Below are 115,343 nucleotides of genomic sequence, written 5' to 3' on the forward strand. Positions count from 1 at the left end.
TGGCATTAGCTATATGAAAAGTTACATCCACCACTTAGACGAATGGCTCCGGCGCAGAATTCGACAGATCATTTGGAAACGTTGGAAGAAGATCAGGACGAAATACAAAAGCCTTGTTCAACTTAACGTGCCCAAACAAAAAGCGTGGGAATGGGCAAATACACGAAAAGGCTACTGGCGTATCGCCTGTAGCTACATCCTACATCGGGCAATAACTAATAAAATACTCGAACAGACAGGTCTTAAAAATCTTACCTGTCTGTTCGAGCGTGCACACTTAAACTATTGAACCGCCGTATACGGAACCGTACGTACGGTGGTGTGAGAGGTCGGAGAAATTATCTCCTCCTACTCGATCAATGAATAATTAATCAGAGCAGGCATTGCAGGACAGTGATGCCTGCGCTTTTTTTTCTTATTCTCTAGCTATATAGTGAGAAGTGTTTCTGCGGTCGCGTTGAACGATATTTTTCCTCGAAGGTCGATATTTCTCGATAACGAGCGATATATTTTCACGAAGGACGATATTTCTCGATAACGAGCGATATATTTTCATGAAGGACGATAAATCAGGAAAGCATCATTCAGCTGAGCACGTCATTTCCGATTCAACTCTTCCCACTCTGAACGCAGAATGCCCATGATCAGCCGATCGTATGACTTCCCGTCCCGAAGTACAGCATCTCGCATTCTTCCTTCGTGCTGAAACCCAACTTTCTCATAGGCATGGATAGCCCAAGCATTGTATTCAATCACATCCAGACTGACACGGTTTAAATTCAATTCATGGAAAGCGTAGTGCAGGATCACTTTTAGGGCATCTGTTCCATAACCTTTATTGCGATTCTTAGCTTCGCCAATTCCAATGGCCAAGAATGAACTGACCCCCTGAAGTTGGACGAATAAAATTCAACTTTAGGGGGTTTTACTATGACCAAATACTCCAATGATTTTAAGATGAAGGTGATTAGTGAGTACCTCATGGGGATGGGGAGCATCTCCTTGTGCCGTAAGTATCAGATTCGGTCTCATCAAACGCTCTTGAATTGGGTGCATCGCTACCAGACAAACGGCAGTGCAGGAATTAAAAATTTGGATGAACGTCCGGAATATACCTGCAATTTTAAGCTGAACGTATTAAAGTGGATGAAGGAGAACCATTCATCACTCGAACGTGCTGCCCTTCATTTCAAAATCTCTTCACCGTCAACGATTTATCAGTGGGATCGGCGGTTTGAATCAATGGGTGTGGATGGATTAAAAACCAAGCGAGGTCGTCCACCTATGGGGAAACATGAGCATACCAAGCGTATAGCCAAGAAGAACGACAAGTCGAAAAATGTTGATCAGCCGGAACAGGAGCGGATTAAGGATCTTGAACTAGAAAACGAACTTCTTCGGATTGAGAACGAATACTTAAAAAAATTAGATGCCTTAGTTCATCAGAGAGAGCAACGCGAACGGAACAAACGCAAGTAGTTACTGAACTAAGGCAGAATCACTCTCTGACTCATATTTTACAAGTGGTGCCGTTGCCTAAGAGTATCTATTACTATCAGCACAATCAGCTTCAGCACTCACAACACGAAAACGATGATCGGATCACTGCTGAAATCATGAATGTGAAGCACGATCATCCTGCCTACGGCTATCGGCGTGTCACCCTGGCTCTGCAGCGTCACCATATCCTTGTCAATCACAAAAAGGTGCAACACATCATGAGCGCTGAAGGCCTTCAGTCAACGGCCTACACCCAACGAATCCGTAAGTACAATTCGTATAAAGGTATGGTTGGCAAAGTCGCTAAGAATCATTTGAAACGTCGGTTCATGACGGATCGGCCCTACCAAAAGCTTGTCTCTGACATTTCCGAATTTCGTTGGGGGCATCAAACAACCAACGAACGTCTTTATCTTGAACCTGTTATGGATCTTTATTCTGATGAGATTTTATCCTTTAATATAAGTGATCATCCGACAGTAGCGTTTGCGTTAAAACCGCTTCATGAGGCTCTCGAACGCCTGCCGGAACATCACTATCGCACGTACGTTCATACGGATCAGGGCTTCCAGTACCAAAATTATCTTTGGCGCAAGGAACTTAAATCGCATCATGTGTGTCAGAGTATGTCTCGAAAGGCGACTTGTCTGGACAATGCCCAAATGGAGAGTTTTTTCCACCTCATGAAAGCTGAAACCGTAGCCTCACACCACTATCAGACAAGTGAAGAGTTAGAAGCGGCTATGCGTGTATGGATGAAGTACTATAATGAATGTAGGATCAAAGAAAAACTCGGTGGTCAAAGTCCGATTGACTATCGGATTTCAACCACCGAGCAAGCAGCTTAAAACTATGTCCAACTTTTGGGGTTCACATCAGAATCCGGCACGGTTATTCCATTCAATACTAAAGAGGGCGACAAAACCAATTAATTCATCCTTTTCCAGTGTGCGTAATCTGAATTCCATAGTTCCAGATTCGTTAGCTTCTTCTGATTCTAACTGACTCTTTGATTTGGGGAGGGCAATGTCGGTATCCACATTCCTAAGATATTCCGAATCCTCAGACCATCTGGTCATGATGTCAACATCCTCGGGCCTAGAGGCGGCAAGCCTCACCAGACTTCCGTTAAAAAGGCTATCGCTCATAAAATTAACTCACTCCATTTTTAAAATTCGTGCCGCACAATCATCACTATTGAAACAATATCATAATTTCTGATGAGGGAAAACGTTCAGCTGGAAAAGGCCTGTTCATTATTTTCTTTATAGTACTGTGCCTGCGCTTGCCACAACGCATAGTACTGGCCTTTTTCATCTTGAATCAGTTCGTCGTGGCTTCCGCTCTGAATCATTTCTCCCTTGTCAAACACCAGAATGTTATCGCAGAAGCGGCAGGAGGAAAGCCGGTGCGAGATGTAGATCGCTGTTTTATTGCCGACGATCTCCTGAAACTTGGAGTAGATCTCAAATTCAGCGACCGGATCCAGTGCAGCGGTTGGTTCATCTAAAACAATGAATGGCGCATTCTTATAAAGTGCCCGGGCGATGGCGATTTTCTGTGCCTCGCCGCCGGAAATATCGACTCCGTCGGCATCAATTTTGTAGAGGGGGGTATCCAGCCCTCTCGGCATTTTCCGAATTCGGCTGCCGACCCCGGCCTCATTCAGACAGTCTATTGCGCGCTTCCGGTCATAAGCGATGTCTGCTGCGACATTCTGTCCTGCGGAGAAGGCGAAAAGCTGGAAGTCCTGAAAAACTACGGAGAACAAATTTAGGTATTCCTGATAGTCATACTTTTTAATATTGATTCCGTTAAGCAGAATTTCTCCCTCCTGGGGATCATAAAGCCGGCACAGCAGTTTGATAAAAGTCGTTTTCCCCGATCCGTTCCGGCCGACAACCGCGAGATGCTGCCCGATCTTCATTTTCAGCGACAGGTTTTTCAGGGCATACAGTTCAGAGCCCGGATATCTAAAGGACACATTTTTAAATTCAATTTCATAGTCGTTGTCACTCCGCTTCTCAACAGGAAGTGTCCCCTTATACTTTGGATTCGGAGTGTCAAGAAAATCAAAGTAAAGCTTCACGTAATCAAGGTTCTGCCAGCTATCAGTTGATGACTTAATCAATTCAGAGAAGCCGCTGGTGAACTGGCTGATGGCACCAACGTATTGAACCACTGAACCGATGCTGATCAGGCCGACCAGCGCTTTCATGCCAACAAACAGGTAGACAAAACCGCTGATCAGCGAAGAGATGGCGGCGTTAGTGCCGAGAAAACGCGCCTGCATTTTTGCCATTTCAATGCCGAACGTTTGAAGCGATTTACGTTGAAAGTCTTTATAGGCCTTGTCAATCAATTTCTGCTGCTGATAAATCCGGATATCTTTTCCACGATGATAATCCTGCATCATTTTGCCATAAAATGAAAAAGCCCGGTTGACGGATGGCACGTCACCCATCTTACGAAATACGGCTTTGCTGAATCGGGTGTTAGCCACCACTGAGTAGGTTGCTGAAAGAAGAATGAATCCGAGAAACAGCACAGCCAGCCATGGTGAATTAAAGAAAGAGCGGTTTCCGCTTGAAAAAGTCGTAAAAAGCGGGAATGCGAGCCCGATTGAGAAGATAACGGTGCCGAGGTTAGAAATCAACAGATCCGCCAGATCCGGTAACCGCCAGATCCCGCTGTATTTTACTTGAAAGGCTTCCTCAATCTTCTGTTTTTTTAGGTGAAAATCAGGTTTTTCAACGTTTTCATAGTCTGTATTAAGAATCAACTGGTCCATCTCAATTAAACCGTAATAAAGCAGACGATAGTTTCCGGTGTCTCTGATCCGTTCCATTCCTTTCTGCAAAAGAAAAACGATCAGATTCAACGAGACGGCCAGACTGACCAATAAAGTGAGACGAGGAACTGATTTTGCACCAAAAAGTTCATCAATGATCCGGGCTGTCAGATAGATGGTGATAAACGGGCTAAATGATTTCAGCAGGGCTCCAGCAACGGTTGCCGGCAGCAGGGATGGAATTTTCTGCTGAATCAGCCGCAGTCCGCGCCAAAGAACGTGTAGTTTATTTTTTATCGTTACGGTATAAGTGTTGCGGTGCATCAGCTTTCATCTCCCGCTGCTTTTTCTGTGACATGATCCTGATAGTAATGGCTCTGAATGTCAAATAGCTTGGCGTATTTTCCACCCTGGTTCATCAGTTCCTCATGTGTTCCGGATTCAGCAATCCTGCTGTCTGAGAGGAAAACAATCCGATCGCAGAAGCGGGTGCTGGACAGCCTGTGGGAAATAAAAAGCGAGGTTCGGCCAGACGCGAGCGTGCCGTAGCGCTGATAGAGCTCATTCTCGGCTATCGGATCAAGCGCGGCGGTTGGTTCGTCAAGAATCAGAACAGGCGATTCTTTGTACAGAGCGCGTGCGAGCAATAGTTTCTGCAGCTCGCCTCCTGAGAACTGTACAGCATCGTCATTCACTTCCTTGACCATCATGGCATTCATGCCGTCAGGCAGGCTATCTATTTTCTCTTTCAGTCCGGCAAGCTCCAGACAGTGGTTTACTTTATCTGTGTTCACTGGATGATCGAGCTGCGGCGCGATGTTACGGGCGATGGAAACGGGCAGGGTGTGAATATCCTGAAAAACGGCAGTGAACAAACGGTAATAGTCATCCCGGTTGAAGGAGGTCATGTCTTTTCCGTTGATCAGAATCCGCCCGGACGTCGGATGATAGAAACCGCAAAGGAGCTTGATCAAGGTTGTTTTTCCTGCCCCATTAAGCCCGACCAGTGCGATTTTCTCACCTGCGCGTATATGCAGGGTGACATCGTCAAGGACTTTTTTGTTTCCTCCGGGATAAGAGAATGAGACATGGTCAAATGTGATGGAGCAGGGCCAGCTTTCCTGATCAGGGAGCGGCGTGCCTTCACTCCTGTTGAACCGGTCCCGGATGTCCAGATAGCTGCGAACGTCACAGATTTCCAGACTCATGTGCTGAACCTTTGAGAACTGATCCGTCAGCCCGTTCAGCCAGATAGAAAATCCGGCGACTGTGCCGAAGTAGAGTGTGAAATCGGCGACAGTCATTCGTCCGTTCAGGACAAGAAACAGGAGATAAGCGTATGCGACACTGTCCCGGCAAAGCGCCATGATGCCCACTGTGCCATCGGACAAATAATGGCGCAGAGCGATGCGCCGCAGCCAGAGTGTGCGTTCTGTCATAAGCGTTTGGAATTGCCGGCCGAACCAGCGCGTCATCCGGTAAAGACGCAGATCTTTGCCGGCCGAAAAATCATCACATTTATCAATCAGATAGTCCAGTTTCTTTTCAATCGGTGTCCAGTCGTCTTTATGCGTATGCTCATAGTTTTGCGCATAATAAGAAAACAGAAAGCCGACCGCGGCGGTCATGAACAGAAAGACAATAATCAGCGGATTGAGCATGGCGAGTACACTGCCGTAAAAGACAATACCGAAGAGATTGGCGGCCAACAGGATCAGTGTTTTAATAATCGCTTCAGTTCCCTTGTTGTTGGAATTTGTCGCCTGATTCGCCTTTTCCAGTTTATTCTGCCCTTCCGGACTCTCCAGATTTTCATAATCGGTATCCATGTTTTTGCGAAACATCAGCATAATATAATGTATCCGATTTTCGATCACATTCCATGTGATCCAACCATCCAGAGATTGGCTGATAACGTTGCAGGCGATGATACCCAGTGTTGCCAGCCCGATCACTGCCGCAAAATGCCAGGGGCTTACTTTCACGGTCAGGCAGTCAATCACGAGTTTCGGCATCAGAATGCCGAGAAAAGGAAGGAAAACGAGCACGGGAATACGTACAACTGAAGCCAGAAACAATTTCTTGTTCCAGTGCCATAAATTTTTAAGAACATAGCCGATATTCTGGATTGTAGTATACGCGGGTTTTGTGAGCTTTTCTGTCCTCATTGGAACCAACTCCTTATGGTCTTACTGTACCATGCGAATCACTGGGTAAAAGAAAAAGTGCACGAACGGTCTTGATTCGTGCACGAACGGTTTTGCAACGGAAAAAATGGCAAGTCTTTGGGTGCGTAACAGCTCAATTTCCACCGTCTCGAGTTACAAGGGGAGCATCACTTCAGTCGCAAAGACGCCGGGTTCATTCTGGCGGTTGAGGTAGCCGCCGTATTTTTTGACCAGTGCGTCAATCCGTCTCAGACCGAATCCGTGCCCGCTGCCCTTTGTAGTAAGGTACTTCCCGGTTCTGATTTTTTTCAGTTCACCGGTGGAGTTGGTGACCGATATGTAGAGCTGTTGTTTGAATACACCGATGTAGATTCGGATGAATTGATCGTCGGATTGCGGCACTTGTTCGCATCCTTCCATGGCGTTGTCCAGGAGGTTGCCGATGATGCTGCACAGATCGTATTCATTGATCGTCAGCACAGAAGGAACCTGAGCTTTGGCATTCACCTTGATCTGATGATTTGCCATCAGGGAGAGTTTACTGTTAAGAATGGCGTCCAGATGGATATTGCCTGTTTTGATGACTGTATCGACTGTCTGCAGATCATTGTCCAGCATGTCCAGATAATCTTTCAGTTCGTCCAGCTGATTCATGGCCAGATGCGCTTTCATCACCTGAATATGGTTGTGGTAATCGTGACGCCAGCCGCGCATTTTCAGATAAATATTCTGAACTTCTTCATAATGTTTGATCAGGAGGGCATTTTGGTAACCGGCAATGCGCTTGTCAATGTGCCGGGAAATGATGGCGCGGATGCTCAGGTACAGTGTGCCAGTCAGCAGGATGGCGGAGAGAGGGAAAAGAAACAAATCGATCATCTTGCTGTGCCCCCTTTAAAAAAGTTGATGAAGGCCTGATTCGCTGCCTGATAACGGCGCCTGCTGACAGGTATATGGAAGCCGTTATCGAGGATCAATTCATTTTTTCCGAACCTGCAGATATAGCGTAACCCGACGATGTAAGAGCGGTGCGGACGAAAAAAGAGCACCGGATCAAGCTGCTTTTCCAGCTGCACCATATTCAAATTCGTTACAAAGTGCTGGTTCCCGGCTTGAATTTCAACTGAATGGGCGAATGCTTCAGCGCAGATTAGTTCATCCTGCCTGATTCGTAACGTCTCACCTTTTGTTTCTATAAGAACTGTTTTCGATTCAGTTTTCATTTTCTTTGAAACCTTATCTAGGCAGGCGAACAACTTCTCTTCTTTGACTGGCTTGATCAGGTAATGCAGTGCGGAAACGTCATACCCTTCGTCCATATAATCGGAGAATCCAGTGATAAAAATAATGGCGAGAGACGCGTCAGTTTTCCGTATCGTTCGTGCCAGTTCCATGCCGTTCAGTCCCGGCATCTGAATATCGAGCAGCAGTGCGTCGTAACCCTTATCTCCGCTCCATGAAAAAAGAAAGGACGGTGCATCAATAAATTTTTCAACGACAACGGGGTCGCTCTTGTGCTCCGCCCAGTTGTTCACGAGCGAAGCAAGGTAATCACGTTGCACTTGATCATCATCACAGATCGCGATTTTCATCATTGTCGGCCTCGGCTCAGGATTGATAAATCTATGATACATTTTAAGGATGAATCAGCCAAGAGGCATCCGATGGAGGTGAAGCTCAGCCCTTCGGCTGAATCTTCGGTTGACGCGTTAAAGAGTGAGCGATATGCTTCATTTAACTAGTATTGAGTATAAGAGAGGTGACAGTATGTTTCGCTATCATCGGGAACTTCCCGAATCTGTTTATTATGACAAACGGCTTGAACCGATTGATGAGAAAATCTGCGCGCTTTTGAAGGAACGCAGATCAATCTGCGGAGGAAATCCTGGACGTCCCGGGGAAGCACTCTTGGAAAACTGGTCCAGGAAGTACGGCATTTATGAAAACCTGCTAAGCGCATTATTCTCAGAACTCAGAAATGAAGAAGAATTCAAACCGCGTGTTGAACCAAAAGGCTTTCGCAAATTTCTGCCGGTGATGCAGGGCGTGAAAAAAGAGGATCGCTTCTTTTATGTAACCTATATTCGACAATACGACAATGCGAGCGTGCTCACATTGAATCGCCGCCAACTGGTGAAAGAATGGGCTCCTTTCAAACCGGGGATGGAAGACCCTGGCTTTTTGGAACTTGATCTGGGAATCCAGGGGTATGATTGTCGTTCTGACGCGGGATCGGGCAGCGACGGAGAATTCAACATGGACTTTATCATTTCTCCGGCACTTCCTGATGATTATAAGGAATTGGACTTAACTTTTACAGAGTATGAGCGGTTGCCTGAGAAAAAAGCGACGGGAAATGTGGTCCTTATTCATCTCAAAAACAGGGAATAATAAAGAACAGTCTTGATGGTTCAGAGGCTGAAAGACTTATTTCCCGTTTTGCAGACATTTCCACATCATCTGACACGAAGTTTATTTTGATTTCGTGTTAAAGTTTAATTGTGTGCCATGACCTGGAGGAATTTCTTTATGAGCGGTTTAGTTCATTTGCTGAATAATTATGGATACATCACGGTTTTCCTATCGCTGATGCTGGAACTGATTCTAATACCCATCCCAAATGAGGCGCTTCTGAGCTACGTGGGCATCCTGTCGTTCCATGGGAAGATGAATCTTGTTTTTTCCCTTCTTTCTGCAGGGGCGGGAGGAATGGTTGGTGTCACGGTTTCCTATTGGATCGGATATAAACTTGGTGCTCCGTTTTTTAGGAAATTTGGCCATTATATCCATATGGGTCCTGAAAAAATGGAAAGGTTGTCAAAGTGGTACGGGCGCTACGGGAAAGTGCTTCTGATCTTTTCATATTTTGTTCCGGGAATACGTCATGTGGCTAGTATTATTTCAGGAGTGATCCGTCTCCCGTTCCGTTCATTTGCCCTCTTTTCTTATATTGGCGTGTTTCTCTGGACAGGCACGTTCATTTCACTGGGCTATTTGCTCGGACCGGAGTGGGACAAGTATCAGGGCATCATCAAAAGGTGGTTGGTGGTCGCCAGCATTATTATTGGCATCTTTGTCCTTGGTTATATCATCTTTAAAGCGAACAGGCAGTATATTAAAGAATCCGCCCTGCTTCTCTTTCAAGCTGTTTTTAAACGATATAAAAGTTTTGTAAGAATAAAAGTATATATTTTTTTGGTTCTGGTTTCATTTGTCTCTCTTTTTACTTTAATGATCGGAATGGTTCAGGATTTCATAAGCGATGAATTTGACTCATTTGACACTGTATCACGGACAATCATTTCCTCGCTCTTTAATTCTAATTGGCGAGAATTGATGAATGCATTCCTTATGTTCTCCTCATGGATCCCATGCGCAGTGGTCTCCCTGGTTACCGTCGCTGTCATCCTCATGAATCATACAAACAAATGGCTTGAGATGCTTTTCTTTGCCATCACACTGAGCGGAAGTTTTCTGTTTTCGGGAGTTGTTCATTGGCTGTTCCGATTTTTACTGAGTGGGAAGTATATCAGCCCGGATTTTCCCTATGAACCATCCTTTATTTTAATCGTTTTTTATGGCTTTTTTCTGTTGATGCTGATCCGCCATCAGAAAAACTATCTTTTTGGCGCGTTGCTGTTTTGTCTGTTCCTTGTCTTCTTGCTGACGTATGCTGTCTGTGGCATATATGTCGGCAATGTCAATCCTAGCGATTTAATGGCGGGATACGTTTTCGGAGCAGTCTGGCTGAGCGGGATGATTCTGTCTCTTGAACTGTTTCGGCTTGTGTCCTTGAGTAAGGAAAACCTTAAAGGCGACTATGTGATTAAATCCGAATAAGGAGCGGGGCAAAGACTATGTCAATTTACGATTATACATTTGAAAGACTGACCGGAAATAAATCAGAATCGTTAATAGATTATAAGGGGAAAGTGCTTCTCATTGCCAACACAGCCAGTAAATGCGGATTTACGCCTCAATATGAAGGCCTTGAGTCTCTTTATGAGAAATACAAGGATCAGGGCTTTTGTGTTCTGGGGTTCCCTAGCGACAGCTTTCTCAAACAGGAATTTTCTGAGAGTGAGAAAACAGCAGAGTTCTGTAAAATAAATTACGGCGTCACCTTTCCGCTCTTTAAAAAAAGCAAAATGAAAGGGAAAGAAATGAATCCTTTATTCAAGGAGCTTCTTGAGATGTCCGGCGCGAAAAAAATTACCTGGAATTTCAACAAATTCCTTGTTAATCGCCAGGGAGATGCCATCAGTTATTACGGCTCAAGAGTTGAACCCAAAGATCTTGAGAAAGAAATATCAGTTCTTATAAAAACCGATTGAGAATCTTAAGAGATGGTGCATTCATGAAAGTTGTTTTCCGTTCGTTTGTTCTGATAAAATGAACTCATGTTTTCACCGGTTGGTTCGGGTTGGCATTTCATCCGATTAAGCGGTTACTTTTAGTGTCTTCAATACGAATCAAAAGCAAAGAGGGTGAAAGAATGTTAAAGTACACGATTCTGGGCGCAGGAGCAATGGGTGTACGATATGGGGTTCTGCTCCAGGAAGCGGGCTTCCAGGTAGATTATGTGGATGCTTGGAGTGAGCAGGTTGACGCCATCAAAAAGCAGGGCGGAATATACGTATCACGGGACGGCCAGAATCGTCATCTGGTTCCGGTAAACATTTTTACTCCAGAAGATTATGATGGAGATCCGGATGTTTATATTGTCTTCACAAAACAGATGCTGCTGGCTGACTTTTTGAAACGCAGTGCCCATTTCTTTAAGGAGCATCAGTATGTGGTTACAGGAATGAACGGAATGGGCCACATTGAAAAGCTGAACCAGTATTTTGACAAGAGTAAGGTGATTGGCGGAACCGCGCTTATTGGAACGGTTTTGAATAAAGCGGGCGATGTTGACTTTATCGGCAAGAAGGGCGCGGGTTCGATGAACATGGCGAATCAAACCGAGCAGCCGGATGTCACCACGCATCAGATCGTCGAAGATTTCACGAAGGCAAACCTTAATCCGACACTGACTACAAATTTCCAGGGAACACTGATGGCTAAGGTTATTTTCAATTCTGTAATTAATACTTTATGCACGCTTTTTGAGATTCAAATGGGGCAGTTTATCTCTTATCCGAATGCAGAAAAGCTGGGGAAACAGCTGATCAATGAGGCCTATGATGTCTGTGAGCGTGCGGGCATCCAGTTGCTCAGCACAAGGCAGGAAGAATGGGAAACGATCCAGCATGTGAGTGAGGTGACCAACCCTCTCCATTACCCGTCCATGTATCAAGATATGTCCAAAGGCCGGCTGACGGAAGTGGACTATATCAATGGTTATATTTATGATCTGGGTAAAAAGTATAATTATGAAGCGTCAACCCATGATTTTTTACGAAATTTAGTCCACCTGGCCGAGCATACAAGGCAGTATAGAAATTAATCGCTCTTTTATTAAAACTTAAGATGAAAAGTTAAACAGATCACTTTCTGAAGGAAGCAAAAAGTGATCTGTTTGTATTGATTGGATATTCAGCCTGGGAGAAACAGCCTGAAATAAAGAGGAAGCGGGGATTCAGTTCGGGACACAATAAAAATGGCTCTTTCTTGATTGATGATTCCTGCGCCTCTTTGCTAGCCTGTCAGGTTTTATGAAGGTGTCTGTGAAAAATTTAATAAAGAGTATAAAATAAAATAAATGCCGGACGATGTCAAGCCTTAATGTTATTTTAATACATGGAATCTATAAACGAGGTGCGTTATGAGTAAATATTGGAATGAACGCGTACATAATCTTGACCCTTATGTCCCAGGGGAACAGCCGAAAGACAGACGCTACATCAAGTTAAATACCAATGAGAATCCGTATCCTCCTGCGCCAGGCGTGCTTCAGGCAATTAAAGACGCTGCAGATGACCAGTTGCGCCTGTATCCCGATCCGAATGAGGACGAACTGAGAGCGGCGCTGGCCGCGCACTATAATATACAAAGTGACAATATCTTTGTCGGTAACGGATCGGATGAAGTGCTTGCTTTCAGCTTTATGACCTTTTTTTCGCCAGACCGTCCGGTCATGTTCGCCGATATTACTTATAGTTTTTATAAAGTGTTTGCCAATCTCTGTGAGCTGCAGCCAGCGATTATTCCATTAAACGACAACTTTGAGATTCCTGTGGAAGCCTTCTGTGAACAAAGCGGAGGGGCTGTGATTCCTAATCCGAATGCGCCGACTGGGCGGGAGATACCTGTTCAGGCGATCAGAAAAATTCTGGAGGCGGATCCTGACCGCGTCGTTATCATTGACGAGGCGTACGTGAATTTCGGCGGTGAAACGGTGATTCCTCTGATTAAGGACTATCCGAACTTATTAGTGGTTCATACGCTTTCCAAGTATAGCGCCCTTGCCGGAATACGAGTCGGTTATGCGTTTGGAGACCCGGGACTCATCCAGGGTCTCAATCGGTTGAAAAATTCGATCAACTCGTATACGATTGACCGCCTTGCCCTGGCCGGGGCCAAAGCAGCGATTGAAGAGGATGATTACTACAGTCAGATGGCGCAGCGCGTGATCCGGACGCGGGAGAATACAGTGAAAAGCCTTGATGAAATGGGCTTTTCCATAATTCCTTCAAGAGCCAACTTTATTTTCATCACACATCCCGATTATCCGGCCGAAGATCTATTTCACAAACTAAGAACAAGAGGGATTCTCGTTCGCTATTTTAGTCAATCGCGTATTTCAGATTATTTGCGTGTATCCATAGGCACTGATGAAGAAATGAAGCAGTTTGTTCAAACGATGCGGGAACTGTTAGGTTGAAATTCGCTGGCTGAAATTCGTGATAAATGAACAGTAAAAAATCAGGATGACGGACCATCCTGATTTTTTCCATAGCGACGGTTAAACGCCTTGTTCCAGCCGTGTCAGCATCTGATCACGAAACGCGGGATCGGATTTGTTCCAGATGACTTCCATCAGGACACCGAGCCCTGGGAGCATTTTCTCTTCCCCGTTATGGATGGCGTCGACGATCGTCTCCTGAAGTTCATTTTTCTTGTTGCCGTGTAAGTTGTGCAGCACTGCGCGGCGAATATCCAGATCCATAATTAATTGCGCCCCTTTCTTTAAGCAATCTATTCAGGCGATATGGTATAGTATGGATTAAAAGCGAATGGTTATGTACGGCAGAGAATGAAGGGGTTCTTTTTTTGAGACGAATGGTATCGATGCAAAATGAGAAAGTGAAATTATGGAAAAAGCTGAAAATCAGAAAGTGGCGGGAAAGAGAACAGATGTATCTTCTGGAAGGGCCGCATCTCGTACAGGAGGCGGCACTCTCGGCGCGCCATCTGCTGACGGCGGTCCTGATTGATGAGGCCTTCCATCTTCCGGCGGGCTGGCCGCTTGGCGATGTGGAAGTGTATCAGGTCACGCATAAAATTTTTACTGAACTGTCACAGACTGAAACACCTCAGGGAATCATCGGCGTTTGCAAAATGGTTCAGCCGGCGATCACTATTCATCGGGGACGCTATTTGTTGATTGACGGCGTCCAGGATCCAGGCAATCTTGGCACGCTGATTCGAACAGCGGATGCCTTCGGGCTCGATGCTGTGTTTCTGGGAGGCGGCTGCGCTGACGGATACAATGGAAAAACACTGCGATCAGCCCAAGGTTCCCATTTTCATCTTCCTGTGCTCCATCGCAATCTTTTTGATGTTGTGGCCGAGATGAAAAAGAATCATATCACGGTTTTCGGCTCGTCACTTCAGGCGAAAAACATGAGGAAAACAGAGGGTGGTAAAAAGGACTTCGCACTGATTGTCGGCAATGAAGGCAATGGCGCGCAGCATGAACTGCTTGCAGAAACCGATGAGGAAATTAAAATACCGATGGCCGGCCATGCTGAATCGATGAACGTTGCTGTGGCGGCGGGGATCCTTTTATACTGGCTGAACGAGGAAGAACTTGCAACTCAGGAATAAAATGCCTATACTAATAGGTACCGATTGGAAAAGTTTGTGCGTAACATATACGTTTATTCATCGAAGATCTTTTCCCGGATATTTTGAACTTTAAGAAAAAGCTGAGATGGAGAGCAGTATCTTTATTCCACCGCCCAGGGAGAACGCGTCACTGACTGAAAGCGCATTTGCGGGACGGGTAAAGTGAATTCACTCTGGAGCTGCCGCTTAAACACTGATGGTTCAGTATATAGAGTGCGCCGGCTGATCGCCGTTATCCGATTTTGAGTGGGCATTGGTTTATTCATTGTCAACAAGGGTGGTACCGCGACGCTTCGTCCCTTTCATGGGATGGGGCGTTTTTGATTACACGGAAATTAAAGAACAGAAGGGATGAAACAAAAAATGCTGAAGGAAAAGCTGCTGGAATTGCGGGAAAAAGCGCTGGAAAATGTGAAGTCCGCGGACGATCTGAAAAAGCTTCAGGACATCCGCGTGAATTTTCTAGGGAAAAAAGGTCCGATTACGGAAGTACTGAAAGGTATGGGCAAGCTGACCAAGGAGGAGCGCCCTGTCATCGGTCAGCTGGCGAATGATGTCAGAAACGCGATTGGAACCTTGATTGAAGAGAAAAGGGCTGAGATTGAGGCCAGACTGCTCGAAAGGAAACTGGAAAGCGAAAAAATTGATGTCACGCTTCCGGGAAGAAAAGTGCAGACGGGCAGTCATCATTTGCTGGCATCAGTCATACGGGAAGTGGAAGACCTCTTTATCGGACTCGGTTTCTCCGTTGCTGAAGGTCCTGAAGTTGAAGAGGATTACTACAACTTTGAAGCGCTGAACCTTCCGAAAGACCACCCGGCGCGTGACATGCAGGATTCTTTTTATATTACAGAAGATATTCTGATGAGGACGCACACGTCGCCGATGCAGGCGAGAACGCTGGAAGCTCACAAGGGCAAAGGGCCGGTTAAAATTATTTGTCCCGGAAAGGTTTATCGCCGCGATAATGATGATGCGACACATTCGCATCAGTTTATGCAAATTGAAGGTCTCTGCGTTGACAAGAATATCAGGCTGAGCGATCTGAAGGGTGTTCTGACGGTTTTTGCCAAGCATATGTTTGGCGCCGAACGTGAAATCCGCCTGCGGCCAAGCTTCTTCCCTTTCACCGAACCGTCCGTCGAAATGGATATCTCCTGTTTCAGATGCGGCGGACATGGATGCTCCGTCTGCAAGGGAACCGGGTGGATTGAAATTCTGGGCGCCGGCATGGTGCATCCGAATGTGCTGCGTATGTCCGGTTTTGATCCGTCCGTTTATACCGGGTTCGCTTTTGGCATGGGACCGGAACGGATCGCGATGCTCAAGTACGGCATTGAAGACATCAGGCATTTTTACACGGATGACATCCGTTTCCTGAAACAATTCGATCGGGCATAAGAGAGGGGAAAAAGATATGCTGGTTTCTTATAAATGGTTAAAAGATTATGTGGATCTGGACGGAGTGACACCTGAAGAGCTGGCGGACCAGATTACGAACGCTGGAATTGAAGTGGAGCATCTGAGTTATCCGGGTGAAGGATTAAAAGGAATTGTGATCGGGAAAGTTTTAACGTGCGAACCTCACCCCGACTCGGATCACCTGCACGTATGCCAGGTTGATCTTGGGTCGGAAACGGTACAGATTGTCTGCGGCGCGCCGAATGTCGCAGCCGGTCAGAAGGTTCCGGTTGCAACGAATGGTGCCAGAATCGCGGGCAATGTCAAAATCAGGCGGTCCAAATTCCGGGGCGTGGAATCGAACGGTATGCTGTGTGCGCTGAGCGAATTAGGCGTCGACAAAGCACTGGCACCCTATGAGGACGGCATTTATGTGTTCGACGACGATGTACGGGTCGGACAGGATGCTTTGCCTTATCTGAATTTAGATGATGCGATTCTTGATCTCGACATATTGGTCAGCAGCGCGCATTGCATGAATATGATTGGCGTCGCTCATGAAGTAGCCGCCATCTTAAACCGCCCTGTTCACATTCCGGTTCCTGATCCTCACGAAACAGATGAATACGCTGCGGAAAAGGTCAGTGTGACAGTCGGAGCCGGAGAGAAGGTGCCCTATTATGGCGCAAGGCTGATTGAAGGCATCAGGATCGCTCCGTCGCCGCGCTGGATGCAGCTGCGTCTGATCGCGGCGGGTGTCCGCCCGATCAGCAACGTCGTGGATATTTCTAACTACGTGATGCTTGAGTACGGCCAGCCGCTGCACACTTTTGACTTTGGTACATTCGGTTCGGACCGGGTACTTGTTCGCTTTGCAGGGCAGAATGAGACGATGAAAACTCTGGACGGCCAGGAGCGGAAACTGACGATTGAAGACATCGTGATCACAAATGGCAAAGAAGCCGTTGCTGTCGCAGGAGTCATGGGTGGGGAAAGTTCAGAGATTACTGGATCAACAGGTAAAGTTCTGCTTGAATCAGCGGTTTTTGATCCGATTTCTATCCGGAAAACCGCGGCGCGCCTACAGATGAGGACAGATGCCAGCAGCCGTTATGAAAAAGGGATTGACCGCAATCGTGTGACGCAGGCATCAGACAGGGCGGCCGAGCTTCTTACAAAATATGCTTATGCCCGTGTCCTGAAAGGAATTGTGGAACAGGGTGAGCGGACGGTACCAGAAACAGTAATCACGCTGCCGTGGCAGAAAATAAACCGGGTACTGGGTGCGGATCTTTCTCTTGACGTCATCAGGGGCATACTCACACGCCTCGGATTCAAAGTTGATAAAAAAGGAGAAACAATTCGGGTGACGGTGCCTGCAAGGCGCTTCGATGTCTCCATCCCTGAGGATCTGGTTGAAGAGGTCGGACGAATTTACGGCTATGATCATATCCCCGCAACGCTTCCCGAGGGAGAAGCGATTAAAGCGAGCCTGACTCAGTATCAGGAGCTGACGAGACGGACGGAGCTGCTGATGGAAAGCGCCGGCCTGACTCAGGCATACACTTATTCTTTGACAACGGATGAACATGCCGCAGCCTATGCGGTTCATCCCTCATCTGAAAAACCAGTGAAGGTGCTCTCTCCAATGAGTGAAGAACACGCCGTCCTCCGCCAGAGTATTGTCCCCCAGCTGATCGATGTTGTCAGCTACCACCTGAATCGTCAGATGCCGGATACGGCCCTTTATGAAATCGGCAAAGTATTCATTCCGAAGGCCGGGAGTCCCCGTCCCGAAGAAGAAGAGCACCTTGCCGGGGCGATTGCGGGCAGCCGATCTGAGCGGAATTGGGAGGGTGAAGCACTCCCAGTTGATTTCTTTACGGTCAAAGGCATCGTCGAAAAAGTATTTGATTCCCTGTCGCTTTCTGACCGGATCGACTACCTTCCCGCAAAACGGGCGGGACTGCATCCGGGACAGACTGCCGATATTCTATTTGACGGGAAAGTGATCGGCTATCTCGGGGCGCTTCACCCAGCCGTACAGAAAGAAGCAGATCTGAATGAAACGTTTGTCTTTGAAATAGCCATTGAACCGCTGCTGCGCGGCGAGCAGGCACCGATCATCTATCATGGACAGCCCCGCTTCCCATCAACGACCCGCGATATTGCTCTTGTCGTGAAACGGTCCGTACAGGCGGCAGATCTCTATAAAGTGATTAAGGAAAATGGCGAACCGCTGCTGCAGTCAGTGAACTTGTTTGATATTTATGAAGGCAGCCACGTCGCAGAAGATGAGAAATCGATGGCTTTCTCGCTGACCTATTTCGATCCAGAACGCACGCTGACCGATGACGAGGTCAGTGCGATTCATGAAAAAATTCTTGAGGCCTGTGAAAAGGAATGCGGCGCAGAACTGCGCGGCTGATCAATCTTTTGAATAGCAACGGAACCGGTGCGGCTGGATGACCAACTGCACCGGTTCTTTTTTGGTGGAGGCGCGCGTGTCTCTTTGATCCGGTCAGAAATGAAGAGGCAAAACCGATGAAGTATTAAGATAGCGGTAAGGACTGCCTCTTCTATATCCTTATTATTTTTGATATGATTAAGAAAATGATGTCGAATCCGTTCTGAGATATTTTTTTGCCATGGGAAAAGTTAAGAATGATTGGCATGGTTCGTTTTTCGCTGAACAGCGAATGATGCCGTTGAAAGGAAAGATGGGATAAAAAATGTTGCTCAATATAATCATTTTAGTGCTTCTCGCTTCAGGTTTTTTTATGGGATTTAAGCGGGGGCTGGTTCTGCAGCTCGTGCATCTGGCCGGGTTTGTTATCGCTTATATCGTGGCATTTATGTATTACAAACAGCTGACGCCGACAATCAAGCTTTGGGTGCCATTCCCGACATCGGCGGCGCAAAGCGGCACATTCAGTTTTCTCGGCCATCTTGATTTGCAGTCGGCCTATTATCAGGCGATCGCTTTTCTAATTCTGTTTATTGCAACCAAGATTGTCCTTACGATCATCGGTCATATGCTTGATTTTCTCGCGGAATTGCCTCTGATCCGATCCGTGAACCATCTGGCCGGCGGTTTGTTCGGCTTTGTGGAATTCTATTTGGTCGTTTTTATCCTGCTCTATGTTGGAGCATTAACACCGATCAGCGGGCTTCAGTCATCCATTGACGGCTCATCACTGGCTCAGTCGATTATTGGCAGTACACCCGTATTTTCTAAAATGTTGCATCAAATGTGGGTCGCGATCGCATTTGTCCGCTAACAGCCTCTTTGAGCTAATCTCTCTCCGTTCATCTGGAAAAGAGTGATAAATATGAATAAAAAACAGATTATCGATCAACTGGACAGGATTGCCCTTTATTTGGAAATCCGTGGTGACAATCCTTTTAAAATTGCCGCTTACCGTCGTGCCGGTCAGGCACTGGAAACGGATCAACGCTCGGTTGCCGGCATTGATGATTTCAGTAAAATCAAGGGCATCGGCCGCGCGACGGCTGATGTTATTAAAGATTTAATGATGACCGGCGAGTCTTCTGTACTACGCGAGCTGCAGAAAGAGATTCCGTCCGGACTGCTTGAGCTTGTGAAAATTCAGGGGCTTGGCGGAAAGAAAATTGGCAAGCTCTACCAGGCGCTGAATGTGACCGATCTCGCGTCACTGAGGGAGGCGTGTGAGGGGGAGCAAGTCCGCGGGCTTCCCGGATTTGGCGAAAAAACCGAAGAAAAATTGCTGGAAACCATTAAAAAATTAAACCAGCGTCCGGAGCAGCTGCCCATTCCTTATATGCTCGGTTTAGCTGAAAAAATTGAATCAGCGCTTCAATCCGAGCAAACGATTAAGCGCTTTTCGCGTGCCGGAAGTCTCCGCCGGGCAAAAGAGTCTATGAAAGATCTGGATTTTGTCATCGAGACGGATGATCCGGAAAATACTGCGGACAGGATTATCGAGCTTCTACCTGTTTCTGAAGTGACCGGGCGAGGCGATGCAAAAATGACCGTGGTGCTTGATGATCCTTATCATGTGTCCGTCGATTTTCGCTTTGCGGCCCCGGAAGCTTATGTGACCACGCTTCATCATTTTACGGGTTCCAAAGAACATAATATATTGCTTCGCCATCTGGCAAAGGAGCACGGCGAAAAAATCAGCGAGTATGGCGTAGAGGCGGAGAACAAGCCGGTCCGTACTTTCTCAACTGAGGAGGAACTTTACGGTCACTTCGGGCTCAGCAAAATTCCTCCGGAGGTGCGCGAAGGAACGGATGAAGTCGAGAAGGCAAAATCAGGGCTCCTTGGGCTGATCCGGCTGTCCGATATTAAAGGCGATCTGCACATGCACTCCACCTGGAGCGACGGGTCGTATACGGTCCAGGAAATGGCGGAAGCAATGAGAGCAAGGGGCTATGCCTACGCATGCCTCACCGATCACTCCAAATCGCTGCGTGTGGCGTCAGGGCTTTCTGAGGAGCGTCTGCTGATGCAGCTTAAAGAAGTAGCACGTGTCAATGCGCTGTACGAGGATTTTACGCTTTTTTCCGGCGTGGAAATGGACATCCTTCCAGACGGTTCCCTGGACTATTCAGATGACATTCTGAAAAAATTGGATTTCGTGATCGCATCGATTCATTTTTCTTTTTCCCAGAGCACGGATCAGATCATGAAGCGTCTGGAAAGCGCGTGCCGAAACCCGTATGTACGGCTGATCGCTCACCCGACAGGGAGACTGCTCGGCAAGCGAAGCGGCTATCCGGTCAATTTAGACCGCTTGATTCAGCTGGCGAAAGAAACCGGAACGGCGCTGGAATTAAATAGCAACCGCAACAGGCTTGACCTGTCATCGGAACGCGTGCGCAAGGCTCAGGAAGCCGGTGTGAGAATTGCCATCGATACCGACAGCCATTCCAAAAAAATGATGGAAGACATGTCGATTGGCGTTCAGACGGCGGTGCGCGGATGGATCCGTGCAGAAAACGTTCTGAATACAATGACTGTGGAACAATTCACCACTTTTTTGCGGGCAGGAAAGAAACCATTTTAAACGAATCATCTTCAACAAGGGGATGCAACCTTTGAATAAGCATGCTTTGAAAGCATTGGAATATAAAAAAATAAAACTGCAGCTGATAAATTATACCGCCTCTTCACTCGGCAAAAGCTGGATTGAAGAGCTGCAGCCTTCAGGAGATCTAGCGGAAGTTAAAAAGCTGCAGGAAGAAACCGATGAAGGGGCGACGGTACTCCGATTGAAGGGCTCTGTGCCCTTTGGAGGAATCACGGATGTCAGGCCCGGCCTGAAACGATCAAAAATAGGAAGCATTCTCCAGGCTAAGGAACTGATTGATATTGCCGATACGATACGCGGCATACGTCTGATGAAATCATTCATTCTGGATCTTGTGGAGAGCGAAGAAATTGAGCTGCCGATCCTGACAGGATTGGTGGGAGAAATGGAAGTGCCCGGTGGCCTGGAGCGGAAAATTCGCAGCGCAATTGACGATCAGGGCGGTGTGATGGATTCGGCGAGTACGGCATTGCGGCATATCCGGGGGCAGATCCGCACGTTTGACAGCCGCGTGAAACAGAAACTGGATAATATTGTCCATTCTAACGGTAAGATGCTGTCCGAAGCGATTATCACGATTCGCAATGACAGACAGGTTATTCCGGTGAAACAGGAATACCGTGCGTCGTTCGGTGGCATCGTGCATGACCAGTCGGCATCCGGTGCAACTCTATTCATTGAACCGCAGGCGATTGTCGATCTGAACAACCAGCTGAGTGAAGCGCGGGCGAAAGAGCGTCATGAGATTGAGCGGATCCTTCGCGTTTTGTCAGAAGGGACAGCTGAGTATGCTGATAGCCTTCTTGAATCTGTCGAAAATCTGGCGCATCTGGATTTTATTTTTTCCAAAGCTTCTTATGCCCATCAGATGAAGGCCACCCGGCCGAAGCTGAACGATCAGGGAATCATTCAACTCAAGAAGGCGCGCCACCCGCTGATCAGCCCTGAGAAAGTTGTGCCGATTGATGTGGTTTTTGATGAGCAGATACATGCGCTGATCATTACCGGACCGAATACCGGCGGCAAAACCGTTTCACTGAAAACAACCGGTCTGATTACTTTAATGGCGCAGTCCGGTCTACAGATCCCTGCCGAAGAGGGATCAGAAATCAGTGTTTTCAAGAAAATTTTTGCCGACATCGGTGATGAGCAGTCCATCGAACAAAGCCTTAGCACCTTCTCATCGCACATGACTAACATCGTCGGCATCCTGAAAGAGGTTGATTTTCAGAGCCTAGTCCTATTTGATGAACTCGGGGCAGGGACTGATCCCCAGGAAGGCGCGGCATTGTCGATTGCCATACTGGACGCGGTATACGGCCGAGGGGCGACGATCATCTGTACCACGCATTACAGTGAACTGAAGGCTTATGCCTATGAACGGACAGGCGTCATGAATGCAAGTGTCGAGTTCGATGTTGAAACGCTCAGTCCGACATACCGGCTGCTTCTTGGCGTACCGGGGCGGAGTAACGCGTTTGAAATTTCGAAAAAGCTGGGTCTTCCCGCAGATATCATTGAGGACGCGAGACTTCAGATCAGCCAGGAAACGAATCAGATCGACAAAATGATCGCGTCACTTGAAAAAAACCGCAAAGCGGCGGAGATTGAAGAAGAGAACGCGCGCAGGCTGAAGCTTGACGCTGAAGAAAAAGAAACGGCACTGACCAAAAAACTGAATGATCTGGAACGCAATAAAGAACAGATCCTTAAGCAGGCTAGAGAAAAGGCAGAACGTGCAGTTAAAGAGGCAAGGCAGGAAGCGGAAGAGATTATCGAAGAACTGCGCAACTTTAAAAACCGGGGACAGGTTAAAGAGCATCAGTTAATCGACGCAAAAACCAGGCTTTCCCACGCACTGGATTCACTGGGCCAACAGGACAGACAGGTTTCAGCGGCTCCGGTTGCGCATCAGGTGACTGGATTCACTCAGGGCGACCATGTAAAGATTCTCAGCTTTGGGCAGGAGGGCTATATCGTTGAAAAAATTAATGATCACGAATATCTTGTCCAGGCAGGGATCCTGAAAATGAATGTTGCGGAAGGCGACCTGAAGAGAGTTAAAGAAGAGAAAAAAGTCCGCCCGGTTGTCAATGTCCGGACTTCCGGTACGACGGTGAAGCCGGAACTTGATCTGCGCGGTGAACGTTATGAGGACGCCATGCTTAAAGTTGAAAAATACCTTGATGAAGCATTACTCGCAGGTTTTCCGCGTGTGTCCATCATCCATGGAAAGGGAACCGGTGCACTTCGGAAAGGTGTTTCCCAATTGATTGAACGTCATCCGCGTGTGAAAAGTTCGCGGCTCGGAAGCCAGGGCGAAGGTGGAAGCGGCGTCACGGTCGTTGATTTTAAATAAGGGCTTTGTCTGTAAGCAGGTTAATGGATTCTCCGAACGGGAGATGCTATACTTTGTGACATAAAGCATATTGAATCAATTGAGGAGGTTTTTACGCAATGGCAATCAGTCAGGTAAACGACGCAAATTTTGCGGATGAAACATCGAAGGGACTCGTGCTCACTGATTTTTGGGCAACATGGTGCGGGCCATGCAAAATGATGGCTCCGGTTCTCGAAGAAGTGGACTCCGAATTAGCAGATAATCTTAAAATTGTTAAGCTGGACGTTGATGAAAATCAGGCGACTGCCAGCAAATATGGTGTCATGAGCATCCCGACAATGTTCCTGTTCAAGGACGGCGAAATCGTCGATAAGATTGTCGGCTTCACACCAAAGGAAGCACTGGTAGACCGAATTAAAGAGCACGTCGGCTGATTCGCTGATTATCAGCTTTAAATCAGTACTCAAGGAGGTTGCCGTTTTGGCTGCCTCCTTTTATTTTTCAGCATTAGCAGTTGAATGTTTCTGAAATCTCGATAATAATAAAAGGAGACAGTTTGTTCGCAGAAGGCGAACCGTGTCTGATTGACTGTAAAAAGGATGAATCGAACCATGGTAAGCCAGAAGATTAAAGAAAAACTCAGCCTGCTCCCGAAACAGCCGGGTTGCTATCAGATGAAGAACAGCCAGGGGCAGATCATTTATGTCGGTAAAGCAAAAAATCTGTTTAACCGCGTTCATTCATATTTCAGTGGATCCCACGATGCGAAGACGCAGCGCCTTGTAGCGGATATTGCTGATTTCGAATATATCGTTGTTTCTTCAGAAATAGAATCGCTGTTGCTTGAAATCAATCTGATTAAGAAATATGAACCAAGATATAACATCATGCTTAAGGATGACAAAAGTTATCCTTATATCAAACTGACTTCGGAAAAATATCCGCGTCTGATTATCACACGGAAAGTGAATCGGAGGAGCGGTAAATATTTCGGACCGTATCCGAACGTGACGGCGGCGAATGAAACCAAACGGCTGCTTGACCGGCTTTATCCGCTGCGAAAATGCCACACGCTACCTAATCGTGTCTGCCTTTATTATCATATTGGCCAGTGCCTTGCGCCTTGTGTCAACGACATTCCGGTGGCAACCTATCAAAACATGGCGGAGGATATCACCCGTTTTTTGAATGGGGGGTATCAGGATGTGAAAAAGGTTCTTAAGGAAAAAATGCTGAATGAAGCGGAACAACTTCATTTCGAAAAGGCAAAGGAGTTCCGCGATCAGATCCGGCACATTGAAACGGTTATGGAGAAGCAGAAAATCATTTTCAATGATTTGGACGATCGCGATGTGTTCGGCTACGCCATTGACAAGGGGTGGATGTGTGTCCAGGTCTTCTTCATGCGCCAGGGAAAATTAATTGAGCGGGCGGCTTCAATGTTCCCGTTTTATCAGGAACCAGAAGAAGATTTCCTGACATTTATCGGGCAGTTCTATTCGCATCAGAATCATATCAAGCCAAAAGAGGTTCTGATTCCCGATCATGTCGATCAGGAGCTTGTTGAGCAGATGCTTGGCATCACAGTCATCCAGCCGCAGCGTGGCCGGAAAAAAGATCTGGTCAATATGGCGATCAAAAATGGGCAGATCGCACTCAAGGAAAAGTTCGCGCTGATTGAGCGGGATGAGAAACGTACGGTCGGTGCCGTGGAACAGCTTGGTGAGGCTCTGGATATGCCTGCGCCGCGCCGGATCGAAACTTTTGATAACTCGAATATTCAAGGCGCGGACCCCGTATCCGCGATGGTCGTCTTTGAAGACGGCCGCCCCAAGAAGAGCGATTACCGTAAATATCGTGTAAAAACGGTCAACGGACCGGATGATTATGCCACAATGAAAGAGGTGGTCCGCAGACGTTATTCCAGATTGCTTAAAGAAGGTGCCGTTCTTCCGGATCTGATCCTGATCGACGGTGGCAAAGGCCAACTGTCGGCTGCCATCGATGTTCTGGAAAATGAATTCGGCCTTTATATTCCGGTCTGCGGTCTTGCGAAGGACGATAAGCACCGGACAGCTCAACTGGTGGCTGGGGATCCTCCGGTTTTTGTTTCGCTCGCACGAAACAGCCAGGCCTTTTATCTTTTGCAGCGGATACAGGATGAGGTGCACCGCTTCGCCATCACGTTCCATAGGCAGGTGCACCAGAAAGAAATGCTTCACTCAGTGCTTGACGATATTCCTGGAATCGGGAAGCAGAGGAAACAGGCTCTGCTCCGGACGTTCGGTTCGATCAAAAAAATACGCGAGGCCAGTAGCGAGACGCTGCAAAACGCCGGACTTCCCCAGAAAATTGCGGAAACCGTTAGAAAATATTTGGACAGTTCGACCTGAAAAACATTGTCTCTGGGTCATAGTTCTGCTATAATTCACATAACTTAATTTTTTCAAATATCTGAAGTGATAGAGGAGCAGTCTTCATGAGTAGACCGCGCGAGAAGGATGAGATTCACTGACCGCGGCCGAAGGGGTAGTCTGCCGAAGCAGGGGGCGTTTCATCACGTTTCCTGGCTGGATCTGCATTGAATAGGTGCAGGGCTGTCACACGAAAGTGTGGAGAACTATCCCAGCACGTTGAAAAAGATTGTCAGTTCAACAGCGGGGAAGCTCGCTGTTCTTTTTGTCACTGAAGGTAAAAAAACAAAAGGTGTAGCTCTTTCAAAGATCGTCCCGCAGATGGATAGAGAGGACGCGGAAGAGCGGCGGCACGGGTACTGCCGTTGATAATCTAAAGGAGCGAGTGAAGCGTGGCTTTAACAGTGATGAAGTTTGGTGGTACATCGGTGGGAACGGTTGAACGGCTACAGAGGGTTGCGGACAGAATTATTAAGAAGAAAGAAGCCGGCGATCAGATTATTGTCGTTGTATCGGCAATGGGAAAAACGACGGATTCTCTGGTAAGCATGGCGGGAGAAATCTCCGACAGGCCTTCCAAGCGCGAGATGGATGTGCTGCTGTCGACCGGTGAACAGGTGACCATTGCCCTCTTGTCGATGGTGCTCATCGAACGGGGCTATGACGCCATCTCTTTCACGGGATGGCAGGCGGGCATCAAGACGGAGGATGTTCACGAAAGCGCCAGAATCGGTTCTATTGACACATCATTGATCCGTCCGCATCTGAAAAAAGGAACCATTGTTATTGTCGCAGGATTCCAGGGCGTAACTGAAACCGGTGAAATCACGACGCTCGGACGCGGTGGATCAGATACGTCGGCTGTAGCGCTTGCCGCAGCTTTTGGCGCCGCAAGATGTGAAATCTACACAGATGTGACCGGTGTCTTTACGACCGATCCGCGCTATGTGAACAAAGCGAGAAAGCTTAAAGAGATCAGCTACGACGAGATGCTTGAAATGGCTTATCTCGGCGCGGGCGTGCTTCATCCGCGTGCCGTTGAATATGCGAAAAACAGCCATATCGAGCTGGTTGTCTGCTCCTCATTCTCTGAAGAAGAGGGAACGGTGATTAAGGAGGAAGTATCAATGGAGAAGACGAAAACGGTCAGAGGACTTGCCTTTGAAAAAAATGTAACCAAGGTCACATTGCTTGGCCTTCCGAATAATGTCACTGTGGTATCGCGTGTTTTTGACGCGATTGCCGCCAAACACATCAATATCGATGTCATCGTCCAGAATGTGCTGGATGAAGCAAAAACAAGTCTGTCCTTCACGGTCGATCGTGATCTTCTGAACGAGACACTGGATGTCCTTCACACGCAGGAAAAGGATCTGGAATTTGGCGAACTGATTTTTGAATCCGAATTGGCCAAAGTTTCAATCGTCGGTTCCGGCATGGCTTCGAATCCGGGAGTGGCGGCACAGATGTTCCATGCGCTGGCTGAAAAGGATATTAAGGTCAAAATGATCAGCACATCTGAAATAAAAGTTTCGACGATTATCGATGAAGAAAAATTGCTCGAAGCACTGGATGTGTTGCACGCAACATTTCATCTCGCTGAAGAAGAATCAATCAGCCTGTAAGATTTTATTAAAACGTGTGCTCGTTAGACAGATGCCCCGGGGATGTTCATTCCCTGGGGCATCTGTCTGTTTACGAATGAATATTTTGTTTTATTGATACTCGTCTCATTTTTATTGATACAAAACTTGTTATCATCGATAGATGAAGGATTTTTATTGATAGCACATGCTTTTTTATTGATTATGATTTCAAGTTTGTTGATATCGGTTTATTAATGGACGAGATCATAGTCTCAACCGATCCGTCCTCTTGATTAACACTGTCTCTGACCTCTAAAGAAGTACTGATCGTATTTTATTTTGCCGCCTATTGACCAAATCGGTTTATGACATTATACTTATCTTGTAAACCGATTCGGTCAATGAAAGCTGTGAGGTGGTTTTATTGGATAAATTTTTGAGCTTGCCCTTAGAGAAACAAAATACCATTGTCGATGGTGCTCTGACTGCTTTTGGCACCAACGGTTATAAAAAAGCGTCAGTGAGTGATATTGCTGCTGCAGCAGGAATTTCAAAAGCAATGGTTTTTCACTACTTTGGCACGAAAAAGGCGCTGTATCTCTATTTGATCAAGTTATGCGGAACCACAATGATGGATGAAATCAATGAAAAATTTGATCGTGCTGTCACTGATTTTTTTGACCGAATCAGGCTCGCTGGTGACATTAAGCTCGCAGTGATTCAAAAACATCCGGCGATACTCTTATTTCTGAGCAGTGTACTTCACGAGAACGATGATGAAGTGAAGCAGGATATTCGAATGCTTCTTGCTGATCAAAACGTGACAAGTTTCAGGGAAAAAATTGCTTTTGAAGGGGTGAACACCTCAAAGTTCAAAGAAGGTGTTGATCCGAAGCTGATCGTCAAAATGCTGACATGGATGTCCGAAGGGTATTTCAATGATATAACGGGATATGGTGATACGGATTTAGAGATTTTTTATAAAGAATTCCTTGATTGCCTGGTACTGCTGAAAAAGGTTTGTTATAAATAATCATTCAGGAGGGGATCACTCATGAGCGTCATTGAAATTAAAAATCTTACAAAACAGTTTGGCAAGGCGAGAGGGATTATTGACGTGAATTTAAATGTCGAGCAGGGTGAAATATTTGGCTTTATCGGGCCGAACGGAGCCGGGAAATCGACAACGATCCGGACGCTGCTGGGCCTGATTCATCCGACGAGCGGAAGTGCCACTATTTTTGGAAAAAGCTGTTTCGATCATCCTGAAGTAAGAAAGGAATTAGGCTATCTGCCTTCAGAAGTTTTCTACTATGACAACATGAGAGTGATTGATCTCCTCAAATATTCGGCCAGCTTTTACAAAAAAGATTGCACGAAGCGTATCAATGAGCTGGCAGAAGCAATGAACCTTGACCTGAAAAAGAAGATCAACGACCTTTCGTTCGGCAATAAGAAGAAGGTCGGTATTGTGCAGGGACTGCTTCACGAACCCAAACTGATCATTCTTGATGAGCCGACGGGCGGCCTCGATCCGTTGATGCAGCAGAAATTTTTTGAACTCATCAGAGAAGAGAATCAGAAGGGGGCAACTGTGTTCTTTTCATCGCATATTCTCACTGAAGTTCAGAAGATGTGCGACCGTGTCGCATTCATCAAGGAAGGTAAAATAATCAAGCTTGAAAGAATAAGCACATTGCAGGAGAACAATTACAAGAGGATCAGTCTTGAGGCTAAATCCGGAATCAGCCGGGACGCTTTTAATCTTGACGGTGTGAGTAACTTCAAAGTCAAAGAAAATACTGCGAAGTTCATCTACAAAGGGAATGTCAATACGATTATTCAAAAAATCGCCCAATTGGATCTTCTGAACCTATCCATTGAAGAGCCTGACCTTGAGGAAATTTTCATGCATTATTACGAAAAGGAGGGCTGATCGACATGAATATGTACCTTCACGAATTGAAATCACTGAGAAAATCAACCATCATATGGACAATCGTCATCATTGCGCTGGCAGCCCTTTACCTATCTGTTTATCCAGGCATGGTAAAAGATGCGGATGGCTTTAAAAAATTGCTCGGCAACTATCCGGCACCTGTGAGAGCGATGCTTGGCATCAACCTGAGCTACATTACATCAATTGTCGGATTCTATTCAATGATTTTTTCTTTCATCTCTTTGTGCGGGGCCATTCAGTCTATGAATCTCGGTGTTTCCATTCTCTCGAAAGAATCGAGGGAACGGACGGCGGATTTTCTTCTGGTTAAGCCGGTGTCGCGTCCGGCGATCGTTACAGCAAAGATTTTGGCCTCGCTCACGACGATCTTCGCACTGGACATTGTCTTTTACGCCGTGTTGTCCATTATGGTAAATATCGTGAATACAGGGAGTTTTGATGAGAAGACTTTCTTCCTGATCAATTTAACGCTGCTCTTTCTCCAATTAATGTTCTTTGCGATTGGTCTGATTATTTCAGTGTTTTTCAGTAAGCTCAAATCTGTGCTGCCGATCTCGCTTGGTGTCGTTCTTGGTTTTTACATGATCGGCGCACTGATTTCCACCGGCAATAACGACGATTGGGCCAGGTATTTCTCTCCTTTCAATTACTTTAGCACGGCCAATATCATTAAAAATGCAAATTATGAAGCTTCATATCTGATTACAGGAGCAATCATTGTCATCGTAGCAATCGCAGCAAGCTGCATGATTTATACCCGAAAGGATATCCATGCCGTGAGCTGAAAGGCCCGGAAATTGACTTAACGAGGAGGCATGATGATGAATATATTTTTGAGAGAACTGAAGTCTAACCGGAAAGCTTTGATCATCTGGAGCGTTTGCATGTTCCTTGGCGTTTTGAGCGGCATGAGCAAGTATACGACTTATTCCTCCGGCGGCGCGGCAAGTCAGGCATTGACCCAATTGCCGCATTCGATGAGAGCGCTGTTCGGCATGGGATCGTTTAATGTTTCAACCATGAGCGGCTTTTTCGCCTTCCTGTTTTCTTATATTGTGCTTGCGGCCGCTATTCACGCCGCATTGCTTGGAAGCGGGATTATTGCAAAGGAAGAGCGTGATAAAACTACGGAGTTCCTGATTGTGAAACCTATTTCGAGGACTACCGTGATCACCTCAAAATTCATAGCTGCACTCGTGAATATAGTTGTTGTAAATATCGTGACGCTGTTGTCCTCATTCTTTTTGGTTGCCGCGTACAACAAAGGAAAAGATATTTCGGGTGAAATTGCTGTGTTTTTTCTGACGATGTTCATCGTTCAGCTCATTTTTCTGTCACTTGGCGCATTTCTTTCAGCTTTCATGAAAAATCCGAAGGCTTCGGGCTCAATTGCAACTTCTATACTGCTTGGCTCGTATGTGATCGCCAAAATCACGGATCTGGCGGATCATCTCAATGTCCTGAATATACTTTCGCCCTTCAAATACTTCAGTTACACAGATATTGTGAACGGAGACGGGCTGAATACAGTCATTGTGATTCTTGCACTGTTGCTTGTTGCTGTTTTTTCAGCGTCCACGTATTTCTTTTATCAGAAAAGGGATCTGAACGTATGACAGAAAATCTGCTGTAACAGTCCTTATAGTTAATGGCCCAAAAGGCACCCGGTCGGGTGCCTTTTGGGTTTCAGAGGTATAAGATTTAACGGCTTTCCAAGTTCACAATTCTGGAATAGGACTGAACAGTAAAAAAGTAATAGCCGACATAAATCAATGTGTAGACGAGCATACAAACAGCAACCGGTATCAGGATACTCTGATTCAGCATTCTCGATAATGCAGTAAGTGCTACGGCACTGTGGGCGATGCCGAGAATGAGCGGCAGGGCGAAGACAAAACCGACCTGTTTGGCAATTGCACCTTTGATTTCTTTCCTTGTCACGCCGATCTTTCGGAGTATACCATATTGCATTTTTTCCTGTTCTGCTTCTGTCAGCTGTTTAAAGTAGATAATACTTCCAGTGGCAAGCAGGAACACAAGGGCGAGGAAGGCACCCAGAAACATGACCAATCCGTAAGCAGACATCATTCCGTGATACGTATTATAATAGCTTCCCATCGAAAAAGGGGTGAAAGTGATCAAAGGGTTTAACTTTTCCGTCAGCTGCGCGGTCAGCCGACCGGAATGACTGGGATCCGTTACATTGATCTGAGTTATAGTGAGCGGATCATTTTGCCGTTCCAGTTGGTGAAACTGATCATCGGAAACAACGATGGAAAAATTAGCAAACGGATCATTCAGAACACTGTAGGGTCTGTACCCGATAAAATGAAGCGTTGTATTTTTTCCTGTTTTGGATTGAATAGTGCCCTCCTTTCCTTGAAAATTTGGTGAAAATTGATTGCTGTAGTACCTGTCCAGTATCAGCCCCTCCCCGGGATTGAGCCTGACGGGATCGTTTAATCCAATAATTTTACCAAGCCCATTGAATGAAGACTCGGAAATAAGTGTCAGGAACGGGGGAGAGATTACCGATTTGAATCCGTTCAGTTTGCCCTTGACCTGGATCACCGATACTGCTGTTTTATTCAAAGTCCGATGGTGTCCTTCTGCCTTAATCACTTGTTCAAGCGTGTTATCCGCTTTGATCTGATTCCCTTTTTTCGCAATGTAGGCGTAGCTGAACGGCATGGATTCTTTTGCATATTTCCCGGCTTCATAATAGATGCTGAAGCTTGTTCCGACAGCGCAAAGCGTGATAGCACTCAGCGTTGCGATCACCGTCAGTACTCTGGCATTTCCCTTGATGCGATAGAAAAGCTGCCCGGTGCTGATCATGTTCGTTCCCCGGTAATAGTGCGTTTTATGCCTTTTAGACCTCTTTAAGAAATAGACGGTCAATGAGCGGAACAGCAAAAAGGTACCAGTAATCACGCAGAATAAAATCATCAGAGCGACAGGAAGGAGGCCGAGATGCCAGAGCTTTGAATTCAAACTCTGCAACGCCATCCAATAACCGCCCGAAATCAGTACTACAGCCAATAGCGATTGAAGGGCAGAAACTCTTGGTGCTTTATCTCCTACTCTTTCCGCCCGAAACAGATCGATCAGCTGAAACCGGTAGATCAGCCGGTAACCATCCAGAGAAGCCAGGAAAATAATTAGAAGGAACACGATAGTCGTTTCTAGGATTGCCTGGGAAGAAATCGAAAAGCTGACGTTGACCGCTGTGTCCATGAGCTTCACCAGGATCATGACAAAAAATTTGGACAGCAGCATACCGATCAGCATTCCGATAATAAGCGACAGCAGACCAAGAATCAGATTTTCATAAAAAAGCATCCGGCCGATCTGTTTCTTTCGCAGGCCGAGCAGAGCGTAGAGCCCGACTTCCTTTTTGCGTTGTTTGGTAAAGAAACTGTTTGAATACCAGATGAAAATAGCGACGAAGATAATCAGTACGATCGAAGCACCCTTAAATGACGTATCTATTTTTACGGATGCAGCCTGTGCCACTTGATGATTAAACTGGATGGAAACGAAGGTGAAGAAAATCATCACACTGAAAATCATCGAAGCGAAATAAAGAAAATAGCGGTAAAAATTGCGTGACATGTTGCGGCGGGCCAGATTAAATAATGTCACTCTGCCCACCTCCCAGTGCGGAAAGAACATCTAGGATTTTCTGAAAATAAACCTTGCGTGTCAGATGGCCTCGGTCCAGCTCAGTGAAAATTTCACCATCCTTGATAAATAAAATTCGGTGACAGTAGCTGGCGGAAAAGGCGTCATGCGTGACCATCAGAATCGTCGCGGTTTCTTCGTCATTTATTTGCGTCATCATCTGCAGAAGGGCGGTTGCCGATTTTGAATCGAGCGCACCTGTCGGTTCATCGGCAAAAATCAGGTCGGGACGGACAACGATTGCTCTCGCCGCGGCGGTTCGCTGCTGCTGTCCTCCGGAAATCTCGTAAGGAAATTTGTTTAAAATCTCTTCCAGGCCAAGCTTTGCCGCAATATGATGCACACGATCATCAATTTCATCCGGATTGACCTTTGCCAATGCCAGCGGAAGCGCGATATTTTCTTCAACAGACAGTGTGTCCAGCAAGTTGTAATCCTGAAAGATGAATCCGAGTCGTTCTCTCCTGAAGGTGGCCAGATCCTGTTCATTCATCTGAACGACATCTGTGCCGTTAATCGTTACACTTCCTGATGTTGGGCGGTCGATCGTGGACAAGGTGTTCAGCAGGGTTGTCTTTCCGGAACCGGATGGTCCCATAATGCCGACAAATTCACCTTTGCCAACCGTCAGGTCAATACTCTGGATCGCTGTATAAGCGTTTCCTTTCCGTCCGTAGACCTTCTGAAGTCCCTTCGCTATTAAAAGCTCACTCATCAATGAAAAACCCCCGTTTCTATTCAATATCTTACAAGATGATTGTAAACTGAAAAACAGGGGTGTTCCCTCGATCTACCTTACAATCAGGTATCGGTGCCTTACATTAATGTCACATTAAATGTTTTTTGCGACTTTTGTGTAATCCGTATTGTTTGGGAAATCCAGTACGACTGTTGTTCCCCGGCCTTCAACCGATGTCAGGGAGATGCTGTGGCCAAGTTTCAATGCGAGGGTCCTTGAAAGATATAATCCGATTCCCGTTGAATGGTGTGTCCTTCTTCCGTTTGTTCCGGTAAATCCTTTTTCAAAAACACGCCGGATATCCTCGGACTTAATGCCACACCCGTTGTCTTCGATGAGCAGCCGGCTTCCGGAACCATATTTTTTTCCTACAATCCTGATTCGGCCATGGGCGTCGGTATATTTTAAGGCGTTGGAAATGAGTTGATCAAGGATAAACTGCAGCCATTTCTTATCGGTCAAAATCTGTATCTCTAAATCTGAGATTTCTACACTGATCTTTTTCGTGATGAATGATTTGGCGTATTTTTTAAGCACGGCATTCACGATGTCGCGAAATGAGTACTCACTGATAAAATAATCGTTTGAAAAATGATCCGCACGTGAATAATAAAGTGCCTGTTCGACGAAGCGGTCAATCTGTGAAAATTCATCTTCCAGTCGGTCGAGAATTTCTTCCCGGGACTGACCTTCACTATTTTTGATGAGCATTTTACCGGCTGCTATGGGCGTTTTCACTTCATGGACCCACGCAATCACAAAATCCTTGTTTTCTTCAATGCTGCGCTGCAGGTCCATAGCCTTTTGCCGGTCATCTCGATCGATCCGATCCAGCAGCCGGTATATTTTTCTTTGTTCCGTCGTGTGGGGGTCGGGTACGGCGCTGATCCGATACCCGGAAGAGGCGTCAGCCGCTTTTTCAAAGCCAGAGAGGAAGTGCGCATGTCTGAGAAAGTCAAAAAACAGGTAACTGAGGAACAGGAAAAAAATGACGGCATGCAGATAGATCAGATTGCCGACGTCCATCCGAGTGATGGGCATAAGATAAAGAAAGGTGGTTAAAAATGTCATGGCGATGACGTAAAAAGCGATGAGCAGCATCTGGTCTTTCAAATATTCTGTCGGTCTCATTCCAGAAAGTACCCCTGTCCCTTTTTCGTTTTGATGCGTGATTCAAGACCTGCTTCGGCAAGCTTTTTTCTGAGACGGACTACGTTGACAGTCAGCGTATTGTCATCAACGAAGCTTTCGTCTTCCCAAAGCGCTCTCATAATCTTGTCCCGTGATAATACCTCTCCGGCATGCGTCATCAGCATGTAGAGAATCCTGAATTCATTCTTTGTCAAATCAATCTGGCAGTCATCATAGATCAGGCGAGAATCTTTCAGATTCAGGACGGCACCCCTGTGTTCTACGACTTGAAGTTCATGATCCAGATAGGAATAAGTGCGTCTCAGCAGCGCATTAATTTTAGCCATCAGGATGTCCATATCAATCGGTTTCTGAATAAAATCATCACCGCCCATGTTCATGGCCATAATCTTGTCCATGCGCGTATCTCTCGAAGAAATAAAAATGATCGGTACTTTGGAGATTTCACGAAGCTTCCGGCACCAGAAATAACCGTCGAATGCAGGAAGATTGATATCGAGAAGGACAAGCTGAGGCTTGCTGTCAATGAATGTCTGAAGGATATGATCGAAATCAATTGCGGCGATTCCCTCAAAATGCCATTTTTCCAATGCCCCGACGATAATCTCTTTCATTGTCGGATCGTCTTCAACAACCAAGATCGTAAACATGGGAAGCCTCCCTTACTTTTTCAATTTAGGAGCATGGGCCCGTTAGTTAAAATGCCGGGCGATAGGCCCGGCATTTGTCATGCTTCTGATTTCTCATCATTTTAACCGGTTGTTCCTGAAAAAGGTCAGTCGCGAGCCGCGTCCTTCGCATCCCATTTGACAATGAAAACGGCCTTTTTGTTGCGGCCCGTCCGGACTTCTGTATAAGCTTCTGCAACAAAGCCATGAATTTTCTGAATCTGTTCAGCAATAAATCCGGCTTCCATCGTGAACTGGACAGACCCCGGGTGGTCTTTGATTCTTGATTCTATGAGAACGGAATGGCATTCGAAAACCATTTGACTTTTCCCTTTTTCTGTTAATTCAAGGCTCCCCCATCCGGCTTGCTCAAAAAAAGCCACGATTTTCTCTTCACTTTCAAGCGGATACTGCCGAGCGAGCTTGCGACCGGCCCAGTACAAAATCGAGGCTGTTTCTTTTCCGAGCAATTCGGGAATCAGTTGATTTCTGAATAATTCATAGCCGAAGGCCGGAACAGTGACGTCCCCGTATTGTTCAGGCTGCGGACAGGTTTCATTTTTTGTCATCTCTATAATCCCTCCACGCACTATTATATCTTTTTTTCCCGGCCTTCACTATGAAAACGTGAGGATAGCGTTTTCAACTCAGAATTGACTGTGAAAAATCCGGGGATTACAATTGATTTATGAATACCGTAGTCATATTTGTTCGAAGCAAATGACTACAATTTATATGTACAACTAAATAAAAGCGCTAACATTTATTTGAAGGAGGAGGAGCAACATGGCTGATCATGATTATGGTGAGCACCGATTGCATTCTCTTTTGGGAGTCATACCGGTCGGTCTCTTTCTCGTTGTTCACCTGACCGTTAATTATCAGGCGACAAAGGGACCCGAGGCTTTCAATCAGGCTGCATCATTTATGGAAAGTTTACCGTATCTGCTTTTTTTGGAAATTGTGATGATTTATCTTCCGATTCTTTTCCACGCGATTTTGGGCGTTTATATTGCTTTTACTGCTAAAAACAATGTCCGAAATTTCGGCTTTTTCAGAAACTGGATGTTTCTGCTTCAAAGGCTGTCGGGACTTTTTCTCGTGATCTTCCTCGCCTGGCATATCTGGGAGACAAGGATCGCCATGGCGCTCGGTACCCCTCTGAATTACGAGTTAATGGCTCATATCCTCAGCAATCCCGGAATAATCATTTTTTATGTTGCCGGCATTCTGTGTGCTGTCTATCATTTTTCAAACGGTCTCTGGTCATTCTGCGTGCACTGGGGAATTCTTGTTTCACCAAAATCTCAGAAAATTGGTTCTTATGTTGCGCTAGCCGTTTTTGTGCTTCTGGCTTACGTGGGAATCCGGGCTTTATTCGCATTTATTTAATCTTAGAGACTATCAATCAATCGAAAAGGAGTGATCCCGCATGAGCAAAGGAAAAATCATTATTGTCGGTGGAGGCCTCGGAGGATTAATGTCCGCGGTCAAAGCGGCGGAAGCAGGCGTTGAAGTCGATCTCTTCTCAGTTGTTCCGGTCAAACGCTCGCATTCTGTATGCGCGCAGGGCGGCATTAATGGCGCAGTCAACACGAAGGGCGAAGGTGATTCTCCTTGGGAACACTTTGACGATACCATTTACGGCGGAGATTTTCTGGCGAATCAGCCGCCTGTAAAAGCAATGTGTGAGGCAGCTCCGGGAATTATCCATCTTCTGGACCGGATGGGTGTCATGTTCAACCGCACGCCGGAAGGTCTGCTAGATTTTCGCAGGTTCGGCGGTACGCAGTATCATCGGACCGCTTACGCGGGAGCGACGACGGGGCAGCAACTGCTTTACGCGTTGGACGAGCAGGTTCGGCGCCAGGAGGTAAATGGGCTGGTTCACAAACACGAATATGTTGAATTTCTTTCGGTGGTGATTGATGAGGACAATGTCTGTCGCGGAATCGTGGTTCAAAATATGAAAACAATGGAGATCGCCGTATTCCGTGCGGATGCGGTCATTATGGCAACGGGCGGCCTGGGTGTGATCTTCGGAAAATCGACGAACTCGATGATCAACACCGGATCCGCGGCGTCAACGCTCTATCAGCAGGGTGCTTATTTCGCGAATGGCGAATTTATCCAGATCCATCCGACCGCTATCCCCGGCGACGACAAACTAAGACTAATGAGTGAGTCGGCGCGCGGAGAGGGTGGTCGGCTCTGGACGTACAAAGACGGCAAACCATGGTATTTTCTTGAAGAAATGTATCCGGCGTATGGCAACCTTGTGCCTCGTGATGTAGCGACGCGGGCCATATTTGATATTTGTATTAATCAGCACTTGGGTGTCAATGGAGAAAACATGGTTTATCTGGATCTGTCGCATAAAGATCCTCATGAACTGGATGTCAAACTGGGCGGCATCATCGAAATTTATGAAAAATTTGTCGGTGAAGATCCGCATAAAGTGCCAATGAAAGTTTTCCCGGCGGTTCACTATTCAATGGGCGGACTTTGGGTTGATTTTAATCAGATGACCAACATCAAAGGCCTGTTCGCCTGCGGGGAATGCGACTATCAGTATCATGGTGCGAACCGTCTGGGCGCGAATTCGCTGCTTTCCGCATTGTACGGCGGCATGATTGCCGGCCCGAATGCGGTGAAATATGTCGCGGGTCTGAATAAAGACAGCCAGGAAGTACCTTCAGAACTCTATGATGGTGCACTGAAGCGCGAGCAGGAAAAGTATCACCGGATTACGTCGATGAATGGCAGCGAGAACGCTTATGTCCTACACCAGGAACTGGGCGAATGGATGACAAAATATGTGACGGTTGTCCGCGAAAACAAAACCCTGCTGGAAGCGGATGAACATATTCAGGAATTGATGGAGCGTTATAAAAATATTAATATCAATGACACGTCGAAATGGAGCAACAGCGGTGCCTCGTTCACCCGCCAGCTCTGGGATATGCTCGAACTCGCAAGGGTCATCACGTTAGGTGCGTACAATCGAAATGAGAGCCGCGGTGCGCATTATAAGCCTGAATTTCCGGACCGTAATGACAATGACTGGCTTAAGACGACTAAGGCCAAATTCAATTCTGAGAAAAACGGACCGGATTTTGAGTATGAAGATGTCGATATATCTCTGATCAAGCCGCGCAAGAGAGACTATTCACATAGTAAATAAGGGGGGAGAAGGACATGAGTGAAGTGAGTCATCCGAAAACAATTCAGCTGATCATTACACGGCAGGAAGGGCCGGATTCGACCCCTTATAAGGAAAAGTTTGCAGTGCCTTACCGGCCGAACATGAATGTTATTTCCGCACTGATGGCAATCCGGCGCAATCCGGTCAATGCGGAGGGTGAGAAAACCTCGCCGCCGCAATGGGAAATGAGCTGCCTGGAAGAAGTGTGCGGCGCCTGTTCGATGGTCATCAACGGACGTCCCCGTCAAGCCTGCACCGCGTTGATCGACAAATTGGAGAAGCCCGTCCGTCTGGAACCGATGAAGACTTTTCCGATTGTCCGAGATCTGGTCGTCGACCGCACCCGGATGTTTAACGCTCTGAAGAAAGTCAAAGCGTGGATCCCGATCGACGGCACCTATGATCTCGGTCCCGGGCCGCGCATGGCGGAGAGCAAGCGGCAGTGGGCTTATGAATTGTCCAAATGCATGACCTGCGGCGTCTGCCTTGAAGCCTGCCCGAACGTCAACAGCAAATCCAGCTTTATGGGTCCCGCACCGCTGTCTCAGGTCCGTCTCTTCAATGCTCATCCGACAGGCGCGATGAATCAAGCGGAAAGGCTGCACGCAATCATGGGGAAGGGAGGAATTGAGGGCTGCGGAAATTCCCAGAACTGTGTCGAAGTCTGCCCGAAAGGCATTCCGCTGACGACATCCATTGCCGCCCTGAACCGGGCAACAGTGGTTCAGTCGTTTAAGGACTTTTTCGGAAGTGATAATCAGTAATGAGGCATGGAAGGCGGCGTCAGACTTCAAAAAGACGCTCACGAATCAATCACAGCCGTCATAAAATACTAATGACTAAAAGCCTTTCCCGCCCGCTCTTTTGCTGAGCAAGGAGGGGGAATTGTTGAAGGAAGAATATCATCGTCCGAAGCCACTGCTGACGAAGAGGGAGAGAGAAGTCTTTGAACTTCTTGTTCAAGACAAGACAACCCGAGATATTGCCAAGGAACTCTTCATTAGTGAGAAAACAGTCCGCAACCATATTTCAAACACAATGCAGAAGCTTGGTGTGAAAGGACGCTCCCAGGCGGTTGTCGAACTGCTCAGGCTCGGAGAACTCAAACTATAGCACCGGCCGGTTCCTGATAAAGGGCCGGCTGTTGTTTTTTTAAACGATCGATTATGTACCTTTGCCCTATTGAGGGTCGGGCTTGTCTCCTGAACGGCGAACCTGTCCTGTTCAAGCTAAAAATTGATTAAAAAACAAAGTAGCTGACAAGAAATTGAGTTGAAAAACTCGTACAGAAGTGTTTCCTTTGCCAACATAATCAAGTTTTCGTTAAAGTCCATTAAAAGACCTGAGCATTTTAATGAACTCATGAAGCTCAGCGTTATTCCAATTTGAAATTCGCTCATAGAAAACCGATTCTTTTTCTTTAAGAGCACTAATCGTTTTTTGTTTCCCAAGCTCAGTAAGAGACAGAAGAATTCTCCGACCATCTTCAGTTGATGCATCTCTTCTCACATACCCCAAAGATTCCAATTGTTTGACAAGGCGGCTGACCGAACTGCGATCCATAGCGGTTGATTCTGCTAAAACGGCAGCACTTGTCGGTCCATAGGAGTAGAGCCAACGAATAATATGGAAGGCAGCAGGCTGTAAGGAAGAATCGAATCGCGCTGCGGCTTTGACATTTAGTGCATGTGATGCACCGATGAGTGCATTGAGCTGCTCACCTAACTCTAGCTCCAACTGCTCTCTTGGACTTTTTTTGTAATGATTATCCTCCATGACGATTCACCGATCCTTTAGTCTCCAAAATAACCTTCTGTATTTTAATTGACATATATCCATCAAATCTATATAGTGGACATATATCAACTGTATTAATTACCTCACAAGCTTTCTTCAGCTTCCAAAAACATTGTAGCACACAAAGGAGATTGACCATGTCTAAAAATTCAGTCGTTGTCATAACAGGAGCAACAAGCGGTCTGGGGCAGATTGTCGCAATTGAATTAGCAAAGCGCGGGTTTGACCTTGTTCTGACAGCAAGAAGCAAAGAACGTGCTGAGGCAACGAAAAAAATCATTGAAAACACTAATCCTTCAGTGAATGTCGCCTTTTTTTTCGGAGACCTATCGGTAATGACGGATGCTAAACGGGTTGGCAAAGAAATAGCTGCTGCTTACCCTAAAATCGACGTACTTTTGAACAATGCAGGGATTCATGCATTTGAGCAGCGCATTACTTCCGAGGGATTTCCAGAAATGATTGCTGTAAACTATTTAGCACCGTGGCTATTGACACATGCTTTGAAACCATCCTTACAGAACGCAGGCAAGGCTAGAGTTGTTAATGTTGCTTCCGAAGCTTCACGTAATCATGGAGTGTTAAAGCTTCCCGAGGATTTAACCGATACCACTCCTTTTACTGCCCGCGGCTCATCCGCCATTTATGGAAAAACAAAATTATTGGATATCATGTTCACTGCTGAACTGGCTCGACAATGGGCGGGCACCGGAATCAGTGTGAATGCGCTAAATCCTGGATTTAATGTTACCGGACTTGGACGTGAACTCAGGTTTGCAAACGTTATTGAACGTCTTTTAAAAATCTTCCATATCGGAGATCCGAGAAGAGGGGCTGATATTATTACCCGATTAATCGTGGAACCCAAATATCAAGAGGTGACAGGAGGGTATTTTAATGTTGGAACCGGGAATGCAATTGAACCGAAATCACCTGGCGGAGATGTTGCGATGCAGAGTAAGTTGTGGAAGGAAACACAAGACATACTTGAGCAACGAGGCTACCTTGGTTAAATCAAATACATGGAAAGGAGTGAACAATTGATGAGTCAAGATTTAGATAGAAACACCCTCAAAAAAGGTCCCCTTCTCTTTAAAAAAGAAACTCTAACGAAACATTAGGGTAACGATTTTGAAATGAAAGTTCTATGAATAATAATCTAATATAAATTTTTACTATGGAAGTTCATTTCACTTAAATATTGTCTAAAATGTGACGATAATGTGTATGAAGTTAATTTGAAGGAGATGTAAGTATGCCGATAAGTGGTGTTTCGTCAGGAACTCCTGATTATGCCATTCAGCAAGCGCAAGCTCAACAGTTGCAAGCTGCACAGCAGACTCAGCAAGTACAACCAGCTTCAGCGGATAAAGATCATGATAATGATCAGGGCAGTGAAGCCGCAGAAGGTCGTGGTAGACTTATTGATGTAAAAGGTTAATCCTGTGCTTCAGAGGTAATCAATAAAAAGGAGCCTAATCAGTGGGGGCTCCTTTTTTATACACAATAATAGCCGGTCAACTGACTACATTTTGACCTATGGAACATTTATTATTATTTTGGGGAAGATATGTTCTTTTTGCGTGCGATAAAATTTAAAACAGATCCATGGTCGCACTTCTAATGAAGCGATTTTGAACTTCAAGATTAAATCTATCTCATCATTTCGTGAACCAAGCCTAAATGATTATTCTTGATCGCCGATATTAAAAATGTGATAAAAAATGATTCAGAGAAAGGGATTGGAGTATGAGCATCAGATTAAAGCTATACATAGTCATATCTGCTATTTTCATTTTGCCCAATCTGTTGCTTGCGTATTTTTTTACGAGCAGCGGTTTTAATGTATGGGAAGGAATGATACCACTTATTTCCCTTTGCATGACAATTATTGGGCTTATCTTAGTTTATCGGTGTGTGTCTCTTCGGTCACCAGAAGCGTTAACAGTGCCGGCTGCAGAGATTTTAACCCCCCAGGAAAGTGATACTGCACAGTACACGAAATATGCTGTCTCTGACTTGTTTCACCAAACTGTTGCATTAACGGATCATATGGAGACACTCGTTAATGTTGCTGGAGACATATCACATGGTGCATCGATTCAGACTGATAATGTGGTCAAAAGCACAGATACCATGACAGAAGTTACGAGTGGTATTCAACAGATTGCTTCCAGTTCAGAAAAGGTTTCAGACACATCAAAAAAGGCGTCGGTAGCCGCGAATGAGGGCTATAAATTAATCGGTAATCTGCTCACACAAATGCAGTCCATTTACGAGACAACAAGTCAGCTGTCAAAATTCATTGCTAATCTGGCCGATCACTCGGGTCAAGTTGATCAGATTGTCCATACAATCACAGACATAGCAGAACAGACAAGATTATTGTCTTTTAATGCGTCTATTGAAGCGGCTAGAGCGGGTGAATCTGGAAAAAGCTTTGCGGTTGTGGCGAATGAAGTCGGAAAGTTATCGGATAAGTCAAAAGAAGAAGCAGATCACATTTCCAATATCTTATCTTCAATTCAGTCAAATGTGCACAAAGCGGTTGAAATTACGTCAGACAGTATGGAAAAAGTCTCAGACGGCATGACAACAATGAATACAACAAAGAACTATTTTAAGACGATTATTCAGGAAGTCAGCGGTACTTCTGATCAAGTCATGGAAATGACCGCTGCTGTGCAGCAGCTGGCAGCGGGAACAGAAGAGGTTAAAAAAATTACCGAATTTACGATGAAAGTGCAGCAAGGCGGGACAGCTAAGATTAATCAACTTGATACGCTTCTAAAAGAATTCTGTTCTTCTTTTGAGATGATCATCAAGAACTATAACAACTTAGAATCACGTGACAAAAAAGAAGTTGCAGGGGGTTAAGGTTATGGATGATGTTTTTGTTACTTCAGCATTAAGGTCTCCTTTTTATCGAAAGAAGTTAGCGGGGTTAACACTCAGTAAGTGGGAGGACATTCCCTTTACGACAAAGGACGAACTCCGGAATACTTCGGCGTATGACTTGTTAGGTGCACCTATTGAAGATATTGCAACATACCATGAGACAAGTGGCACGACGGGCACGCCTACTCCGAGTTGGTACAGTCATTCCGACGTGACTAAGGAATTCAAAGTTATCCTCCAATCGAAATTAAATTTGAATAAAAATGATATATTGCTGAACCGGTTTCCCTTTGCCCTGGCCATCCCTTCTTTTATTTTGTACTGGGCATGCCAGGAAACAGGAGCAACTCATATTGGCGCAGACAAGGCAAGTATGATAACGCCGGACCGAAGAGTTGTAGAAATCATGCAAAGAGCAAAACCAAGTATCTTAGCCCTGTTGCCGTCAGAAGCGGAAAAAATATTTGAAGTTGCAAAACAACTTCACATTCCATTCCCGACAAATGGGTTAAGAGCTCTACTCCTTGCCGGAGAGTTAGTTTCGCCCAAACGAAAGGAATATTTTGAAAAGCTTTGGGGTGTTCCTGTATTTACTTTTTTTGGAAGTACAGAAACAGGAGGCCTGTTTGTAAGCGATCAGGACGGTTATTATCGATTGAATAATCCGCACGTAAAGATTGAGGTAGTTGATGACGACGGTCATCCAGTAGCTCATGGTGTCCGCGGTAACGGTGTTCTGTCAACTACTCGGGAGGGAATGCCTCTATTACGCTATTATAATCACGATCTGCTGGAAATTAGGGACCCGGATCCGGCAAGTGAAGATCAAACCCCTGTCTTGATCCACTACGGCAGAGACGAAAATACAATTATTTGGCATGGAAAAGAATGGACCTTTTATGATTTACAAGAATTGATCTATTCCTTGGATCGGATACCGCTATTATGGAAAGTAAAACAAAACGGAGACACCGTTACGTTTATACTTCAATATACACCGGATCAGGATATACCAAGTGATCGCATTAAAAATGAAATTTATAAACGATCGGATCTCGAGGCTGAAGTTCGGATAGAGGAAATTATTCCGATTGAGAAGCTTGTGGGGAAACCGGCCTACAGTAAATATGTTCATATCGAGAAAGAGTAAACATAATCAATTGGTGAAAATTAGTTTGTAAGAGTCATGCATGACTCACACGATGCAGAAGCTTAGTGTGAAAGGGCGCTCCCGGGCGGTTGGTGAACTGCTCGGGTTCGGAGAACTCAAATTATAGCACCGGCCGGTTCCTGATGAAGGGCCGGCTGTTGTTTTTTTACGGTTTTGAAAAAATGTGCCAGTGTTTTTTCCAAAAAGATCCTATCACTGATCAACGGTTAATTCGTCTAAAAAATTTTTCAATAAACCGGCCTCGATCTGGCCTGGTGCCGAAGCATGATCCAGGATCCCGAATGTGATGGCGGATCCGGTTAAACTGCCGCTGATCCGCGACAGTTTACCTAGCGGGCCCATGGCCATGGTCACAACAGGGATATTGAGGCGGGATCGGGCAGACACGGTGGCGCTCAGAAGCCTCAGTACATCAGCCGGCGTTTGTGGCATAACGGCAATCTTGGCAATATCAGCCTGTTCGGCCGCCATCTTCCCAAGTATCCCTTCAATGGTTTTCTGTGACGGTGTCCGGCGGAAATCATGGTAACTCATAACCACTTTAGTATCTGTTTGTCTGGCCAAAGACAGGATGCTGCGGCGGATGTCCGCTGGTTGCGACAGTTCCAGATCGACTGCTTCGGCCAGTTGCCTGTCCATCAGACAGTGATAGATACGGATGCCAGCGCTGTCGTCAGTCTGCTGCTGTCCGCCTTCCCGGTGACTCCTAAAAGTGGCGAGGAGGGGGAGACCGTGAAGCATCTGTCTGAGTTCTGTTGCTGTTTCCAGCACGGTCTCAGGAGAAAGGCTGTCGAAGAAGTCGAGGCGCCATTCGACCAGATCAGCAGGACTGCGGACAACCTGTACCGCTGTTTTCATAACTTCCTCTTGCGTGTGGGCAACGATCGGGATACAGATTTTGGGTAATCCGGAGCCGATAGGCAGTCGGTTCAGTGAGACGGATTTCATGGTGTACCTTCCCATCCTGATTTTAATGAGAGGGTAGCATAGACGGACTGCTCTGTCAATTGATCCGGCAGACAGTTTAAAACAGGGCTTGACAAAGATCCTCAGGGTTGATATGTTAGTTTCACTATCATTCAAGGAGCCCTTTAAAATGGCAAAAGTGAAGCATCAATTAATTTCACAATTGAATCGATATTATTACTTCGACTGGCTCAGCTTTAGCTAGTGTTTGCAGCTACGCATGGTGTAGGTGCAAACACTTCCCCGTTTGCATCTATACCGGCCGGAGTTTTTAAGCATGTATTTACAGGAAAAACGAAGCCGCATAGATGTTGCAATGAAAATTGTCAATAAGCTGTGCGGCTCTTTTATATCCTCGGATCATCAATGAGGAAAAATGGATTAAGAGTCCCGGGTTTATTGACTGCCCGGGACTCTTTTTCGTATATTAGGGCATCAGATAAAAGTGAAAACAGGAAGGAGTGAACATCATGTTTGACGAGATCGATCAATTATGTGTCAATGCAGTGCGTATGCTGAGTTGTGAGAGTATTGAGCGAGCCGGCTCCGGCCATCCGGGTCTTCCTTTGGGCGCTGCGCCGATGGCTTATGTATTATGGAGGAACTATCTGAATCTGAATCCGGGGGATCCGGAATGGTTTAACCGTGATCGTTTTATTCTGTCGGCCGGTCATGGATCGGCTATGCTGTACAGCATGCTGCATCTGGCGGGGTTTTCATTATCCATCGAGGATCTAAAGCAGTTTCGCCGGTTCCGCAGTAAAACGCCGGGTCATCCGGAACGGGGTGTCCCCCGCGGGATTGATGCCGCCACGGGACCACTGGGACAGGGTCTGGGTATGGCTGTCGGGATGGCAATGGCTGAAGCGCATTTGGGCGCAATGTACAACCGGGAACATTTGGCTGTCATTAACCATCACACTTTCGTACTTTGCGGCGACGGCGATCTGATGGAGGGAGTCTCGCATGAAGCGGCGAGTCTGGCGGGGCATCTGAAACTGAATAAACTGATTGTTCTTTACGACTCGAATGATGTCTCATTGGACGGACCGACTTCCTGTGCTTGTTCCGACGATATCCGCCGCCGTTTTGAAAGTTACGGCTGGAACTATCTGTCTGTCGCCAACGGCAATGATCTGAACGGTATTGATACAGCAATTGCTGAAGCGATGAAGCAAACGGAGAGGCCGTCGATCATTGAAGTCAGGACCGTGATTGGTTTCGGCGCTCCGGATCAGGGGACAAATAAAGCTCACGGCACACCGCTGGGTCCGGCAGGTATGGAAACACTCAGGAAACACCTGCACTGGAGTGCGGCTGAATTTACTGTCCCCGCGGCTGTCTATGACCGGTTCCGGGATAAGGTATCGGATCGCGGGGCGCAGGCTGAAGCGCTCTGGCACCAACACATTGCCGGATGGGAGGCACGCAATCCGGAACTGGCCCAACAGCTGAAGCAGTCACTCGCCTGCCGTTTGCCGGACAACTGGAAGAATATGCTACCAAAGTATCCGCAAGGAACCCAGGAAGCAACGCGCAATACGAGCCATCAGGTCATTCAGTCGGTCTGCAGAGAAATCCCGTTTCTCTGGGGAGGTTCGGCAGACTTGTCTGGTTCCGATAAGACAGACATTGAGGGCGGGGGACAATTCAGCGCGGCCAACCGGACCGGACGCAACATCGCTTTTGGTGTCCGTGAGTTCATCGAAGGAACGGCACTGAACGGAATTCTGCTTCACGGAGGCAGCAAGGTTTTCGGCGGAACCTTCTTTGTCTTTTCAGACTATATGCGGGCAGCAATTCGTCTGGCCGCACTGCAGCATCTGCCGGTGATCTATGTTTTCACCCATGATTCGCTTGCTGTCGGGGAGGACGGTCCGACGCATCAGCCGGTGGAACAGCTGATGAACCTTCGGACGATGCCCAATGTGTCGCTGATCCGTCCGGCAGACGCCAATGAAACGGTGGCTGCCTGGGAAGCGGCGCTCCAGTCCCAGGCACAGCCGACAGTACTCGTCCTTTCCCGGCAAAAATTGCCGGTGCTGCCGGCCACAGCGGATCTGGCTCGTGACGGGGTTCGTCGCGGCGGTTACGTTCTTTCGCCTCAGAAAGGCGATAAACCCGAAGGCATTCTGATTGCGACCGGTTCTGAAGTACATCTGGCCGTGGAAGCACAGCATGAACTGCGCAGAGAGGGGCACGATGTTTCCGTCGTTTCAATGCCGAGCTTTGACCGGTTTGACCGGCAGAGTCCGGTATACCGTGAAGCAGTGCTGCCTTCCCGGGTGCGCCGGAGAATATCGGTCGAAATGGGTGCGACGCTGGGCTGGGAACATTTTACCGGATCCGACGGCATTAGTCTTGGTATCGACCGGTTCGGTGCCAGCGGTCCGGCAGCGGACCTTCTCCCGGCCTATGGCTTCACTGTGAATCATATTGTCAACGCATATCGTCAGTTAATCCGGAACGTTCCGGATACTGCATCTGCATGGGACTGAAAACAGATCATTTTATGGATGGGGGAAAAGGAGTGAGTCAGCTGACGGACTTAATTGATGGACGAACGCGTCTCTATGGTCTGTTTGCCCATCCTGCGGAGCACAGTTTGTCTCCGCTGATGCATAATCTCAGTTTTCAGCGCCGGCAGATCAATGCCGTATATCTTGCTTTTGATCTGACATCGGATTTCAGCGGCGCGATCCAAAGTATACGTGAGCTGAATATGGGCGGAGTGAATTTATCCATGCCCTTTAAGAAACAGGTGATTCCTTATCTGGACGAACTGACTCCGACGGCGAAAATTGTCGGTGCCGTGAATACGGTGATCCATCGTCAGGGCCGCTTGATCGGCGCCAATACGGACGGAACAGGTTTCTTTGAAAATCTGCGGGCCCACCACTACGTGATCAAAAACAAAACGGTGACGATTCTCGGTGCGGGCGGCGCCGGACTGTCCATTATTGCCGCCGGTGCTTCCGAAGGGCTGAGGATGATCCATGTTTTCAAGCGCCACAACGCCACGTTCCCGAAGGTAGAAGCAAGGCTAAGGGATCTGGCACGTTTTTATCAGACGCCGATTCGTCTCTACGCCTATGATGATCGGACAAATTTGCAGCGTGCCGTGCGTGCCAGTGATTTTCTCATCAATACAACCCATATCGGCATGGGGAATGACAGGCAGTCAATGCCACTGACCGGAGAAGAAATGAAGCTACTACTTCCGACTACTGTTGTCTGTGACGTCATTTATGAACCAAGGAAAACTCGTTTACTGCTGGCAGCTGAAGCGAGTGGCTGCGAAACAGTCAATGGACTGGGTATGCTGATTTACCAGGGGGCACAGTCATTTAAACTTTGGACACACGAAGAAATGCCGGTCGATGCCGTCAGAGCAGCGATCGAGAAAGAATCAGAAAACAAAAACGGAGGGATTGGATCATGATTATTCAATTCAGGCAGCCAAATACGGAAATCATCGGTGAATTAAAAGAGAAATTCGAGCGAATGCCGAAACAGGTTTTTTCAACGGAGACCCATATGGCCGTGGTCGGACTGGATCACTACAACTTTACAGCCCGTGAATCAGCGGCGATCAGCAAGGTGATTCCGGAAACGCCGTCCTACGTGCAGGGAAGCCGGACTTTTCATCCGAAAGATACGATCATCAGGCTGCCCCACACGCAGATCGGTGGGAAAAATTTTACGCTGATGGCCGGTCCGTGTTCTGTAGAATCAGAAGAACATGTGCAGCGCATGGCGGCAGTTGCACGAGAAGGCGGCGCGACTGTGCTGCGCGGCGGGGCGTTTAAGCCCCGGACGTCCCCGTATTCGTTCCAGGGGCTGGGGGAAAAAGGGTTACGTTTTCTGCGTGAGGCTGCCGACGAGAACGGAATGGATGTCATTACCGAGGTTATGGATGAAAGTCATGTCCCGCTGGTTGCCCAATATACCGATGTTTTTCAGATTGGTGCGCGTAACATGCAGAATTTTTCCTTATTAAAAGCAGTAGGGAAAACACAGATTCCAGTTGCTTTGAAACGCGGCATGTCCGGAACCGTGGATGACTTGCTTAATGCTTCCGAGTATATAGCGAGCGGCGGGAATCACAACATCATGCTGATTGAACGCGGCATTCGCACATTTGACAATAAATACACACGGAATACGTTCGATCTGGCGGCAGTTCCGGTTCTGCAGAAACTGACCCATTACCCGGTTATTGTTGATCCAAGCCATGCAGTCGGTGTCTGGGATTTGGTCGCGCCGATGGCTTATGCCGGCGCGGCATCCGGTGCGAGCGGGATGATTGTCGAAATTCATGATGCTCCAGATCACGCCTTTTCTGATGGTCCGCAAGCACTGAAACCGGACACATATCTGAAGATGGCGCAGCATGTTTTTGACCTCAGGAGATTAATGGATGCCTGGGAGGGATAATTGTGAAAACCATTCAGGTGGATTTGCCGGAGAAACAGTATTCCATCCACATTGAGCCGGGCATGCTGAATCATCTGGGAACATGGACCGCGAAGATCTGGACGCCGCGTCAGATCGCTGTAATCAGTGACAGCCATGTCGCACCGCTCTACGAAGAGCAGGTGATCCGGCAGCTGAGTGACGCCGGTTTTCGTGTGGCGGCTTATCAGGTACCGGCTGGAGAGGCATCCAAGAACTGGATGGAAACGATCCGATTATACCGGATGCTCATGACTGATCATTTTCAACGAACGGATGGCATTCTGGCGCTGGGTGGTGGCGTCGTTGGCGACCTGGCAGGCTTTGTCGCGTCAACTTATATGCGCGGACTTGCATTGATTCAGGTCCCCACATCACTGCTGGCACAGGTGGACAGTAGTGTCGGCGGAAAGACAGCGATTGATCTGGAAACAGGTAAGAATCTGGTTGGGACCTTTTATCAGCCGGACGCTGTTTTTATTGATCCTGATCTGCTGGCCACATTGCCCAAGCGCTACCTCGCGGAAGGCTACGCGGAAGTCGTCAAAATGGCAGCTCTTTCCGGGAACGGTTTCTGGAAGCTCATCGAACAGATCAACCGGCCGGAAGATATGTTGCTTCATGCGGAAGCGCTGATTGAACAGAGTGTCACGTTTAAAGCCGGAGTGGTCATGGACGATGAGAAGGAAAACGGCCGCAGACAGATCCTGAACTTCGGCCATACAATTGGCCATGCGATTGAATTACTCGCCCAGGGGAAGCTGGCGCACGGTGAAGCAGTCAGCATCGGTATGGTGCAATTGTCCGCACTTTTTGAAAAATATAGATTGTCCCCACCGGGTGCGGCAGCGATACTGACAAACCGGCTGCAGGCAGCGGGGTTACCCGTCGCTTCGTCACTGATCGGAACACCTGATTTTTATGAAAAAGTAAAAAATGACAAGAAGAATCGCGGTGGGCGGTTGAATATGGTTTACTTGCAGGCACTGGGCCGTCCTGCACTTTATCCTCTTCCAGGTGATCGGGCTGGCCTGTTTTTCTCTGGAAAAATGCCTGAACAGGAACGATAGGAGGCTCATGGATCGCCTGAGGAAAGCAATCACCCGAATGCAAAACAATGCATATTACGGATTTAGGACCGGGCGATTTTTGCCCGGTTTTAGCATTCGACCGGAAAATTTCGATAAACGAATAACTCAATCGTTCTTCAATTCACGGTCCCTTTAGTGCCTAAAAATATTTTTGGCTGAAAATGATGGAACAGGTGCTATACTGGATACTATGAGTGAAAAAAAGAAAAAAGAGAGTGGAATCAGTGAAGATAGCTGTTTTTGACTCCGGTATCGGCGGAATGACCGTCCTTCATCAGGCGATGAAGCTGCTGCCGGACGAAGATTATATTTTTTATGCAGACACAGCGCATGTGCCTTATGGAGAAAAAACAAAAGAAGATGTAAAAAAATATGTTCTTGAAGCGGCAGATTTTTTGGCTGCCCAGAATTTGAAAGCATTGGTCATTGCCTGCAATACGGCAACAAGTGTTGCGATCGAGGACCTTCGCCAAAAGTTCAGTTTTCCCGTCCTTGGGATTGAACCTGCTGTAAAACCGGCAGTCCAGCAGAGTGAAAAAAAGAGAAAAAAAGTGCTGGTTATGGCAACCAGGCTGACGCTTAAAGAAGTGAAGTTCCACCAGCTGGTTGAGCGTATTGATAAGCATGACATCGTTGACGGTCTCGCACTGCCGGGGTTGGTCGCATTTGCTGAAAAGTTTATTTTCAGTGAAGAGCAGGTGCTCCCTTATTTAGAAGAACAGCTGGAACCATTTGACTTAAAAGAGTATGGAACAGTGGTTCTTGGCTGTACCCATTTTCCTTTTTTTAAGGACAGTGTCAGAAAATTATTTCCGAAAGAAACGGATATCATCGATGGCGGTATCGGCACGGCCAGAAATCTGAAAAGAATTCTGGGCGAACGCCATCAGATCGGCGACGGAACAGGTACTTTGTCCTACTATAAATCCAGCGTAAAAGTGGAAGATCAGGAAACGCTTGTCCATTATCAGGAACTTCTGAGCAGGCTCGATGAATTGCAATGAAAATAATACCTATTCTCATTGCGACGCTGTGCGCCAATAAAACCTATTCACTTGAATAGCAGTTCGTCTTCCATTATTGTAAAGAAATGATCAAGGTGGTCTAGTTGGGAAATGGAGAATGTTGAATCACCGTCTCCACTCATGGCAAGAGATAAATTCATTATCGTTGACATAACAACCCGTGCTTTGAGAGCAAATTGAAATACTGCTTTGTCATTTAATACATCATTCTGGTTCAAAATAAAATGAGTCATTGGTTCTTCTATATCGTGTAGTAAAATTTTGTTTCCAATGAATGATGCTACATCCCAGAATTTAGGCATTAGAGATGCATCTTCAAAATCAATCCATCGCCAGCCTGAAGGAGTGGAAACAAGGTTTTTAGGGTGTGCGTCGCCGTGTGAAGGTAATAGACTTTTGCATTGATGGATTTCTAAATCTACTTTTGTGAACTCTTCCAGCAAGCGTGATACACGGTCATCTTTATTTTTGATACTCTGCAAATGTTCAACAGCTTGTCTTACATTTCTCCAGGCACCCAGACGAGGGAGAGGCTCCACAAATTTTCTCATGGCAATTGCCATTTCATTTAACATATCGACTGCTTTAAGTTCACCAATCTTGTCCGGCAGGATTGAAGTATAATCCAAAGTCATCCAGGTACCGTCAATCATATAAGGACCTGGATTTATTTCTGTGCAGTAAGAAACGATGGGTATGCCGCTTTTCTTTAGATGTTCAGCTACATGCAGCTCACGAATCAGTACATTTTTCCAAAAGTCAGAATCGTCCTCGGAGGATAATTTAATGATCCGGGCAACAACTGGATAAGGCGAAAGATGAACAATCAAGTTCCCTGTATCGCTCAAGACGTTTGGATTCACATGTTTCAGCCCCATACTTTCGACTGTATTTAACAATTGTGGAATATAATCGTTGCTCATAGGCAATTTCCTCTCTTTAAAATTAGTTATGTACGATATGCGCAGGCGTATAAACAGTACACTGTCGCATGAATCCATATGAAGAATGATTTTCACCCAAGGCAGTGCATGGGAAAATTTCTGCGAATGGTGATAGATACTGGACGACCGATATTTTTTGAGGAATACCGATTTATTTCTATAACTACCGATTTTATCAACATGTAGAACGGTATCAGTCGCTCTCCAATCCATTAAGCCTGCATTTGATAATCTGTCCGCAATGAACCACACCTCCTCCGAATCCGTAGAGAAGCAGGCGATCATTTTTCTTAATTTTCCCTGCTTTAATGGCATCCGAAATAGCAAGGGGAATTGTGGCGGACGATGTATTTCCGTAATATTCAAGGCTGTACAACACCTTTTCCATTGGAAAATCCAATCGTTCGCTGATTGATTCAATCATTCTGAGATTGGCACTGTGAGGAACAAACCAGTTAATATCTGAGAAATCAAGCTCGCTGTTTTCAACTAATTGTGTGATGCTCTTTGTCACATTTTTTACTACCCATTTGTACAGCTCAGGACCGTTTTGAACCACCTTTCCTGTGTCAATCAACTTTTTGCCGTTCATAACTTTCGATAGCCCAGTCCTATAAAGTAATTTACCCATACTGCCATCAGCGCCCATAATTGATCCCAAAAAATCAGGACCGTCCTCACTATACTCAACAATTGCTGCACCGGCACCGTCCCCGAGAAGCACACATGTCGAGCGATCTGTGTAATCCGTTACTTTCGACATAGATTCAGCGGCCACAATTAAAACTTTTTTATTTAATCCGCTTGTTACAAGACCGTTTGCTAGATGGAGACAATACTCAAATCCTGCACACGTTGCATTCAGGTCAAAGGCGCCGGCACTGCTTATGTGGAAATTTGCCTGCACTTGAGCGGCAACGCTTGGAAAAGCAAAATCAGGGGTTGAGGTAGACACAATAATCAAATCGACATCATCCAAAGAAGCTTGGTATCTGTCGATCAGATTCTGGACAGCTCCAAATGCCAGATCACTGGAAAATTGATTTTCCGGAAGTATCCTTCTCTCTTTTATGCCAGTTCTTCTGACAATCCATTCATCTGAGGTATCAACCAGTTGTTCCAGATCATGGTTTGTCAGTCTTCGTTCTGGTACATAAGCCCCTATAGCAATTATTTTTGCTTTTGATTTCATGATAATCCTCTTCTCTTTTTTGTATATTATATCAGATATTATTATCAGGTACTAATTTATTCATAAGACCTCTCAAACTTTTAAATTGCTAAATACATAAGTAAGTATTAATATAATTTTATAAATATATAATTGGAGGTGGATATATGATTGCTGAAGTGGAAATGATTTCTGATCTGTCGTCAAAACTTAAGCTTTTGGGGGACAGGACACGACTGACCATCCTGTCTTATTTAAAAGTCAGGGAGCTTTGCGTCTGCGAATTGGTCGATCTTCTGGATGCTTCCCAGCCTTCCATCAGCCAGCATCTGAAAAAGCTGCGCGTTTCGGGCATCATCAATGAGAGAAAACAGGGAACGTGGGTGTATTATCGGTTGAACGAGGAACTTCCCGCTTATCTGTCAGGCATTATCGACGCGCTCCCGGATCAGAACATCAAAGCCTGTGATGATCCGGACTGTTGCTCGTAAAAACACAATGGAAGGAAGAATTAAAATGGCAAAAAAAATCATCTATTTTCTTTGCACCGGAAACTCATGCCGCAGTCAGATGGCTGAAGGTTTCGGTAAGAAATATCTTGGAGAAGATTACGAAGTCCGTTCGGCCGGCATTGAAGCACACGGTCTGAATCCCAATGCGGTGAAAGTTATGGAGGAAGCTGGAGTTGATATCTCCGGTCAGCAATCCAAACTGATTGACATGAGTCTCCTGAATCAGGCTTATCTTGTAGTCACACTGTGCGGCGATGCCGAAGAACGCTGCCCGATGACGCCTCCGGGTGTTCGGCGCGAACATTGGGGATTTGATGATCCTGCTAAGGCAGAGGGCACGGAAGAAGAAAAATGGGCGGTATTCCGGCACGTACGGGACGGCATCGAGAAGCGAATCCACCAGTTTGCCGAGGATGAAAAGGTCTGAATGAGTCATAAAGCATTACTAAATTGTAAGTTTATTCAGTCACTGAAGGAGTACACAAAATGTCTGCGGTTTTAGCTATTCTTGTTTTTTTACTTACACTTATTCTTGTAATCTGGCAGCCTAGAAATCTGTCGATCGGCTGGTCGGCCTGCGGTGGGGCTCTGCTCGCCCTGCTTGTCGGTGTGGTTCATTTTAACGACGTTATTGAAGTGGCAAGCATCATCTGGAACGCGACGCTGGCCTTTGTCGCTATTATCATTATCTCGTTGATTCTCGATCATATTGGGTTCTTTGAATGGGCCGCACTGCATATGGCGCTGATCGCGCGCGGGAACGGTATCCGCATGTTTATTTTTATTTCCATTCTTGGCGCTCTGATTTCGGCGTTCTTTGCGAACGATGGCGGTGCCTTAATTCTGACGCCGATTGTTCTGGCTATGGTCCGCGCACTTAACTTTGATGAACGTCGCGTTTTTCCATTTGTGATTGCCAGCGGATTCATCGCGGATACAACATCGCTTCCGCTCGTTGTCAGCAATCTCGTCAACATCGTGTCCGCCGATTTTTTTGGTGTTTCGTTTGGAAAATATGCGCTGCATATGATTATCCCGACCGTTTTTTCTCTTTTTGCAAGTATCGCTGTGCTGTATCTCTATTTCCGCAAAGACTGGCCGGCTCATTATCAGTTGCGTGATTTAAAAAAACCAGCTACAGTCCTTAAGGACATTCGTATGTTTCACATTTCATGGTTTGTTCTGACTGTCTTAGTTATCGGCTATTTTCTCAGCAGCCTGGTGAAGATTCCAGTTTCTTTTATTGCATTGGCAATTGCCGCGATTTTCTTGTTTCTAGGGAGCCGTAGTTCAGCCATTCACACGGTTAAAATTTTAAAAAGCGCGCCATGGAGCATTGTCTTCTTTTCGCTTGGCATGTATGTCGTTGTCTACGGGCTGAGAAATGCAGGGTTGATCCATCTGCTTGCCGGAGTAATTGAAGAAGGGACGCGGGGAGGACTCTTTACAGGTACATTGATGATGGGCTTCCTGTCCGCCATTCTGTCGGCAGCAATGAATAATCTGCCAACGGTCATGATCAACGCGCTGTCTATTCATGCAACATCTATCTCCGGCGTGATGCATCAGGCGCTTGTCTATGCCAATGTGATTGGAGCGGATCTTGGTCCGAAAATGACTCCGATCGGATCCTTGGCAACCTTGCTCTGGCTTCATGTCCTGTCTGAGAAAGGGATCAAAATCCGATGGGGTCAGTACTTTAAAATTGGCATTGTGATCACACTACCTGTTCTGTTTATGACATTGTTCGGAGCCTATTTATCGATCCTTATCTTTGGCTGAAAAGGTGGTGAATGCAAATGTTGCGGGCAATCTTAATCTTCTTCCTTGCAGGTTGTGCTGAAATCGGGGGAGGATACCTGATCTGGCAGTGGCTGCGCGCCGGCGCGTCAGGATGGCTTGGATTGATCGGTGGGCTTGTGCTTTTTTTCTATGGTGTTATTGCGACGTGGCAGTCATTTCCGGATTTTGGCCGTGTCTATGCTGCATATGGAGGGATTTTTATAGCCATGAGCCTGCTTTGGGGATGGTGGATTGACAGAAAGACGCCTGATCTTTACGATTTGATCGGTTGCCTGATCTGCCTCATTGGCGTTGCTGTGATCATTTGGCCGCGTGCTTAAAGCAATACATAGAAAAACGGTGAGGAAAAGCGGATTCCTTTTTCTCACCGTTTTTTAACGCTTTCGAATGAACTTATCCATTCAATATCTTTTTCAATTTCTGATACTCTTCTTCTGTAATTTCGCCCTTTGCCAGCCGTTCGTTTAAGATCGCCTGACTTTTATCTATTGCTGACGGTTGATTCATCAATTTTTTTACCAGGATGACAATAAGATAAATGACTGCAATGAAAAATAATAGATTAATTACTCCGCCCAACAGGCCTAAACCAAGACCGAAGCCGCCCATCATACCGTTACCGTACCAACCCATCATGGCGCTTCACCATCCTCTCATTGTCATTATACCATGCGCCGATTCACTCAAGTAAAGTAAAAAGTGCCCTCGGCATTTTTTACTTTAGGCAACTTCAATTTCATATTGTTTTTTTGTAAAATGTCACTTTTTCTTGTCTTTGGATTTCTATTTTTTTGGCTATGTTAACGTTAAATGTTGATTTTGCCCATTACTGATTTGAGTGGAAAGCGAGTGCCTGAAGCGAAAAATAACAAACAAGTTTTAACAGAGCTATTTTTTTAAGTGAAACGGCACAGTTGTGATGACAACATCCTTGTGCAGAAAAAGCCAAGTACGCAAAATCAGTGCGCTTTGATTATGCAGAAGGTTATGCCAGCTTTTTTTCATGATGAACTGCGGCATCAGAATGTGAATGTAACTGTCCTTTCCTTTCTCTTTCTGTATATCGCGTATAAATGATGATATGGGTCCGATCAGGGAACGGTACTGGCTCTTCAGCGTGACTAGTTGGCACGGCGAACCCCACTCTTTCCATTGCTTCTGAATCCGCTCAATCGACGCATCATCAAATCCGACGTAGACGGCGACGACGTTTGTGTCTATACTTTTGGCGAATGAAAGCGTATTGTTAACGACTCGGTGGATGCCGGAAATTAGGACGATCGACGTCACTTCATGTGTAACTGGGCGATCCAGCGCCAAGTCGATATGCAGTTGTGAACGGACTTCCTTATAGTGCCTTGAGATCGCGAGGGAAAGCCAGGCAAACCAAGGTAAAATAACGATGATAATCCAGGCACCGCCTGTGAACTTCGTGACCGCGAAGATAAGCGCAACAACGGCAGACACGACAGCGCCAATGCCATTAATGGCTAAGTTCACTTTCCAGTGCCGGCCTTTGATATGGCCCCAGCGGCGGACGAGACCGATCTGAGCAATTGTAAATGAGACAAACACGCCGATGGCATAAAGCGGGATTAGTGCGTTAGTTTCCGCATGGAAAAAGACGACAAGCAACCCGGCCAAAGCGGCCAGTGTAATCAGGCCATTTGAATAAGACAGCCGGTCGCCGCGCTGAGCCAGCTTGCGCGGAAGAAATCCGTCAGAAGCGACAATCGCTGCGAGTTGGGAGAACCCATTGAACGTCGAGTTGGCGGCCAGGATTAGAACAACAAATGTTGACCAAGTGATCAACTGATAAATTAGCCCATTGCCGAAAATCAAAGCGGTTAACTGCGACAGCATCGTATTGCTTGAATGGACCGATATGCCATGTACATACAGATGATAGGCGATGCCCAGCAGTGTGACACCTTCAAGAATACCGAGTGCCACATACGTTTTTATGGCATTTTTTTGCTTTGGATTGCGGAAGATCGGCACCGAGTTGGATATGGTTTCAATTCCGGTCAGAGCGGAACACGACGAACTGAATGCTTTTAAGACCAGGAGAGCGGTCAGATCTTTCGGCACGGTGCCAAAGGATGGTGTCGCCGCCTGAACAAAGCCAAATCTGAATTCATTAAAAAAACCGAATGCAATCAGCGCCAGCATGCAGGCCATGAAAAAGAATGTCGGCCAGGCAAGCACTTTGGCCGCTTCAGCGACACCACGTAAATTGATCAGCAGCAAAACAAAGATACAGATTAGCGCAATCGTCGTCCGATAGGGTGTTACAGCCGGATAGGCTGAGGCAATGGCTGCTACTGCCGCTGAAACAGACACGGCGACCGTCAATACATAATCGATGAGTAGTGCGCTCGACGCTGTAACCGCAACCCATGAATGTTTAAAATTGTCTCGCGCAATCGCGTAGGCTCCTCCGCCATTCGGATAAGCCAGAACACCCATAATATAGGAGTTGATCAGGATGGCGAGCAGAAGAACGGCAGCGACCGTAATCGGCAGAATCAGCCATTTTGCATCCGGACCGAGCTGAGCCAGTTCGCTCATCCCCGCCTCAGGACCATAGGCGACTGAGGAGTACAAATCCGCGGATAATATCGGGAGGGCGATTAGCCAAAATAAGTGATTGCTTTTTGATTGTAGCGCCTCCGTTTTCATCGGAGCACCGATCAGTACGCGCTTAACCAGGCTGAAATTTTGCAGGCACAGCCATCCGCCACCGGCGACAATAATGATCATAATAATATTAAACCATTCTACGTTCTCCAATGATTTCACCCTCTTTAGATTCCAGTCTTTTCAACTTGTAAAGGGAACGTGCAAAAAGCCGCTAAGCACAAGCTCAGCGGCATTATTTCAGCACACAAAGTTGTCCCATCTTCTCTCCGAACGCTGACGAGGTTAGCTGACGGATTCGGGCAAGAAAGTTGCCCTACCTAAAAAGGATTCACCCCTGAAGACCGGTTCCCCCGCTTCTTTGAATTAAGCGATTTAAGATGTGGAAAATTTTTTTCTATTTCAAACAGAAGTTTACTTCTGAGTCCGCAGTTTGTAAAGCCTCTTATATCACTTTTACCAAAATTCAGGGGAATGTCTTTATGAAACGTCCGCGCTGGATTATGTTGCTTACGTAAAACATATTTTTATCATGATAAGTTAGATTCACTATCGAAAGAAGGTTGCTGTAGACCCACCCGATGCCCATATGTTACCATAATTTTACGTTATTTATGTGGGGGTATAATGATGGAACCGTCAAGAGTCGCGTTTCTATCCGTGCTGAGCAACACATTCGTCGTCTTGTTGAAAATCATTGTTGCGATGATTACCGGTTCTGTGGCTGTACTGTCCGAAGCGATCCACACGTCGATTGATCTGATGGCTTCGCTCATCGCTTTTTTCTCAGTCCGTATTTCAGGGATACCTGCTGACAGAGTACACCCCTATGGACATGGAAAAGTTGAGAATATATCGGGCACGGTTGAAACCCTGCTCATCTATGTGGCGGGAATCTGGATTATTTACGAGTCGGTCAAAAAATTGATTCACCCTGAACCCACGCAGCTCCCGACACTTGGCATTGTGGTGATGCTGGTAGGGGCTACAATTAACTTTCTCGTGTCAAGATTAATTAATAAAACGGCTGACAGAACGCATTCAGTGGCTATGAAATCCAATGCGTTTCATCTTTTGACTGATGTCTACACCTCACTGGGTGTCGCCATCAGTTTGCTTCTGGCCGCACTGACGGGATGGACCATTTTAGATCCAATCATCGGCATCGTTCTGGCTAGTTACATCATGTTTGAAGCGACCAAATTGCTCCAGGTATCTTTCCCGCCGCTGATGGACGCAAGACTGTCGGCGAAGGAAGAGACTGAAATTATGGACATCATTGAATCCTATCATAATGAGTACATTGAGGTGCACAATTTTCGAACGAGACGTTCAGGTCCGGAAGAATACATTGAGTTCCATCTTGTTGTCCCTTCCCATCTGGAGATTGACGCCGTGGAAGAGTTAACGGATCGAATAGAGGGGAGCATACAAGGTAAGATTCCCCGCGCGCAAATACTCATTCACGCGGAACCGGAATATGAGCGGAAGAACAGTCCAGAGAGTAGCGAGTCAAACAAAGAAAAATAATCGTTTGGGTTATGGAAAAGTAGAAATACGATTGAATCCAAAAAAGGATGTCCGTAAGTCAAGAAAAGACTCATCAGGCATCCTCTTTTTTGTCACGCATTAATTTCCCGAACAAGCCGACCAAGAAAGCGGACCTTTGAAAAATCCACGACCTCGCAATTTATACCTTCATTATTTCTGATGATCAGGCTGCTATAGGTTAATATCTTTGCTTTGCCCGCAAAAATCCTGCCGTCTTCCATTTGGACGATCACGCGGTCCCCATTAAGAAACAACCGACGCTGCTCAATGATCCACAGTGAAAAATGTGCTGCACCAATAAAATCAATAATGTTCGCTCCGCATGTTTCAAATGCGAAGGTTCTGGGAAAGACGTGCTCTCCGTCTTTAATCGTGTATGGATAATAATGTGTATCGGCCGACGAATCCGAGGGTATGCTCCCTTCATCTAATTCGGTCAGAAGGGGCACCTTCACAGAACGGGTTGGTTCAGGTCTGATTTTTAAAACCTCCAAACAACAGCTCAAGAGCTGTTTGTGAAAAATATTTTCTTAATCAATTGATCGGCAACTATTCGTTTCTTTTCAACTTTTTCCAACAAATAATGTGTTTATTATAAGGCGATTGCTGTTCATTTTTCAAATCTGAAGTAGTAATTCAACCGATTTTCAGTTAGGCTAATGCCATTATTCCCATACTTCCGCATTTTATCACTTGGCAATGGTTATTTGGTTTCCTTTTGCAGAGCTCTTTTCAAAAAATTAACAGTGATCCCGGTCTATTTGACAGACAGGCCCGTATACATGGTAGTACAACCCATAGGGATCAGGGAGGTCAACGATGATGTATCGCCGATCATTTACTTTAATAACAGGTGCATTGCTTCTGCTGTCACTGATTTTGCTTTCGGCATGCGGCGGGACGGCCGACAGGAAACCGGACAGCGTGAGTTATGTTAAAAACAAAGCGGATTTGGCCAAAATCTCTAAAAGTACTAAATATATTCAGAGGGAGCTGTTCCTGACCGACGCCACCGGTTTACTTGTGCCGCAGCCGACCGCTCTTCCGGATACCCATACGCCAGTAAAACAGGTTCTTCAATATCTGGTTAAAGACGGTCCGGTGAGTAATCTGCTGCCGAGCGGATTTCAGGCAGTCCTGCCTTCGGATACGGTGGTCAACAGTACGTCTCTAGATTCAGGAGGTCATCTGACTGCGGATTTTTCAAAAGATCTGCTTGGTGCCAGACCTGAGGATCGGGAGCGGATCGTCCAGTCCATTGTCTGGACGGCGACCCAGTTTGATACGGTTAACAGCGTGACGATCAGTGTAGCCGGCAAAGTACTGAGTGAGTGGCCGGGCGGTGGGCAACCGGTCGGAAGAGATCTGACACGTGCGGATGGAATCAATATGACCTTCGGAAGCGTGGCGGATGTGACGGGCAGCCGGTCTCAGACGGTTTATTATCTGGCTTCCGACAAGGGCAAATCTTTTGACGTGCCGGTCACTGTTCGCGTTGCGGACACCGCTGATCCGTTGTCTGCGCTGGTCAATGCGATGATTCATGAACCTGCGGGAAGCGACTTTATTTCAGCGTTCAATCCGGATATTCAGTTGCTTGAGAAACCGGTGATTAAAAATGGCGTTGTGCAGCTGCATTTTAACAGCGCCATTTATGAAGATAAGGAATCCAAAACGATCAGTGATCAGGCGCTGCGCAGTTTGGTTCTGACCCTGACTGGTGAAAGTGGAATCAGGCAGGTATCCATTAAGATTGGCAATTCCAGTAAAGTGACACTTGAGTCAGGAAAGACACTCACGGGGCCTGTATCCCGGTCAATGGTAAACGCGTCCGGACTGTAATGACCAGATACAAATTATGGTATAGTAAGAGGGGCAGTTGCCTGCCCCTCTTCAGTTTGAGCAAAAATATAGTGACCGGAGGATATAGGTGTAATGAGACCAGATGGAAGAAAAAATGATGAGCTTCGATCCATTCAAATACAGACGGGTTACATTATTCATCCGGAAGGATCTGTGCTGATCACGGTCGGCCAGACGAAAGTGATCTGCAATGCCAGTATAGAGGATAGGGTTCCGCCGTTTATGCGCGGACAGAAAAAAGGGTGGATTACCGCCGAATATTCGATGCTTCCCCGGGCGACCCCTGAGCGTACGATGCGTGAATCCGCCCGCGGGAAGATAGGCGGACGGACGATGGAAATTCAGCGCCTGATTGGCCGGGCGTTGCGCTCGGTCGTGGCTCTGGATCAGATCGGCGAGCGGACGATCTGGATCGACTGTGATGTGATCCAGGCGGACGGTGGAACGCGTACGGCATCAATCACTGGCGCGTTTGTCGCCATGGTGCTTGCCTTTAAGAAAGCAATGGACCGCGGGCAGATTGAAAAAATTCCCGTCCATTCCTATCTGGCGGCCACTTCGGTCGGTATCCATCCCGTTTACGGGTCGATTCTCGACTTGTGCTACAAAGAAGATTCCACAACGGATGTGGATATGAATATCGTCATGAACAGCAAAGGCCATTTTGTAGAGATACAGGGGACAGGCGAAGAAGCCACTTTCAGTGACGAGGAGCTGGCTGAACTGATCCGTCTGGCCAAGAAGGGAATTGGAGAACTGATTGCCGCCGAAAAGTCAGTGATCGGCGATATTCTGACAGAGCAAAAGGTGGGGACCGGTAAGTGACACAAGTATTAATTGCATCCAATAATCAGGGGAAAATCAGGGAGATCAAAACTTTGCTCGCGGATTTTCATGTGGAGGTCCGCTCACTGAAAGATCTTGGCATTGACATTGATGTGCCTGAAACAGGTACAACTTTTCAGGAAAACGCCGCTTTGAAGGCAGAAACGCTTTCCAAAAAAATGAATATGATCACGCTTGCCGATGATTCCGGGCTCTCTGTCGACGCGATCGGTGGTGAACCGGGAATCTTTTCAGCCCGTTATTCAGGTCCGGAAAAGGACAGTGAGCGAAACATCGATAAATTACTTGGAAAATTAGACGGGATTCCTTTAGAAAAGCGCACAGCCCATTTTACGTGTGTGCTGGCATTCAGTCGTCCCGGAAAGCCAACTCGTTTTGCGGAGGGACGCTGCGACGGACTGATCACACTTGAACGCCATGGCAGCGACGGATTTGGCTATGATCCCGTCTTCCTCGTCCCACAAGAGAAACTGACTTTCGCGGAAATGGGCGATGAAGAAAAGAACACAATCAGCCATCGCGCTCTGGCGCTCCGCCAACTGAAGGCGAATTGGAAAAATTGGGCCGGTGAGGAATAATGAAATGGCTGATCGTCAGTGATACGCATGGCCTGAAGAACGAAGTAGCTGAATTGAAAAAGCGTTATGAAGGACAGGTCGAGGCTTTGATTCACTGCGGTGATTCGGAACTCCGGGCAGACAGCCCGGAGATTCAGAATTACCTGACTGTGGAAGGCAACTGCGATTTACCGGGGAATTTTCCAAATGAAATTGTCCGTCAGTCTGGTCCGCTTAAACTGTTGGTTGCCCACGGACATTTGCTTGGCGTCAGAACTTCTCCGGCTAATCTGATTTATCGCGGTCTTGAAGAAAAGGCTGACGTCATATGTTATGGGCATACACATTTTGCCGGATCGTTCAAAGAGCAAGGTATGATAGGCATTAATCCCGGAAGCCTCCGCCTGCCGAGAAATTATCCAGAAGGTACATATGTGATTCTCGATCTCAGCCCGGACAGGAAGAGGATCAGGGTGAATTACTTTAACTTTAAGGGTGAGCCGGTGAAAAAGTTCACTACCGAATATTCATGGGATGTCAAATAGATCTGGCTATTAAAGATGGCCCGGTTTCTGTGCAATCAGAAACCGGGCCTTTTTCACATATAAAATGACACCTTCTTCAAGGTGTCATCGGAAATGATGAGGAGGGGCACTTATACGGCGGATTTTCAGACAGTCTGATTGTCTGCCTGATAGTTTATCTTATGTAGCGCTCTGCAACGGAGAAAGGGATGGATGGAGGAGTAAAAAGGCCTCTTTTTACAAGGAATGAATGAGACATCATGAAATTGGAAAAACTGCCCATTAGATACGGATCGGCTGCATGCTTGATTCGTTATCAGGATTGAGGTGGTTTTGTGGAAGGTCATTTTTTTAAAGGTGCGGCATGGGCGATGGCGATCTGCCTTCCGTTCTGGATGCTCGTTGTCATTCTGTTCCTAATCTTCTGATTGGGTTGTCCGCGCTGCTTTGTACTGCTACAATCGAGAAGTAGAAATTGAGAAAAGGGCGGGTATCAGCGCTCGGTTGCGATGTACCAAGAGTACAGTGTCTACCGCCAATGCTACTGAAACGGCATTCGTGATGGCACGATATGTAGAAAAGACGCCAAGGATCATTTGGCGGTCTCTTTTGAATCAGATTTGTAAATTTGTTATTTAAAAATCATTAAATTATTAAAAAAGTATAGAAAATTGTTTCACTCTCTGCTATATTAGTAGAGCACTTCATTAAAGCAATAATCCCCATTGAGCCCTTTGAGGGCTTTTTTTTATTTCTCCTACCCGGCGAATACTTCACTTATCATACATTCTCCCTATTGGGCGCATACTACCTTCGAGGTGAAAGCTATGCGCACGATGTGGAAAGGCTCAATTCAGTTCGGCCTTGTTTATATCCCAATCAAACTCTACACAGCGACGGAAGATAAAGACATCAAATTAAGAATGCTTCACAAAGACTGCATGGCACCAATCAACTATACAAGAACCTGTTCAAAATGCGGCAAGGCTGTCACGCCTGAAGAGATTATTAAGGCTTATGAATACGCTCCTGAGCAATTTGTGCCGATTAGTGAGCAGGAATTGAATGAACTGCAGGATGACAGCAGCAAAAGCATTGAAATTATTAATTTTGTAAACCTCAGTGAGATCGATCCGATTTATTTCGAAAAGTCTTACTTTATCGGACCGGACAGCGGGCAGGGACTTCGGGCGTTCTCTTTACTGCGGCAGACAATCAGTGATTCAGATAAAATCGGGCTTGCCAATATTATTATTCGCGCCAAACAGCATCTCGCGGCCATTCGCAGTTATGGAAATGGGATGCTTCTTGAGACACTGTATTATCCCGATGAAGTGCGAAGCATGAATGAAGTGCCCGGATTAAGCGACATAGCTCCCGAAAATGCGCCCAAAGAAGTGGAAATTGCCTCGCAGCTGGTTGGACAGTTGACAACGGAATTCAAACCCGACAACTATAAAGATGACTACCGTCTGAAAATGCAGAAACTGATTGAAAACAAAGTGGCCGGAATCATTCCCCAGGAGAAAAAGGACGCTCCGAGGCAGAAGAATGTGGTCGACCTACTTGCTGCGCTTGAAGCGAGTGTCAGAGAGACCAAGCCGAAGAGACGGGCACCGCGGCGGAAAAAAACGGTATAGCGCGATGGAATTTCATCCGATTATTCCGCCCGAACCGGTGTTATTCAAACAAATACCGGACGGCACAGAATGGCTGCATCAGGTCAAATGGGACGGGGTCAGGATCCTTACTTATTACGACGGCAAAGAGGTCCGTCTTTTTAACCGCAGGCTGAATGAGCGAACCGATATATTTCCGGAACTGAAGGATGTCGACTCTTATACAACTGCGACTTCTGTGATTTTCGACGGTGAAGTCATTGCTCTTGACGAGGAAGGCAAGCCATCCTTCCACGAAGTGATGAGGCGCGACGGAATCAGAAGCAAGGAACGTGCGCTGCGGGCCGTGGACATCGTGCCGATCACATACATGATCTTTGACGTGATCTTCTGCAATGGCCAATGGCTGGATCATGAAGAACTGGATATACGATTGGCTATGCTTTCGAAGATCGTCAGACCGAATGGGACAGTCCGGCTGGTATCTTCCTATGAAGACGGGTTCGCACTTTTCGATGCTGTTTGCGAACAGGGCCTTGAGGGTATCGTGTCCAAGAGGCGAAACAGTGAGTATCCGATGCGGAGAAAAGATCCGGCCTGGAGAAAAATTAAATACTATAAAGACCTGATCGCAGTCATCGGTGGTGTCACTTTCCGTTCCGGGATTGTCAATGCATTGCTGCTCGGCCTTTATAACGAGCGGGATCAGCTGATCTACATCGGGCATGCGGGAACGGGAAAACTGACTTCATCGGATTGGGTAACCCTCACGCGGAAATTAATTCCGCTGCAGTCAGAAAACAGGCCTTTTTTTAATTTGCCCGAACGGACGAAGGGAGCGCAGTGGCTGATTCCAAAGCTGACGGCTAAAATTCAGTATCAGGCCTGGACTTCGTCGGGATCCTTGAGACAGCCCAGTATCCAGGCGATTGTCGATCAAAATCCGGAAAAGTGCAGGTTAAACTTATGTTGAATACAGTAAATTCCATTTCCAAAAGTCAAGGCACTGAGCTGACACATCCGGACAAAATCATTTGGGAGAAACCTCAAATCAATAAATTTCAGTATCTCTCTTATCTCAGCCGCGCCGCACCGCGGATGCTTCCATTCCTGACCGGTCGTCAGCTGACCGTTATTCGCTGGCCGCACGGAGTACCAGGGGCATCTTTTTTTCAGAAAAACTGTCCGGATTATGCGCCTGACTTTATTCAGACATCGGAAAAAGACGGTACACGCTACATCGTATGTAACGATCTCAAAACGCTGCTCTGGATGGGCAACCAGCTTGCTATCGAATACCACATTCCGTTTCAGAAGGCAGGTTCGGTGCGTCCACAGGAAATTGTTTTTGATCTTGATCCGGCTGAGCGCGCGGACTTCCCCCTGGCGATTAAAGCGGCGAGAGAGATGAAGCAACTATTTGACAGGCTGATGATCAGAGGCTATCCAAAGCTTTCCGGGAGCAGGGGCATTCAGATTCACATTCCAATTCATTATCTTCGATTGTCCTATTCGGATACACGTCTTTTCACATCATTCGTTGCTGGTGTTCTGGTTGAAAAATTTCCGGATGATTTTACAACCGAGAGGCTGAAGAAAAACCGCGGCGGCCGGCTTTATATTGATTACGTGCAGCACGCCGCAGGAAAAACAATTATTTGTCCCTACTCACCGCGGGGAAAAGAGGGGGCTACAGTAGCTGCTCCACTGTTTTGGGAAGAAGTCTGCGACCGGTTAAGGATGGAAGACTTCTCCATACCTGCAGTTTTTGAAAGAATGTCAAACGGTACTGATCCAATGCGGGATTTTTTCCAACAGAAAAATGATTCGTTGACGAGGATTATTCGTTCACTTAAAAGAAGGCTTTGTTAAAGTTTTCTGTTGTTTTTCGCTCCAGACACTCGCTTTCCGCTCCAATCAACGGAGGGGCAAAAACAACATTGAATTTAAACATAGCCTAAAAGAAAAAAATGGATCCTTGATAAGGTTCATTTTATGAAAACAGTTGAAATCCCATATATCCTAGTTGTATAATATGAATTACCTTCTGTTTTTGTTTTTCGTTTCTTTCTCATCTCTCTGCCCTAACGCAGAGAGTTTTTTTTCGTAATGGCCCTGGTTAAAACTCAGCGTTGTTTGAGCGGAAGGTGCGAGGCTCTTGTGGGAACAGAGAGCGCACGAAGCGAAAAACAACTGATACGTTTAACGGTACCTTCACAATAAATAAAGGGCACCTTGATGGGTACCCTGAACTGAAGCCCGGTATTTGTCTGGGGTGAGGCATGCTCTCCATTTTAGTAGCAGAAAGCTGTGCCGATAATGACGAGCAGAATAAACAGAACAATCAATAGCGCAAAACTATTTCCGTGTACGATTCCGCCGGTAGCCGGAGTGCCCATACGTGACACCTCCTCATCTCATGATAATTTATTATATGAGCCGCGGGCGAATGCGGAATGAATAAATGGCCCATTTGCTTACGCACGAGAATACGGGGAAAAATTCCCATGAAAAGTGCGATTTTGTTTATTTTTTGTATAGATTTAATTGTTACAGTGTTAAAGGGGAGTTTCATCATATAGTTTGATCCTGCAGAATGAATATAAAAGTCCTTTTGCAGGATTTTTTTCTATGGATTAATGAAAAATTAAGGTTCTGAATTTACGATGTATTTGTCAGGTTGGCAGTTCCATTGACCGATGCTTTCTAAAGACAGCTTCTCTGAAACCAAGTGAGCTGCCGAAGCGTAAGTATAACCAAATGGAAAGCATGGCAAAGTGCCGATGCTGTCATTATAACTTGAATGAAGCAATACCCCCCCAATTTCAGGACCCTTTTAAGGGTCCTATTTTTTTATGGTTTAGGGTCAATCAGTTGTATCAATCAAGCTTTCCAGAGTATAATATAGATATGGAAACGTTTACAATTCCATAAGGAGCGTGAGAGAGATGTTAGCTGTAGGTGTGTTTGGCACAATTGTTTTAATCGTTCCTGTTATTGGCGCTGTCTGGTGGGACAGATATAGAAAAAGTTTAGGGTTGTATGACTGATTCAACGGACCCGGACGGAATACATGCCGGTCACAGACCGGCGATACATAGGATCATTTAAGTGAAAAAATATATGTGGACAAACAGATACAGGGGACATTTTACCCTGTATCTGTTTGTGTATTAGGAAAACCGGGCGGGGAACTGTCTTGCGATGCCATATGCCATGATGTCGGCCATTTTCAGTGCCTGCTGCTCGATCAAATCAAAAACATGGATACTTTCCGTATACTTTTTCGTTAACAAGTCGACAGCTTCAGTCTTAGTCAGTGCCAGATGCTCATGCAGCATCATCTGCCAGTCTCTCGCAGACCAGTACGGATTGATACTGGCAAGAAAAGTGGCAATTTCATCGGCGTTCGCATACCATTTCTTTTCGGCTTCTGTTGCGGCCGACTGATTGCCGGCTTTGGCCGCTTGGACAAGCTGAGCGGCAATCACTAGGTGATCCGTGAAAAGCGAGGCAAATTTAGCGGCAATTTCCTGTCCGTAAAGCGGAGCCAATAATTGCTCAAAGTCCTTGGGATTTCTGAGCAGACGATTTGTTGTGTACTCGCTGTCAGGTAAGGCAAACACAATTCCGCTGATCGTCAGCCGGGTCCAGAATACATGCTGTTCCCAAAGCATGCGTAAATGATTTCTCAACTCAGCTTCAGCCATACTGATGCGCTGTGGACTCATTCGGATCACAACCTTAATAAAGTTTTTTAAAGCTTATGAATTTCATCGAAAAAAAATAACGCAGTGCGGTATTACTGATGGATTTGAACCCTTGTGCCAATCGGGACGGCGGCAGATAATTCCAGAACATCGTAATTGAACATTCTGATGCATCCCTTTGAGACATCCCTGCCGATTGAAGCTGGATTATTCGTTCCATGTATCCCATAATGAGGTTTTGACAGCCCCATCCAGAGCACGCCAAAAGGTCCACCGGGGTGTCGCTGTTTATTAATGATGGTATACGTGCCGGAAGGAGTGGGCGATAACATTTTTCCAACGGCTATTGAGTAAGTTTTTATCAGTCTGTCTCCGTCAAACAATTTTAGTTGATGTCGTGATGTTGATATATCAATCCATTTCGCCATAAAGATCAACTCCATTATCCGGGATATCAATAGGGCTCCTTACTCAATCCGGCTCAACAGCAAAAAATCCCGCCAGATGGCGGGTCATCCTCTGTTTGGTTAAATCCAGAAAAATGGGAAAAAGAAAGGTGAAAAAAATGGAGGTCTGAAAAAAGGAAATGGGACCCGGAATGGCGAAAAACGGAAGAATCCGGGAAAACGTCCGAACTGCCTACTGTCATCTTCCCTCGCATGCTCATCTCTCTCTGCAACAAGCATTGTAACGGATTCATTGTCGACATTTAAAATAATCCCTTCAATGATCCTCCCATCGTTTAAATGGCCGATAACGTAATGGTTGATGTGTTTCTCACATAACTGCTTAATTTTCTTATGATCCGCATTTTCATGTGCCGGGTAGTTACTGATATTATCCCGCTGATCATAGAACGGGCCTGCTTCTTGACTCATTTTCAAATTCCCCCTTTGCAATGAACAGGGTATTCACCTATGGGGGAATGTGTTCATTGTATTGTCTCAAGGGATGACTATGCGATGGCCAATGCAATGAAACCCATTCCTTAGTACGAATCTGAACCGTTATCCTATTTTTGATTCGGGTGAAGGTCGTATTTGGCGAGCACTTTTTCCGCTCTGTATTGAGCGATATTGAATGATTGCCAGGGACGTTTTGTTTCAAGGATCCGTTTTTTCTCAAATAAATCATTTTCGATTTTTTCTGCTACCGCAGGATCCTTTGCCTGAAGCAGTACGGTCATTTCCGAAATCGCGTCATCTGAGAGTGAGGTGAGATAAGAAACATCTATTTTCCCTGTGCGATCATATCTTTCTATATTGAATTTTGTGATCAGCACATCAATATTCGCGTAGTTAATGATCACAAATGCAGTGATTGCAGTCAGCAGATACAACCTGTAAAGCTTTATGTCTTCTTTCCAGATACGGGAAAATGTAAGAATAAAAAGAACAAACAGAAAAATCATAAACGCGTGGGTCAATACCCTGAGGTACGTATAGCCATACATCTGCTCATATAAGTACATTCTGACAAAAGCGGAAAGCAGGATGACAAGGGTACAGATGACGAGCAGCGATTCCAGACACTGAATCGTCCGGATCCCGGCGATGCCGCCTTTTTTTGTAAAATAGATGAGCAGTAATAAAATGCTGAAATTGATGAGTGTGACAACAACTAACTCGAAAAATCCTCGGCGTGCGTACTCGGAATAAGTGAAATTGCCGGGGAGCGCTAAGGAGAAGCCGCCAAATAAATACGAGAACTGGATAAAGGTGAACAGCACATAGATTACATTGACAATGCTTAAAACAGTCGACGCTATCACATGATCAATGCCTCGATGGATCGAGATCTCAGCGTTGACCTCCAGGAGAGGCCTGGATGACTTCGGCTTAATAAGACTCCAGATATAGCTGAATGACAGGACCGCGACAAGAGCCGCAAGCAGGATTCTCGGAATCAATGTATCGAGGTTAATGTCAACATAAAATGATGGAATCTGATTAACAAAATGTCCGAAGACTTCGTCGGCAGAAGCCAGTAATGAGACAATCAGAACGAGCAGCGGAACCGTAATGACAAATCCCAGCAATACCTTTAGAAAGGTGCTGTCTCTTTTTACGCCAATCTTTGAACGTACGGCTTTTACTGCGACAATAAAGGGCAATGCGATGAAAGCGAATGGCCGGTAGAAGAAGCCATACAGGATGTCCCCGATAAAATGAACGGAATACCATGCGCCCTTTGATCTTTTAGTGATCAGCGTTGTCTGCATCACTACGAGGACTGGAATGGCAAGAAAATTCAAAGCGTAAAAAATGAGATTGGAAAAAAACAAATAGGAAAGTGACAGCATCAGAATGGGAACGAGCAATAACCAGCCGAAATCCATTTTTAATTGGATTTGCTTCCGGACATTCCAAAGAAATAGGATGTAAAAAATAACCACAAAAACGGGATACGAAATACCTAAAGATTTACCATAAAAGAACACGTCAACTAGAATACCAAGCAATACGGCACTTAAAAGAAGAAGCGTGCTTTTTCGGCGCAAAATGGGACCATGGCTACGATCGTCGATTACTTTTTTATCCAAAAAATTCTCCATTTTCATTCACTCCTTTTAGGGCATCGAAAAAGTAATAAATTCTATGATTAAAGCAATAGAACCTAAAGCTGCAGTCACCAAAGTTGAACTAAAAATTATTTTTAGGATGAGAAGCTTACTTTTTTCCGTGTGAACTGATTTTCGATAAATAAGATAAATAAGAACGCCTGAAAGGATGGAACCAATCCAGACTGTAAGTCCTGACGGTGTCACTAACTTTTCCCAGTCAAAGATCCAGAAGTATAAAATGAATAAATGAACACCAACCAAAGTGATCGAAAATGGGACTAACAGTCGTTTTAACATCGTCGCGTCACCTCCTCATTGACTCGGGATCATCGGACTTATTCCAAAAGCAGGTTCATATACCGTCTGACCGACCCAGAAAACTGAGAAACAATCCTGTACCATCGAGTAAAAGTCAATCCAGCAGCTGTTTGACAATCCTAAAGGTCCCTTTTCATCAGTATCAACATAAGCGTTCGTCTCTGAATGATCACCAGAATGATTATATCACGTTAATGATTGAAAAACAGTATTATTTTATCGTTTAACAATAAATATTTATTGCTTTAGAATATGCATTCTCTTCTACAAAAAAATAATCGATCCAAAAACAAATAAGTCCCGGCTGGAAAAAAGCCGAGACTTATTTGTTACATACTTGAATTTTACTTTTTAGCCCTGAGGATTGAATGCCCCTGCAACCTGCTGAGCTGTTTTATTCACACGGTCCATTGGCTGCTTTGCCCATTTCGGCATGACGTTCTGATTATTTCTCATCCAGAAAAAGGCAAGAGTTGCTCCACATCCTGCGATAAATGACCATAAAGCATTACCGTTTCTCATGTTGATTTCACCTCCAATAATTTAGGTACAGCTTTATTTTGGATTGTTTCGCGAGAAAAATGTAATACAAAAACAGGAAAGGGCACATGATAATTGCAAGATCATATCTGGATGTTACTTTCCGTACGCGGTACGGCATTATGTACACTTCAGGGCCTGTAAGGTTCGGTTTTGTCGACCGGGCTTGATGTCGGCAACGGTACTCAAAAAAGGGCACCTCATGAGGGGCCCTAAACAAGGAAGTGCTGAATGGGTTTCGGCGTTGGTATGCCCATTCACTAATAGATAAATGCCGTGCCGACAATAATCAGCAAAATGAACAGAACAACGATCAACGCAAAACTGCTGCCGTGGCCGTAGCCACCGCTATATCCACCATCACAGCCCATAAACGAACACCTCCTTACTTATGGGATACCACATTTTATGAAAGTAAAGAGGGGAGCGAAAGGGATAAATGTATGGGGTGAGAAGTCCATTTTGGATCGCAGGCAGCAGCCGGAAAATCATGAAAGGGGCACCCGGTGCGTGGGTACCCTTGTTAAAGGAGCGATATGAATGACCGGGTTGTGTGCTGATTATGAAACAGAAACCGGGCAGCTGTAATTAATACACAAATGTTGCGCCAACAATGATGAGCAAAATGAACAGAACAACGATTAAGGCAAAACCGCTGCCAAATCCGCCGCAACCATACCCGCCGTATCCACCGTATCCACCGTATCCACCGTATCCACCCGGGTAGCCGGAAACCCCGCCGTAAGGCTGATTATTGAACATATGTCACACCTCCTCGCCACATCATAGTGCATTATATGATCGGATGGACGGATGCGGAATAGTTAGGATGCCTAATGGGCGATACGGTATAGCGATCAAGAATCATAATGGGATCTCTTCACAAGACGGAGGAATTATTTCATAAAATCCTCAGGCGTTCTTAAATTCCAGCCCAATGTTCTGTTGACTTTATTTATAAAGGGCTTAATGACTTCGTCGAGGTAATTCTGCGACATCAAAAGTTTTGGCGCGTTCATGTACCACCCAAAGATCAATTTCTGATAGGGGCCCAATTCTTTGTATGAAGGATCAAGCTGTTTATAGCATTCATCAATCATGAGCTGAATATCCGGCTCTGTGCATACAGAATTTTTAGCATCTGAAATAACTTTTAGAGGATCTTCCAGATAAGCTTTTGCGGTGTCGGGTTTGATTGGCATATCGATTATCTCCTGGATCATATTTACAATTTTATAGTATCATTTATATGGTGTAAGCGTTTCAATTAAAACGTAAAAAAATATACTTTTTTTGGATATGTGACAGAAAGGAAAAAAAAGAACCCAAGCCAGATTTATTCTGACTTGAGTTCAATTTTGCTCTTATTTATTTACAGCTTGCTTGTCGTTTTCCATAGCTCTCATGGATTCAACAACTTTAATCATTATGGCGCATTCAATTCGCTTGCGGAAAATATCACAGCTGAATTCAAAGTTGCCATTTAGTGAACCGGTGGCGTGCAGTGCGTTGGCGGGGCATCCGCCGCTGCAATACAGCTTTGCCCAGCAATCTTGGCATTCCGGCTTGGAATAGCAATTGACCTGTTTAAATTCGTTTTGCAGTTCGGGTTTTGTGATCCCGTCCCAAATATTTCCCATACTGTAGGATTCGTCTCCGACAAACTGATGACAGGGGAAAAGCTCGCCCCATGGCGTAACCGCAAGATATTCAGTTCCTGATCCGCAGCCGGAGATCCTTTTATGGATGCAAGGGCCTTCTGTCAGATCAAGCATGTAGTGGTAAAAAATAAAACCATGGCCCTTCTCTTCACGCTTGAGCATTTCTTTGGCAAGGATCTCATACTGTCTGTAAATCTCGGGTAAGTCCTCCTGCTTCAGCGCATAAGGTTCTTTTGGATCGCAGATGACCGGTTCCATCGAGAGTCGGTCGAAACCCAGGTCAGCCATATGAAAGATGTCATTTGTGAAGTCGACGTTGTTGTGGGTAAAAGTTCCGCGGACATAATATTCTTTGTCGCCGCGTTTTTTGACGAAATCCTGGAATTTCGGAACAATAAAGTCATAGCTGCCCTTGCCATTGACCGTTTTGCGAAGCCGGTCATGGACTTCTTTCCGTCCGTCAAGGCTCAGGACGACATTATGCATTTCCTTGTTCAAAAAATCAATCACTTCGTCTTTGAGCAGCATGCCGTTCGTTGTGAGTGTAAAACGGAATGTCTTGCCGCACTCTTTTTCCTTGCCCCTTGCGTAAGCGACGAGCTGCTTGACCACTTTCCAGTCCATCAGCGGTTCCCCGCCGAAGAAATCGACATCAAGGTTCTTATGGAAACCGCAGTTTTCAAGCAGGAAGTCGATGGCCCTTTTGCCGACCTCATAGCTCATGATCGCACGCGCACCGTGATATTTGCCCTGGCTGGCAAAACAGTATTCACAGGACAGATTGCACGTATGCGCGACATTCAGACAAAGCGCTTTGATATACGTTTTACGTTTTCTCAGATCAAAGGAGAGGTCCTTATATGTATCTTCCGTGAAGAGCTGTCCATTTTTCTTAAGTTGATCAACGTCCCCGATGGTTTCGTATACATCCTGTTCCGGGACATCGGGGTACTTCTCCAGCACCATAGCCGCAATCTGTTCCGGGGCATGATCCTCATAATTCGCGATTATATCGTAGGCGAGATCATCGACCACGTGCACCGCGCCACTGTAAGTGTCGAGTACAATGTTACATCCGTTTAATTTATACTGATGAATCATAACTAACTGTCAGGCTCCTTTGTCAAAAAAATAGCCGCCCATCTGCAAAAGATTCAGGCGGCACATTCCTGTTTCTTTACCGGCTTGCCGGTTCGGCGCACTTCTGATTGGCAACGCCGCATGATGTTTTGCATGCCGACTGGCAGGATGTCTGACATTCGCCGTGTCCGCCATGCTTTGCGGATTCCCTCAGATCCATGGTGTTCAGTGATACGATTCTTTTCATAACGCACAACTCCTTTGGAAAGCATTTTTAGAGAAAAAGATTCTGTTTCGGCGTTAGCCTGGAATAATTGATATTTTCACTGCTGATGTTCCTGATTTCTTATCCGGATAACTGCAGTGGATACTTATGGAAACCATTATACAGAAAGGGGAAGATTTCTTCTGTGATATTTACCATAGAAGAAATGGAAACGAAGATAGATCGCACGGTATTTTCTGAACTGCTGAGTGAACGATGAAAAAAGTGGCGAGCATACAGTCCACCACGTTACTGATCTTTTGATGCAATTTTATCCCCAAAACTTTTATGAAGGATGTCGGAGATCTTGTATTGGATCCTCCTTACGGCGCACATAACATTATTACTAATATTACCCTGCCTTTACAGATTCTCAAAAATCAGAAGATAGAATAAGACATGAAAAACATACTAAGTTAATCAAATTTGTAACTTTAGGAGGTATTTCATGAAACGTTTGATTGTTTCACTTGTTTCGATTCTGTCTTTGTTTTTTCTGAGTGTTGTACCCGGCCAGGCTGAAGAAAATGTGAATTATCAGATCCCTATTCAGGACTTACATCCGACACAGGCTGCACTTGGAAAGGTTCAGCTGGCCGCTAAATTGAGTACGTATATCGATTCAAACAATAACTTGACATCTGCTTATTATTCAGATTTTAATGACGACAATGGATATTTAAATGGCAACTATGTTGATCAAAATGGGCAAACGATTTCCGCTAAAAAGACGTTTTATAAAACAGCTAGTATATATGATGTTGTAGAACAGGTGTCCGGAGTTGGCCCGACCGTTCCGTCCACCCCGGCTGCGGATGTAGTCATCGGTCCCGGCCATATCTATTATTTAGTCGACGGTCATCATGGTGTCAGCGAGTATCTGTTTGTTCATCAAATGACGGGTAAGGGCGATACGTCTGTTAACGTTAAGGTCCTGGCCGATTGGAGCAATCTCAAAACAAATCAATTTTGGAATGAAATGAAAGCTCAGCATTATTATTATCCTAAAGCGTATGACGCGAAGACGCGCTCCTATAAAACAATAGACAGGCGCTCGCTTCCGCAGACAATTGGTGTTTCATATTTTATCAATGATCCGTTTCGGGGATTGAATTATTTCTGGAGAAAATCGGCAATTAATAAAGACGCCATAAGCGCACCATTTGCCGAATTCTACTGGGGTGAATTTTTGACAGCTACCGGCCAGTTTAAAGATTTATCATTCAACTCTGACGCGGATTATATAACAGCTTTCAATCGTGGAAATCAGATACTGAAGAAACTGATCAATGGTGACAGCAAATTGACTGCATTATTTAAAAAGACGATAACTGATTCATATGGATATACTGAGACACAACTTGGCCTGCAGAATACTTTTGATGATTCGGCAATATCCGGTCAGCTTTCAAAGCTGCAGTCGGCACTGGCATATGCGGATAATCAGCCAAAATTAACAGATGATGAGAACACAATTAGTTTCCTTGGCCAGGGATATCATCTCGGGTGGAAACATAACAAACATGCTATCCCAGCAACTCAAAAATGACTGATTCTCTAGTTTGGAGCTCCTTGATGGAGCTCCTTTTTACATTTTTAGGATGATTTAGGAGAAGACCGTATATGTTATATTAAAAAAATCTCCTTTTGATTAAATAGATAAGAAAGAAAGCCCAAAACTGAAAAAAATAAAATGTTTGAACATAGAAAACAGATGATTCGTTCAAAAAAATAAGGACAATCATTGACAGAAGAATCTTGAACCTCTAAAATAATAAAGGTCGTCGTTAGTTGTTAAAAAATATCTTCATTTGTCCCAGTAGCTCAGCTGGATAGAGCAACGGCCTTCTAAGCCGTGGGTCACGGGTTCGAATCCCCTCTGGGACATACTAAAAAAGCCTTGATATGTAAGGCTTTTTTCTTTTGCACTTATTTAAAATAATTATAAATAACTATCGTCTGGGGCAGAATTTATTTTTTATGCGCTTTTTTCTGTGAAAATTTATCAAAATGTTCGACCGCACCCTCATCTGCTCCAAAAAGTGACCGTAAATGTTCATTGTTGTCTGTATATTGGAATGGCCCAACCGGCCGCTGATGATTTTTGACTGAACGTTTCGTTGATCAGGAAGATTTCGGATGTGTGGCGCAAATCATGAAAGCGAATTGGGCGCAATTTATTTTTTTGGTGAACCGACGCCATCACTGAGAAATGCTGTCTGTAGGAGGGATAGACAAAAAAATAGCATTGGCTCCTCCACCGCCAATACTCGTGATGACCACTTGCGTCATCCACTCTAAATAAAAGTATAACGGACACATATTAAAGCGATTTTAAAGCCTAATTAAGAAAGGATGAGATTATGGTTACACACGCTAATCTGGGTATGCAACTGGAACACGAGGGAATCGCGGTCATTCAGAAGATCGCCTACTCCATTTGAGCCAATCCGGGATAAGCGGGGGAACTTCAGCAAACTGATTCCAGCGAAGAAGAGCACGGTGGACTTTATCAGCTGCCTGAACGGACGGGGGCTTGCGTTTGACGCAAAGCGAACACGGTTCCCACTCGCGAATGTGCACGAGCACCAGGTGCGTTATTTGAAACGATACTTGGACTGGCGGAGGTTATGCCTTCGATCGTGCGGTTCGTGAAACTTCAAGAGACGTACATTGTTCTGATTAAGGAATTCGGGAAATGGTATGAAGAGGCTCCTAATGGTGGGCGGAAATCAATCCCTTATGAGTGGTTCCTGGGCAACTGTGAATCAGTTTGGAGCCGGAACGGGATTGTGCTGGATTGTTTGCATCCGTTCCTGACGAAGAGGATTGCCACATGACTCGACGCCGGTGGATCTTGCTGTTTCGGGTGGAGGAGCGGGAGAAGGTCTGGTGGTATGAAACACTTCAGCGGCATGATCTCAATGCCTGGCTGAGGGACAGGTGGGAACCGGTAAAAGATAAGAATTGCTGAGTAAATCAAAAAGGGTACCCGGGTTAGGTACCCTCAAATAAAGGAGATGTATGGGCCTATCGGCGGCTACGGCAATTTTTAGTACAGTAAAGTTGTACCAACGATGATCAAAAGAATGAATAGAACAACGATCAGAACAAATGTATTGCCTTGACCATATCCAGGAGTTGGGCAGGTAGTATTACACATAGTTATTTATCTCCTTTCATCACGTGATACTACATTATATGAACTTGGGAAGCGAGTGAAGGGTACAAGTGAAGGAGTGAAAAAGCCCGTTTTATCAGCAGATGTAGCGCAATTGCCAGCTAAAGTGAAATAGGAAAGGAGAGTTGAAGTTGAGCATGGGACGGAAGACAAAGACGATAATTTTGAACCGCAGAAATATTGAGATAGTCCTGTTTCAAAAAGGGGATAAGGTCAAACGAAATAATCAATACGGTGGCCAAGAAAATGACTATGGAATCGTTGAAAGTACAGAACAGGGCGGATTGTACGTAATTGTAAACTGGCTTGGGCAAGCAAAGCACCGCTGTGGGAAACGCTGGCTTGCTTCATCATTTGACATGGCTGCCGAATAAAACTATCTGACGCTATCAACTGATTCGCAGTACGTCTTTACTGTTTATTATTTTTCTTTTTTATACGATGATCAATAATCTCGCGAATAACAAAGAGAATTAAAAGGAGCACAAATTCTAGAAAATGTAGATTTTGAGGGGCATATAAAAAGATTAAAATCATTGCTACTGAAAATGGTATGGCTAATACAAGATATTGCTTATAACTCATATCATCATCTCCTAATAAAAAATCGGGATCCCTCCCGATTTATAAATTTTTGTCTTCAAGCTTTTTAAATCTTTGCTCAAGCTGTTTGTATTTCTTATCGACTGTTGCTGCGTAAAAGAAAGCAAAACAGCCAAAGACAAAACCTAACATGCTGAATACGGACATAGGTAAGTACCTCACTATCTTTTTATAAAAGAGCTCGGATCCCTCCGAGCCATCCCGATAAGAATATTTTACCATACGGAGGGATTCCGATGCGATTAAAAAATATAGATGTAGATCCAGGCTCAATGCTGTTAAATGTTGATATAATGGGAAATAAGGAACCTTTTGCCATTGTGGTGTGTGACGGAAAGGCTAGAATGAGGAACATGGGGAAACGATTATTGTGACGCACCAGGGCAAGGTGAAAAGGGTGAAGTGGGACGAGGGGGGAGGAGTTTTGAAATGATAGCTTTTTACTTTTTTATATCTTTTTGATACGCTGTTTCAGTGGCGTTCTTTTCGTTGACAAGTTTCCTTTCTCTTTTTTTAGCTGATCAATATCGTATAAAAGAAAATGACCGGTACGCCAATTTTCGTCAACATAGTTATGGACATCTGCATTTCCAAAGCCAAAGCTAGCGCAGAAGATCAAAGATGCAATAACCAATGACATGACAGCAAATATGATTTTCCTTAACATAATTCATCCCTTGATCTAGCTGGTTGAACGTTGTCCTAGTAGTAGTCGTATGCTCTCCAATTAGCAATTAAAGATCCTTTCACATACAGATATAATCGTAATCGTCGTTTTTCCTATCGTAACCACAACTCGGTATTTAACTTTTTTCATGTTCCTTATGGTTCTTATCCCCAATTTGCTAAAAAATAAGGAAACTATTGAACATGTAATGTTTGAGTAATTGACTTTTCACCTACAGTTATATTTACTGGGTAATCACCTGGTGCAGTTCGCGTTCCAACTTTCCATACCCAAGTAATATTTCCACTACTATCAGCTGATTTGGGTATAAGTCCTGCCGCTGTGCTTGGCCCTGAATTATAAATTACTTGAATCGTTCCTTGTGCTCCTGGTTTTGTATTCACGCTGACTGATGTCATTTGGCCTGGAGAAACATTCAGACTGCCACCTGTCACGGCAAGTGATGGAGCAGGCTTCTGTGTAGCAATCTTAGATGAAGATGATTTCGAAACAGTCTTACTCGAAGAATTTTCCGCTTTCTTGGCGGCTGAAGAACTTGATTGCTTTGGCTTTACTGTTGGTTCAGTCTTGGATGGTGCGCTTGAAGTAGAAGAATCACTGCTACCAGGGACTGAGTTTGAATAATTTGCATTAGCAGACTCAGAAGAGTTCGAGGACTCAGAATCTATTGAATCACCTGAGTAACTTGAATCAGCCGAATCTGATGTACCAGCTACTACTGCATCATTTAAGCTGTTCGTTTGATCTGTATTTGTCTGCCCACCTGATGTGACCCCAATAAATATTCCAAAGATAAGAGCAAAAATCACATAGCCAATGAATGCCCTGAAACGCGTCTTCTTTTTTGTCCAAAAAGCAAGATTCGGAATAAAAAGAGATGTAAAGGACAAGATTGCCGATATGAAGAAAAGCATTCCAAAAAATAAATCAAAGTGGCCTGTAAATAGGTTAACTATGCCAATGATCAAAAAGAACAGGACAATTAATCCTAAACATCCAATTACGCAGCCCTTTCTATTGCTTACGGGTGCCTTTCCATTATGGCTTGTCGTTGAACTTCTTTTTTCTGTGTTTTTGACATCGACATAGGACAGCCCAGTTCCTGGGATCCCAACACTTTTTGTACGAGTTCCCTTCGAATTGATCGTATAGTGTGCACCTTTTGTACCAAAAGTCATTCCAACACTTTTCTTATTCACATTGAACTTAATACCGGGAGCAATCTTAAAGCTTTTTCGGAACCTAAATCCCAATTTCTTCATCCCCTATGTACGCCGCGGATGCGGCAAAAACCTAAGAAATTATCTTTTGTATACATGCAAATACAGGTATTTAACCTGTCCACCTAACTTCACATACACTTTCCAGGTTCCTGGGGTAGTGTTTGTCCCAACTTTCCAGCGCCAGGAGACATACCCCTTGCTGTTTGTCTTCTTCGCCCCAAGACCCTGTGCCTTGCTCTTCCCTGTTTTGTAGTACACATTTATGGTTGCCTTTGTATACTTTTTGCCTTGAATCGTAAAGTAAGCATATTGGCCGCGATAAACCGAAAGATGGGCACTTGTTACTTTGATTGAAGCTGTTGTTGCATAAGCGACATTTTGAGGCGCGACGGTAATCCCTTGAGGCGTGAAGGCAATGCCTGACAGGATGCCCAATGACAGTGTAAGAGCGGTAAAGACTTTTAATATTTTTTTCATAATACTTCCCCCATTAATGATTTATATCTAGCCTTTTTGGCGAAATACCAATAGGGGAGAGTGATGGAATTCATGTGGCGGGATTCTTTGCTCTCCGAATATGATGCACGTCTTTGAAGGTGGATTCGTATATATAAAAATTTGAGTTTACAATTTTCTTTTGTTTGCTGTGATGAACACTTCCGATAATCCCGGTAATTAATATTAATATGCTAGGGACCAACATGAAAAGTGGAGAGAAGGAGGCTGCGTGAGTGTGCCAATTGGTTCTGCCTTCTCTCCGGGCTGCCTTTCGGTTACTTAGTAAAATAAAATTGAGCAATCGTACTGCCAAGTGAAATCATTGCGCCAATGAAACAGAGAACGATCGTCCATTTGACGATCTTATCTTCGTTCTGTTTTTTCTTTCTAAAGCTGAAAAGAATGGAAACGACAATGATTGCTGTTCCAATCAATTGAATGACATTGTACACCAAAAGGAAAAGCCCCCTGTTTCTCTTGGGGAAAGGTAGATGAAAGAACTTGAGCTACAGGATCTGCCCTCCCTTTTTTGTTTAATCAACAAGTCATTTGCGCCAATATCTTCTGCACATCAAAAATGTGGTTATCTTTCCTAAACTGTTTTGATATAGTCGGCTCAACTGCACCAGAGATCCAGATTTTCAATTCAGCGTCCAAGTCGAGGGTTCCGGCAGTTTCCACGCTAAAATGAGAGATGCTTTTGTAGGGGATAGAGTGGTAATCAACTTTCTTGCCGGTGATCCCTTGCCTATCCACTAAAATTAAACGTTTATCAGAGAAAACAATAAGGTCACGAATCAGTTTAAAAGCGGCAGTGACTTTTTCACCATCCATTAAGACGTTGCCAATTTCTTTTTGCACTTCACTTGGTTCTACATTTGATGCGTTGCCGATTAATCCATCGAAAAATCCCATGTTAATTCCCCTTATTTGAATTTTAAACTCTGAAAGGGAGAGCGTTGCTGCTCGTGTAGTGGGTCATGAACTCTCCAATATGTACGTCCCGAGGGCAAATCATTTTTTCTATGATCAGCCAAAGGACAATCAACAATATGAACTTGATCCATAGAAGTAAAACAGTGCCTTAATTTAGTGAGCAGTTTGCTCAAAACTAGATCAACTTCCATATCAAACTTTGATTTTATTATACAACGGAAAATAACGAAAACGATTACAAAAAAAGAAAAATTTAAGTGGAAATAGAAGAAAAAGTTAAGAAGTTGAAAAAACTGGAGGGGTTGATCCGATTTATGTCTGAGCGGGCCTGCAGACAGTTAAAGTAGGGGAGGGCATTAAGATAAAATTTTTGCCAGTCTATTATTGATATCATCGAAAAACGGTTTCAATACGAACTCTTTTGCACCATACATCAAGGCATTGATCACTAAGTGTTTGCTTCCTAATGATGAACATATTATTACGTTTGCTTTTGGGTCATAGTCCATAATTTCTCTTAATGCTTGAATGCCCGTCATTACAGGCATTGTTATATCCATGATGACGAGATCCGGATGAAGGGAATTGTAACAATGGATCGCTTCAAGACCATTTGAAGCTTCTCCGACAACAATGAAACGATTAGCGTCTAGTTCATTTTTTATATAATTTCTCATGAAGCGTGAATCATCAACTATTAAAACCGACTGATTCAAACGAATTACCCTCTTTTCGATAAAAAGGGCAAATTTGAAAAGAGCATTAAATTCAGGATGGAATCCTGGCAACCCGGCTGCCGTGACATTAATGATGCTTTAGGCCCGTGGCTTTGCGTCTCATACTTTCGTAAAATTTGCCTTGATAGGTATTTTATCACAGATAGTGAACGGTTTACAGATTAAATCAAACAAGGATGTCATCTTTGGCAGAAAACACAGCATACCAGAGCCATACATAACAACGTTAGGAAAATCATGAATCGCAATTATTTTACAGCAACTTTCCGTGACCAAATGCGATAACAAATAACCAGAACCGCAGCTCCCAGAATGATGATTCCCAGAACAAGTAAAGCGGCGTGGAGGAAGAAGGTTTCCGGCAGAATCGTGATGACGGGATCCGTCGCGGCGTTAAAGATCCAGTAATTATTTCTGAAAAAGATTTTGTGAAAGATAATAAAAGAATCATTAAAATCCAGCGCAAAAGCGATCAACGGGATAACTGTAAAAAGAGCTAAAGCAATGGCCGCGGTTTTTAAGAAATAAAAGTCTCTGTGTTTGATCTTGATCCAAAAACCGGCAATATTGATCAGCACTGTTGCGATGAGCAGGATGTCGATAAAAGTGAAAATTCTTTTGACGTCTTCAAAGTGAATGCGTCCGTGAACGGAATAGGCTAAAGAAGGCAGATGGAACGGCTGTGGCATCGGGTTCAGCAGATACTGGATCATATAGTTGTAATTGTCGACGATCCGGGTGTAGCCCAGGCCGGACTGCTTCATAATGTCCAGAGAGCGCACATCAAAATAATAGAGTGGCGTGAACAGCAGGGTCAGCTCGACAGCCAGACAGATGATAAAAAAAGCCAGAGAGAGCGAGAGCACAAGCTGGAAAAAACGGTAACGTGAAAAGATCAATTGGACACACATCCTAAGCAGTTGTTGTTATGATCGTCAAAGAACCATTCAGGTACAAGTATAAACAGAAGCTCTGCAAAAAGGAAATGAATCGGAGTGGTTCGATCGGATTGCGTGCAAGGAGAAGGCGGACACGTTTATAATAAATTGGAAAAGGTTTTCCTTTCGAACTGCATTTTTATTGATTGGAGCGATGGTTCTTGGATAATTTCACATTTCATAATCCGACGAAACTCATTTTTGGCAAGGGACAGCTGGAGCAATTAAAAAATGAGATTCCGAAATACGGTAGAAGGGTGCTGCTTGTCTATGGCGGCGGCAGCATTAAGCGGACTGGTCTCTATGATCAGGTCAAAGAGATTCTGAGTGGCCTTCACGCTGAGGTTTCTGAACTGTCCGGTGTGGAGCCGAACCCGCGGCTGACGACGGTGAAACGCGGCATTGACATTTGCGCGACGGAAGATATACAGTTTCTGCTCGCTGTCGGGGGCGGCAGCGTGATCGACTGTACGAAGGCGATTGCTGTCGGTGCAAAATTTGAGGGTGACCCGTGGGAATTTGTAACCAGTAAAAAGCAGGTACACGATGCCCTTCCGTTCGGTACGGTGCTGACGCTTGCGGCGACCGGGTCGGAAATGAATTCTAACTCGGTGATCACGAACTGGGATACTCATGAAAAGTATGGCTGGAGCTGCGCGTATTCTTATCCGGCCTTCTCTATTCTCGATCCCGCATTTACATTCTCTGTGCCGAAAAACCAGACGATCTACGGCATGGTTGATATGATGGCTCACGTTTTTGAACATTATTTCCATCAGGCAGAGCACACACCGCTTCAGGACAGACTGTGCGAGTCGATCCTGCAAACTGTAATTGAGACGGCACCAAAGCTTGTAGATGACCTGGAAAACTACGACCTGCGCGAAACCATCCTTTATTGCGGTACAATGGCTTTGAATGGTGTGGTTTCCATGGGATTTGCCGGGGACTGGGCGTCACATAACATCGAGCATGCCGTGTCGGCCGTTTATGATATTCCGCATGGCGGCGGACTCGCGATCCTCTTCCCGAACTGGATGAAGCATAACCTGGATGTGAACGTATCACGGTTCAAACAGCTTGCGGTTCGTGTATTCGGGGTTGATCCGGCGGGCAAATCGGATCGCGACACGGCTCTTGAAGGCATTGAGGCATTGCGCCGCTTCTGGAACAGTATCGGCGCACCCAGCCGCCTCGCAGACTATGATATTGATGACAGCAAAATTGATCTGATCGCTGACCGGGCTATGGCAAGAGGCGAATTCGGTCAGTTTAAACGACTGAACAGGGAAGATACACTGGCTATCCTTCGCGCATCACTTTAATTCAAAACTGAATCCAAAAAAAGGCCGTCCCATTTTACCTGGGATGGCCTTTTTAGATTCGGAGCCAGCGAGTGGGGATGAAAATGTTAGAAAACAGGATACTAACGGTTAGCTGTTCGCAAGAACAAATCTGCATACTAAGGAAGAAAGCCTATGCACGCCATCGTTAAAAATCTTGACTTGTCATCCAAAGGGATTTGGTTTCCGATCACTGTCGCCTGCGTTCTCGTCCTGTTTGTTCTGGTTATGAAAAAAAGGAATCTGTCTTGGAAAGAAGTTTACATCACTTACGGTGTGGTTGGCTTTGCCGCATGGTTTATCGATACGTTAACGGGTGTCTTTCTTGATTTGTATGATGTCGGAAAACCGAGCATCGGATTGGCAGACTTTATTGCTTTTGGCTTTATCCCCTCATCACTGGCGGTCATTTATCTGAACATCAGGACTGACAAGAACAAATGGATGATGATCGCTCTTTTCACGGTGATTTCGCTTCTTATTTATTGGGTCAGCGAGTGGGTAGGTTATTTTAAGGACAAAGGTTGGAACAGCATCTATTCACTGATCGCGTTTGTTGTCGTTTATGCGCTCCTGTTGCCGCTGCACAAAAAAATCATACGTTATCCGGACCGAAAACACAGAAAATGATTTTTTCTTCTATTGAATGCTTGCGTTGACAATATCACGGAATGCGATTTTCCACGAGAGACCAAACGGGTCGTGAATCTGCAGATGGCGGTCAGGACTGCCCTGAAGAGATATGCGGCCTGTCATGGTTTCAATAAAGCCGTCCCTGTAGTAACGGATAGTGACCGGACACGCTTCAGCCACAGCCTCGCTGATGATTCGGCCGATTTCTTCCCATTCCTGTTCGTCCAGCACCGGCCGTTCAACTTTTTCATCATCTCTAAAGTGGTCCCGCAGCGTTTGCACATGTTCCGGTAGCATCATCCGGCTGGATTCCCAGCGCATGTTCGAACCCTTTGTCAATTTGTTGCCTTTCATTTATAATGTCCTCCGATCTTTGCCGCGCGCACTCTGAGCTGACTGGATGGCATGAGTGACGGGCCGCGAAAAATGGCCGTTTTTCCATACTTCCGATAAATGGCGTCAACGGCGTCACTCAATTTTTCTTTTTCCTCAAGCCGTCCGAACAGATCGAGCTGGCAGTTGTCCCGGGTCTGCAGTGCTGACAGGGTTATTGCGGCGCTGCGCACGGGAAGCCGGTCCCAGTTTTCCATAAACAGGCGGTCGGCTGCCCGGTAGATATCCAGACCAAAGCTGGTGGCAAAAGGCAGCGTGGTTTGCCGGTAAAATCCTGTGTGACGATCGAAGCTCCCGGATATGCCGACAGATACGACATGACCCATGTATTTTTTTACCCGCGCCCGGTAGGCGACTTCTTCGCTGAGCTCAAGCAAAATCACGCGGATGTCTGTGATTTCTGAATAATCATAAGGCAGCGTCATGTGATGGCCGATCGCCTTCTGTGCCCTGAATGTTCCCGCGGAAACCGGAGAGGTGTCCATGCCGTGTGCAGTCATCCACAGCAGCTCACCGTTCACACCCCATCTTTTACGCAGCAGGCCGAGCGGATAGTGGACCAGATGATCGATTTTCCGAATGCCCATGCCGATTAGATTCCGTTCCATCCGGTGCCCCACACCAAACAATTCGCCGACAGGGAGAGGCCACAGGTATTGCTTGATATTCCTGCGGGTTAATTCAAAAATGCCTTCATTATTTGTTTTTCCGAAATGATCGCAGGCCATTTTTGCGAGTACTTTATTCGGGCCAATACCAATCCGGGCGTAAATGCGGACTTGGTCCAGCAGCGTGTCCTGAATGCAGCGAGCGAGTTCATACGGCGACGAAAAAAAGTGCAGGCTTCCGGTCACATCAATGAACTGTTCGTCAACGGAATAAGGCTCAACCAGATCCGTAAACCGTTCCAGAATACGCGTGATCCGGACAGACATATCAATGTAGTGCTGCATTCTTGGCCTGCGGATAACAGCTTCCGGACACTTGATCAGTGCCTGACCAAGCGGCTCCGCGGTGATCACGCCGCGGTCTTTGGCCAATGGACAGGCCGCCAGCACGATACCGCTCCGCTGTTCGGGATCACCGGCGACAATCACCGGTTTATTTCTGAGCTCCGGATGATCCGCTTTTTCACAGGAAGCATAAAAGGTCTGCATATCGACGAGAAAAACCACGCGATCCACTTTACATCCCCCTTTTTCAATTTGGCTATGTTAAAACTCAATGTTGATTTTGCTATTTTGTTAATGGAGCGGAAGGGTGAAACTCCAGCGGGAACAGCGAGCCTAAAACTTAGTTTTATTATACACGAATATGTGTTCCTGTATACAGGAAAGTAAAAACATACGTTCCCTTTTTCGCGCTTCTTTTAATCGTATATTTCTTTTCTGATCGGCAGCAAGTCGGCTATAATAAAGAAAAAATACATAGTGTCTGTTTGTGAAAATCACTGAGACACATAGGGGATGATGGATCAGATGGAAAATTTCGAGGAAGAACTGAAAAAATTTGCTCGGCTTGCGGTGAGGACGGGTGTCAATCTGCAGAAAGGACAGGGGCTTGTCATATCAGCACCGATTGAGACGAGCGATTTTGTGCATTTGATTGCGGAAGAGGCGTACAGGGCGGGTGCCAGAGATGTCGAAATCCATTGGCAGGACGATGCGATTTCTCTTCTCAGGTTTCAGCATGCGCCGCTTGAAGCGCTGGAACATGTGCCGGCATGGAAATTTTATGCAAGAAATCAGTCCGTGAAGGACAATTATGCTGTTCTGAGTATCTACGGGCCGAATCCCGATCTTCTGGAGGAAGTGGACGGCGCCCGCGTGGCGGCCTATATGAAATCCGCCGGCAAGCAATCCGCCCCGTTCCGCGAACAGCTGATGAACGACCGGATCCAGTGGTCCATTGTCGCTTATCCGACAGCCGCCTGGTCGAAAAAGGTATTTCCAGATAAACCGGTTGCGGAAGCTCAGGAGCTGCTCATGAAAGAGGTCCTGAGGATCAGTCGTGTAACAAAGGACGAAGATCCGGTGGCTGTGTGGGCAAGCCACAATAAGCGGCTGCATACAGCCAGGGATTTTTTAAATGCGCAGAAATTCCGTCAGCTGATTTATCGCGCGGAGGGTACTGATCTGACAATTGATCTGCCTGAAGGGCACATTTGGTGCGGAGGTTCCGGCCCTTCTGAGTCAGGTACAGACTTTAATGCGAACATTCCGACTGAGGAAGTGTTCACGATGCCGGATAAAAAAGGTGTGAACGGGACCATCTCCAGCACGATGCCGCTGAACAGCAACGGTCAGATTATCGATCATTTTTCATTGACATTTAAGGATGGAGAGGTCGTGGATTTCAAAGCAGAAAAAGGGGAAGAGGCGCTGAAGCATCTTCTGGAAAGCGACGATGGTTCCCGCAGACTCGGTGAGGTCGCGCTTGTGCCGCATCATTCACCGGTTTCAGAATCCGGTCTGGTCTTTTACAATACGTTGTTTGACGAGAATGCTTCCTGCCATCTGGCACTTGGCAAAGCTTATCCGACCTGTATCGAGGGCGGGGACGGCATGGATAAGAAACAGCTTGATCAGGCGGGCGTCAATGACAGCATAGTACACGAAGATTTCATGGTCGGATCAGCCGGGCTGGACATTGATGGAGTGAAGGCGGATGGAACGCGGGTACCTGTATTTCGCCTGGGCGCCTGGGCTTTTGATTTCAAGTAACAGCACAATACGTCCCAACTGTACCCCACTATATGGGCACGTTGCGGAGCGACAGGTAAACTGATATTCTAAAGGCAACGACACACGGACGGGACTGTGGAGGATGAAAAAGAACGGAAAAAAGCCTGTGCCCGGCAATGACAATATCGTTCTGTTTCCGGATCTGGCAGCTAGGCTTCTCGACAAGGCAACGGCTCTTGTCTCGGAAAAGCAGTATCGTGAAGCCAGGGATCTTTTCGGGAAACTGCTTGAACTGGACAGCGGGGATATGAAGGGGTTATATGGCTGGGCCGTCTGTTCGGTCGAAATGGGCGATTATCCTCAGGCGGAAGAGGCCGCTCGGCTGCTGCTCTCGGGTAACACACCGTACTACTATGATGTCTTTCGCCTTTACCTGACGATATTGATCGAAAAGAAGGATTATCGCGGAGCACTGGGTGAGATCAGGCGGCTGGGCGGACACAAGGGCCTCCCTCCGGAATCGAAGGAATTTCTTCGCCAGATGAAGAATTTTTGTGAGATCCGGCTTAATGAGCTGACGCCGGGAGGGACGTCAGGTCGGGGGATGCAGTCCGCCGATGAAAAATCGGATCGGCAGATTGACTGGCGCAAACTTGCAGAGGCGGATCCCAGAGATCAGATGTTGCAGATCCGCAACATGACCGATCAGATGGGTAAGGAAAATCTCCCGGAAATCCGGCAGTTCCTCCTTGATGAAAAACAGAATCCGGAGATCAAGACAATGCTGCTATGCGCGGTTAAAGAGAGCCGGATGGCGGATGAAATTGATGTGTGGAAATTTGGAAAAGTTTATCGTGTAACATTTGACCGCCATTTTCTTCATAAGGAATTTGCTGATCAGATTGAAGAACAGATTCGGAAAGTTCTTGATTCAGAAGATCCGACGCTGGCATCGCTGGCGGTTGAAACAGAACGCTTTTTTACCATGACTGTGTATCCGAGACCATTTGACCCCCCGTCTGCACGTGTATGGGCAGCTGTTTTTTCCATTCAGGCCGCACAGGCTGGTGATATGGACGGAAAGACAGAGGCAATGCTTGAACTTTTCAGTGTTTCTGAAAGTGAGTTTCAGGATGCTTGCCGGATGGTTGAGAAAATAGGAGAGTACGGTGTACGATAAGGCAGATCAGTAATGATTTTTATAAAGCGCCCATAAATTGGTTCAAATCAGTTTTTTCAGCAAAGCTCTTATGTTATAATGACGGAGTTGCATTATTTTAATGTGCGTGAAGAAGATGTTCGGACTGCAAAAGTGGCACGACGGATGTCCGTCCGCCATTAAGAAGCCTCTGGGCTGCAAAGTATTGAAGATATATGTTGGAGGTAAGAATAAATGACTGTAAAAGCAAGCTGGGAAAAGAAAGAAGGAAATGTCGGTACTCTGACTTTTGAGGTAGATGCCGACAGCTTTAACCAGGCACTCGATAAGGCGTTCAGAAAAGTTGTTAAAAAAGTTAATGTGCCTGGATTCCGCAAGGGCCGTGTGCCGCGCGTTCTTTTTGAACAGCGCTTCGGAGTTGAAGCACTGTACGAAGATGCCATTGACTTTGTCCTGCCGGATGCTTATTCTGAAGCCATTGATCAGACAGGCATCGAACCCGTGGACAAGCCGCAGGTCGATGTGGAAGAGATCGGAAAGGGCAAGAGCCTTGTTCTTAAGGCCGATGTCACTGTAAAGCCGGAAGTCAAGCTCGGTGAATACAAGGGCCTTGAGGTTGAAGAAAAGAGCACTGAAGTGACGGATGCCGATGTCGATCACGAAATCAAGCATCTTCAGGAACGCTATGCTGAACTGGTCGTCAAAGAAGACGGTGAAATTGAAAAGGGCGATACAGCGGTCATCGACTTTGACGGCTATGTGGACGGCAAGCCGTTTGAAGGCGGAAAGTCGGAAAATTACTCGCTTGAAATCGGTTCGGGTTCATTTATTCCTGGCTTTGAAGATCAGTTGGTTGGTCTGAAAGCCGACGCTGAAAAAGATGTTGTTGTGACATTCCCTGAAGACTATCATGCCGAAGATCTGAAGGGCAAAGAAGCGACTTTTAAGGTTAAAGTTCATGAAATCAAGCAGAAACAGCTTCCTGAGCTTGATGACGAATTTGCCAAGGATGTCGATGAAGATGTTGACACATTTGCGGCGCTGAAGGAAAAGACAAAGAACCACCTGAAGGAGCACAAAGAAGCGGATGCGACGTCGAGCAAGCGCGAAAGTGTTGTGGAACAGGCTGCCGCAAATGCTGAAATTGATATTCCGGAAGTCATGATCACCAATGAGCAGGACAATATGGTCAAAGAATTCGAACAACGCCTGAAAGCCCAGGGCATGACGCTTGACATGTACAGCAAGCTGACCGGCTCAGATGAAAATGCGCTTCGTGATCAGATGAAAGAAGATGCCAAAACACGTGTCCGTTCGAATCTGACACTTGAAGCGATTGCGAAAGCGGAAAAAATTGAGCCTTCGGAAGAAGACGTTGAAGAAGAACTGAAGAAAATGTCTGAAACCTATAAGCTCAGTGTGGATCAGCTGAAGGCCGCTCTCGGAAGTACTGAACTGGTAAAAGGGGATCTCAGGCTGCGCCAGGCTGTGGACTTCCTGGTAGAAAACAGCACACCGAAGGCTGCAGAGTCTGAGGACAAGGCCGCTGAAGAAGAAAAATAAAATCGGCTGTGTGCTGAAATAAATGTTATATGCGGGTGGACAGATGTAAAAGAAAGCATCTGTCCACCTGCCATTATTTATTACTTTTTATGGCTTTACTTGTTACGATCATCCGGAACATTTTTTATTTAATAATACATATTTGCTTCGACAAGGCATATAGCTTATCGGAAGACTTCTTTTATGTTACAATGCGTACATAAAGAAAACTAACTCACCGATTGCCAAGCCTCGTAAGATGTCGGCGATACAGCGGGATAGGCACTGCACGATGATCTGTCATGTTCGTGCCTGTTAAGGGGAAAGATAAAAGGTAAATCCGGCTGGCAAGGCCCGAGAGTTACCGAATGCTTCGCTCTTGTCTGGAGTATTGATGGACGATAGAATGAATAGGGGTGAAAACATGTTCAAATTTAACGAAGAAAAAGGACAGCTGAAATGCTCGTTCTGCGGAAAGACCCAGGATCAGGTTCGTAAGCTTGTCGCCGGACCAGGCGTCTACATTTGTGACGAATGCATTGAATTGTGCACGGAAATTGTAGAAGAGGAACTGGGCACGGATGAAGAAGTTGAATTCAAGGATATTCCAAAACCACAGGAAATCTGCTCAATTCTGGAAGATTATGTAATCGGACAGAATGATGCTAAGAAGAATTTATCCGTTGCCGTTTATAACCATTATAAAAGAATCAATACGAAGCAAAAACCGGATGATGTTGAACTTTCTAAAAGCAACATTATGATGATTGGACCGACAGGTAGTGGGAAAACCCTGCTCGCCCAGACGCTGGCGCGCATTCTGAATGTCCCGTTCGCCATTGCGGACGCGACATCGCTCACGGAAGCCGGTTATGTCGGGGAAGATGTCGAGAATATTTTGCTTAAGCTGATTCAGGCAGCGGATTACGATGTGGAAAAGGCTGAAAAGGGCATTATTTACATCGACGAAATTGATAAGATTGCCCGAAAGTCGGAAAATCCGTCGATTACAAGAGATGTTTCCGGTGAAGGTGTGCAGCAGGCATTGCTGAAGATTCTTGAAGGCACGGTTGCCAGCGTGCCGCCTCAGGGTGGACGCAAGCATCCGCATCAGGAATTCATTCAGATTGATACAACGAACATCCTGTTCATCTGCGGAGGCGCTTTTGATGGCATTGAGCAGATCATCAAACGCCGTTTGGGCAAAAAGGTGATCGGATTTGGCGCCGGTATGAAGAGTCAGGAAATGCAGCGTGACGACGCACTGAAAAATGTGCTTCCGGAAGACCTGTTGAAATTTGGTCTGATTCCAGAATTTATCGGCCGTCTCCCTGTCATTACGACGCTGAAACAACTTGATGAGAACGCGCTCGTTGACATTCTGACCAAACCGAAAAACGCCTTGGTTAAGCAGTACAAAAAATTGCTTGAACTGGACGATGTTGATCTGGAATTCACGGATGATGCACTCCGCGCCATTGCCAAGCTGGCAATTGAACGCAAAACAGGTGCTCGCGGGCTGCGCTCCATTATCGAAAGCATGACTCTTGACCTCATGTATGAGATCCCTTCACGTGATGATATTGAAAAATGTATCATCACAAAGGCAACTGTTGAGGGCAAGGAACGTCCGACTCTGCAAATGAGCGACGGCACAACGGTCATCAAGAATGCTGAAACACCTAAGGAAAGTGCCTGATCACAGGCGGAAAGAATTGAAAAATAGCCCGTTAATCGGGAATAAAAAAGAGGACTGAGATGGAAAGTTAAACTTTTCATCCCAGTCCTTTTTTATGGCTTGCAAGCTAACGCTGGTAATCAGACTTCGTGATTCATCAATGCCTGTTTTCTCGGTTTCCAGGAACGCATATACTGAGCGATGAAGTATGAGCCAAGGACAAGCAATACGGCAATAATCTGAGCTGTAATGCTCTCAACATTTGGAAAAATGGCGAACCACAGGCCAGCCCAGTCCGGTATCGGCAGATTGAGGCTTGTTGTCGGGATCCAGCCTGCCAGCTGCATCTCCTGCACATTTTCACCGACCATGACGATCAGTACCATTCCAAGCATCACTCCGGTGAGAATCAACATCTTTTTATAAGGCAGTTTGCGCTGGGCCACAAAGGTTAAGGCTGCTACAATCAGTGTTAAAACAAGTCCGATGATGGCCCCGAGGAGTACGATAAAACCACCGGCCTGCATACGAATGGACTGCAAAAAGAGATCCACTTCAAATCCTTCACGATAAACGGCAGTGAATCCAAGCGAAGCCAGGCCAATGTAGGCCGTTTTTCCTGGACTTGAATAGGATGACTGAATCAGTTCACCCTTTTTCTTATTATGTGCCCCGATCCAGGCTGTCCAGTATATTTTATGGAAAAACCAGTTCATTACGAGAAGAAGTACGGCGATAGCCAGAAGTCCAGTGGCCGCCTGAATATTCAACTCGGAAGTGGTGGCTGCAAATAAAGAGATGATGCCAACAACGATAAACCAGGTAGCGAGAGTGGCAAGAAAACCGACGCCTGACCCGGAAGCAATTGGTTTCCAATAGACCTGTTTGGTCCGCATTAATCCGGCAGTGAGGGCAGAAAGCACAAGAATCGCTTCAAGCCCTTCACGAAAGACAAGAATACCTGTATTCACAATGCCCATAGCCCTACTCATATGGTGAACTGTTGGGTCGACCGGATTTCCTCCTGAGGTCACACCCTGCCATATAAATACCCCGGCAATCAAAAAAGTGGCGGCACCGATACACAGCGATTTCAGATGAAAATGCCCAGCCATTATAAAACCCTCCCGAGTAGAGATTATATTAATGAAATTGATAATCATTTTCAATTAAAAATTTTATTCTTTGTTCACAATTTTGTCAATTCATTTTATGAGTGAAGTGAGGCTGTCCTTGGCCATTTACCCATCTCTCGACGGAATTTTTGTTTATCTGTTTTCCTCCTTGGATATACTGCCCAATAAATAAGAGAGAGGAATTGATCTGATTCTCTCAGGAAGGCAGGCAATAAAATGAGCTGGATGGTTTTGCTGATTTTCACGCAAATCTTTTTTGGTGCGATCATTGGGCTGTATTTCTGGAATCTCTTGCGGAACCAGCATGTGCAGCGCATTTCTGTAGATAAGGAGTCAAAGAAGGAGCTGGAACAGCTGGAAAAACAGCGAAGCCGCTCTCTTTCTGAACCATTGTCGGAACGTATCCGTCCGAAATCGCTGGAAGACGTCATCGGCCAGCAAGAGGGTATTCAGGCGTTAAGGGCTGCACTTTGCGGGGCCAATCCGCAGCATGTGATTATTTACGGGCCGCCTGGAATCGGAAAAACAGCGGCTGCCCGGCTTGTTCTTGAAGAAGCGAAAAAGAATCCTGTGTCGCCATTTAACAGCGGGTCACCTTTTATTGAGCTGGATGGAGCGACGGCCAGATTTGATGAACGCGGAATCGCTGATCCTCTGATCGGATCCGTTCATGACCCGATTTATCAGGGGGCCGGGGCGATGGGCCAGGCAGGAATCCCGCAGCCAAAGGAAGGTGCTGTGACTCATGCGCATGGCGGGGTTCTTTTTATTGATGAGATCGGCGAGTTGCATCCCATTCAGATGAATAAGCTGCTTAAAGTGCTTGAGGATCGCAAAGTGTTCCTTGAAAGTGCATATTACAGTGCCGAGAACCACCAGATCCCGGCCTACGTTCATGACATTTTCCAGAATGGGCTGCCCGCTGATTTCCGGTTAATCGGAGCGACGACGCGCCGCCCGGAGGAAATTCCGCCGGCGATACGCTCGCGCTGCCTTGAGATCTTTTTCAGCGAGCTCAGCCGTACAGATATACAGAAAATTGCCGGACGGGCGGCGGGCAAGCTGAATCTGGAGGTGCCACAGGTATGTCTGGAGAAAATAGCGGACTATGCCAAAAATGGGCGTGAGGCTGTGAACATGATGCAGATCGCGGCAGGCATGGCCAGATATCAGAACGGCAGCATTGAAAAAATCGGCCTTGCAGAGATTGAATGGGTGATCCGGTCAAGCCGGCTGGTGCCCAAGCCTAACCGGAAGGTACCGCAAAAACCGGAGATCGGTCTGGTTAACGGTCTGGCAGTTTATGGCCCAGGGCAGGGCGCCCTGCTTGAGATTGAAGCGGCCGTGGTAAAAACCCGCCGGGAAGGGAGCCTGACGATCACAGGTATCGCTGAAGAAGAGACAATGGGTACTTCCGGACGATCCATGACACGAAAGAGCATGGCTCGCGGATCGGTTGAAAATGTACTGACCGTTCTGAACCGGATGGGCTTTGCCACTTATAAATACCACATTCATGTCAATTTTCCGGGCGGTTCGCTCGTTGATGGACCTTCCGCAGGTATTTCGATGGCAGTTGCCATATGTTCAGCCATTCTTTGCCGACGCGTCAGTCCCGATCTGGCTATGACGGGTGAGCTTGGGCTTCACGGTCAGGTCAAGCCGATAGGCGGGGTGATTGCGAAGGTCGAAGCAGCGGCCGAAGCGGGCGCGAAACGGGTCATTATTCCGAGGGAGAACATGCAGGAAACACTGAAAAACTTCGAAAAAGTAGAAGTAATCCCGGTCGATTCACTCCGGGAGGTGCTGGAACTTGCACTGCTTCCGGAGGAGAAAGCCGAATTAAAGCAGGCGTCGGAATCTTATTCCGACGCACTGCTCAGCCGCCCGCTTTCGGCGCGGCCGGTTGGACAGCCAATTGAGAAAGAAGGGTCCTGATTACGGGATCTATGTTTTTGATCAGCAGACCTGTCATTACGACAGGTCTGTTTGTTTCGGAGGGGTTGAAGTCGCGGATGAATGGACACATGGCGGCTCTTACGCTAGAATGAGTGGTGCGCAGTAGTGATCGGAAAGTCACAATTGTTATTGGACAGGCACGGAGTGAGGCCTGCACGTCAGGGAGTGTGAATCATGAAAATTAATCAGGCGGACTACATCATCAGTGCGGTCGGCCCGGCTCAGTATCCTTCTGACGGTCTGCCGGAGATTGCTCTTGCCGGCCGGTCGAATGTCGGGAAATCTTCATTTATTAATAAGATGCTGGGCAGAAGAAATCTGGTCCGAACATCTGAAAAACCGGGAAAAACGCAAAAACTGAACTATTTTAAGATAAACGAGGCCTTTTATTTTGTCGATGTGCCTGGATATGGTTATGCCAAAGTCTCCAAGGCTGACAAAGAAGCTTGGGGGAAAATGCTCGAAAAGTATTTTTCAGAACGTACCCAGCTGAGCGCAGTGGTCCACGTCGTTGATCTGCGCCACCCACCTTCCAAAGATGACGTAAAGATGCATGATTATCTGGCCTACTTTGGTCGCCCTGTCATCACAGTCGCGACCAAGGCGGATAAAATTCCAAAAGGGAAGCACCAAAGCCAGAAACAGGTGATCGCGCGTGACCTCGGTCTCGGTCCGGAGGATTCTCTTCTTTTATTTTCTTCGGTGACCGGTGTGGGAAAAGACGAAGCATGGCGCGCTCTGAGCCCTTATCTGGGCTAAAGATGTGAGCAATGGTGTGCAGACTGCCGCTGATAGGCGGCGGTCAAATAAATACATATAACGCAAGGATGCTATTCAATGCTCTTGGGAGAAGGATGAGAAATGGATTTCACTGAATCAATTGCCGCATATAAAGAGGCAAAACCACTGATGCCGGGCGGGGTAAGCAGCCCCGTCCGGGCTTTTCCTGCTGTAGATCTGAACCCGATCTATATGGATCATGGGAAGGGCTCTAAGATTTATGATCTTGACGGAAATGAATACATTGACTATGTGCTGAGCTGGGGGCCGCTGATTCTTGGCCACGCCGATGAAAAAGTGGTTGAGTTCGTAAAGGAAACGGCAGAAAAAGGGACCAGCTTCGGGGCGCCACATGTTCTGGAAACAAAGCTCGCGGAACTCGTTGTTGAACGCGTTCCTTCTGTTGAAATGGTTCGGATGGTCAACTCCGGAACAGAAGCGACAATGAGTGCGATCCGGCTTGCCCGCGGCTACACTGGAAGAGATAAAATTCTTAAGTTTGAAGGAAGCTATCATGGGAGCTCCGATTCTCTCCTGATCAAAGCAGGGTCGGGTGTCGCGACACTTGGGCTTCCCGACAGCCCAGGCGTTCCCGCACAGCTGGCGAAAGATACCCTGACCGTTCCGTATAATGACGCGGAGAGGGTATCGGACGTTTTTAAACAATACGGACACGACATCGCCTGCGTGATTGTCGAGCCGGTTGCCGGTAATATGGGCGTGGTCCCGCCGATTCCGGGCTTCCTTGAGGAATTGAGAAGAATAACCAAAGCATACGGTTCATTGCTTATTTTTGATGAAGTCATGACCGGATTCCGTGTCGCTTATAATTGTGCACAGGGCTATTATGGCGTGACACCGGATCTGACCACCCTTGGCAAAGTGATTGGCGGCGGGCTTCCGGTCGGTGCCTATGGCGGCCGACGTGATATCATGAAACAAATGGCTCCGGAAGGCCCTATCTATCAGGCGGGTACATTGTCCGGCAATCCGCTGGCTATGGCGGCCGGGTACATGACTCTGTCACAGTTGACACCGGAGGATTATCCTGAATTCAGAAAGAAAGCGGATCGACTGGCTGAAGGCTATCAGGCTGCCGCGAAAAAATACGGCATCCCGCTTACTGTCAATCAGGCGGGGGCTATGATGGGCTTTTTCTTTACGGATCAGAAAGTAATCAATTACAAGCGGTCCAAATCGTCCGACCTGAACCATTTTAAAAAATATTTTGCGGCCATGATTGAACAGGGCATTTCACTGCCACCATCCCAGTTTGAAGGTGTTTTCCTATCAACAAAACACTCAATGGAGGACATTGAAAAAACGATCCAGGCGGCTGAAAATGCTTTTAAACAGATCGCTGAATCTGAGTCATGAAGCGAGACTAAATGATACTTAATTTTTGAGGGAGCCCTTCCAAAGATGATATGAAGGAGCTCCCTCTTGAAAATTCTACTCATACTTTAAGCAAATTGTGCAAAACTAAACCTGTAGGATGATTAATTCCAGAAGGTGGTCGGACATGCATTTTTTGCAGATAGCAATCGAACTGATTGTAGGTTTTGCAGCGCTTTTCCTATTGACGAAAATACTCGGGAAGGCGACCCTCTCCCAAGTCACCGCGTTTGATTTTATTTCGGCGATCGTTTTAGGTGAATTTGTCGGGAACGCACTCTACGATAAAGATACCGGACTCGGATCCATTCTTTTCGCCATCGCATTGTGGGGGCTGCTGATCTACGTTGTTGAGTGGTGCACCCAGAAATTCCGCGGAACACGAAGTTTTTTGGAAGGCAAGCCTTCGGTCGTGATCCGCAACGGACACTTGGACAGGGAGCAGATGAAGAAAGAAAAACTTGATTTAAACATGCTTCAGAATCTTCTCAGGCAGAAAGATGTTTTTTCCGTCCGGGAAGTCGCTTACGCGATTCTGGAAACAGATGGCACGATCAGTGTGTTGAAAAAAAACAAATATGCCAACCCGACAAATGAAGAATTGCAGCAGCCTCAGAAGCCGGTATATCTTCCTGTCACACTCATTCTCGATGGCGAAGTGGACTGGGAAAATCTCAAAAAAGCCGGACTTAATGAAGAATGGCTTCAGAATGAATTACGTAAACATCATATCGATCATGCAAAGGATATTTTTTATTGCGAATGGAAAAAAGATGAGGGCGTTTATCTGGAGAAAATGAAGAAAGAATCTTCCTGAACCGAACGAAAAATTCAAACTGTTTATGATCGCTAAAGAGGCCTTGAGGCTTCTTTTTTTTCACCGGATTCCGGATCCCTGATTGCGCATAAATCCCCACTTCACGCATAGACCTGTATTAAGAACGGATGAGAGGGTGGAAAGCATGTCTCAATCTTCGGATGATCGCTTGCAGTTTTCAATAAATGAGTCGGTGTGGCTCAGGGACGACGCGCCTGCCGAGGAAATTCTGTCTATGGCTCTGGAGCCGGATATAACTGTTGAAGAAAATTGGAATGATGTAACGATTAAAGGATTTTTACGCCTGACCGGCGAGTATAGACCGTCGGATGCCGCGGCCGAACCGGACGAAGTCAAAGCCCCTCCGTTCCGGACCATCGATGAAATTATAGAAACGAATGAAGGTACGGCGGTTCTGGAACATCACTTTCCAATTGATATCACAATACCCTCCGATCGGGTGCCGGATTTGGAAAATCTGTATGTGGTGATTGAATCGTTTGATTACGAACTGGCCGAGCACCGGCATATACAGCTTCAGGCGGATATTGCAATTACCGGCCTGGCAAATTCCAATATCTCGGAAAGGAAAGAAAAGCCGGTGCAGCAGCCGAAGGCAAAGGCACCCGAGCAAAAACCGGCCGCGCCTGCGCCCAAACCAGCCGCCGTGAAAAAACCGGAAGCGGCGCCTGCACCCAAACCGGCAGCACCAGTAGAAAAAAAAGCCGCGCCGCCTGAAAACCCTGCCAAGCCTGCAGTAAAAAAAGAAAATCCGAAGCCCGCTCAGCCTGCAGCGAAGAGTGAGGCCAAAAAAGAAAATAAGCCTGTAAAAAGTGAAATAAAACCGGCCGCGGGAAAAGACAATAAGAAAAATGCTGCCGCCGCTCCGGGCGCGGCAAATGAACATCCGGCCGCGAAAAAGGGAGAACCTGCCAAAGAACAGCCGAAAAATAAGACGCTGAAAAATTTTTTCAAGGGTAAAAGAGAAGACGGTGACGAGGAATATGGCGACGAGATTTTTTCCGGAGAATATGAGGAAATGCCAACCGGCCGCCAGACTGACGACGAGGAGGAAGGTCTGACTGAATATCAATACGAGGCCTTCCGCAAGCCGGAAGCGTCGGAGGATGCTGAGACACCGCCGCCTCTTGTCGCTTTTTCAGAACGTACTGAAGCAGAGCATGGAGCGTCAGGCAGCGCGCCCGAAACTGTTCAGACTGAGAGTCCGAGCAAGAATAAAAGTGACGCAAGCAGTCTGTATCTGACTAAGGTTCTCGCGGGGGATGAATCGGACCAGAAAACGAGAGTTAAAATCTGTATTGTTCAGGCTGGAGAATCACTTGAGAGTATTTCGGAGCGCTATCATGTTCCCGTAACAAGCCTGTTGCGTAAAAACGCGCTGGCTTCAGCAAATATTGAAGCGGGAGAGCTCCTTTATATACCGAAATCGACCAAGGGAAGCCAGGATGAATGACGATACCTCCCTGCTCGTCTCGGCGCTGCAGAACGGCTATCATTTTCGTGAACTGAACATCATTCGGGAGAATCCGTTCTTTATCGGAACAGAACGGGGAATAAAACGTATTCGGTTTTGGAACGATGAGCGATTGCTGCGAACACATATGGATTGGCGAAGGCTGCTGCTCAGCGACCATTTTTTTGTCGACCGGATGTATGCCACTGTCTCCGGCAGTCCATTTATCCGATATGGCCGCTTCGCAATCACATGCCATGATGCTCCTCTTGACGAAGCAGGCTTATCCGCCCGCGAAGAGGTTTGGTCTGAGGCGATTGCTTCGCTGATTCGGAAGAGCCGGGGAGCAGTGGCCGGGCGGGAGAAAATCTCAGTACTCGCCAGGGCGGAAGCCTTTTACGATCAGGCTGAACGATCGGGAGCATTCTACGGACGCGCCGGAGAACTGGCGCGTCTCTGCTATCCCGAGGTTCGTGAACGCGCGTATCAATGCGACAGCTTGAGAAGCAGGCATACGAAGTCTGGAAAATCCTTTATTTTGCCTGCGGATTTCTCGTTCCGGCAGTGCAGGGCGCTGCTTGATACATTGTTTATTGAACTCGGCCAATCGGGAGCGGTAAGCGGATATTCACACCTCGCTGACTTTTTTCTGGAATCTGACCGAAACGAAGGTGAAGATTGCCTGCACCGGCTCTTTCTGCGTATGAAAGAAAAGGGCGTACCGGACGAAGAGACCGCAGATCTGGTCCAGGCGGCCTGGTACGAACCGGAGGAATGGTTCAGGCTTACCGAGTCAATGTTCAGAAATGAAGCGTCCGGGGAACAGGACACAGACGGATTCAAAAAAATTTGGGATCAGAAAACGCGGATCATCGGCCTGTTTCAATCGGTTTACGCGGAATCGGGCTGAATAAGGAGAGGTGACTGATTTTGCCGGCTGAACAGAGTGCGCAGATCAACCGCATACTTTTTCAGTATGATCTCTTTCCTATTCGTGTGGAAACCGCCGGCCCGCTGATCCGAGTAGTTACGGCAAACGGTGATTTCGCCTTGAAACGAAAGAAACTGACAGGAGATCAAATCCGTCACATGGAAACCGCTTATTTGCTCGCACGCCGTCTTGTGATTGATGCAGTTCCCCCGCTGCCTTCAAAATATGGAGATCTGATTATCACAGGTGAAGATCAATGTAGCTATTTAATGCCGTGGTTCGAGGAAACCATCCCTGAATCTGACGTCGTTGAGCGTTATCGGCGATTATTTGTCAAGGCTGGACAGATGCACCGACAGACGATGCAGGCAGAAGGCAATACGGATGCGCTTTTTAAAATGGCGCTGCAAACGGTGATGGCGGGGAAAATGCAATGGGAGCAATTCCTTAATACTGCCGAGCATCACGTTTATCCTTCTCCATTTGAACAAACGGTTCTGAATTCGGCGGGAAGCTATTTGGGAGCGTTAGAACAATCGAATGCTTTTTTTTCAAAAGGCCCGGAAAAAGATGAAGATGGGGGAAATAAAGGTTTTCGCCGTGCGTTATGTCACGGAAGGCTGAGCCCGCTTCATCTGCTGATCGCAGGGGAAAGAAGCTGCCTGACCAACTTTGAGGAGTGCAGGGACGACTTTTTCATCATTGAAACTGCGGCGCTGGTTGAGCAGGCAAACGTGATGCTTCCTGTGGACGGCTCTTCGTGGGATGAATTGCTCCGCTCCTATGTAGCGGCTTGTCCGGTCACAGATGAAGAGCTGGCATTTTTATATCATTCTTTGCTGTGTCCGAGAACTACGATTGATTTGTTGACACAGTACACTTCGGATCACACTGAAAATGAGCTCTGGTTTATCAGGCGATGGGTTCGCTTTGCCAAAGCACAGGGGAATCTGCTCCGCTGCTTCCAGCACTATTTGGAAGAAAGAAAAAAGAAGGAAAGTGCGAAGGAAGAAGTAAAAGACGAAGAAACGAGCGATTAATTCAGAACCACTTTTTCAAAAAGCAAATATAGATGAAAAAGAGTAGAGCGGTGAGCAGGACATCAAAAGTTGTTGGGATAAAGATCGTCCGGAGCAGCTGAAAAAGGGCGAGCGGGAGGACGACAATACTTAGCCCTTCACGGCATTTTTTAAAAAAAGGGGAAAGATTCTTCCTTTTGAACATCCCGAGCACTCCTTTACGGCAAGCCGCGTGGTAAGAATATCTGCGGCGTTTTTATTATGCTTATGACTCAGAACCGGAAAATGTGATAAAAGTGCGGAGAAATTTATACGCGGCGTTGACGGACAGCCTTTTAAATATGTATAATTACAATTAAACACATAAAGTTTAAATGCTGAGACAGGGAGTAGTACACGTCTTTAAGCTGGAAGAAAAGTCCGTCCGATAAAAAATGACGAATTTTTCCGTAAGAGAGGGAAGCTGTTGCGCTGAAAGGCTTCCCAAGCCGCCGGAGTGGAAGTTACCCTTGAGCAGTCTTTCTGAAAGGATGAACCGAGTAGGAAAGTCCGGAAAACCGTTATCAATGATAAGTGTGTGCATGTTTTTTGCGCAAATTAAGGTGGTACCACGGAGCTTTCTTCGTCCTTGTGATGAAGAAAGCTCTTTTTGAGTTCAGCAAAGGAGCGGGAAGCAATGGCAGAAGAAAAAGAAATGGCAACAAAATACGATCCCGGTCAAACGGAAGAAAAATGGTATAAGACCTGGCGGGAGAAAGGTTATTTCAAAGCGGATTCGGATCCGGCTAAGAAACCTTATTCAATCGTGATTCCACCGCCGAATGTCACTGGAAAACTGCATCTCGGCCACGCATGGGATACAACCATGCAGGATCTCTTGATCCGTTTCAAAAGAATGCAGGGATACGATGCTCTGTATCTTCCTGGAATGGATCATGCGGGGATCGCGACACAGGCGAAAGTCGACGCAAAACTGCGCAAGGAAGGAAAATCGCGCTATGATCTCGGGCGAGAGAAATTTCTCGAAGTCGCCTGGGAGTGGAAAAAAGAATATGCGGACTTTATTAGGAAGCAATGGGCGAAACTTGGACTTTCTCTGGATTACTCCAGAGAAAGGTTCACCCTCGATGAAGGCCTTTCCAAGGCTGTTCGCAAGGTGTTTGTTCAGCTTTATGAAAAAGGGCTGATCTACCGCGGCGCCTATATCATCAACTGGGATCCGGCGGCAAGGACGGCTCTTTCAGATATCGAAGTTATTTACAAAGAAATTCCAGGCAATCTGTGGCATGTCAACTATCCGCTTTCAGACGGATCGGGCTCTATTCAGATTGCGACCACACGGCCTGAGACAATGCTCGGAGACACGGCGATCGCCGTCCACCCGGATGATGAACGTTATAAGGATCTGGTCGGGAAAAAAGCCATCCTTCCAATTGTCGGCAGGGAAATCCCGATTATTGCAGACAGCTATGTAGACCGTTCATTCGGTACTGGTGCTGTTAAAATCACACCGGCACATGACCCGAATGACTTTGAAGTCGGCAACCGCCACAATCTGCCACGGATCCTGGTGATTGACGAAGCCGGAAAAATGAATGAAAATGCTGGCAAATATCAGGGATTGGACCGTGACGAATGCCGCAAACAAATTGTCAAAGATCTCGAAGAAAACGGATCACTGGCCTACGTGGAGGAACACGTTCACGCCGTCGGCCATTCTGAACGGACGGGTGTCGTGGTTGAACCGATTTTATCCACACAGTGGTTTGTAAAAATGAAACCGCTGGCTGAAGCATCACTGAAGATGCAGAAGACCAATGATAAAGTTAACTTTGTTCCGGAGCGCTTTGAAGGAACCTATAATCACTGGATGGAAAATATCCGTGACTGGTGTATTTCAAGGCAGCTATGGTGGGGCCATCAGATTCCGGCCTGGTACCATAAAAAAACCGGTGAAATTTATGTTGGTGTGGAAGCGCCTGAAGATATTGAAAATTGGAAGCAGGACGAGGATGTTCTGGATACATGGTTCAGCTCCGCACTGTGGCCATTCTCGACGATGGGCTGGCCGGATGAAGAGGCTCCGGATTTCAAACGTTATTTCCCGACAAATGCGCTTGTGACCGGCTATGACATCATTTTTTTCTGGGTTGCACGGATGATGTTCCAGTCAACCCAATTCACCGAAAAAAGCCCGTTCCATGATGTTCTGATCCATGGGCTTGTCCGTGATGAGCAAGGCCGTAAAATGAGCAAGTCGCTGGGGAACGGCATTGACCCGATGGATGTCATCGCCAAATATGGGGCTGACGCTCTGCGTTATACACTGGCGACAGGTACAACACCCGGCCAGGACCTTACATTCCAGTGGAGCAAGGTTGAAGCTAACTGGAATTTTGCCAATAAGATATGGAACGCATCCCGTTTCGTCATTATGAATCTTGATGGCTTCACGATTGATGACGTGGATATGACGGGCAAAAAGTCTGTTGCCGACCGCTGGATTCTGACACGGCTCAACGCGACCATTGAAAAAGTGACCGCGCTGTATGAAAGCTATGATTTCGGCGAAGCCGGACATTATCTGTATCAGTTTATCTGGGATGATTTCTGCGACTGGTATATTGAAATGGCCAAACTCCCGCTCTACAGTGAGGATGAAGCGGCAAAGGCGGCCACGAAGTCTGTCCTGACCTATGTTCTGGACAAAATTCTTAAGCTGCTGCACCCGATCATGCCTTTTATAACTGAAGAGATCTGGCAGCACTTGCCGCATCAGGGAAAAACGATTATGCGCAGCGACTGGCCGCAGGCTGTTCTCAAATGGAACGATGATCATGCAGCGACTGAAATGGCGATTTTGCAGAATATCATCCGTTCCGTGCGCAACATCCGTGCGGAGAAAAATGTTGCGCCAAAGAAGCCAATCGATATTCTGATAAAAACGGAATCACAAGAAAATACAGAAATACTGGAACAGAACAGATATTATCTTGAAAAGTTCTGTAATCCGGCCTCCCTGCAGATCGGAACAGACATTCAGGCACCCGAAAAGGCTGTCTCTTCTGTCGTTTCCGGTGCGGACATCTATCTTCCGCTGGCCGGGCTAATTAATCTGGATGAAGAGATCGGACGGCTTGGCAAAGAACTTGAGAAGATGAACGCAGAAGTTGATCGTGTTCAGAAAAAGTTAAGCAATCCGCGTTTTGTTGACAAGGCTCCGGAACAGGTTGTCAATGCGGAACGTGAAAAAGAGCAGGATTACCTTCAGAAACGTGACAAAATCGAGGCAAGAATTACTGAATTAAAGGCCTGACAGTGGACAATTAGCGTTCGCTGACACACAATGAACGGTGACGGGTTGATCATCCCGCCGCCGTTTACTGATTATTGGGGGTTAACACAAAGTATGTTTACAACGATAGAAGAAACACTTGACTGGATTCATGGTTTGATACCGCACGGCATGAAGCCGGGGACACAAAGAATGGAGTGGATGTTGGCCCGGCTCGGCAATCCTGAACGCCGTATTCGTACTATTCATGTGGGCGGGACGAACGGAAAGGGTTCTACTGTCAGCTATCTGCGCAATATTTATCAGGAAACCGGACTGAAGGTCGGTACTTTCATTTCGCCCTATATTACTTCGTTTAACGAAAGGATCATGGTGAATGGGGTTCCGATCAGTGATGGCGATCTGGTTAAAGCTGCGAATATCGTCTACCCGCTGACCAAAGCGGTGGAGGTGGAAACAGACTTGGGTGAACCGGCGGAGTTCGAGTCGGTCACAATGCTCAGCTTTGTTTACTTCAGCCAAATGAATCCCTGTGATCTGGTGATCTATGAAGTTGGGCTTGGCGGCAGGCTGGATTCAACGAATGTGATCCATCCTCTTGTCTCAGTCATTACAAATGTGGCAATGGACCATATGAAGCAGTTGGGTAACACAATCACCAGCATCGCCCGTGAAAAGGCCGGCATTATTAAAAAGGGTGTCGGAATCATCACTACGGCGGAGCATCCGGACGCGCTGAAAGTAATTAGGGAAAAGGCGGAGGAAAAGGGTTCTAGCCTCTACATACTGGGCAAGGAATTTCAGGTACGCTCGCTGGGTCATGACGAGGCAGGCGAACACTTTGATTTTGATGGATTTTATCTGCATGAGCGGGATCTCACCCTGCGGATGAAGGGGGAGCACCAGCTGAAAAACGCTGCGGCCGCGCTGATGACCGTTGAATATCTGAAGACGTTCTATGGAATGCCAGCTGAAGACAACGAGATACGCTCGGGGCTCGAAAAAACGGCCTGGCCCGGTCGGTTTGAACGGATGTCGGAAAACCCGCTGATTATTATCGACGGCGCGCATAATGTGCAGGGAACCGAAGCACTTGTCCAGACTGTAAACCGTTATTATCCATCACGCAGAATCCGTGTGCTCTACGCAGCGTTGGAAGACAAGCAATATGAAAAAATGGTCCGGATTATTGAAACGGTGGCATCGGAGATCACGTTAACCACGTTCTCATATCCGCGGGCGGCAGAGAGCAGACTCCTCTACGACGCGTCACTGAATCAGCACAAAACAGAGGACAGCGATTGGAGACACGCGATTCATCGTATGGCCGGGGAAACTGGGAATAAGGACGCTCTCCTAATCTGCGGTTCACTCTATTTCATATCTGCGGTCCGTCATTATCTGCGGAACGAAGACAGCACATGTAGTTGTAAAATAGTAAGGAATAAGTAATACTATTTGGAAAATTATAGATGTTAAGTTGTTTCTGAGCTCATAAAAGCATGCAATAAGTGGAGAAAAAGTTTAATATTAGATGAAGAATTGGAAGTTTCAAAAAAACTTTTAATATTTATTTGCTTTTGCTACAATAAACTTAGTAAAAAAGTATGATTTATTTTGAATATTGCATCGCACATCTTGTTGAAAAGGAGGAAGTGCGATTGAGCAAAGCCAAGAAGAGAGCGGTATGGTTCGCTTGGGCTGTCATCACGGCAGTGTCTCTGCCGTTGCTTTATCTGGTAGATCCGCCGAGAAATGATAGTTTGTCTTCGATCATTATTGTCAGCACTGTATTTTTGATTACCGCCCTTTTCAGCTTCAGGGTTCAGGGCACTGATATTATCGTGCTGCAGGGCATCGGCTTGTCCGCCTTCCTCATTTTCGGCTTGTTTGTCGAAGCGATAATGACCCAGTTCGGCATCCTTGTCTATCTGATGTCTCAGCGTCTCAGCAAAAACGATCTGTACCGTATTCCGGTTAATTCAATCATGTTTTTCGGAGTCTCGGTTTCCGCCGCGGGGGCTTATTATGGGCTCGGGGGACAGACGGAAAACATCGCGCATGTGTTGCTGTCATTCAATCTTATTCCGGTAATCGGCTTTTACGTTGCCGCTTATCTGGCAAATGAAATCATTATCTATTCCTATCGGAAGTGGCTGCTTCGGGTTCAGGAAAATAATAAATGGTTCGACAAAGATATGATTTGGGAAGCTTTTGTCACTTTACTGATGATGCCGCTCGGGATCTCCTTTTATCTTATGTATTCGTCCATGGGTCTTGCCGGCATGTTCATTATTGCGATCCCGATGGTCGCCCTTTCCATTATTATCCGCCTGATTAATATAAGTCAGGACTTGGTTCGTTTTCTTCAGAGTGTCAATCATCTCGGGCAAAAACTGACTGAGGAATTGTCGGTTGATCATGTTATGGATCTGCTGTTCAGTAAAATTCCCGGAATGCTTTCCGCAGATTATATCTATATCATCAGCTATCGTTTTCCGGAGAAGCCGAAAATACTGCGCTTGTTCAGAAAACAAGAATCTGAAAATTTTGTCCCTTTCCAGCAAGAAGCGGATGTGAGCCTCGATGTCTATAGACAGGGGAAGGCGCTGATAGGTACCAGAAATCAGGACATGTACCCGTTTTTGTACGCTCTTTCAGACGGGCATGCCAAATCCTTTTTGTCCGTCCCGATGATGTACCACGGACAAGTCATTGGGGTTCTGACCGTTGCGTCACATCTCTCGAAAGCCTATACGAAAACGGCACGTATCGGCGTGGAAATTATTGGTGATTTCCTGGCCATAGCGCTTGAGAATGCGAGAACATTTGAAATTCGAAAAAAGGAAAGTGAACAGGATCCTCTGACAGATCTGTTTAATTACAGGTATCTGATGAATGTGCTCGATCGCATGTATAACGATCTGACACTGAGTACTTTTTCGGTGATTATGATGGATATTGACGATTTTAAGACGATCAATGACACCCATGGACATCAGAATGGCAATGCGGTATTGATCGGGGTGGCTAATCGTCTGCGCAGTACAGTCGGGGAGAAGGGCATCATTGCCCGCTATGGCGGAGAGGAATTTACTGTGGTCCTGCCGGGGATCGACCGGAATATTTGCTTTGCGATGGCAGAATCGATCCGCCAGGCCGTAGCGACCGATCCTTTTATGATCTATATTGAAGATGAACATCGGTACAGACAGATCCATGTCACGATCAGTATAGGTATTTCAACCGCAAGGGCGGACGCTTCGGGTCCGGCAGAGTTGATAAATAATGCGGATCATGCGATGTATGTTGGCGCTAAACGGAAAGGTAAAAATAGGGTTGCCCGTTATGTGTAAAAGAATGGGTATTAAAATAAATAGCGAAAAAAAATTGGGACAAGACGACATGAGTCTTGTCCTTTTTTGTTTGGTTTATGTTACCCTGTCCGAAGTAGTCCTGCCTTTATTAAGGAGGGAATCGTGTGGACGGGAACAGGAAGCAAAAACCGGATGTGGTCATTCGGTTCAATGGTGAGAGACACAGTCTGGAAGAGTGGACGAAAAAGGAGACAGCTGCTGAAAAGGAGAAGCTGCTGGAATGGGATCATGCCTTTTCAGGGCAGATGGATCTTCAAGCGAAGCCTGGCGGGCAAAACTCGAATAGCCTTTCTGAACACTTGTCCTATCCTAAAGAAATTAAATCCGGGCGCATTAAGGGCAAATTAGATTCATTACCTGTTCGGTTATTGAGGACGATTAGGATATACTGGCTTCCCGGTGCCGCGGCAATTGTTATCGGATTAGTGATCGGATTAACGATGCTGACTGTTTTTTCCGGGAAAGAGGAAACGGGCAGCACTGTATGGGGAAAAAAATCCGGGACAATTTCATCCGGATCAAACACAGTTAAGATACAAAGCGGCAGCCTTGATCTGTCCGTTTATCTTGTTCAGGCCGGCGTTTTTTCGACAAGGGCGAGAGCGGATCAGGTTTCACAGGGACTGAGAAAAGAAGGTTTTGCTGCGGTGACAGCGGGAAATAACCCGACTGCCGTACTGATTGGCGCGGCTTCTTCTAAAAATGGTGCGGCGCAATTGGAGAGCTTTTATAAAAGCAGGGACATATCGGTCTATCAGAAATATCTTCAGATCCGTCCGCAGAGCACGCAGATATTAAAAAATAACACACTGGCTGCTGCGACACTGAAAGTTAAAACTTTTATCAGTACTCTTCTCACGGCTTCAGGTGAAAGTGACAGCGGGCAGAAAACCATATCGACTGCGACTGCTCACCGATTGGAAAACATACTTGTCGATTGGAAGGGAGCAGATAATAATATGTCAGGAAACATTGACAAGCAATTAAACGGAAGTCTGGAGGCGGCTGCGGACCATGCCCTTGTTCAGGTACAAGCATTGCAGCACAAGGGAACCGTTGAAAATTACTACAGTTTGCAGCAATCGTTGCTAGAAATAATCGCTCTTTACCAGAGTTTACTTCTTGGACAGTGAAGACTTCAAAAATAATTGATATGATTTCATTATTTATTGTCATAAATGTGCTGATCCTGTCGAAAATAATGAACGACGGTTCTTGAATGACCGATTTTTTGACTTTTCCCTTCTGCATGGAAATCCTGAAAAAGTTATGTTATTAAAAACAGGATCGGCTTATTGCCGGCTGCAGATCAGGGGGAAATCTAAATTGGTAAAGCATGTCATGATGAAAGATGTTCCGGATGCCGACCGTCCGCGTGAACGCTTGATATTGGATGGCGCAGGTGCACTGTCTCTTCAGGAACTGTTCGCGATCATACTTCGCTCAGGTTCAAAAAATGAATCTGTGCTTCAATTGTCCGGAAGGCTGATCAGTCACTTTAAAGGGCTCGATCTTCTCAGAGAGGCAAGCGTTGAAGAACTTGAAGAGATAAAGGGTATTGGCAGAGCCAAGGCTGTGCAGCTGTTGGCCAGTTTTGAAGTAGGAAAACGAATGATCCGTTATCAGCGTGATTCGCAATATACAGTCGGATCTCCCGAGGATGGGGCAAATTATGTTATGGAGGAAATGCGTTCGCTTCAACAGGAGCATTTCGTGGTGTTATTTCTTAACACAAAGAACCAGGTGCTTCATAAATCAACTATCTTTATCGGAAGCCTGAATTCTTCTATTGTCCATCCGAGGGAAGTCTTCAAAGAGGCGGTTCGGCGTTCGGCAGCGGCAATGATTTGTTTCCATAATCATCCATCCGGTGATCCGACACCGAGCCGAGAGGATATTGATGTAACTAAGAGGCTTGTCGCATGCGGAAAAATGCTTGGCGTCGATATTCTCGACCATATTGTAATCGGCGATAGAAAATTTACCAGCTTGAAACAGAAGGGCATGATGTAGAACTAAAGCTCGGACCGGAATGGAATTTTAAAATCCGGAAAATGATTTTTGTATACTTGATGACCAGCTACTATAATTTTAATGCTAAGTACGATATAATAAAACTTATGAGTTCTGTAATTTGAAGGGAGATTACATAGATGTTTGGCGGATTTTCAAGAGACATGGGGATTGATTTGGGCACGGCGAACACGCTGGTGTATGTGAAGGGAAAAGGTGTCGTCGTCCGAGAACCGTCTGTTGTCGCTCTGCATACGGATACAGGGCTGATTGAAGCGGTCGGCACCCCAGCTAAAAATATGATCGGAAGAACGCCTGGAAACATTGTTGCTGTGCGCCCGATGAAGGATGGTGTGATCGCCGACTTCGACACGACAGCAACAATGATGAAATATTTTATTAATGAAGCTCAGAAACAGCGCTCCATTTTTTCACGCAAGCCAAATGTGATGGTCTGTGTGCCATCAGGAATTACAGCGGTCGAAAAAAGGGCCGTTGAAGACGCGACGAAGCAAGCCGGAGCACGGGAGGCATATACCATTGAGGAACCTTTTGCTGCTGCGGTCGGCGCTGACCTTCCTGTCTGGGAACCTACAGGAAGCATGGTTGTTGATATCGGCGGCGGAACGACAGAAGTCGCGATTATTTCTCTCGGCGGTATTGTGACCAGCCAGTCCATCCGGGTCGCCGGGGATGACATGGATGAAGCTATTGTTCAGTTTATCAAGAAAAATTACAATCTGATGATCGGAGAAAGGACCGCAGAAACACTGAAAATAGAAATCGGTTCAGCTGGTGGTTCCGAATCCGTTGAAAGTACGAAAATGGATATCCGTGGACGTGATCTTCTGACCGGGCTTCCAAAAACCATTGAAGTGACCGGCAAAGAAGTAGCTTCCGCTCTGAAAGACACAGTGGGGCAGATCGTGGAAGCAGTCAAGGTTACATTGGAACAGACTCCTCCAGAATTGGCAGCGGATATTATGGATCGCGGTATTGTGCTGACAGGCGGTGGAGCGCTCCTGAATAATCTAGACCATTTGCTGAGCGATGAGACCAAAATGCCGGTCATTGTTGCCGAGAATCCTCTGGATTGCGTCGCTATAGGTACCGGACGGTCTCTGGATAACATCCATCTTTTTCGCTCAAAATCAAGACTAGGCGCTTCATCGAACCGAAAATAACAGTTGTCTGAAATTAAATCATTTTGTGACTGATTAAGCAGGTGTTTCTATGCCTTCATTTTTTTCAAATAAAAAACTTATTTTGCTGCTCACGAGTCTGATCGTACTGATTGCCCTGATCAGTTACTCGCTGCGGCAGGGAAACCGCTCTTCATGGCCGGAACAGTTTGCCCAGGATTCGGTGGGACTGTTCCAATATGTGCTCAATGTGCCCGCTCAATATGCAGCGGGTTTCTTTCAGAATGTAAGCGACATAAAAAATGCTTATGAAGAGAATAAAAAACTTAAAGCAAATCTGGAAAACTATGCGAGAGTTGAGCAACAGAACAGAGATTTGTCTGCTCGATACAATCAAATGCGACGTTTGCTGAACATTGAAAAGGATCCCAATCTCCTTTCCTATAAGAAATATGCGGCTGAAGTGATAAGCAGAGCGCCTGATCAGTGGAATCAACTGATGACCGTTGACAAAGGGAGTGTCAACGGAATCAAAACAGGTATGCCTGTCGTTACTGCTGATGGACTGGTTGGAACTATTTCCCAGGTTGGGAATTTCTCAAGTAAAGTTTCACTGATTTCAAATCAACAGAATGTGAATCAAATTTCAGCCATCATACAAAATACCAGAACCTATGGAATGATCGAAGGATATGATCCTAATAGAGGCACTTTGCTGTTCCAGAAGATACCGATTAAGGCCAATCTGAAAAAGGGACAGATAGTGACGACTTCGGGGCTGAGCGGGATGTATCCACCAGGCCTGATGATCGGAACAATAACGTCTGTCTCAACAGATCCTTACGGACTGACTCAGGCTGCTGAGGTAAAGCCGTCGGCCAACCTCAACGACATCATCTATGTGATGATCATTGACAAAAGTGCTGCAGCGACTGGTACGGGGGGGTAAAGAGATGAAGCAGTTTAAACTTTTTATCTTTCTGTTTTTCACTTTTATGGCTGAAGGTACAATTATGATGCATTTTATTCCTTACGAAAATTGGGGACATATCCAGATTGTTCCTGATTTTTTGTTTGTTCTTCTGCTTATGGTGGCGTTCTTTGCCGATGAGGGCTGGGGCATGAGATATGCGATTGTTTTTGGCTTGCTGACAGATTTAGTCTATACTTCTATTATTGGTGTGTACGCATTCAGCATGGGTCTCGCTGTTTATGTAACCTATTCATTATCCAAATGGGTGAACATGAATATTGTGATGACGGCAGTACTGTCGGCTTTCGGTGTGTTTTTTCTTCAGACTGAGGTCTATCTGATCTACCTTATGATTCGACTGACAGATCAGCCCATGAACATATTTTTTCAGTGGCGTATCCCCGCAACCATCGGCCTGAATATTGTTTTTACACTGGTTGTCTATTTCCCATTCAAGCGTTTTCTTTCGGGAATGAAAAAAACTGAGCTCGATTAAAAATCCGAGATTGGCTCTGCCACTGAAAAA

115 protein-coding genes, 1 tRNA gene, 2 pseudogenes, 3 riboswitches and 1 other annotated feature are annotated in these 115,343 nt (G+C 46.1%); of the genes and pseudogenes, 74 read left to right on the plus strand and 44 right to left on the minus strand.

The features are described from left to right. Nucleotides 1-289: group II intron maturase-specific domain-containing protein (locus E4665_RS03370; RefSeq protein ID WP_338325994.1), on the plus strand; the 289-nt coding region annotated here is incomplete at its 5' end. 308 nt (nt 290-597) lie between these two features. Here E4665_RS03370 and E4665_RS03375 read toward each other — a convergent pair. Beyond that, nucleotides 598-903 (minus strand): annotated as a pseudogene (locus tag E4665_RS03375) (GNAT family N-acetyltransferase); the annotation flags it as partial. A gap of 27 nt (nt 904-930) precedes the next feature. On the opposite strand from E4665_RS03375, the pseudogene E4665_RS03385 reads away from it, so the two are divergent. Further along, a pseudogene (locus E4665_RS03385) lies at nt 931-2,348 on the plus strand (IS3 family transposase). 27 nt (nt 2,349-2,375) lie between these two features. Here E4665_RS03385 and E4665_RS03390 read toward each other — a convergent pair. From E4665_RS03390 to E4665_RS03410, 5 genes are all read right to left on the minus strand, one after another. After that, nucleotides 2,376-2,579, minus strand: coding sequence for a hypothetical protein (locus E4665_RS03390; RefSeq protein WP_135347413.1), 204 nt, complete (start codon nt 2,577-2,579; stop codon nt 2,376-2,378). A 155-nt stretch (nt 2,580-2,734) separates the two neighbouring features. Continuing rightward, the gene (locus tag E4665_RS03395) at nt 2,735-4,615 is read right to left on the minus strand and encodes an ABC transporter ATP-binding protein (RefSeq protein WP_135347414.1); all 1,881 of its coding nucleotides are present in this window, start codon (nt 4,613-4,615) and stop codon (nt 2,735-2,737) included. Beyond that, a complete protein-coding gene (locus tag E4665_RS03400; protein ID WP_135347415.1) occupies nt 4,615-6,459 on the minus strand; it encodes an ABC transporter ATP-binding protein in 1,845 nt (614 codons plus the stop codon). Before E4665_RS03400 ends, E4665_RS03395 begins: the two co-directional genes overlap by 1 nt. Before the next feature lie 153 nt (nt 6,460-6,612). Next, nucleotides 6,613-7,338 (minus strand): sensor histidine kinase, encoded by a 726-nt coding sequence (locus E4665_RS03405; protein ID WP_206663549.1) that lies wholly within the window; start codon nt 7,336-7,338, stop codon nt 6,613-6,615. Beyond that, on the minus strand, nt 7,335-8,051 hold the full coding sequence (locus E4665_RS03410; protein ID WP_167815099.1) for a LytR/AlgR family response regulator transcription factor: 717 nt from the start codon (nt 8,049-8,051) through the stop codon (nt 7,335-7,337). Before E4665_RS03410 ends, E4665_RS03405 begins: the two co-directional genes overlap by 4 nt. A 175-nt stretch (nt 8,052-8,226) precedes the next feature. Between E4665_RS03410 and E4665_RS03415 the strand changes: the two genes are divergently transcribed. The 5 genes from E4665_RS03415 to hisC all read left to right on the plus strand — a co-directional run bounded on the left by E4665_RS03415 (nt 8,227) and on the right by hisC (nt 13,285). Next, nucleotides 8,227-8,850 carry a hypothetical protein gene (locus tag E4665_RS03415; protein ID WP_135347417.1) on the plus strand — a complete coding sequence of 208 codons (624 nt, stop codon included), beginning with the start codon at nt 8,227-8,229 and terminating at the stop codon, nt 8,848-8,850. Between the two features lie 138 nt (nt 8,851-8,988). After that, complete coding sequence (locus tag E4665_RS03420) at nt 8,989-10,299, plus strand: VTT domain-containing protein (RefSeq protein WP_135347418.1); 1,311 nt, start codon at nt 8,989-8,991, stop codon at nt 10,297-10,299. 17 nt (nt 10,300-10,316) lie between these two features. Continuing rightward, entirely contained in the window at nt 10,317-10,793 is a 477-nt protein-coding gene (locus tag E4665_RS03425) for a glutathione peroxidase (RefSeq protein WP_135347419.1), read from the plus strand. Nucleotides 10,794-10,954: 161 nt separating this feature from the next. Continuing rightward, complete coding sequence (locus tag E4665_RS03430) at nt 10,955-11,908, plus strand: ketopantoate reductase family protein (RefSeq protein WP_135347420.1); 954 nt, start codon at nt 10,955-10,957, stop codon at nt 11,906-11,908. 318 nt (nt 11,909-12,226) lie between these two features. Beyond that, nucleotides 12,227-13,285, plus strand: a complete 1,059-nt coding sequence (hisC, locus tag E4665_RS03435; RefSeq protein ID WP_135347421.1) for a histidinol-phosphate transaminase — start codon at nt 12,227-12,229, stop codon at nt 13,283-13,285. An 81-nt stretch (nt 13,286-13,366) separates the two neighbouring features. On the opposite strand, the gene sspI is transcribed toward hisC, so the two are convergent. Further along, complete coding sequence (sspI, locus tag E4665_RS03440; RefSeq protein ID WP_135347422.1) at nt 13,367-13,570, minus strand: small acid-soluble spore protein SspI; 204 nt, start codon at nt 13,568-13,570, stop codon at nt 13,367-13,369. Nucleotides 13,571-13,683: 113 nt separating this feature from the next. On the opposite strand from sspI, the gene E4665_RS03445 reads away from it, so the two are divergent. The 14 genes from E4665_RS03445 to E4665_RS03505 all read left to right on the plus strand — a co-directional run bounded on the left by E4665_RS03445 (nt 13,684) and on the right by E4665_RS03505 (nt 30,868). Next, nucleotides 13,684-14,451, plus strand: a complete 768-nt coding sequence (locus E4665_RS03445; protein ID WP_135347647.1) for a TrmH family RNA methyltransferase — start codon at nt 13,684-13,686, stop codon at nt 14,449-14,451. Between the two features lie 387 nt (nt 14,452-14,838). Then, complete coding sequence (pheS, locus tag E4665_RS03450) at nt 14,839-15,873, plus strand: phenylalanine--tRNA ligase subunit alpha (RefSeq protein WP_135347648.1); 1,035 nt, start codon at nt 14,839-14,841, stop codon at nt 15,871-15,873. A 16-nt stretch (nt 15,874-15,889) separates the two neighbouring features. Next, nucleotides 15,890-18,301 carry a phenylalanine--tRNA ligase subunit beta gene (gene pheT, locus E4665_RS03455; RefSeq protein ID WP_135347423.1) on the plus strand — a complete coding sequence of 804 codons (2,412 nt, stop codon included), beginning with the start codon at nt 15,890-15,892 and terminating at the stop codon, nt 18,299-18,301. 307 nt (nt 18,302-18,608) lie between these two features. Next, on the plus strand, nt 18,609-19,154 hold the full coding sequence (locus E4665_RS03460; protein ID WP_135347649.1) for a CvpA family protein: 546 nt from the start codon (nt 18,609-18,611) through the stop codon (nt 19,152-19,154). Between the two features lie 51 nt (nt 19,155-19,205). Then, nucleotides 19,206-20,927, plus strand: coding sequence for a DNA polymerase/3'-5' exonuclease PolX (gene polX, locus E4665_RS03465; RefSeq protein ID WP_135347424.1), 1,722 nt, complete (start codon nt 19,206-19,208; stop codon nt 20,925-20,927). 31 nt (nt 20,928-20,958) lie between these two features. Further along, nucleotides 20,959-23,310 carry an endonuclease MutS2 gene (locus E4665_RS03470; protein ID WP_135347425.1) on the plus strand — a complete coding sequence of 784 codons (2,352 nt, stop codon included), beginning with the start codon at nt 20,959-20,961 and terminating at the stop codon, nt 23,308-23,310. Nucleotides 23,311-23,408: 98 nt separating this feature from the next. Next, the gene (gene trxA, locus E4665_RS03475) at nt 23,409-23,726 is read left to right on the plus strand and encodes a thioredoxin (RefSeq protein WP_135347426.1); all 318 of its coding nucleotides are present in this window, start codon (nt 23,409-23,411) and stop codon (nt 23,724-23,726) included. Nucleotides 23,727-23,903: 177 nt separating this feature from the next. Next, nucleotides 23,904-25,685, plus strand: a complete 1,782-nt coding sequence (uvrC, locus tag E4665_RS03480; RefSeq protein WP_135347427.1) for an excinuclease ABC subunit UvrC — start codon at nt 23,904-23,906, stop codon at nt 25,683-25,685. 62 nt (nt 25,686-25,747) lie between these two features. Beyond that, a riboswitch (Lysine riboswitch) is annotated at nt 25,748-25,923 on the plus strand. Next, on the plus strand, nt 25,905-26,075 hold the full coding sequence (locus E4665_RS18055; RefSeq protein WP_167815100.1) for a hypothetical protein: 171 nt from the start codon (nt 25,905-25,907) through the stop codon (nt 26,073-26,075). (Overlaps the previous riboswitch by 19 nt.) 23 nt (nt 26,076-26,098) lie before the next feature. Then, on the plus strand, nt 26,099-27,331 hold the full coding sequence (locus E4665_RS03485) for an aspartate kinase (protein ID WP_135347428.1): 1,233 nt from the start codon (nt 26,099-26,101) through the stop codon (nt 27,329-27,331). 376 nt (nt 27,332-27,707) lie between these two features. Then, nucleotides 27,708-28,325 (plus strand): TetR/AcrR family transcriptional regulator, encoded by a 618-nt coding sequence (locus tag E4665_RS03490; protein ID WP_135347429.1) that lies wholly within the window; start codon nt 27,708-27,710, stop codon nt 28,323-28,325. 21 nt (nt 28,326-28,346) lie between these two features. Further along, nucleotides 28,347-29,228, plus strand: a complete 882-nt coding sequence (locus tag E4665_RS03495; RefSeq protein WP_135347430.1) for an ABC transporter ATP-binding protein — start codon at nt 28,347-28,349, stop codon at nt 29,226-29,228. A gap of 5 nt (nt 29,229-29,233) precedes the next feature. Continuing rightward, on the plus strand, nt 29,234-30,037 hold the full coding sequence (locus tag E4665_RS03500; RefSeq protein ID WP_135347431.1) for an ABC transporter permease subunit: 804 nt from the start codon (nt 29,234-29,236) through the stop codon (nt 30,035-30,037). Nucleotides 30,038-30,073: 36 nt separating this feature from the next. After that, nucleotides 30,074-30,868 carry an ABC transporter permease subunit gene (locus tag E4665_RS03505; RefSeq protein WP_135347432.1) on the plus strand — a complete coding sequence of 265 codons (795 nt, stop codon included), beginning with the start codon at nt 30,074-30,076 and terminating at the stop codon, nt 30,866-30,868. A gap of 85 nt (nt 30,869-30,953) precedes the next feature. Here the strand turns inward: E4665_RS03505 and E4665_RS03510 are convergent, their stop codons facing one another. From E4665_RS03510 to E4665_RS03530, 5 genes are all read right to left on the minus strand, one after another. Further along, nucleotides 30,954-32,897, minus strand: coding sequence for an FtsX-like permease family protein (locus E4665_RS03510; RefSeq protein ID WP_135347433.1), 1,944 nt, complete (start codon nt 32,895-32,897; stop codon nt 30,954-30,956). Further along, nucleotides 32,884-33,651 carry an ABC transporter ATP-binding protein gene (locus tag E4665_RS03515; protein ID WP_135347434.1) on the minus strand — a complete coding sequence of 256 codons (768 nt, stop codon included), beginning with the start codon at nt 33,649-33,651 and terminating at the stop codon, nt 32,884-32,886. The genes E4665_RS03510 and E4665_RS03515 overlap by 14 nt, the downstream gene beginning before the upstream one ends. A gap of 117 nt (nt 33,652-33,768) precedes the next feature. Then, entirely contained in the window at nt 33,769-34,806 is a 1,038-nt protein-coding gene (locus tag E4665_RS03520) for a sensor histidine kinase (RefSeq protein WP_135347435.1), read from the minus strand. Further along, nucleotides 34,803-35,477 (minus strand): response regulator transcription factor, encoded by a 675-nt coding sequence (locus E4665_RS03525; protein ID WP_135347436.1) that lies wholly within the window; start codon nt 35,475-35,477, stop codon nt 34,803-34,805. The genes E4665_RS03520 and E4665_RS03525 overlap by 4 nt, the downstream gene beginning before the upstream one ends. A 125-nt stretch (nt 35,478-35,602) precedes the next feature. Next, the gene (locus E4665_RS03530) at nt 35,603-36,064 is read right to left on the minus strand and encodes a YslB family protein (protein ID WP_135347437.1); all 462 of its coding nucleotides are present in this window, start codon (nt 36,062-36,064) and stop codon (nt 35,603-35,605) included. 217 nt (nt 36,065-36,281) lie between these two features. On the opposite strand from E4665_RS03530, the gene E4665_RS03535 reads away from it, so the two are divergent. From E4665_RS03535 to E4665_RS03550, 4 genes are all read left to right on the plus strand, one after another. Further along, nucleotides 36,282-36,887 carry a succinate dehydrogenase cytochrome b558 subunit gene (locus tag E4665_RS03535; protein ID WP_135347438.1) on the plus strand — a complete coding sequence of 202 codons (606 nt, stop codon included), beginning with the start codon at nt 36,282-36,284 and terminating at the stop codon, nt 36,885-36,887. Between the two features lie 40 nt (nt 36,888-36,927). Then, nucleotides 36,928-38,679, plus strand: coding sequence for a succinate dehydrogenase flavoprotein subunit (gene sdhA / locus E4665_RS03540; protein ID WP_135347439.1), 1,752 nt, complete (start codon nt 36,928-36,930; stop codon nt 38,677-38,679). A 14-nt stretch (nt 38,680-38,693) separates the two neighbouring features. Further along, entirely contained in the window at nt 38,694-39,464 is a 771-nt protein-coding gene (gene sdhB, locus E4665_RS03545) for a succinate dehydrogenase iron-sulfur subunit (protein WP_135347440.1), read from the plus strand. 124 nt (nt 39,465-39,588) lie between these two features. Then, nucleotides 39,589-39,813 (plus strand): helix-turn-helix domain-containing protein, encoded by a 225-nt coding sequence (locus E4665_RS03550; RefSeq protein ID WP_010026148.1) that lies wholly within the window; start codon nt 39,589-39,591, stop codon nt 39,811-39,813. 210 nt (nt 39,814-40,023) lie between these two features. Here E4665_RS03550 and E4665_RS03555 read toward each other — a convergent pair whose 3' ends face one another. Beyond that, complete coding sequence (locus E4665_RS03555) at nt 40,024-40,476, minus strand: MarR family winged helix-turn-helix transcriptional regulator (protein ID WP_135347441.1); 453 nt, start codon at nt 40,474-40,476, stop codon at nt 40,024-40,026. Between the two features lie 158 nt (nt 40,477-40,634). On the opposite strand from E4665_RS03555, the gene E4665_RS03560 reads away from it, so the two are divergent. From E4665_RS03560 to E4665_RS03575, 4 genes are all read left to right on the plus strand, one after another. After that, nucleotides 40,635-41,510 (plus strand): SDR family NAD(P)-dependent oxidoreductase, encoded by an 876-nt coding sequence (locus E4665_RS03560; protein ID WP_135347442.1) that lies wholly within the window; start codon nt 40,635-40,637, stop codon nt 41,508-41,510. Nucleotides 41,511-41,752: 242 nt separating this feature from the next. After that, nucleotides 41,753-41,938: a hypothetical protein gene (locus tag E4665_RS03565; RefSeq protein ID WP_135347443.1), complete on the plus strand. Its 186-nt coding sequence runs from the start codon at nt 41,753-41,755 to the stop codon at nt 41,936-41,938. A gap of 506 nt (nt 41,939-42,444) precedes the next feature. After that, on the plus strand, nt 42,445-43,374 hold the full coding sequence (locus E4665_RS03570) for a methyl-accepting chemotaxis protein (RefSeq protein WP_167815101.1): 930 nt from the start codon (nt 42,445-42,447) through the stop codon (nt 43,372-43,374). Between the two features lie 4 nt (nt 43,375-43,378). Beyond that, a complete protein-coding gene (locus E4665_RS03575; protein WP_135347445.1) occupies nt 43,379-44,545 on the plus strand; it encodes a phenylacetate--CoA ligase family protein in 1,167 nt (388 codons plus the stop codon). A gap of 213 nt (nt 44,546-44,758) precedes the next feature. On the opposite strand, the gene aroD is transcribed toward E4665_RS03575, so the two are convergent. Further along, nucleotides 44,759-45,514, minus strand: coding sequence for a type I 3-dehydroquinate dehydratase (aroD, locus tag E4665_RS03585; protein WP_167815102.1), 756 nt, complete (start codon nt 45,512-45,514; stop codon nt 44,759-44,761). Between the two features lie 488 nt (nt 45,515-46,002). Here aroD and tkt point away from each other — a divergent pair, with 488 nt between their 5' ends. The 5 genes from tkt (at nt 46,003) to murI (ending at nt 52,082) form a co-directional block, all read left to right on the plus strand. Then, a complete protein-coding gene (gene tkt, locus E4665_RS03590; RefSeq protein WP_135347447.1) occupies nt 46,003-48,030 on the plus strand; it encodes a transketolase in 2,028 nt (675 codons plus the stop codon). Nucleotides 48,031-48,062: 32 nt separating this feature from the next. Beyond that, nucleotides 48,063-48,974: a shikimate dehydrogenase gene (aroE, locus tag E4665_RS03595; protein WP_241654649.1), complete on the plus strand. Its 912-nt coding sequence runs from the start codon at nt 48,063-48,065 to the stop codon at nt 48,972-48,974. Next, nucleotides 48,971-49,969 (plus strand): 3-deoxy-7-phosphoheptulonate synthase, encoded by a 999-nt coding sequence (gene aroF, locus E4665_RS03600; protein WP_135347448.1) that lies wholly within the window; start codon nt 48,971-48,973, stop codon nt 49,967-49,969. Before aroE ends, aroF begins: the two co-directional genes overlap by 4 nt. Before the next feature lie 2 nt (nt 49,970-49,971). Further along, a complete protein-coding gene (gene aroB / locus E4665_RS03605; RefSeq protein ID WP_135347449.1) occupies nt 49,972-51,057 on the plus strand; it encodes a 3-dehydroquinate synthase in 1,086 nt (361 codons plus the stop codon). 245 nt (nt 51,058-51,302) lie between these two features. Continuing rightward, nucleotides 51,303-52,082, plus strand: coding sequence for a glutamate racemase (murI, locus tag E4665_RS03610; RefSeq protein ID WP_135347450.1), 780 nt, complete (start codon nt 51,303-51,305; stop codon nt 52,080-52,082). A gap of 47 nt (nt 52,083-52,129) precedes the next feature. Here the strand turns inward: murI and E4665_RS03615 are convergent, their stop codons facing one another. Together E4665_RS03615 and E4665_RS03620 are read right to left on the minus strand one after the other, a co-directional pair. Further along, nucleotides 52,130-53,026, minus strand: coding sequence for a phosphotransferase (locus E4665_RS03615; RefSeq protein WP_167815103.1), 897 nt, complete (start codon nt 53,024-53,026; stop codon nt 52,130-52,132). Nucleotides 53,027-53,240: 214 nt separating this feature from the next. Then, nucleotides 53,241-54,239, minus strand: coding sequence for a ketoacyl-ACP synthase III (locus E4665_RS03620; protein WP_135347452.1), 999 nt, complete (start codon nt 54,237-54,239; stop codon nt 53,241-53,243). A 146-nt stretch (nt 54,240-54,385) separates the two neighbouring features. On the opposite strand from E4665_RS03620, the gene E4665_RS03625 reads away from it, so the two are divergent. The 4 genes from E4665_RS03625 to E4665_RS03640 are packed head-to-tail and all read left to right on the plus strand — an operon-like array spanning nt 54,386 to nt 56,853. Beyond that, on the plus strand, nt 54,386-54,709 hold the full coding sequence (locus tag E4665_RS03625; RefSeq protein WP_135347453.1) for an ArsR/SmtB family transcription factor: 324 nt from the start codon (nt 54,386-54,388) through the stop codon (nt 54,707-54,709). 25 nt (nt 54,710-54,734) lie between these two features. Next, nucleotides 54,735-55,157 (plus strand): arsenate reductase (thioredoxin), encoded by a 423-nt coding sequence (arsC, locus tag E4665_RS03630; protein WP_135347454.1) that lies wholly within the window; start codon nt 54,735-54,737, stop codon nt 55,155-55,157. Between the two features lie 59 nt (nt 55,158-55,216). Then, entirely contained in the window at nt 55,217-56,512 is a 1,296-nt protein-coding gene (locus tag E4665_RS03635; protein WP_135347455.1) for an arsenic transporter, read from the plus strand. A gap of 17 nt (nt 56,513-56,529) precedes the next feature. After that, nucleotides 56,530-56,853: a YnfA family protein gene (locus tag E4665_RS03640; RefSeq protein ID WP_135347456.1), complete on the plus strand. Its 324-nt coding sequence runs from the start codon at nt 56,530-56,532 to the stop codon at nt 56,851-56,853. A 73-nt stretch (nt 56,854-56,926) separates the two neighbouring features. Here E4665_RS03640 and E4665_RS03645 read toward each other — a convergent pair whose 3' ends face one another. Together E4665_RS03645 and E4665_RS03650 are read right to left on the minus strand one after the other, a co-directional pair. After that, nucleotides 56,927-57,169, minus strand: a complete 243-nt coding sequence (locus tag E4665_RS03645) for an SHOCT domain-containing protein (protein ID WP_135347457.1) — start codon at nt 57,167-57,169, stop codon at nt 56,927-56,929. A gap of 252 nt (nt 57,170-57,421) precedes the next feature. Then, nucleotides 57,422-59,326 (minus strand): APC family permease, encoded by a 1,905-nt coding sequence (locus tag E4665_RS03650; RefSeq protein ID WP_338325995.1) that lies wholly within the window; start codon nt 59,324-59,326, stop codon nt 57,422-57,424. Between the two features lie 107 nt (nt 59,327-59,433). Continuing rightward, nucleotides 59,434-59,556, minus strand: a riboswitch (cyclic di-AMP (ydaO/yuaA leader). A 247-nt stretch (nt 59,557-59,803) separates the two neighbouring features. On the opposite strand from E4665_RS03650, the gene E4665_RS03655 reads away from it, so the two are divergent. Beyond that, complete coding sequence (locus E4665_RS03655; protein WP_135347458.1) at nt 59,804-60,703, plus strand: cation diffusion facilitator family transporter; 900 nt, start codon at nt 59,804-59,806, stop codon at nt 60,701-60,703. A 92-nt stretch (nt 60,704-60,795) separates the two neighbouring features. On the opposite strand, the gene E4665_RS03660 is transcribed toward E4665_RS03655, so the two are convergent. Next, nucleotides 60,796-61,218 carry a hypothetical protein gene (locus E4665_RS03660; RefSeq protein ID WP_135347459.1) on the minus strand — a complete coding sequence of 141 codons (423 nt, stop codon included), beginning with the start codon at nt 61,216-61,218 and terminating at the stop codon, nt 60,796-60,798. A 325-nt stretch (nt 61,219-61,543) separates the two neighbouring features. Between E4665_RS03660 and E4665_RS03665 the strand changes: the two genes are divergently transcribed. The 7 genes from E4665_RS03665 to ligD all read left to right on the plus strand — a co-directional run bounded on the left by E4665_RS03665 (nt 61,544) and on the right by ligD (nt 68,005). Next, on the plus strand, nt 61,544-62,566 hold the full coding sequence (locus tag E4665_RS03665) for a GerMN domain-containing protein (protein WP_241654651.1): 1,023 nt from the start codon (nt 61,544-61,546) through the stop codon (nt 62,564-62,566). Between the two features lie 93 nt (nt 62,567-62,659). Next, nucleotides 62,660-63,412 carry a ribonuclease PH gene (gene rph, locus E4665_RS03670; RefSeq protein ID WP_135347460.1) on the plus strand — a complete coding sequence of 251 codons (753 nt, stop codon included), beginning with the start codon at nt 62,660-62,662 and terminating at the stop codon, nt 63,410-63,412. Then, nucleotides 63,409-64,011 carry an XTP/dITP diphosphatase gene (locus E4665_RS03675; RefSeq protein WP_135347461.1) on the plus strand — a complete coding sequence of 201 codons (603 nt, stop codon included), beginning with the start codon at nt 63,409-63,411 and terminating at the stop codon, nt 64,009-64,011. The genes rph and E4665_RS03675 overlap by 4 nt, the downstream gene beginning before the upstream one ends. Further along, nucleotides 64,011-64,535: a metallophosphoesterase family protein gene (locus E4665_RS03680; RefSeq protein ID WP_135347462.1), complete on the plus strand. Its 525-nt coding sequence runs from the start codon at nt 64,011-64,013 to the stop codon at nt 64,533-64,535. The genes E4665_RS03675 and E4665_RS03680 overlap by 1 nt, the downstream gene beginning before the upstream one ends. A gap of 806 nt (nt 64,536-65,341) precedes the next feature. Further along, nucleotides 65,342-66,154 (plus strand): non-homologous end joining protein Ku, encoded by an 813-nt coding sequence (gene ku, locus E4665_RS03685; RefSeq protein ID WP_135347463.1) that lies wholly within the window; start codon nt 65,342-65,344, stop codon nt 66,152-66,154. A gap of 4 nt (nt 66,155-66,158) precedes the next feature. Next, complete coding sequence (locus E4665_RS03690; protein WP_135347653.1) at nt 66,159-67,106, plus strand: ATP-dependent DNA ligase; 948 nt, start codon at nt 66,159-66,161, stop codon at nt 67,104-67,106. Further along, nucleotides 67,100-68,005, plus strand: coding sequence for a non-homologous end-joining DNA ligase (gene ligD, locus E4665_RS03695; protein ID WP_135347464.1), 906 nt, complete (start codon nt 67,100-67,102; stop codon nt 68,003-68,005). Before E4665_RS03690 ends, ligD begins: the two co-directional genes overlap by 7 nt. 422 nt (nt 68,006-68,427) lie before the next feature. Here ligD and E4665_RS03700 read toward each other — a convergent pair whose 3' ends face one another. From E4665_RS03700 to scfA, 12 genes are all read right to left on the minus strand, one after another. Next, nucleotides 68,428-68,532 carry a YjcZ family sporulation protein gene (locus E4665_RS03700; RefSeq protein ID WP_135347465.1) on the minus strand — a complete coding sequence of 35 codons (105 nt, stop codon included), beginning with the start codon at nt 68,530-68,532 and terminating at the stop codon, nt 68,428-68,430. Between the two features lie 774 nt (nt 68,533-69,306). Beyond that, nucleotides 69,307-69,864 carry an acetylglutamate kinase gene (locus tag E4665_RS03705; protein ID WP_241654652.1) on the minus strand — a complete coding sequence of 186 codons (558 nt, stop codon included), beginning with the start codon at nt 69,862-69,864 and terminating at the stop codon, nt 69,307-69,309. A 71-nt stretch (nt 69,865-69,935) separates the two neighbouring features. Beyond that, a complete protein-coding gene (locus E4665_RS03710; protein ID WP_135347466.1) occupies nt 69,936-70,271 on the minus strand; it encodes a L,D-transpeptidase in 336 nt (111 codons plus the stop codon). Nucleotides 70,272-70,370: 99 nt separating this feature from the next. Further along, nucleotides 70,371-70,721 carry a hypothetical protein gene (locus E4665_RS03715; protein WP_174845443.1) on the minus strand — a complete coding sequence of 117 codons (351 nt, stop codon included), beginning with the start codon at nt 70,719-70,721 and terminating at the stop codon, nt 70,371-70,373. 134 nt (nt 70,722-70,855) lie between these two features. Next, entirely contained in the window at nt 70,856-72,397 is a 1,542-nt protein-coding gene (locus E4665_RS03720; RefSeq protein ID WP_135347467.1) for a DUF4153 domain-containing protein, read from the minus strand. A 15-nt stretch (nt 72,398-72,412) separates the two neighbouring features. Next, entirely contained in the window at nt 72,413-72,703 is a 291-nt protein-coding gene (locus E4665_RS03725) for a hypothetical protein (RefSeq protein WP_135347468.1), read from the minus strand. Between the two features lie 372 nt (nt 72,704-73,075). Continuing rightward, nucleotides 73,076-73,246 carry a hypothetical protein gene (locus tag E4665_RS18060; RefSeq protein ID WP_167815104.1) on the minus strand — a complete coding sequence of 57 codons (171 nt, stop codon included), beginning with the start codon at nt 73,244-73,246 and terminating at the stop codon, nt 73,076-73,078. Nucleotides 73,247-73,524: 278 nt separating this feature from the next. Beyond that, on the minus strand, nt 73,525-73,635 hold the full coding sequence (locus E4665_RS03730) for a YjcZ family sporulation protein (protein WP_135347469.1): 111 nt from the start codon (nt 73,633-73,635) through the stop codon (nt 73,525-73,527). Between the two features lie 217 nt (nt 73,636-73,852). Then, nucleotides 73,853-74,026, minus strand: a complete 174-nt coding sequence (locus E4665_RS03735) for a YjcZ family sporulation protein (RefSeq protein WP_135347470.1) — start codon at nt 74,024-74,026, stop codon at nt 73,853-73,855. Between the two features lie 134 nt (nt 74,027-74,160). Next, nucleotides 74,161-74,466, minus strand: coding sequence for a hypothetical protein (locus E4665_RS03740; protein ID WP_135347471.1), 306 nt, complete (start codon nt 74,464-74,466; stop codon nt 74,161-74,163). A gap of 162 nt (nt 74,467-74,628) precedes the next feature. Next, on the minus strand, nt 74,629-76,026 hold the full coding sequence (gene scfB, locus E4665_RS03745; protein WP_135347472.1) for a thioether cross-link-forming SCIFF peptide maturase: 1,398 nt from the start codon (nt 76,024-76,026) through the stop codon (nt 74,629-74,631). A gap of 76 nt (nt 76,027-76,102) precedes the next feature. Next, nucleotides 76,103-76,252 (minus strand): six-cysteine ranthipeptide SCIFF, encoded by a 150-nt coding sequence (gene scfA, locus E4665_RS03750; protein WP_135347473.1) that lies wholly within the window; start codon nt 76,250-76,252, stop codon nt 76,103-76,105. 466 nt (nt 76,253-76,718) lie between these two features. Between scfA and E4665_RS03755 the strand changes: the two genes are divergently transcribed. From E4665_RS03755 to E4665_RS18070, 5 genes are all read left to right on the plus strand, one after another. Continuing rightward, on the plus strand, nt 76,719-77,819 hold the full coding sequence (locus E4665_RS03755) for a ParB/Srx family N-terminal domain-containing protein (RefSeq protein WP_135347474.1): 1,101 nt from the start codon (nt 76,719-76,721) through the stop codon (nt 77,817-77,819). A 264-nt stretch (nt 77,820-78,083) separates the two neighbouring features. Further along, a tRNA-Arg gene (locus tag E4665_RS03760) sits at nt 78,084-78,157 on the plus strand. Nucleotides 78,158-78,625: 468 nt separating this feature from the next. Beyond that, entirely contained in the window at nt 78,626-78,925 is a 300-nt protein-coding gene (locus E4665_RS18785) for a Holliday junction resolvase RecU (protein WP_135347475.1), read from the plus strand. Then, nucleotides 78,901-79,110 (plus strand): Holliday junction resolvase RecU, encoded by a 210-nt coding sequence (locus tag E4665_RS18660; RefSeq protein WP_167815098.1) that lies wholly within the window; start codon nt 78,901-78,903, stop codon nt 79,108-79,110. The genes E4665_RS18785 and E4665_RS18660 overlap by 25 nt, the downstream gene beginning before the upstream one ends. Beyond that, a complete protein-coding gene (locus tag E4665_RS18070) occupies nt 79,107-79,244 on the plus strand; it encodes a hypothetical protein (RefSeq protein ID WP_167815105.1) in 138 nt (45 codons plus the stop codon). Before E4665_RS18660 ends, E4665_RS18070 begins: the two co-directional genes overlap by 4 nt. A gap of 78 nt (nt 79,245-79,322) precedes the next feature. Here E4665_RS18070 and E4665_RS03770 read toward each other — a convergent pair whose 3' ends face one another. Then, nucleotides 79,323-79,433, minus strand: coding sequence for a YjcZ family sporulation protein (locus E4665_RS03770; protein WP_135347476.1), 111 nt, complete (start codon nt 79,431-79,433; stop codon nt 79,323-79,325). 149 nt (nt 79,434-79,582) lie between these two features. Between E4665_RS03770 and E4665_RS03775 the strand changes: the two genes are divergently transcribed. Beyond that, complete coding sequence (locus E4665_RS03775) at nt 79,583-79,825, plus strand: hypothetical protein (protein ID WP_135347477.1); 243 nt, start codon at nt 79,583-79,585, stop codon at nt 79,823-79,825. A gap of 250 nt (nt 79,826-80,075) precedes the next feature. Here E4665_RS03775 and E4665_RS18665 read toward each other — a convergent pair whose 3' ends face one another. Then, nucleotides 80,076-80,201, minus strand: a complete 126-nt coding sequence (locus E4665_RS18665; RefSeq protein WP_277752206.1) for a hypothetical protein — start codon at nt 80,199-80,201, stop codon at nt 80,076-80,078. A 223-nt stretch (nt 80,202-80,424) separates the two neighbouring features. Here E4665_RS18665 and E4665_RS18730 point away from each other — a divergent pair, with 223 nt between their 5' ends. Then, a complete protein-coding gene (locus tag E4665_RS18730; RefSeq protein WP_338325996.1) occupies nt 80,425-80,487 on the plus strand; it encodes a hypothetical protein in 63 nt (20 codons plus the stop codon). Nucleotides 80,488-80,502: 15 nt separating this feature from the next. Here the strand turns inward: E4665_RS18730 and E4665_RS03785 are convergent, their stop codons facing one another. From E4665_RS03785 to E4665_RS03815, 7 genes are all read right to left on the minus strand, one after another. Beyond that, nucleotides 80,503-80,721: a hypothetical protein gene (locus tag E4665_RS03785; protein ID WP_135347478.1), complete on the minus strand. Its 219-nt coding sequence runs from the start codon at nt 80,719-80,721 to the stop codon at nt 80,503-80,505. Between the two features lie 194 nt (nt 80,722-80,915). After that, nucleotides 80,916-81,995: a DUF4236 domain-containing protein gene (locus E4665_RS03790; protein ID WP_174845444.1), complete on the minus strand. Its 1,080-nt coding sequence runs from the start codon at nt 81,993-81,995 to the stop codon at nt 80,916-80,918. Nucleotides 81,996-82,043: 48 nt separating this feature from the next. Beyond that, nucleotides 82,044-82,442: a YajG family lipoprotein gene (locus E4665_RS03795; protein ID WP_135347480.1), complete on the minus strand. Its 399-nt coding sequence runs from the start codon at nt 82,440-82,442 to the stop codon at nt 82,044-82,046. Nucleotides 82,443-82,738: 296 nt separating this feature from the next. After that, nucleotides 82,739-82,918 carry a hypothetical protein gene (locus tag E4665_RS03800; RefSeq protein ID WP_135347481.1) on the minus strand — a complete coding sequence of 60 codons (180 nt, stop codon included), beginning with the start codon at nt 82,916-82,918 and terminating at the stop codon, nt 82,739-82,741. Between the two features lie 82 nt (nt 82,919-83,000). Beyond that, nucleotides 83,001-83,378, minus strand: coding sequence for a PH domain-containing protein (locus E4665_RS03805; protein ID WP_135347482.1), 378 nt, complete (start codon nt 83,376-83,378; stop codon nt 83,001-83,003). Nucleotides 83,379-83,755: 377 nt separating this feature from the next. Then, entirely contained in the window at nt 83,756-84,115 is a 360-nt protein-coding gene (locus E4665_RS03810; RefSeq protein ID WP_135347483.1) for a response regulator, read from the minus strand. A 64-nt stretch (nt 84,116-84,179) separates the two neighbouring features. Then, nucleotides 84,180-84,267, minus strand: a riboswitch (cyclic di-GMP riboswitch). Between the two features lie 117 nt (nt 84,268-84,384). Further along, the gene (locus E4665_RS03815; RefSeq protein ID WP_135347484.1) at nt 84,385-85,035 is read right to left on the minus strand and encodes a TIGR01906 family membrane protein; all 651 of its coding nucleotides are present in this window, start codon (nt 85,033-85,035) and stop codon (nt 84,385-84,387) included. Between the two features lie 200 nt (nt 85,036-85,235). On the opposite strand from E4665_RS03815, the gene E4665_RS03820 reads away from it, so the two are divergent. Both E4665_RS03820 and E4665_RS03825 read left to right on the plus strand, forming a co-directional pair. Then, nucleotides 85,236-86,399, plus strand: coding sequence for an iron-containing alcohol dehydrogenase (locus tag E4665_RS03820; RefSeq protein WP_135347485.1), 1,164 nt, complete (start codon nt 85,236-85,238; stop codon nt 86,397-86,399). Between the two features lie 153 nt (nt 86,400-86,552). Next, nucleotides 86,553-87,047 (plus strand): hypothetical protein, encoded by a 495-nt coding sequence (locus tag E4665_RS03825; protein WP_135347486.1) that lies wholly within the window; start codon nt 86,553-86,555, stop codon nt 87,045-87,047. A gap of 9 nt (nt 87,048-87,056) precedes the next feature. On the opposite strand, the gene E4665_RS03830 is transcribed toward E4665_RS03825, so the two are convergent. Both E4665_RS03830 and E4665_RS03835 read right to left on the minus strand, forming a co-directional pair. Next, complete coding sequence (locus E4665_RS03830; RefSeq protein WP_135347487.1) at nt 87,057-87,404, minus strand: YolD-like family protein; 348 nt, start codon at nt 87,402-87,404, stop codon at nt 87,057-87,059. Next, nucleotides 87,401-88,600, minus strand: a complete 1,200-nt coding sequence (locus E4665_RS03835) for a DNA polymerase IV (RefSeq protein ID WP_241654672.1) — start codon at nt 88,598-88,600, stop codon at nt 87,401-87,403. Before E4665_RS03835 ends, E4665_RS03830 begins: the two co-directional genes overlap by 4 nt. 321 nt (nt 88,601-88,921) lie before the next feature. Here E4665_RS03835 and E4665_RS03840 point away from each other — a divergent pair, with 321 nt between their 5' ends. The 4 genes from E4665_RS03840 (at nt 88,922) to clpX (ending at nt 94,527) form a co-directional block, all read left to right on the plus strand. Then, entirely contained in the window at nt 88,922-90,166 is a 1,245-nt protein-coding gene (locus E4665_RS03840) for an aminopeptidase (protein ID WP_135347489.1), read from the plus strand. Nucleotides 90,167-90,269: 103 nt separating this feature from the next. Next, nucleotides 90,270-91,307 carry a tetratricopeptide repeat protein gene (locus tag E4665_RS03845; protein WP_135347490.1) on the plus strand — a complete coding sequence of 346 codons (1,038 nt, stop codon included), beginning with the start codon at nt 90,270-90,272 and terminating at the stop codon, nt 91,305-91,307. Nucleotides 91,308-91,520: 213 nt separating this feature from the next. Continuing rightward, nucleotides 91,521-92,849, plus strand: coding sequence for a trigger factor (gene tig, locus E4665_RS03850; protein WP_135347491.1), 1,329 nt, complete (start codon nt 91,521-91,523; stop codon nt 92,847-92,849). 403 nt (nt 92,850-93,252) lie between these two features. Then, a complete protein-coding gene (clpX, locus tag E4665_RS03855; RefSeq protein WP_135347492.1) occupies nt 93,253-94,527 on the plus strand; it encodes an ATP-dependent protease ATP-binding subunit ClpX in 1,275 nt (424 codons plus the stop codon). A gap of 119 nt (nt 94,528-94,646) precedes the next feature. Here the strand turns inward: clpX and E4665_RS03860 are convergent, their stop codons facing one another. Further along, entirely contained in the window at nt 94,647-95,621 is a 975-nt protein-coding gene (locus tag E4665_RS03860) for an FTR1 family iron permease (protein WP_135347493.1), read from the minus strand. A gap of 237 nt (nt 95,622-95,858) precedes the next feature. Between E4665_RS03860 and lonB the strand changes: the two genes are divergently transcribed. The 7 genes from lonB (at nt 95,859) to E4665_RS03895 (ending at nt 104,038) form a co-directional block, all read left to right on the plus strand. Continuing rightward, nucleotides 95,859-97,580: an ATP-dependent protease LonB gene (lonB, locus tag E4665_RS03865; RefSeq protein ID WP_135347494.1), complete on the plus strand. Its 1,722-nt coding sequence runs from the start codon at nt 95,859-95,861 to the stop codon at nt 97,578-97,580. Nucleotides 97,581-97,775: 195 nt separating this feature from the next. Then, nucleotides 97,776-98,360 carry a ribosome biogenesis GTP-binding protein YihA/YsxC gene (gene yihA / locus E4665_RS03870; RefSeq protein ID WP_135347495.1) on the plus strand — a complete coding sequence of 195 codons (585 nt, stop codon included), beginning with the start codon at nt 97,776-97,778 and terminating at the stop codon, nt 98,358-98,360. A 102-nt stretch (nt 98,361-98,462) separates the two neighbouring features. Beyond that, complete coding sequence (gene hemL, locus E4665_RS03875) at nt 98,463-99,758, plus strand: glutamate-1-semialdehyde 2,1-aminomutase (protein ID WP_135347496.1); 1,296 nt, start codon at nt 98,463-98,465, stop codon at nt 99,756-99,758. Between the two features lie 145 nt (nt 99,759-99,903). After that, nucleotides 99,904-100,593 carry a YetF domain-containing protein gene (locus E4665_RS03880; protein ID WP_135347497.1) on the plus strand — a complete coding sequence of 230 codons (690 nt, stop codon included), beginning with the start codon at nt 99,904-99,906 and terminating at the stop codon, nt 100,591-100,593. A 145-nt stretch (nt 100,594-100,738) separates the two neighbouring features. Beyond that, nucleotides 100,739-102,067 (plus strand): LysM peptidoglycan-binding domain-containing protein, encoded by a 1,329-nt coding sequence (locus E4665_RS03885; RefSeq protein ID WP_135347498.1) that lies wholly within the window; start codon nt 100,739-100,741, stop codon nt 102,065-102,067. Further along, nucleotides 102,060-102,977 (plus strand): hypothetical protein, encoded by a 918-nt coding sequence (locus E4665_RS03890; protein ID WP_135347499.1) that lies wholly within the window; start codon nt 102,060-102,062, stop codon nt 102,975-102,977. The genes E4665_RS03885 and E4665_RS03890 overlap by 8 nt, the downstream gene beginning before the upstream one ends. A gap of 20 nt (nt 102,978-102,997) precedes the next feature. Continuing rightward, nucleotides 102,998-104,038 carry a spore coat protein YsxE gene (locus E4665_RS03895; RefSeq protein ID WP_135347500.1) on the plus strand — a complete coding sequence of 347 codons (1,041 nt, stop codon included), beginning with the start codon at nt 102,998-103,000 and terminating at the stop codon, nt 104,036-104,038. Nucleotide 104,039: 1 nt separating this feature from the next. Here E4665_RS03895 and E4665_RS03900 read toward each other — a convergent pair whose 3' ends face one another. Beyond that, nucleotides 104,040-104,222 (minus strand): hypothetical protein, encoded by a 183-nt coding sequence (locus tag E4665_RS03900; RefSeq protein ID WP_135347501.1) that lies wholly within the window; start codon nt 104,220-104,222, stop codon nt 104,040-104,042. Nucleotides 104,223-104,387: 165 nt separating this feature from the next. Further along, nucleotides 104,388-104,650, plus strand: a binding site (T-box leader). Between the two features lie 43 nt (nt 104,651-104,693). Between E4665_RS03900 and E4665_RS03905 the strand changes: the two genes are divergently transcribed. The 8 genes from E4665_RS03905 (at nt 104,694) to mreD (ending at nt 115,313) form a co-directional block, all read left to right on the plus strand. Next, a complete protein-coding gene (locus E4665_RS03905) occupies nt 104,694-107,333 on the plus strand; it encodes a valine--tRNA ligase (protein ID WP_135347502.1) in 2,640 nt (879 codons plus the stop codon). 93 nt (nt 107,334-107,426) lie between these two features. Further along, the gene (locus E4665_RS03910) at nt 107,427-108,764 is read left to right on the plus strand and encodes a bifunctional folylpolyglutamate synthase/dihydrofolate synthase (RefSeq protein WP_135347503.1); all 1,338 of its coding nucleotides are present in this window, start codon (nt 107,427-107,429) and stop codon (nt 108,762-108,764) included. Nucleotides 108,765-108,967: 203 nt separating this feature from the next. Continuing rightward, nucleotides 108,968-110,668 carry a sensor domain-containing diguanylate cyclase gene (locus E4665_RS03915; protein ID WP_241654654.1) on the plus strand — a complete coding sequence of 567 codons (1,701 nt, stop codon included), beginning with the start codon at nt 108,968-108,970 and terminating at the stop codon, nt 110,666-110,668. A gap of 125 nt (nt 110,669-110,793) precedes the next feature. After that, entirely contained in the window at nt 110,794-111,822 is a 1,029-nt protein-coding gene (locus E4665_RS03920) for an SPOR domain-containing protein (protein WP_135347505.1), read from the plus strand. A 208-nt stretch (nt 111,823-112,030) separates the two neighbouring features. Beyond that, nucleotides 112,031-112,702 carry a RadC family protein gene (gene radC, locus E4665_RS03925; RefSeq protein ID WP_167815114.1) on the plus strand — a complete coding sequence of 224 codons (672 nt, stop codon included), beginning with the start codon at nt 112,031-112,033 and terminating at the stop codon, nt 112,700-112,702. Between the two features lie 140 nt (nt 112,703-112,842). Continuing rightward, a complete protein-coding gene (locus E4665_RS03930) occupies nt 112,843-113,886 on the plus strand; it encodes a rod shape-determining protein (RefSeq protein WP_135347507.1) in 1,044 nt (347 codons plus the stop codon). A gap of 49 nt (nt 113,887-113,935) precedes the next feature. After that, entirely contained in the window at nt 113,936-114,793 is an 858-nt protein-coding gene (gene mreC, locus E4665_RS03935; RefSeq protein ID WP_135347508.1) for a rod shape-determining protein MreC, read from the plus strand. Between the two features lie 4 nt (nt 114,794-114,797). After that, a complete protein-coding gene (gene mreD / locus E4665_RS03940) occupies nt 114,798-115,313 on the plus strand; it encodes a rod shape-determining protein MreD (protein ID WP_135347509.1) in 516 nt (171 codons plus the stop codon). Nucleotides 115,314-115,343: the final 30 nt, after the last annotated feature.

Source organism: Sporolactobacillus shoreae (assembly GCF_004684935.1).
Lineage (GTDB): Bacteria > Bacillota > Bacilli > Bacillales > Sporolactobacillaceae > Sporolactobacillus > Sporolactobacillus shoreae.

Excerpts from the sequence above, each read along its gene's own strand:
- E4665_RS03390 (WP_135347413.1), bottom strand. The coding sequence starts at position 2,579 with ATGACCAGATGGTCTGAGGATTCGGAATATCTTAGGAATGTGGATACC.
- E4665_RS03395 (WP_135347414.1), bottom strand. The coding sequence starts at position 4,615 with ATGCACCGCAACACTTATACCGTAACGATAAAAAATAAACTACACGTT.
- E4665_RS03400 (WP_135347415.1), bottom strand. The coding sequence starts at position 6,459 with ATGAGGACAGAAAAGCTCACAAAACCCGCGTATACTACAATCCAGAAT.
- E4665_RS03405 (WP_206663549.1), bottom strand. The coding sequence starts at position 7,338 with ATGATCGATTTGTTTCTTTTCCCTCTCTCCGCCATCCTGCTGACTGGC.
- E4665_RS03410 (WP_167815099.1), bottom strand. The coding sequence starts at position 8,051 with ATGAAAATCGCGATCTGTGATGATGATCAAGTGCAACGTGATTACCTT.
- E4665_RS03415 (WP_135347417.1), top strand. The coding sequence starts at position 8,227 with ATGTTTCGCTATCATCGGGAACTTCCCGAATCTGTTTATTATGACAAA.
- E4665_RS03420 (WP_135347418.1), top strand. The coding sequence starts at position 8,989 with ATGAGCGGTTTAGTTCATTTGCTGAATAATTATGGATACATCACGGTT.
- E4665_RS03425 (WP_135347419.1), top strand. The coding sequence starts at position 10,317 with ATGTCAATTTACGATTATACATTTGAAAGACTGACCGGAAATAAATCA.
- E4665_RS03430 (WP_135347420.1), top strand. The coding sequence starts at position 10,955 with ATGTTAAAGTACACGATTCTGGGCGCAGGAGCAATGGGTGTACGATAT.
- hisC (WP_135347421.1), top strand. The coding sequence starts at position 12,227 with ATGAGTAAATATTGGAATGAACGCGTACATAATCTTGACCCTTATGTC.
- sspI (WP_135347422.1), bottom strand. The coding sequence starts at position 13,570 with ATGGATCTGGATATTCGCCGCGCAGTGCTGCACAACTTACACGGCAAC.
- E4665_RS03445 (WP_135347647.1), top strand. The coding sequence starts at position 13,684 with ATGGTATCGATGCAAAATGAGAAAGTGAAATTATGGAAAAAGCTGAAA.
- pheT (WP_135347423.1), top strand. The coding sequence starts at position 15,890 with ATGCTGGTTTCTTATAAATGGTTAAAAGATTATGTGGATCTGGACGGA.
- polX (WP_135347424.1), top strand. The coding sequence starts at position 19,206 with ATGAATAAAAAACAGATTATCGATCAACTGGACAGGATTGCCCTTTAT.
- trxA (WP_135347426.1), top strand. The coding sequence starts at position 23,409 with ATGGCAATCAGTCAGGTAAACGACGCAAATTTTGCGGATGAAACATCG.
- uvrC (WP_135347427.1), top strand. The coding sequence starts at position 23,904 with ATGGTAAGCCAGAAGATTAAAGAAAAACTCAGCCTGCTCCCGAAACAG.
- E4665_RS03495 (WP_135347430.1), top strand. The coding sequence starts at position 28,347 with ATGAGCGTCATTGAAATTAAAAATCTTACAAAACAGTTTGGCAAGGCG.
- E4665_RS03500 (WP_135347431.1), top strand. The coding sequence starts at position 29,234 with ATGAATATGTACCTTCACGAATTGAAATCACTGAGAAAATCAACCATC.
- E4665_RS03505 (WP_135347432.1), top strand. The coding sequence starts at position 30,074 with ATGAATATATTTTTGAGAGAACTGAAGTCTAACCGGAAAGCTTTGATC.
- E4665_RS03515 (WP_135347434.1), bottom strand. The coding sequence starts at position 33,651 with ATGAGTGAGCTTTTAATAGCGAAGGGACTTCAGAAGGTCTACGGACGG.
- E4665_RS03520 (WP_135347435.1), bottom strand. The coding sequence starts at position 34,806 with ATGAGACCGACAGAATATTTGAAAGACCAGATGCTGCTCATCGCTTTT.
- E4665_RS03525 (WP_135347436.1), bottom strand. The coding sequence starts at position 35,477 with ATGTTTACGATCTTGGTTGTTGAAGACGATCCGACAATGAAAGAGATT.
- E4665_RS03530 (WP_135347437.1), bottom strand. The coding sequence starts at position 36,064 with ATGACAAAAAATGAAACCTGTCCGCAGCCTGAACAATACGGGGACGTC.
- E4665_RS03535 (WP_135347438.1), top strand. The coding sequence starts at position 36,282 with ATGGCTGATCATGATTATGGTGAGCACCGATTGCATTCTCTTTTGGGA.
- sdhA (WP_135347439.1), top strand. The coding sequence starts at position 36,928 with ATGAGCAAAGGAAAAATCATTATTGTCGGTGGAGGCCTCGGAGGATTA.
- sdhB (WP_135347440.1), top strand. The coding sequence starts at position 38,694 with ATGAGTGAAGTGAGTCATCCGAAAACAATTCAGCTGATCATTACACGG.
- E4665_RS03555 (WP_135347441.1), bottom strand. The coding sequence starts at position 40,476 with ATGGAGGATAATCATTACAAAAAAAGTCCAAGAGAGCAGTTGGAGCTA.
- E4665_RS03560 (WP_135347442.1), top strand. The coding sequence starts at position 40,635 with ATGTCTAAAAATTCAGTCGTTGTCATAACAGGAGCAACAAGCGGTCTG.
- E4665_RS03565 (WP_135347443.1), top strand. The coding sequence starts at position 41,753 with ATGCCGATAAGTGGTGTTTCGTCAGGAACTCCTGATTATGCCATTCAG.
- E4665_RS03575 (WP_135347445.1), top strand. The coding sequence starts at position 43,379 with ATGGATGATGTTTTTGTTACTTCAGCATTAAGGTCTCCTTTTTATCGA.
- aroD (WP_167815102.1), bottom strand. The coding sequence starts at position 45,514 with ATGAAATCCGTCTCACTGAACCGACTGCCTATCGGCTCCGGATTACCC.
- tkt (WP_135347447.1), top strand. The coding sequence starts at position 46,003 with ATGTTTGACGAGATCGATCAATTATGTGTCAATGCAGTGCGTATGCTG.
- aroF (WP_135347448.1), top strand. The coding sequence starts at position 48,971 with ATGATTATTCAATTCAGGCAGCCAAATACGGAAATCATCGGTGAATTA.
- E4665_RS03615 (WP_167815103.1), bottom strand. The coding sequence starts at position 53,026 with ATGAGCAACGATTATATTCCACAATTGTTAAATACAGTCGAAAGTATG.
- E4665_RS03620 (WP_135347452.1), bottom strand. The coding sequence starts at position 54,239 with ATGAAATCAAAAGCAAAAATAATTGCTATAGGGGCTTATGTACCAGAA.
- E4665_RS03625 (WP_135347453.1), top strand. The coding sequence starts at position 54,386 with ATGATTGCTGAAGTGGAAATGATTTCTGATCTGTCGTCAAAACTTAAG.
- arsC (WP_135347454.1), top strand. The coding sequence starts at position 54,735 with ATGGCAAAAAAAATCATCTATTTTCTTTGCACCGGAAACTCATGCCGC.
- E4665_RS03635 (WP_135347455.1), top strand. The coding sequence starts at position 55,217 with ATGTCTGCGGTTTTAGCTATTCTTGTTTTTTTACTTACACTTATTCTT.
- E4665_RS03640 (WP_135347456.1), top strand. The coding sequence starts at position 56,530 with ATGTTGCGGGCAATCTTAATCTTCTTCCTTGCAGGTTGTGCTGAAATC.
- E4665_RS03645 (WP_135347457.1), bottom strand. The coding sequence starts at position 57,169 with ATGATGGGTTGGTACGGTAACGGTATGATGGGCGGCTTCGGTCTTGGT.
- E4665_RS03655 (WP_135347458.1), top strand. The coding sequence starts at position 59,804 with ATGGAACCGTCAAGAGTCGCGTTTCTATCCGTGCTGAGCAACACATTC.
- E4665_RS03665 (WP_241654651.1), top strand. The coding sequence starts at position 61,544 with ATGATGTATCGCCGATCATTTACTTTAATAACAGGTGCATTGCTTCTG.
- rph (WP_135347460.1), top strand. The coding sequence starts at position 62,660 with ATGAGACCAGATGGAAGAAAAAATGATGAGCTTCGATCCATTCAAATA.
- E4665_RS03680 (WP_135347462.1), top strand. The coding sequence starts at position 64,011 with ATGAAATGGCTGATCGTCAGTGATACGCATGGCCTGAAGAACGAAGTA.
- ku (WP_135347463.1), top strand. The coding sequence starts at position 65,342 with ATGCGCACGATGTGGAAAGGCTCAATTCAGTTCGGCCTTGTTTATATC.
- E4665_RS03690 (WP_135347653.1), top strand. The coding sequence starts at position 66,159 with ATGGAATTTCATCCGATTATTCCGCCCGAACCGGTGTTATTCAAACAA.
- ligD (WP_135347464.1), top strand. The coding sequence starts at position 67,100 with ATGTTGAATACAGTAAATTCCATTTCCAAAAGTCAAGGCACTGAGCTG.
- E4665_RS03700 (WP_135347465.1), bottom strand. The coding sequence starts at position 68,532 with ATGGGCACTCCGGCTACCGGCGGAATCGTACACGGAAATAGTTTTGCG.
- E4665_RS03705 (WP_241654652.1), bottom strand. The coding sequence starts at position 69,864 with ATGAGTCCACAGCGCATCAGTATGGCTGAAGCTGAGTTGAGAAATCAT.
- E4665_RS03710 (WP_135347466.1), bottom strand. The coding sequence starts at position 70,271 with ATGGCGAAATGGATTGATATATCAACATCACGACATCAACTAAAATTG.
- E4665_RS03715 (WP_174845443.1), bottom strand. The coding sequence starts at position 70,721 with ATGAGTCAAGAAGCAGGCCCGTTCTATGATCAGCGGGATAATATCAGT.
- E4665_RS03720 (WP_135347467.1), bottom strand. The coding sequence starts at position 72,397 with ATGGAGAATTTTTTGGATAAAAAAGTAATCGACGATCGTAGCCATGGT.
- E4665_RS03725 (WP_135347468.1), bottom strand. The coding sequence starts at position 72,703 with ATGTTAAAACGACTGTTAGTCCCATTTTCGATCACTTTGGTTGGTGTT.
- E4665_RS18060 (WP_167815104.1), bottom strand. The coding sequence starts at position 73,246 with ATGAGAAACGGTAATGCTTTATGGTCATTTATCGCAGGATGTGGAGCA.
- E4665_RS03730 (WP_135347469.1), bottom strand. The coding sequence starts at position 73,635 with ATGGGCTGTGATGGTGGATATAGCGGTGGCTACGGCCACGGCAGCAGT.
- E4665_RS03735 (WP_135347470.1), bottom strand. The coding sequence starts at position 74,026 with ATGTTCAATAATCAGCCTTACGGCGGGGTTTCCGGCTACCCGGGTGGA.
- E4665_RS03740 (WP_135347471.1), bottom strand. The coding sequence starts at position 74,466 with ATGCCAATCAAACCCGACACCGCAAAAGCTTATCTGGAAGATCCTCTA.
- scfB (WP_135347472.1), bottom strand. The coding sequence starts at position 76,026 with ATGATTCATCAGTATAAATTAAACGGATGTAACATTGTACTCGACACT.
- scfA (WP_135347473.1), bottom strand. The coding sequence starts at position 76,252 with ATGAAAAGAATCGTATCACTGAACACCATGGATCTGAGGGAATCCGCA.
- E4665_RS03755 (WP_135347474.1), top strand. The coding sequence starts at position 76,719 with ATGAAACGTTTGATTGTTTCACTTGTTTCGATTCTGTCTTTGTTTTTT.
- E4665_RS18785 (WP_135347475.1), top strand. The coding sequence starts at position 78,626 with ATGAGATTATGGTTACACACGCTAATCTGGGTATGCAACTGGAACACG.
- E4665_RS18660 (WP_167815098.1), top strand. The coding sequence starts at position 78,901 with ATGCCTTCGATCGTGCGGTTCGTGAAACTTCAAGAGACGTACATTGTT.
- E4665_RS18070 (WP_167815105.1), top strand. The coding sequence starts at position 79,107 with ATGACTCGACGCCGGTGGATCTTGCTGTTTCGGGTGGAGGAGCGGGAG.
- E4665_RS03770 (WP_135347476.1), bottom strand. The coding sequence starts at position 79,433 with ATGTGTAATACTACCTGCCCAACTCCTGGATATGGTCAAGGCAATACA.
- E4665_RS18665 (WP_277752206.1), bottom strand. The coding sequence starts at position 80,201 with ATGTCCGTATTCAGCATGTTAGGTTTTGTCTTTGGCTGTTTTGCTTTC.
- E4665_RS03785 (WP_135347478.1), bottom strand. The coding sequence starts at position 80,721 with ATGTTAAGGAAAATCATATTTGCTGTCATGTCATTGGTTATTGCATCT.
- E4665_RS03795 (WP_135347480.1), bottom strand. The coding sequence starts at position 82,442 with ATGAAAAAAATATTAAAAGTCTTTACCGCTCTTACACTGTCATTGGGC.
- E4665_RS03805 (WP_135347482.1), bottom strand. The coding sequence starts at position 83,378 with ATGGGATTTTTCGATGGATTAATCGGCAACGCATCAAATGTAGAACCA.
- E4665_RS03825 (WP_135347486.1), top strand. The coding sequence starts at position 86,553 with ATGCACGCCATCGTTAAAAATCTTGACTTGTCATCCAAAGGGATTTGG.
- E4665_RS03830 (WP_135347487.1), bottom strand. The coding sequence starts at position 87,404 with ATGAAAGGCAACAAATTGACAAAGGGTTCGAACATGCGCTGGGAATCC.
- E4665_RS03835 (WP_241654672.1), bottom strand. The coding sequence starts at position 88,600 with ATGCAGACCTTTTATGCTTCCTGTGAAAAAGCGGATCATCCGGAGCTC.
- E4665_RS03840 (WP_135347489.1), top strand. The coding sequence starts at position 88,922 with ATGGAAAATTTCGAGGAAGAACTGAAAAAATTTGCTCGGCTTGCGGTG.
- E4665_RS03845 (WP_135347490.1), top strand. The coding sequence starts at position 90,270 with ATGAAAAAGAACGGAAAAAAGCCTGTGCCCGGCAATGACAATATCGTT.
- tig (WP_135347491.1), top strand. The coding sequence starts at position 91,521 with ATGACTGTAAAAGCAAGCTGGGAAAAGAAAGAAGGAAATGTCGGTACT.
- clpX (WP_135347492.1), top strand. The coding sequence starts at position 93,253 with ATGTTCAAATTTAACGAAGAAAAAGGACAGCTGAAATGCTCGTTCTGC.
- E4665_RS03860 (WP_135347493.1), bottom strand. The coding sequence starts at position 95,621 with ATGGCTGGGCATTTTCATCTGAAATCGCTGTGTATCGGTGCCGCCACT.
- lonB (WP_135347494.1), top strand. The coding sequence starts at position 95,859 with ATGAGCTGGATGGTTTTGCTGATTTTCACGCAAATCTTTTTTGGTGCG.
- yihA (WP_135347495.1), top strand. The coding sequence starts at position 97,776 with ATGAAAATTAATCAGGCGGACTACATCATCAGTGCGGTCGGCCCGGCT.
- hemL (WP_135347496.1), top strand. The coding sequence starts at position 98,463 with ATGGATTTCACTGAATCAATTGCCGCATATAAAGAGGCAAAACCACTG.
- E4665_RS03880 (WP_135347497.1), top strand. The coding sequence starts at position 99,904 with ATGCATTTTTTGCAGATAGCAATCGAACTGATTGTAGGTTTTGCAGCG.
- E4665_RS03885 (WP_135347498.1), top strand. The coding sequence starts at position 100,739 with ATGTCTCAATCTTCGGATGATCGCTTGCAGTTTTCAATAAATGAGTCG.
- E4665_RS03890 (WP_135347499.1), top strand. The coding sequence starts at position 102,060 with ATGAATGACGATACCTCCCTGCTCGTCTCGGCGCTGCAGAACGGCTAT.
- E4665_RS03900 (WP_135347501.1), bottom strand. The coding sequence starts at position 104,222 with ATGTTCAAAAGGAAGAATCTTTCCCCTTTTTTTAAAAAATGCCGTGAA.
- E4665_RS03905 (WP_135347502.1), top strand. The coding sequence starts at position 104,694 with ATGGCAGAAGAAAAAGAAATGGCAACAAAATACGATCCCGGTCAAACG.
- E4665_RS03910 (WP_135347503.1), top strand. The coding sequence starts at position 107,427 with ATGTTTACAACGATAGAAGAAACACTTGACTGGATTCATGGTTTGATA.
- radC (WP_167815114.1), top strand. The coding sequence starts at position 112,031 with ATGATGAAAGATGTTCCGGATGCCGACCGTCCGCGTGAACGCTTGATA.
- E4665_RS03930 (WP_135347507.1), top strand. The coding sequence starts at position 112,843 with ATGTTTGGCGGATTTTCAAGAGACATGGGGATTGATTTGGGCACGGCG.
- mreC (WP_135347508.1), top strand. The coding sequence starts at position 113,936 with ATGCCTTCATTTTTTTCAAATAAAAAACTTATTTTGCTGCTCACGAGT.
- mreD (WP_135347509.1), top strand. The coding sequence starts at position 114,798 with ATGAAGCAGTTTAAACTTTTTATCTTTCTGTTTTTCACTTTTATGGCT.